At 49.9% G+C, this 115,343-nt stretch carries 96 protein-coding genes, 1 tRNA gene and 5 pseudogenes (2 of these 102 running past the window's edge); 74 read left to right on the top strand and 28 right to left on the bottom strand.

What is annotated here, in order from left to right; all coding sequences use genetic code 11:
* On the bottom strand, positions 1-1,190 hold the 5' end (the start) of the coding sequence (locus EV209_RS07570; protein ID WP_165388856.1) for an ATP-binding protein. The gene continues 3,646 nt to the left of window position 1, outside the view; 1,190 of the gene's 4,836 nt are visible here — the first part of the coding sequence; it begins with the start codon at positions 1,188-1,190; its stop codon lies off the left edge, out of view.
* Between the two features lie 271 nt (positions 1,191-1,461).
* On the opposite strand from EV209_RS07570, the gene EV209_RS07565 reads away from it, so the two are divergent.
* Positions 1,462-1,845: a hypothetical protein gene (locus tag EV209_RS07565; protein ID WP_130434691.1), complete on the top strand. Its 384-nt coding sequence runs from the start codon at positions 1,462-1,464 to the stop codon at positions 1,843-1,845.
* A 490-nt stretch (positions 1,846-2,335) separates the two neighbouring features.
* On the opposite strand, the gene EV209_RS07560 is transcribed toward EV209_RS07565, so the two are convergent.
* From EV209_RS07560 to EV209_RS07515, 11 genes are all read right to left on the bottom strand, one after another.
* Positions 2,336-2,716, bottom strand: a complete 381-nt coding sequence (locus EV209_RS07560) for a hypothetical protein (RefSeq protein ID WP_130434689.1) — start codon at positions 2,714-2,716, stop codon at positions 2,336-2,338.
* A 51-nt stretch (positions 2,717-2,767) separates the two neighbouring features.
* Positions 2,768-2,911: a hypothetical protein gene (locus tag EV209_RS16300; RefSeq protein ID WP_165388855.1), complete on the bottom strand. Its 144-nt coding sequence runs from the start codon at positions 2,909-2,911 to the stop codon at positions 2,768-2,770.
* A gap of 18 nt (positions 2,912-2,929) precedes the next feature.
* Positions 2,930-3,448 carry a hypothetical protein gene (locus EV209_RS07555; RefSeq protein WP_130434687.1) on the bottom strand — a complete coding sequence of 173 codons (519 nt, stop codon included), beginning with the start codon at positions 3,446-3,448 and terminating at the stop codon, positions 2,930-2,932.
* A gap of 19 nt (positions 3,449-3,467) precedes the next feature.
* On the bottom strand, positions 3,468-3,740 hold the full coding sequence (locus tag EV209_RS07550) for a phage holin family protein (RefSeq protein ID WP_130434685.1): 273 nt from the start codon (positions 3,738-3,740) through the stop codon (positions 3,468-3,470).
* Position 3,741: 1 nt separating this feature from the next.
* Positions 3,742-3,975, bottom strand: coding sequence for a hypothetical protein (locus EV209_RS07545; protein WP_130434683.1), 234 nt, complete (start codon positions 3,973-3,975; stop codon positions 3,742-3,744).
* 279 nt (positions 3,976-4,254) lie between these two features.
* Positions 4,255-4,989 (bottom strand): YomU family phage tail tube protein, encoded by a 735-nt coding sequence (locus EV209_RS07540; protein ID WP_130434681.1) that lies wholly within the window; start codon positions 4,987-4,989, stop codon positions 4,255-4,257.
* Between the two features lie 26 nt (positions 4,990-5,015).
* A complete protein-coding gene (locus tag EV209_RS07535; RefSeq protein ID WP_207220585.1) occupies positions 5,016-5,780 on the bottom strand; it encodes a hypothetical protein in 765 nt (254 codons plus the stop codon).
* The gene (locus EV209_RS07530) at positions 5,777-6,304 is read right to left on the bottom strand and encodes a YomW family phage-derived protein (RefSeq protein WP_130434679.1); all 528 of its coding nucleotides are present in this window, start codon (positions 6,302-6,304) and stop codon (positions 5,777-5,779) included. Before EV209_RS07530 ends, EV209_RS07535 begins: the two co-directional genes overlap by 4 nt.
* A 216-nt stretch (positions 6,305-6,520) precedes the next feature.
* Positions 6,521-9,133: a hypothetical protein gene (locus tag EV209_RS07525; protein WP_130434677.1), complete on the bottom strand. Its 2,613-nt coding sequence runs from the start codon at positions 9,131-9,133 to the stop codon at positions 6,521-6,523.
* Positions 9,134-9,142: 9 nt separating this feature from the next.
* Positions 9,143-9,346 carry a hypothetical protein gene (locus tag EV209_RS07520; RefSeq protein ID WP_130434675.1) on the bottom strand — a complete coding sequence of 68 codons (204 nt, stop codon included), beginning with the start codon at positions 9,344-9,346 and terminating at the stop codon, positions 9,143-9,145.
* A gap of 27 nt (positions 9,347-9,373) precedes the next feature.
* Positions 9,374-9,598: a hypothetical protein gene (locus EV209_RS07515; protein ID WP_130434673.1), complete on the bottom strand. Its 225-nt coding sequence runs from the start codon at positions 9,596-9,598 to the stop codon at positions 9,374-9,376.
* A 292-nt stretch (positions 9,599-9,890) separates the two neighbouring features.
* Here EV209_RS07515 and EV209_RS07510 point away from each other — a divergent pair, with 292 nt between their 5' ends.
* The 3 genes from EV209_RS07510 to EV209_RS07500 are packed head-to-tail and all read left to right on the top strand — an operon-like array spanning position 9,891 to position 11,900.
* Entirely contained in the window at positions 9,891-10,457 is a 567-nt protein-coding gene (locus tag EV209_RS07510; protein ID WP_130434671.1) for a hypothetical protein, read from the top strand.
* A gap of 18 nt (positions 10,458-10,475) precedes the next feature.
* Entirely contained in the window at positions 10,476-11,561 is a 1,086-nt protein-coding gene (locus EV209_RS07505) for a hypothetical protein (RefSeq protein ID WP_130434669.1), read from the top strand.
* A gap of 36 nt (positions 11,562-11,597) precedes the next feature.
* The gene (locus tag EV209_RS07500) at positions 11,598-11,900 is read left to right on the top strand and encodes a hypothetical protein (RefSeq protein WP_130434667.1); all 303 of its coding nucleotides are present in this window, start codon (positions 11,598-11,600) and stop codon (positions 11,898-11,900) included.
* Between the two features lie 179 nt (positions 11,901-12,079).
* Here the strand turns inward: EV209_RS07500 and EV209_RS07495 are convergent.
* Positions 12,080-12,150: transfer RNA gene (locus EV209_RS07495), tRNA-Gly, on the bottom strand.
* 55 nt (positions 12,151-12,205) lie between these two features.
* On the opposite strand from EV209_RS07495, the gene EV209_RS07490 reads away from it, so the two are divergent.
* The gene (locus tag EV209_RS07490; RefSeq protein WP_130434665.1) at positions 12,206-13,090 is read left to right on the top strand and encodes a deoxyribonuclease IV; all 885 of its coding nucleotides are present in this window, start codon (positions 12,206-12,208) and stop codon (positions 13,088-13,090) included.
* Positions 13,091-13,142: 52 nt separating this feature from the next.
* Here EV209_RS07490 and EV209_RS07485 read toward each other — a convergent pair whose 3' ends face one another.
* Genes EV209_RS07485 through EV209_RS07475 form a run of 3 tightly spaced genes read right to left on the bottom strand, consistent with a single transcriptional unit; the run spans position 13,143 to position 18,959 of the window.
* Entirely contained in the window at positions 13,143-14,957 is a 1,815-nt protein-coding gene (locus EV209_RS07485; protein ID WP_243647540.1) for an ABC transporter ATP-binding protein, read from the bottom strand.
* Positions 14,947-16,665 (bottom strand): ABC transporter ATP-binding protein, encoded by a 1,719-nt coding sequence (locus tag EV209_RS07480; protein ID WP_130434663.1) that lies wholly within the window; start codon positions 16,663-16,665, stop codon positions 14,947-14,949. The genes EV209_RS07485 and EV209_RS07480 overlap by 11 nt, the downstream gene beginning before the upstream one ends.
* Before the next feature lie 59 nt (positions 16,666-16,724).
* Positions 16,725-18,959 carry an alpha-galactosidase gene (locus tag EV209_RS07475; protein ID WP_130434661.1) on the bottom strand — a complete coding sequence of 745 codons (2,235 nt, stop codon included), beginning with the start codon at positions 18,957-18,959 and terminating at the stop codon, positions 16,725-16,727.
* A 181-nt stretch (positions 18,960-19,140) separates the two neighbouring features.
* Between EV209_RS07475 and metF the strand changes: the two genes are divergently transcribed.
* The 7 genes and pseudogenes from metF (at position 19,141) to EV209_RS07445 (ending at position 31,992) form a co-directional block, all read left to right on the top strand.
* Complete coding sequence (gene metF / locus EV209_RS07470) at positions 19,141-20,010, top strand: methylenetetrahydrofolate reductase [NAD(P)H] (protein ID WP_130434659.1); 870 nt, start codon at positions 19,141-19,143, stop codon at positions 20,008-20,010.
* Positions 20,011-20,021: 11 nt separating this feature from the next.
* On the top strand, positions 20,022-20,717 hold the full coding sequence (locus EV209_RS07465; RefSeq protein ID WP_130434657.1) for a vitamin B12 dependent-methionine synthase activation domain-containing protein: 696 nt from the start codon (positions 20,022-20,024) through the stop codon (positions 20,715-20,717).
* 19 nt (positions 20,718-20,736) lie between these two features.
* Positions 20,737-23,112 (top strand): annotated as a pseudogene (locus tag EV209_RS07460) (homocysteine S-methyltransferase family protein); the annotation flags it as partial.
* Between the two features lie 48 nt (positions 23,113-23,160).
* Positions 23,161-23,928, top strand: coding sequence for an aminoglycoside adenylyltransferase domain-containing protein (locus EV209_RS16970; RefSeq protein ID WP_334295319.1), 768 nt, complete (start codon positions 23,161-23,163; stop codon positions 23,926-23,928).
* A 194-nt stretch (positions 23,929-24,122) separates the two neighbouring features.
* Positions 24,123-24,335, top strand: a complete 213-nt coding sequence (locus EV209_RS07455) for a helix-turn-helix domain-containing protein (RefSeq protein WP_130434653.1) — start codon at positions 24,123-24,125, stop codon at positions 24,333-24,335.
* A 45-nt stretch (positions 24,336-24,380) separates the two neighbouring features.
* The gene (locus EV209_RS07450; protein ID WP_130434651.1) at positions 24,381-27,140 is read left to right on the top strand and encodes a hypothetical protein; all 2,760 of its coding nucleotides are present in this window, start codon (positions 24,381-24,383) and stop codon (positions 27,138-27,140) included.
* 1 nt (position 27,141) lies between these two features.
* A complete protein-coding gene (locus EV209_RS07445; protein WP_130434649.1) occupies positions 27,142-31,992 on the top strand; it encodes a DEAD/DEAH box helicase family protein in 4,851 nt (1,616 codons plus the stop codon).
* Positions 31,993-32,052: 60 nt separating this feature from the next.
* On the opposite strand, the gene EV209_RS07440 is transcribed toward EV209_RS07445, so the two are convergent.
* Positions 32,053-32,298, bottom strand: a complete 246-nt coding sequence (locus tag EV209_RS07440) for a hypothetical protein (RefSeq protein ID WP_130434647.1) — start codon at positions 32,296-32,298, stop codon at positions 32,053-32,055.
* Between the two features lie 89 nt (positions 32,299-32,387).
* Here EV209_RS07440 and EV209_RS07435 point away from each other — a divergent pair, with 89 nt between their 5' ends.
* Positions 32,388-32,591 (top strand): winged helix-turn-helix transcriptional regulator, encoded by a 204-nt coding sequence (locus tag EV209_RS07435; RefSeq protein WP_130434645.1) that lies wholly within the window; start codon positions 32,388-32,390, stop codon positions 32,589-32,591.
* Positions 32,592-32,899: 308 nt separating this feature from the next.
* Here the strand turns inward: EV209_RS07435 and EV209_RS07430 are convergent, their stop codons facing one another.
* Together EV209_RS07430 and EV209_RS07425 are read right to left on the bottom strand one after the other, a co-directional pair.
* The gene (locus EV209_RS07430) at positions 32,900-33,271 is read right to left on the bottom strand and encodes a TnpV protein (protein WP_130434643.1); all 372 of its coding nucleotides are present in this window, start codon (positions 33,269-33,271) and stop codon (positions 32,900-32,902) included.
* Positions 33,272-33,537: 266 nt separating this feature from the next.
* A complete protein-coding gene (locus tag EV209_RS07425; protein ID WP_130434641.1) occupies positions 33,538-34,458 on the bottom strand; it encodes an alpha/beta fold hydrolase in 921 nt (306 codons plus the stop codon).
* Between the two features lie 225 nt (positions 34,459-34,683).
* Here EV209_RS07425 and EV209_RS07420 point away from each other — a divergent pair, with 225 nt between their 5' ends.
* Together EV209_RS07420 and EV209_RS07415 are read left to right on the top strand one after the other, a co-directional pair.
* Complete coding sequence (locus EV209_RS07420; RefSeq protein WP_130434639.1) at positions 34,684-37,149, top strand: cation-translocating P-type ATPase; 2,466 nt, start codon at positions 34,684-34,686, stop codon at positions 37,147-37,149.
* The gene (locus tag EV209_RS07415) at positions 37,146-37,574 is read left to right on the top strand and encodes a 2-thiouracil desulfurase family protein (RefSeq protein ID WP_130434637.1); all 429 of its coding nucleotides are present in this window, start codon (positions 37,146-37,148) and stop codon (positions 37,572-37,574) included. The genes EV209_RS07420 and EV209_RS07415 overlap by 4 nt, the downstream gene beginning before the upstream one ends.
* Here EV209_RS07415 and EV209_RS07410 read toward each other — a convergent pair.
* Together EV209_RS07410 and EV209_RS07405 are read right to left on the bottom strand one after the other, a co-directional pair.
* The gene (locus EV209_RS07410) at positions 37,571-38,476 is read right to left on the bottom strand and encodes an AraC family transcriptional regulator (RefSeq protein ID WP_130434635.1); all 906 of its coding nucleotides are present in this window, start codon (positions 38,474-38,476) and stop codon (positions 37,571-37,573) included. The genes EV209_RS07415 and EV209_RS07410 overlap by 4 nt on opposite strands.
* A gap of 72 nt (positions 38,477-38,548) precedes the next feature.
* Entirely contained in the window at positions 38,549-39,571 is a 1,023-nt protein-coding gene (locus EV209_RS07405) for a helix-turn-helix domain-containing protein (RefSeq protein ID WP_243647539.1), read from the bottom strand.
* 42 nt (positions 39,572-39,613) lie between these two features.
* Here EV209_RS07405 and EV209_RS16655 point away from each other — a divergent pair, with 42 nt between their 5' ends.
* Positions 39,614-39,766, top strand: coding sequence for a hypothetical protein (locus EV209_RS16655; RefSeq protein WP_243647538.1), 153 nt, complete (start codon positions 39,614-39,616; stop codon positions 39,764-39,766).
* Between the two features lie 63 nt (positions 39,767-39,829).
* Here EV209_RS16655 and EV209_RS17085 read toward each other — a convergent pair.
* A pseudogene (locus EV209_RS17085) lies at positions 39,830-40,027 on the bottom strand (GntR family transcriptional regulator); the annotation flags it as partial.
* A 249-nt stretch (positions 40,028-40,276) separates the two neighbouring features.
* On the opposite strand from EV209_RS17085, the gene EV209_RS07400 reads away from it, so the two are divergent.
* The 24 genes and pseudogenes from EV209_RS07400 to EV209_RS07290 all read left to right on the top strand — a co-directional run bounded on the left by EV209_RS07400 (position 40,277) and on the right by EV209_RS07290 (position 68,766).
* Positions 40,277-42,913, top strand: a complete 2,637-nt coding sequence (locus tag EV209_RS07400; RefSeq protein ID WP_130434631.1) for an EAL domain-containing protein — start codon at positions 40,277-40,279, stop codon at positions 42,911-42,913.
* Between the two features lie 149 nt (positions 42,914-43,062).
* Complete coding sequence (locus tag EV209_RS07395) at positions 43,063-45,222, top strand: hybrid sensor histidine kinase/response regulator (protein WP_130434629.1); 2,160 nt, start codon at positions 43,063-43,065, stop codon at positions 45,220-45,222.
* 1 nt (position 45,223) lies between these two features.
* A complete protein-coding gene (locus EV209_RS07390; RefSeq protein WP_165388854.1) occupies positions 45,224-47,005 on the top strand; it encodes a type 2 periplasmic-binding domain-containing protein in 1,782 nt (593 codons plus the stop codon).
* A gap of 140 nt (positions 47,006-47,145) precedes the next feature.
* On the top strand, positions 47,146-48,069 hold the full coding sequence (locus tag EV209_RS07385) for a nucleotidyltransferase family protein (RefSeq protein ID WP_130434625.1): 924 nt from the start codon (positions 47,146-47,148) through the stop codon (positions 48,067-48,069).
* Positions 48,069-49,181 carry a phosphotransferase enzyme family protein gene (locus tag EV209_RS07380; protein ID WP_130434623.1) on the top strand — a complete coding sequence of 371 codons (1,113 nt, stop codon included), beginning with the start codon at positions 48,069-48,071 and terminating at the stop codon, positions 49,179-49,181. The genes EV209_RS07385 and EV209_RS07380 overlap by 1 nt, the downstream gene beginning before the upstream one ends.
* A 454-nt stretch (positions 49,182-49,635) precedes the next feature.
* A complete protein-coding gene (locus tag EV209_RS07375; RefSeq protein ID WP_130434621.1) occupies positions 49,636-50,076 on the top strand; it encodes a GNAT family N-acetyltransferase in 441 nt (146 codons plus the stop codon).
* 168 nt (positions 50,077-50,244) lie between these two features.
* On the top strand, positions 50,245-50,889 hold the full coding sequence (locus EV209_RS07370; RefSeq protein WP_207220584.1) for a DNA-3-methyladenine glycosylase family protein: 645 nt from the start codon (positions 50,245-50,247) through the stop codon (positions 50,887-50,889).
* Positions 50,886-51,077, top strand: a pseudogene (locus EV209_RS17080) (Ada metal-binding domain-containing protein); the annotation flags it as partial. The gene EV209_RS07370 and the pseudogene EV209_RS17080, both read left to right, overlap by 4 nt.
* 33 nt (positions 51,078-51,110) lie before the next feature.
* Positions 51,111-51,464 (top strand): helix-turn-helix domain-containing protein, encoded by a 354-nt coding sequence (locus tag EV209_RS16645; protein WP_243647549.1) that lies wholly within the window; start codon positions 51,111-51,113, stop codon positions 51,462-51,464.
* Positions 51,457-51,810 carry an antibiotic biosynthesis monooxygenase family protein gene (locus EV209_RS07360; RefSeq protein WP_130434615.1) on the top strand — a complete coding sequence of 118 codons (354 nt, stop codon included), beginning with the start codon at positions 51,457-51,459 and terminating at the stop codon, positions 51,808-51,810. The genes EV209_RS16645 and EV209_RS07360 overlap by 8 nt, the downstream gene beginning before the upstream one ends.
* A gap of 26 nt (positions 51,811-51,836) precedes the next feature.
* A complete protein-coding gene (locus EV209_RS07355) occupies positions 51,837-52,376 on the top strand; it encodes a methylated-DNA--[protein]-cysteine S-methyltransferase (protein ID WP_130434613.1) in 540 nt (179 codons plus the stop codon).
* Entirely contained in the window at positions 52,373-53,134 is a 762-nt protein-coding gene (locus EV209_RS07350; RefSeq protein WP_130434611.1) for a class I SAM-dependent methyltransferase, read from the top strand. Before EV209_RS07355 ends, EV209_RS07350 begins: the two co-directional genes overlap by 4 nt.
* A gap of 480 nt (positions 53,135-53,614) precedes the next feature.
* A complete protein-coding gene (locus tag EV209_RS07340) occupies positions 53,615-54,331 on the top strand; it encodes a ClpP family protease (protein ID WP_130434607.1) in 717 nt (238 codons plus the stop codon).
* Positions 54,332-54,375: 44 nt separating this feature from the next.
* The gene (locus EV209_RS07335) at positions 54,376-57,207 is read left to right on the top strand and encodes an FtsK/SpoIIIE family DNA translocase (RefSeq protein ID WP_243647537.1); all 2,832 of its coding nucleotides are present in this window, start codon (positions 54,376-54,378) and stop codon (positions 57,205-57,207) included.
* Positions 57,208-57,226: 19 nt separating this feature from the next.
* Complete coding sequence (locus EV209_RS07330; protein ID WP_130434603.1) at positions 57,227-58,897, top strand: formate--tetrahydrofolate ligase; 1,671 nt, start codon at positions 57,227-57,229, stop codon at positions 58,895-58,897.
* 32 nt (positions 58,898-58,929) lie between these two features.
* On the top strand, positions 58,930-60,471 hold the full coding sequence (locus EV209_RS07325) for a UDP-N-acetylmuramoyl-L-alanyl-D-glutamate--2,6-diaminopimelate ligase (protein WP_130434601.1): 1,542 nt from the start codon (positions 58,930-58,932) through the stop codon (positions 60,469-60,471).
* Positions 60,468-61,817: pseudogene (locus EV209_RS16965) on the top strand (UDP-N-acetylmuramoyl-tripeptide--D-alanyl-D-alanine ligase); the annotation flags it as partial. The gene EV209_RS07325 and the pseudogene EV209_RS16965, both read left to right, overlap by 4 nt.
* A gap of 24 nt (positions 61,818-61,841) precedes the next feature.
* A complete protein-coding gene (gene folD, locus EV209_RS16960) occupies positions 61,842-62,693 on the top strand; it encodes a bifunctional methylenetetrahydrofolate dehydrogenase/methenyltetrahydrofolate cyclohydrolase FolD (RefSeq protein WP_243647548.1) in 852 nt (283 codons plus the stop codon).
* A gap of 92 nt (positions 62,694-62,785) precedes the next feature.
* On the top strand, positions 62,786-64,288 hold the full coding sequence (locus EV209_RS07315; RefSeq protein ID WP_130434597.1) for a 4Fe-4S dicluster domain-containing protein: 1,503 nt from the start codon (positions 62,786-62,788) through the stop codon (positions 64,286-64,288).
* Positions 64,281-64,799, top strand: coding sequence for a nitroreductase family protein (locus tag EV209_RS07310; protein ID WP_130434595.1), 519 nt, complete (start codon positions 64,281-64,283; stop codon positions 64,797-64,799). The genes EV209_RS07315 and EV209_RS07310 overlap by 8 nt, the downstream gene beginning before the upstream one ends.
* Before the next feature lie 42 nt (positions 64,800-64,841).
* On the top strand, positions 64,842-65,705 hold the full coding sequence (locus tag EV209_RS07305) for an MBL fold metallo-hydrolase (protein ID WP_130434593.1): 864 nt from the start codon (positions 64,842-64,844) through the stop codon (positions 65,703-65,705).
* 226 nt (positions 65,706-65,931) lie between these two features.
* Positions 65,932-66,243: pseudogene (locus EV209_RS07300) on the top strand (CD3324 family protein); the annotation flags it as partial.
* A 491-nt stretch (positions 66,244-66,734) separates the two neighbouring features.
* The gene (locus EV209_RS07295) at positions 66,735-68,024 is read left to right on the top strand and encodes a HipA domain-containing protein (RefSeq protein WP_130434589.1); all 1,290 of its coding nucleotides are present in this window, start codon (positions 66,735-66,737) and stop codon (positions 68,022-68,024) included.
* Between the two features lie 148 nt (positions 68,025-68,172).
* Positions 68,173-68,766, top strand: coding sequence for a DUF1062 domain-containing protein (locus EV209_RS07290; RefSeq protein WP_243647536.1), 594 nt, complete (start codon positions 68,173-68,175; stop codon positions 68,764-68,766).
* A gap of 44 nt (positions 68,767-68,810) precedes the next feature.
* Here the strand turns inward: EV209_RS07290 and EV209_RS07285 are convergent, their stop codons facing one another.
* Both EV209_RS07285 and EV209_RS07280 read right to left on the bottom strand, forming a co-directional pair.
* A complete protein-coding gene (locus tag EV209_RS07285) occupies positions 68,811-69,098 on the bottom strand; it encodes a hypothetical protein (RefSeq protein ID WP_130434587.1) in 288 nt (95 codons plus the stop codon).
* A gap of 10 nt (positions 69,099-69,108) precedes the next feature.
* Positions 69,109-69,813, bottom strand: coding sequence for a hypothetical protein (locus EV209_RS07280; protein ID WP_130434585.1), 705 nt, complete (start codon positions 69,811-69,813; stop codon positions 69,109-69,111).
* Between the two features lie 147 nt (positions 69,814-69,960).
* Between EV209_RS07280 and EV209_RS07275 the strand changes: the two genes are divergently transcribed.
* The 6 genes from EV209_RS07275 to EV209_RS07250 all read left to right on the top strand — a co-directional run bounded on the left by EV209_RS07275 (position 69,961) and on the right by EV209_RS07250 (position 79,783).
* Complete coding sequence (locus EV209_RS07275; protein ID WP_130434583.1) at positions 69,961-71,277, top strand: replication-associated recombination protein A; 1,317 nt, start codon at positions 69,961-69,963, stop codon at positions 71,275-71,277.
* 91 nt (positions 71,278-71,368) lie between these two features.
* On the top strand, positions 71,369-74,917 hold the full coding sequence (locus EV209_RS07270; RefSeq protein ID WP_130434581.1) for a DUF5717 family protein: 3,549 nt from the start codon (positions 71,369-71,371) through the stop codon (positions 74,915-74,917).
* Positions 74,918-74,935: 18 nt separating this feature from the next.
* Positions 74,936-76,195: a DUF5716 family protein gene (locus tag EV209_RS07265; RefSeq protein ID WP_130434579.1), complete on the top strand. Its 1,260-nt coding sequence runs from the start codon at positions 74,936-74,938 to the stop codon at positions 76,193-76,195.
* A gap of 10 nt (positions 76,196-76,205) precedes the next feature.
* Positions 76,206-77,018, top strand: a complete 813-nt coding sequence (locus EV209_RS07260) for a ferredoxin family protein (RefSeq protein WP_130434577.1) — start codon at positions 76,206-76,208, stop codon at positions 77,016-77,018.
* Positions 77,019-77,166: 148 nt separating this feature from the next.
* Entirely contained in the window at positions 77,167-79,425 is a 2,259-nt protein-coding gene (locus tag EV209_RS07255; RefSeq protein ID WP_130434575.1) for a heavy metal translocating P-type ATPase, read from the top strand.
* A 37-nt stretch (positions 79,426-79,462) separates the two neighbouring features.
* The gene (locus EV209_RS07250) at positions 79,463-79,783 is read left to right on the top strand and encodes a metal-sensing transcriptional repressor (protein WP_130434573.1); all 321 of its coding nucleotides are present in this window, start codon (positions 79,463-79,465) and stop codon (positions 79,781-79,783) included.
* A 97-nt stretch (positions 79,784-79,880) separates the two neighbouring features.
* On the opposite strand, the gene bilS is transcribed toward EV209_RS07250, so the two are convergent.
* On the bottom strand, positions 79,881-80,399 hold the full coding sequence (gene bilS, locus EV209_RS07245) for a flavodoxin family protein BilS (RefSeq protein ID WP_130434571.1): 519 nt from the start codon (positions 80,397-80,399) through the stop codon (positions 79,881-79,883).
* A 150-nt stretch (positions 80,400-80,549) separates the two neighbouring features.
* Here bilS and EV209_RS07240 point away from each other — a divergent pair, with 150 nt between their 5' ends.
* From EV209_RS07240 to EV209_RS07225, 4 genes are all read left to right on the top strand, one after another.
* On the top strand, positions 80,550-81,818 hold the full coding sequence (locus EV209_RS07240; protein ID WP_243647535.1) for a peptidoglycan-binding protein: 1,269 nt from the start codon (positions 80,550-80,552) through the stop codon (positions 81,816-81,818).
* A 478-nt stretch (positions 81,819-82,296) separates the two neighbouring features.
* Positions 82,297-83,253, top strand: coding sequence for an aminoglycoside phosphotransferase family protein (locus tag EV209_RS07235; protein ID WP_130434569.1), 957 nt, complete (start codon positions 82,297-82,299; stop codon positions 83,251-83,253).
* A 306-nt stretch (positions 83,254-83,559) separates the two neighbouring features.
* Positions 83,560-84,129, top strand: coding sequence for a TetR/AcrR family transcriptional regulator (locus EV209_RS07230; RefSeq protein ID WP_130434567.1), 570 nt, complete (start codon positions 83,560-83,562; stop codon positions 84,127-84,129).
* Positions 84,130-84,144: 15 nt separating this feature from the next.
* Positions 84,145-84,678 (top strand): flavodoxin domain-containing protein, encoded by a 534-nt coding sequence (locus EV209_RS07225; protein WP_130434565.1) that lies wholly within the window; start codon positions 84,145-84,147, stop codon positions 84,676-84,678.
* 126 nt (positions 84,679-84,804) lie between these two features.
* Here EV209_RS07225 and EV209_RS07220 read toward each other — a convergent pair whose 3' ends face one another.
* Positions 84,805-85,218, bottom strand: coding sequence for a hypothetical protein (locus tag EV209_RS07220; protein WP_130434563.1), 414 nt, complete (start codon positions 85,216-85,218; stop codon positions 84,805-84,807).
* Positions 85,219-85,463: 245 nt separating this feature from the next.
* Between EV209_RS07220 and EV209_RS07215 the strand changes: the two genes are divergently transcribed.
* The 8 genes from EV209_RS07215 (at position 85,464) to EV209_RS16295 (ending at position 95,048) form a co-directional block, all read left to right on the top strand.
* A complete protein-coding gene (locus EV209_RS07215) occupies positions 85,464-86,543 on the top strand; it encodes a carbamoyl phosphate synthase small subunit (protein WP_130434561.1) in 1,080 nt (359 codons plus the stop codon).
* Positions 86,536-89,736 (top strand): carbamoyl-phosphate synthase large subunit, encoded by a 3,201-nt coding sequence (gene carB / locus EV209_RS07210; RefSeq protein WP_130434559.1) that lies wholly within the window; start codon positions 86,536-86,538, stop codon positions 89,734-89,736. The genes EV209_RS07215 and carB overlap by 8 nt, the downstream gene beginning before the upstream one ends.
* A gap of 98 nt (positions 89,737-89,834) precedes the next feature.
* Complete coding sequence (locus EV209_RS07205) at positions 89,835-90,758, top strand: GDSL-type esterase/lipase family protein (RefSeq protein ID WP_130434557.1); 924 nt, start codon at positions 89,835-89,837, stop codon at positions 90,756-90,758.
* Entirely contained in the window at positions 90,755-91,225 is a 471-nt protein-coding gene (locus EV209_RS07200) for a DUF4358 domain-containing protein (RefSeq protein ID WP_130434555.1), read from the top strand. Before EV209_RS07205 ends, EV209_RS07200 begins: the two co-directional genes overlap by 4 nt.
* Before the next feature lie 14 nt (positions 91,226-91,239).
* Positions 91,240-92,112: a CPBP family intramembrane glutamic endopeptidase gene (locus tag EV209_RS07195; RefSeq protein WP_130434554.1), complete on the top strand. Its 873-nt coding sequence runs from the start codon at positions 91,240-91,242 to the stop codon at positions 92,110-92,112.
* Entirely contained in the window at positions 92,078-93,100 is a 1,023-nt protein-coding gene (locus tag EV209_RS07190; RefSeq protein ID WP_130434552.1) for a glycosyltransferase family 2 protein, read from the top strand. Before EV209_RS07195 ends, EV209_RS07190 begins: the two co-directional genes overlap by 35 nt.
* A 100-nt stretch (positions 93,101-93,200) precedes the next feature.
* Positions 93,201-94,799 carry a spermidine synthase gene (locus EV209_RS07185; RefSeq protein ID WP_243647534.1) on the top strand — a complete coding sequence of 533 codons (1,599 nt, stop codon included), beginning with the start codon at positions 93,201-93,203 and terminating at the stop codon, positions 94,797-94,799.
* Positions 94,800-94,805: 6 nt separating this feature from the next.
* The gene (locus EV209_RS16295) at positions 94,806-95,048 is read left to right on the top strand and encodes a Rossmann-fold NAD(P)-binding domain-containing protein (RefSeq protein ID WP_165388853.1); all 243 of its coding nucleotides are present in this window, start codon (positions 94,806-94,808) and stop codon (positions 95,046-95,048) included.
* Positions 95,049-95,274: 226 nt separating this feature from the next.
* On the opposite strand, the gene EV209_RS07180 is transcribed toward EV209_RS16295, so the two are convergent.
* Positions 95,275-96,303 carry a 3-deoxy-7-phosphoheptulonate synthase gene (locus tag EV209_RS07180; RefSeq protein WP_130434550.1) on the bottom strand — a complete coding sequence of 343 codons (1,029 nt, stop codon included), beginning with the start codon at positions 96,301-96,303 and terminating at the stop codon, positions 95,275-95,277.
* A 210-nt stretch (positions 96,304-96,513) separates the two neighbouring features.
* Between EV209_RS07180 and EV209_RS07175 the strand changes: the two genes are divergently transcribed.
* From EV209_RS07175 to rpsA, 15 genes are all read left to right on the top strand, one after another.
* Complete coding sequence (locus EV209_RS07175) at positions 96,514-97,785, top strand: D-alanyl-D-alanine carboxypeptidase family protein (RefSeq protein WP_408609010.1); 1,272 nt, start codon at positions 96,514-96,516, stop codon at positions 97,783-97,785.
* Positions 97,786-97,848: 63 nt separating this feature from the next.
* On the top strand, positions 97,849-98,727 hold the full coding sequence (locus EV209_RS07170) for a metallophosphoesterase (protein WP_130434546.1): 879 nt from the start codon (positions 97,849-97,851) through the stop codon (positions 98,725-98,727).
* Positions 98,728-98,729: 2 nt separating this feature from the next.
* The gene (locus tag EV209_RS07165) at positions 98,730-99,518 is read left to right on the top strand and encodes a segregation and condensation protein A (protein WP_130434544.1); all 789 of its coding nucleotides are present in this window, start codon (positions 98,730-98,732) and stop codon (positions 99,516-99,518) included.
* Entirely contained in the window at positions 99,511-100,104 is a 594-nt protein-coding gene (gene scpB, locus EV209_RS07160; RefSeq protein ID WP_243647533.1) for an SMC-Scp complex subunit ScpB, read from the top strand. Before EV209_RS07165 ends, scpB begins: the two co-directional genes overlap by 8 nt.
* A gap of 18 nt (positions 100,105-100,122) precedes the next feature.
* The gene (locus EV209_RS07155) at positions 100,123-102,777 is read left to right on the top strand and encodes an alpha-L-rhamnosidase (protein WP_130434542.1); all 2,655 of its coding nucleotides are present in this window, start codon (positions 100,123-100,125) and stop codon (positions 102,775-102,777) included.
* A 62-nt stretch (positions 102,778-102,839) separates the two neighbouring features.
* A complete protein-coding gene (locus EV209_RS07150; protein ID WP_130434540.1) occupies positions 102,840-104,054 on the top strand; it encodes a D-alanyl-D-alanine carboxypeptidase family protein in 1,215 nt (404 codons plus the stop codon).
* Positions 104,055-104,187: 133 nt separating this feature from the next.
* Complete coding sequence (locus EV209_RS07145) at positions 104,188-105,645, top strand: acyl-CoA carboxylase subunit beta (RefSeq protein ID WP_130434538.1); 1,458 nt, start codon at positions 104,188-104,190, stop codon at positions 105,643-105,645.
* A 16-nt stretch (positions 105,646-105,661) separates the two neighbouring features.
* Complete coding sequence (locus EV209_RS07140) at positions 105,662-106,474, top strand: OadG family transporter subunit (protein ID WP_243647532.1); 813 nt, start codon at positions 105,662-105,664, stop codon at positions 106,472-106,474.
* A gap of 18 nt (positions 106,475-106,492) precedes the next feature.
* Entirely contained in the window at positions 106,493-106,858 is a 366-nt protein-coding gene (locus EV209_RS07135; protein WP_130434536.1) for a biotin/lipoyl-containing protein, read from the top strand.
* Positions 106,859-106,913: 55 nt separating this feature from the next.
* On the top strand, positions 106,914-108,065 hold the full coding sequence (locus EV209_RS07130) for a sodium ion-translocating decarboxylase subunit beta (RefSeq protein ID WP_130434534.1): 1,152 nt from the start codon (positions 106,914-106,916) through the stop codon (positions 108,063-108,065).
* Between the two features lie 44 nt (positions 108,066-108,109).
* Complete coding sequence (locus tag EV209_RS07125) at positions 108,110-109,522, top strand: oxaloacetate decarboxylase subunit alpha (protein WP_130434532.1); 1,413 nt, start codon at positions 108,110-108,112, stop codon at positions 109,520-109,522.
* 189 nt (positions 109,523-109,711) lie between these two features.
* Positions 109,712-110,965 (top strand): BaiN/RdsA family NAD(P)/FAD-dependent oxidoreductase, encoded by a 1,254-nt coding sequence (locus EV209_RS07120; protein ID WP_130434531.1) that lies wholly within the window; start codon positions 109,712-109,714, stop codon positions 110,963-110,965.
* Positions 110,955-111,623: a (d)CMP kinase gene (gene cmk / locus EV209_RS07115; protein WP_130434529.1), complete on the top strand. Its 669-nt coding sequence runs from the start codon at positions 110,955-110,957 to the stop codon at positions 111,621-111,623. Before EV209_RS07120 ends, cmk begins: the two co-directional genes overlap by 11 nt.
* A 4-nt stretch (positions 111,624-111,627) precedes the next feature.
* Positions 111,628-112,494: a 4-hydroxy-3-methylbut-2-enyl diphosphate reductase gene (locus EV209_RS07110; protein ID WP_130434527.1), complete on the top strand. Its 867-nt coding sequence runs from the start codon at positions 111,628-111,630 to the stop codon at positions 112,492-112,494.
* Positions 112,475-113,599 (top strand): 30S ribosomal protein S1, encoded by a 1,125-nt coding sequence (gene rpsA / locus EV209_RS07105; RefSeq protein WP_130434525.1) that lies wholly within the window; start codon positions 112,475-112,477, stop codon positions 113,597-113,599. Before EV209_RS07110 ends, rpsA begins: the two co-directional genes overlap by 20 nt.
* Positions 113,600-113,780: 181 nt before the next feature.
* Here rpsA and EV209_RS07100 read toward each other — a convergent pair whose 3' ends face one another.
* Positions 113,781-114,692 (bottom strand): AraC family transcriptional regulator, encoded by a 912-nt coding sequence (locus EV209_RS07100; RefSeq protein WP_130434523.1) that lies wholly within the window; start codon positions 114,690-114,692, stop codon positions 113,781-113,783.
* Between the two features lie 127 nt (positions 114,693-114,819).
* On the opposite strand from EV209_RS07100, the gene EV209_RS07095 reads away from it, so the two are divergent.
* Positions 114,820-115,343: the 5' end (the start) of a glycoside hydrolase family 127 protein gene (locus tag EV209_RS07095; protein WP_207220583.1), read on the top strand. 1,414 nt of this gene lie beyond the right edge of the window; only the first 524 of its 1,938 coding nucleotides appear in the window; the start codon lies at positions 114,820-114,822; the stop codon falls past the right edge of the window.

Genomic DNA, 115,343 nt, shown 5'->3' with positions numbered 1-115,343 from the left:
GAAATCTGGGACAGAGCGTTGATCAGGGAATTGATGTTATTCAGCATTTCCGGGTCGGAAATAGTCAGCGCAGCTTCTCGCAGCTGGGAAATGAGAGCGTCTGATGAAGTGCCGATTAGGCTTTCCAGGCCTGTTTTGAGGTTCCCGAATCCTTCTGAGGCCAAGTCGATGTAGGGGATCAGTTCGGGAAACTGTTGCATCAGATCCAGCACGTCATTTTCGCTGAGAGAACCGGAATTTAGGCTGTCCAGGGCGTTTTTCAGCGTGGAGACAGTAGACTGGACGGCGTCGATGTTTTCAGAATAGCGGGAGATATCAAAGGTATTCCCTCCGTCGGCTTTTAATTTTTTTGATTCGTCATTCAGGCGGTATATTTCGTTAACAAAAGCTTGTACGGCGGATTTCCCATCCTCGCAGTATAGATTGCTTCGGCTGATGGCGTCGCTGAGATTCTGGTAGCCCTGAACTGTTTCCGGGGTCAAGGTTCCGGCCTGCGCCAACTGTATCAATTCGATTTTGGTTTTTTCCAGTCCGGCATTGCTGAAAATGCCATCAATTTCCATATCATTCCAGCCATTTGGATCCATCGCTGTCCATGCCAATTTAAGTGAATGATTTATCTCATCTAAGTAATTTTGCGCATCCTGAGATAATTCATCGTAAGGGATGGAAGAGAGCTTTGTTTTGTAATCTTCAAGAGTTTTAATATCTTCCCAAATAGATGCCTCTACATCTGCCGCATTTTTACCGTGTTGTTGAGCCTGTTCCGGATCACTATCCTTCAGTTCATTTTGAAGTTTGATCAGCTGTTCATATGCTGCGATTTTGGATGCCAGTTCGCTGGATTCGCTGGAATAAGCTGCTAGAGGGGCACCTGGTTCTGCAGCACCTTCTCGGTATTTTTTTAGTGCTTCCTCTGTAACTGGTTTTGAAAATTCTTTTTTATAGGCAGCTATAGTATCTTCCACGGCTTCCTTCTGTGCATATTGCTCCTGATTTTCCTTTAACTTTTTTTGTCTCTCTAATTCTATAGTGATTTGTTGGAGTTTTTCCAGTTCTTCCTGCTCAGCATATGTAAGAGAACCTTTTGACTGCAGTTCTGATATTCTGAATTTTTGTATTTCTAATTCATTATTGATTTCACTGAGTTCTTGTTTAGCGGCCTTATAAGTGGAAACGGATTCTTCCATTTGTTCCTTGGCCTTTTCCTCCGAATGAATAAAATTATCTATTACTGTGGCAGCAACACTGATAGCTGATTTAATTCCCCATTCAACTAATGAATTGCCAGTGTTAGTCAGTGCTTCTAAAGCTGCCTGAGTAATTTTACCCGTTATAGCAGTTTTTTTTAAGGCTTTAGCAAAATCAGTTTGGCTTATGACTCCGTTTTTTAGATTATGCGCATAATCTATGACTTCGTGATCAATATTGTCCAATTTTTTTGCCGCCAGATCTGCATTTTTGGATGAGTTATTTAAAGAACCAGCAAAACGATCAGAATCATTTTTTAAATTACCCGTCAAAAAAGAAGCAGGTTCTCTTGCAAATAAAGTTAGTAATCCATCATCCCCCTCTAATACTTTTTTAATAAAGGTATCAGTAAAACCGGAAAATATATTTGGCATTTTATTTATAGATACCTTGGATTTAGCAGAATCATTGCCTTTTGTTGTTAATTTCACACTATATAATTTGTTGTTTGGCCGTGATTTATATATAAACTTTTTATCTATTTTTAATACAGGGAAACAGTGCGGTTCTTCAAACATTATGGCCCGCACATGCCTTTCTTTCTTCTTCCATTCTATCTGTCGATATGCTATTGAATGGGAGAAAGAGCAGTAGAGCTCTTTGTCAGTTTTTACCCTGGTCAGAGGACAGATCTGACAACTGCGGCGGACTATCTCTCACAAGCCATTTCTGACTCAAAATCGTTTATAGTCTCTGAACACATCCATATCTTCGTTTTTCAGACTTAGGAGATCCGTTGCTGATAGCCGATTTAGCTCTGCAAAACCGCAGCGCCTGCACTTAGGCTTATCGCCATATGCCGAATAGCCCTCATTTCTGAGTTTGACTTTTTTTACCGTTACCGGTATCCTTTTCGGAATACATTCACGCTTGCCGTTTCCAGCTACGTTGTAGTGTGCTATTTTATGTATACGGTATTTTTATTCTTTCTTTCCAGCACTGATGTATAGCAGACATCAATTACGATTTATTTTACAACCTCTGCGAAGTGACCAGATTCACACATCCCTACCCTTGAAGTAAAAATTTCTCAGGCATGGAGGGCATATTTCAAACAAAAGACTCTGATTTGAATTACATACGCTCATATGTATTTACCGAGGTTTGTAGTTTGCTTGTTGGCTGTTGATGTTTTACTATCCTGACCAAAACTGCTTTTTGCGATAGACTGGCTGGTCGGAGCAGTGACTTTTAGTGCAGCTTTCACATAAGCCTTCTCAACCTGCGCCACAGCATTTTTTAGGGAAATATCGTCGATTTGTATAGTCGATTTAATGGCCTTGCCCAGGGCCTTCTCCAGATCCGGGGCGATCTGCTTCACGCTGTCCAGCAGCCCGTTCTGGTCAATTTTCGCAGGAATGCGGACAGAAGTCTTGTTCACTGCTTTCTGGATCTTGGCGATATCTTCCCGGATGCCATTGGCCTCCCGGATCGCCTTCACCAGAAGATCCATATCATTTTTCATGTTCCTCTCCTTTCTTGGAAATGAACTGTCCTTGGAGGAATCAGGGCAGTGTTACGCATCGTCCCGCTCTGAATCCGCAGGACTCTGACCAAAATTCTTTTCGGCCAGAACAGCTTCCAGGAACTGAATTGCTGCGCGGTAAAAGATAAATTTTGCTTTCCATTCGGATTTCTTCATTTTGAAATAAGTGATCATATTGTGCTCCTTTTTATTTTAGAATGTGGCGAAGCCGTTTTTCAGGCGTTCTTTGTAGATCTCATTGATGACCTCCATGCTCATGGCGGTCTGTCCGTTGGTGAGATTGTTTGTTTCCAGCACCTGCTCGTATTTTTCAAAAATGGCGAAGACATGGGTGAACTGTTCTTTGCTGTACTGTCTGCCGGAGGAGAGGGCGGAAGCAAAGTCCAGGATTTCCCAGCGCCAGTCGTCAATTTCTTTATCCAGAAACATCTGCAGCAGGTTTTCCAGGTCCGCCTTGATTTCTTTGTCATGGCGGATGGACTGCCGGACGTCCTCCTCCTGCTTTTTCTGCAGTTCGGACAGGGCGGAGGCGGTGGTCAGCAGCAGCGCGTGATCCTGGTCCTTTCCTCTGATCCATTTCAGCGGGCGGCCGATATAGGCCAGGAATTTGGATACCAGGGTGAAAATGGACACCAGGGCGGATAAGATCATGAAAATGCCGATGAGCAGTGAGAGGAGATCAAGTTCCATGAGCTGTGTCATTGTTTCCATTCATGCGGCACCTGTCCTTTCATTTCCCGCCGCCGGCAGAATTTTTCTCAATATACTGGCGGAAGAGCTCATAGAGGCCGGTGGAGGCCAGGCCGGAGATCAGGCCGCTCAAGAGCGCCTGGGGCGTGATTTCCCAGCCGTTGATCCAGACAGCCAGAAAAACGCCCAGAACAGCTACAACAGTGGGAATGATTTTATTGCTGACATCTTTGATCCAGTGCTTGACCACGTAACCTGCGCAGAGGCAGATGCCTACGATCAAGGGCGTGATAAATTCATTGAAAAACTCCATGTCAGATCTCTCCTTTCGTTTTCATCCATTCTTCATAAGGTTTCTTTGTTTCAGCCTTGATAAAATAATAGGCCATTTTCCCTTCATTCGTGGTGGAAGGGCAGATCCAGACCGGCTGGATCTGATAGCGGGAGATATAAAACATCACCTGTTTCATGGAAGTGATGGGGATGATCCCGCCTTCTCCAAAAGCGCCGGTCACTTCTTCCAGACTGTCAAAAATTCGTTTTTTCATAGTTCCTTTCTTTCCCGGTGTATATAAAAAGGTGCCGGACTCTCGCGCCGAAGCGCGGTGTTTTCGCAGCCATATTTCCTTAGCGCGTAGTGCGCATCCACCGGAGGGTTTTGTTGCATAGGGAACGCAGTTTTTTATACAACAAAAAAGGGGCGTCCTCTGCGAATGGATATTGCAGCGGACGCCCCCGGGTGTCTGATTCAACTACAATATTTTCACCGGACCGGCGGGAATGGGCCGGCCCAGCGTAACATCTCAGGCAAACTCAGCCTCAGTTACTCAGTTGTTATCTTCCGTGATCTCGATCATGTCCAGAACGTTGCCGTCTTCGTCCACCAGCGCGTCGCAGGTGATGGTGATTTCAGCGGGATCTCCGTCGGAAGAGAAGGACAGCTCCAGATTTCTCTGGGGAGACGCCTTGTAAGCGGTGATTCTCATGGGAACCAGAGAGCCGTTTTCGTCCTTGTCCAGTGTGGACATCTGGATATAGAAGTCCTTGGGAACTTTCTTGTTGTTGAAGGAAACTTTCTGTACGCCGGAAGTCTTTTCCTCCAGATAGGCTACCGCATAGGCAGTATCCTTCACCAGCGCGGAAGATTCTTTGGCTGTGAATACTTTTTCAGCCACAGTGCCTTCAATGGCTTTTCCGCCGAAATCATCTTCTGCGTAAACGAACACAGAACCGGCCACAGGCGTGTTTGCCAGGGTCAGAGAACCGGCGGCAGAAGCCTTAATGATTTCCTTTCTGGCGATCACTGCGGAAGTCTCGATTTCGCCGTCGCTGAGCATGGCGTATACTCTGAAGGGATGTACCTGGAAGGTCATTGCGATGGTGCCGTCCAGCGGGTTGTCGAACTTAATGCATTTCTGGCCTTTCTTGTTGGCGTATACTGCGTCGGAGCTGAAGCCCATTGTGGTGGTGTTGCAGAAATCCGCGTACATCCAGGGTGTCTTTGTCTTGTAGTCTCTGATGTCCAGATCGCAGCACTGTCTGTTTGCCATATTAATGTCCATATTGTATTTCCTCCTTGAATTTAAAATCACATATTTAGTTTTTTCAGGTATTCCATGGGTTTGTAGTCGGATGATTTTTTGAATGAAAAGGTGTTGGCTGCCATGCTGTCGTTGAAGTCGTAATGGCGGCCGCTGCAGTATTCGCTGAACATGGAGTGGAACTGATAATAGGTCATGTCCCAGACGTTCAGGATGTTGATTCCCACTTTGTTGTGGGTGCAGTATTTTCTGACCATATTGTCCAGAGAGTAGTTTTCATCCGCTTTCTGGTTCTTCTTCTGGTCTTCCCGGTGCTGTTCCAGCTTCTGATACAGCTTTCTGGCGGTTTCATTGGCAAATTTCGGCGCCAGGCTTTCTTTTTGCCCCAGTCCCAGGATATATTTCATTTCTTCCTGGAACAGTTCGAAATTATCGCTTCCCACAGACCCCATGGGGATTTTTTCCTGCGAGGCGGATGAGATGTCGAATCTGCCTGTCTCCGCGTTGAATTCCACCTCATCCAGCAAAAAGAATTTCAGCATGCCCATCATCAGCTCCGGATTTTTATACAGAAGAAGGTGAAAGAGAGAAGCGGCTTCCTGTTCGGAACCGCTCATGGCGCTGAACTGTTCTTCCATGCCGGAGAGTTTTAACAGGCTGTCCCTGGTGATGGTGACGAGGCTCAGGTACAGCTCGAAAACCCGGTAAGTAATCCGGCGGATATCCCGCAGCGTGGGGCATTTTACTGTCCCGATCCCTTCCAGATAGAAGGGTTCATTGCTCAGATAGTCAAAAGACGTATAGATGCTCATGGTGAATTTTTCACCTTTAAGTCCGAAACAGTAAAAGTCATCTGTCTGCCATAGTATTTGCTGCCTGCGGGGCTCAGATAAGAGGCGGATTCCAGGCGGAGGTTTCCCATGCCCAGATCCTGCAGGTTTCGTAAGGCCCTTTCGGCCGCGTCCGCCAGCTGGTCCGCCCTGGTTCCGGCATAGCCGGCTCTGGAATAGTTCAGGCAGTTTTTGTGGCAGTAGGCCCAAACGGTGATCCGCAGATTTTTGACCATTCTGGAAGGGACGGAGGGTATGTCTGTTTCCAGGCAGAGGTAAGAGACCTCTTCCGGCTTTGATTCGTCCATTTCCAGATAGGGGAAAATCCTGGTGAAGAGGAGTTCCTCTGCGGGTGTCTCCCCGGCGTTTTCGCCCAGCAGGATTTCTGTCACATCTCTGGAACCGGTAAACGCGCTGATCAGCTTGTCTTTATAGATTCCGATATCCCGCAGTATTGATTCGTTCAGAAAAATCACCTCCCGTATCCGCCGCTGTGTCCGCGGCATGCGCGCCGCAGCGGAGCAGGAAAGTGCCGCCGCGGCGCGGTTTATAGGAAAGGCAGGCGATTTTGGAAAACGCCTGCCTGGTTGGAGTAAAGAGGGTATTTGCGCAAATATTTTCTTTCTCCCTCATTAGGGGATATTATGGAAATCCGCAAACTCCTGATAAATCAAAGGGAAAGAGGCCAGGGCCCGGTTCAAGTGTCCCGAAAAATGAAACGCTCAACAGGATTTTGTAAAACAGCTCAGCAGGTTTTCCTGATTGATTTCATAGAGGGTTTTCAGAAGAATGGATTTGTTCTTATGAATGACTGATTTCAGCCTGAAATTATTTTTATTGATCTGGGGCGTGATCAGGAACGCCCGGTCGATGAGCCAGGAAAACAGGCCCAGATAATTGCCGGAGAGGCGGGTTTTCCGGATGTCCCGGATCAGATCTTCAAAATCGTTTCTTAACAGCAGATATTTTCCGTTGTCGTTTTCTTCAATATTATAGGAATACAGATCCAGAGAATATTTGGAGATCAGCTCTTCCGCCCTGCGGCAGGTTTTGCGGTTGATGTCCAGGGGATGTTTGAGGAAGAAACCGGAGAGGGGAAGGGTGGCGTCCGGGGAGCGGAATTCCGGGAGGCTCAGGTCGCAGAGGAAGTTCATGGGGCAGTCCAGAGAGGGGTTTACATCCTCCGGTTTGCAGTCTTTTTTGATCAGCCGCCAGAATTTGGGATATTTGTGGGTTTTGATATCCAGCTCTTTCCGAATCCGTTTGATTTCCCCGTCCAGGTCGATATCGAACCGCCGTTTTGCGCTGTCGATGGCAGCCTGGGCCAATACAGAGAGAATGCACACAGAATCGCTGTACTTCGGGTCAAGGAACTGATAGGAATAGGTCTGGGCCAGCTGGGCCAGGTTGCTGGATTCTCCGATATCTGTCTGGGATTTTGCCAGGCTGCTGTCGATCCTGGCATAGCTGTCCGGCGTGTTGGGATAGGTATTGATATTTCTGGGGATGTTGTTCACAATGGTGGGATATTCCCGATAGCACCTTCTGGCATGCTCCACAATATCCGGCTGGTTTGTGGTATAGCCGCTGTCAGAATCCTGGTCGGAGCCGTTGTTTCTGTCCTGAAAATCCGTGCCGCAGAGATTGACGGCCACAATCTGCCTGCCGAAGGAGAAATACTGATGAAAAAACGGGTGGTCAATATTGTGCAGGCAGGTCAGGTTATTTCTGCTGTTAAAAGGGCTTCGGAAGAACGCCAGATATTCTCCGGGCCGGAACCGCTCCGTGTAGCATTGGATGGCGTCTTTCTCTGCGGAAAAGGTGGCGTCTTTGTCAACGGAGGATTGGTCTCCTGTGGCGCCGTAAAGCAGCATGGCAAAGGGAGACCCTACTATTACAAGGTTTTCCGCGTTCTGGATGATTTTACCGCTTCTTATATGGCGGGCGCAGGCTTCGATAATTTTCCGCTTCCGGTCTCTGAAGTAATCGCTCCTGGAAAAATCCGGGTTCTGCCGGCACAATGCGGCCAGCACCTCAAAATCATTGGAGAAATTGCTGTTCTTTTCCAGATAGTCCAGAAACTTGCCGGTATCCTTTTTCAGCTCTGCGAGATACTGGACGCTTTCCTGCACCACCCCCGGCATGCTTTCTCTGGAGAGGGAGTTGACCATCTGGTAGCTCATTTTCTGGACCTCCCCCAGCTTGCTTTCATGGGCAGTTTTTACAATACCGAACCGGGAGCCGTTTTCCCGGACTTTCTGGCACCAGCTTTCATAGGAAACGCCGAATTTCAGCCATTTCATGGCATTGTCCGTGGTGACCAGCTGAATGTCTTTGACAAAGTGTTCTTTGCCGAACATGTCCTTGACCGTGGCGGTGGGGTAGTCCTCTCCGAAGTACTCCCGGAAAAAATCCTGGATGCGGCAGCAAAAGGCTGCCATTTTGCAGAAGTGATGGCGCAGGAGGAGGTAGCCGTTTCCCCAGGAAGGGAAGAGGCTGCTGTCGATGAGGGCCTGTCCGTCAAACAATGTGTTTTTCAGCGGGTAGTTTTTTCGACGTTTCGCCCTGCATTGTTTGTTCTCGTCTGTTTCCACGCTGATCACATCGGTATGAAAAATTCTGTCCACATCCTTCAGAATCAGGATATTTTCCGGATTGATCTGAATCCGGTCAATGATTGTGCTGGATACCAGGGGCGCGTAGGCGCTGATTTCCACAATGGCCGCGTCCTGCTTTGGCAGCCGGATTCCCATATATAAGAAATCTATGGCCTTTTTCCAGAGTTTTTCCCGGATAAACATGCAGGACCCTTTTTTGGCTTTCCCGGTGCTGCGGTACAGCATTTTGTAGTGGATGGTTTCCCGGCTGCGGACAGAGCCGTCCCGGGCCCTGGCGGCATATTCCACGTCCACCCCTTCCTCATAAAACAGCGCGCGGATTTCTTCTTTGGATTTTTTATGGTACTGATCCTTGCGCTGTCCTGCGGCCAGAAAGAGGGATGCGATTCTTTTCCGTTTCTGTCTGGCGCTTTGGATCTGGTCTTTGCAGCCTCCGGCTCTGGCGATCCGGTATTCTGTCCTGGCTTTTCCGGCAGCCTTCCGAAGGCCTTTGATTTCTTCTTCAAAAGATCTGGAGCCGAAATTAAATTCCAGGCAGATGAGGTCACGGGTGGAATCTTCTTTCCATACTTTCATTCCGTTTTTTAATAGGAAATCATAAAACAGGCTGTTGGTGAACATGGCGTCCTGGGATTCATAGTGCTCCCTGAGCCCTAAATTGTATTCATATAATGTGCCGGCCTCAATATTTTTGATCTTTAATCCGTATTTTCCCATGATTCCTCCTTATCTTTGTTCCATGTCTCTCTGGCAGCTCCGGTCAAACTGCTGGGCAGAGGAAATGCGGGGAGCGAGATAGCTGGGGTAGGTAGGATAAGCGGAATTGAAATCCCGGGGAGTGACCACGCCGCCGAATTGCCGGTGGAATTCCTGGCGGGTGGGGATTTTCGGCGGGGTTGCCGGCAGATAAGATTGGTTTGTCTTTTTCATAGTGATTCGTCCTTTCAAGCTGAATTTTTAATTTTTAGGGTATGTCCGGTCCAGAATGGTGTTTCCCCTCTGGCGCAGCAGGTCTTCGCAGACCAGGAAGCCGATCCAGTGGCGGTCGCCCCGCTGTTTGTGGTGCGTCTGGTGATAGGCCCAGAGCGCTGTCAGTTCTTCGTCACTTTTGGGCCGGTACGCCAGGCAGAGCTGATTGTAAACCGCGTCATACTGATTTTCCAAAAAATATTCTGTTTCCATAAGTCCTCCTGCTTTTAAACTGTCAGAAAACCACTGTTATGTTCTGTTTCTCTTTTTGGTTTTCAGATTCACTCAAAATGAACGGTTATTTGCGGAAAACCAATTTTAAGTACTAAAATAAAAAATATATAGGAAATAATTTGCGGAATTACATAGAAATAAACTTGACAAGACTGGAAAAAAGAGGTAAAATAGCCTCACAAAATAAAGAACAAATATTCGATCGATAAGCGAACTGATTCGGAACAAAAAGAAGCCTGGAATTGGACTCAGGCAGAAGGGGGCGGCAGAATTGGAAGATACGGAACAATTACTGGCGGAATATTATAAGAATAACGGAAAAAAACTGCGGAGGATGGTGGACTCTATCCTGTGTAAATTCGGAGGCCTGCGGCAGATGGACAAAGATGATTTTTATTCTCTGGCCAATGAGGTCTTCTGCAAAGCGCTGGAACGGTACGACGGAAACCGCTGTTTTGACGGCTTTTTATATTCCTGTCTTCGGAAGAGGATTCATACGGAGATTACGAAACGGAACAGGCTGAAGAGGCAGGGAGATTATTGCTGTGTATCCATCGACGCGCCGGCAGGAGAGGACGGCAGCGCGGAGCTGGCAGAAATGATCCCCTCTTCCTTTGACTTGGACAGGGAGCTGGCAGAGCGGCTGGGGATTTCTGAAGAGGACAGGATGGAAGTATATCTTGGAAAACTCTCTGAAATCCAGCGGGAGATCGTTACGCTTCTGTCGGACGGATATATTGGGACTGAAATCAGAAAAATGCTGGCGCTTTCCCCAAAAACTTATAAAGATTGCCTGTGCGGCATACAGGCGTATGAGAATATCAAAGTGTTACTTTAGAGAATGAGGAGGAGAATAATGGGAAGACAGATCAGAGAACATACATATTCACTGATAAATTATCTGGAGATGGTAAAAAGGGGAGAGATCCGGGAGGACCGGGACGTGCAGCGCCTGGCGGGGCAGTGGGATGCGGGAATGAGGAACGAGCTGATTTATACAGCGCTCACCGGAGACTATATGCAGCCTGTCATCCTGGGAGAAGAAGAACGGAAAGGAGAACCGGCGCGGCTATGGCTGGCGGACGGCGTACAGAGGACCTCCTGCCTGATGCTTTTCCGTTATGGAAATTATAAAGTCACTTCCGCTCTGGAAAACAGCATAATAGAATGCAAGCCGGGGGAAACAGATGGTGTTTTTGATTTAAGGGGAGCCGTATTTGAATCTCTTCCTGGAGAACTGAAACAGGCTTTCGACAGTTTTCCTGTCAGGACTGTGATCCATCCCCGCTGCTCCACAGAACAGATATCCGGCCTGATACGCAGGTACAACAATCAAATACCCATGAGTTCCTCCCAGACAGCGCTGACCCATGTTTACAGGTATGCCGGAAGGATCAGGGAGCTGGCAGGCCACGGATTTTTTAAGAACTGCGCATCCTTTACAGAGCGGGAAAAAATCCATGGGGTCTATGAGTGGGTGATCTGCGAAACAGTGACGGCGGCTTTTCATTCCGGCCACTGGCAGAAGCAGGCGGGACGGATGGGAAAATATTTAAACACGCATGGAACGGCGAAAGAGTTCGAAATACTGCGGAATGTATTGGATCGGATGGAGAATCTTTTGAAGGAAAGGTTTCGCGGCATGTTCAACAGCAAAGACGCTTTTATCTGGCTTGCTCTGGCCTGCAGATTTGCAAAGCGGAATGAAAATTTGCAGGCTTTTGGCGGTTTTCTGGAAGCGTTTCAGGATGAGCTGCACTGCAGGCCGGTGGAGAAATACGGGTTTAAAACTTTTGATATGGCCTGTGACAGCCGGACTTCCAGAGAAAAGGAAACGGTGATCAAAAAGCTGGGGATGCTGGAATGCCTGCTGGAAGAGTGGCTGTCCGGGCACAGCGCGGAGGATCATGCCGGTGCGGAAACCAGAAAAAGAATTTCCTGAAAATACCAATCACAAAAGCAGCAGAGGAGGACGGAAATGAGCGCGGATAATGGAATTTATATTCTGAGGACCCGGGATCAGTACCGGGTGGCGGAGGAAAGAGCCATAGACAGGATTTTTTATGACCCTGAGGGGCTTGAACTGGCAGGAGGGACGCTGAATCCTGCCGTGGCGGTGGAGGTCTGGGGAAACTCCCGGGCAGTCAGGGACGGGGACGCGGCTCTGGAGATTGCCGTGAGGATGCTGGAACGGCTGCCGGGGTGCGAGTATGGAATCAGGGTGTTTGATTATCCGAAGGAATGGGGGGAGATTTGCAGGGATGCAGCAGAGGGAAAATAGATTTGACTTTTGCGCTATAATATTGCAAAATATAAAATGTCTTAATAATATGAGTGTACATTTTTTGCTGTGCCGATAGACCAAGATCTGCTGGGGTGCGATTCCCGGAGGGTTTTGCTGCCTAGGCAACACAGTTTCCTATGCAACAAAAAAACCCTTGCTCAACAAGGGTTTCAAAAAGCAGATGACGGGAATCGAACCCGCCTCCTCAGCTTGGGAAGCTGATATTCTACCAATGAACTACATCTGCACAACGAATATATTACCATATCTTAAAAAAAATATCAAGAGGAGATTTAAAAAAAATGTTTTTAATTGGTTCCCATCTATCTTCTGCAAAAGGTTTTTATCATATGGGCGAGACGGCGCTGAAAATCGGAGCCAATACATTCCAGTTTTTCACCCGCAATCCCCGGGGCGGTAATGCCAAAGCCCTTGATCCGGAAGACGCGGGGAGGCTGGCGGAGTTAATGAGGGAGCACGGGTTTGGCCCTGTGATAGCCCATGCGTCCTATACGATGAACGCCTGCTCGGCTGACCCCAAGATACGGGAGTTTGTGCGCAGGACTATGGCGGATGACCTGGACAGGCTGGAGCATCTGCCCGGCTGCCTGTATAATTTCCATCCCGGAAGCCATGTGGGCCAGGGGGCGGAGGCTGGAATCGCGCAGATTGCGGAAACACTGAACCAGGTGATGCGGCCGGAACAGCGAACCACAGTGCTGTTGGAGACCATGGCCGGAAAAGGGACTGAAGTGGGCGGCAGATTCGAAGAACTGCGGGACATTTTGGAAAGAGTGGAATGCAAAGAACGGATGGGAGTGTGCCTGGATACCTGCCATGTGTTTGACGGCGGGTACGATATTGTGGGGAATCTGGAGGGCGTATTGGAAGAGTTTGACCGGATCGTGGGGCTGGACCGGTTGAAGGCAGTGCATTTGAATGACAGCCAGAATGAATTGGGCAGCCATAAAGACAGGCATGCCAAGCTGGGGAAGGGAAAGATCGGTTTGGACGCGCTGCTGGCAGTGACAGAGCATCCCGCTCTTTACGGGCTTCCTTTTGCTCTGGAAACGCCCAACGATCTGGACGGGTACGCAAATGAAATACGGATTGTCAGAGAACACCAGAGCCACATACACGAAAACCAGGCGATTTTCTTTTGCTGTCAGGAGGAGCAGAGCCTCTGACGGCGGGGAAAATGCCTGGTTCTTAAGAGGATAGGCCGGGAGCGGCAGCGGATCAGATATCTGCGCTTCCCGTCTGAGTTTTGTACATCATCGCATATCTGCCGCCCAGCTGGATCAGTTCTTCATGAGTTCCCATTTCCGCTATGGTTCCGTCTTCGATCAGCACAATGAGATCAGAATCACGGATTGTGGAAAGCCGGTGGGCGATGATAAAAGAGGTGCGCCCCTGGCAGATTTTTAGCATGGCGCGCCGGATTTTCTGCTCCGTAACCGTATCTACAGAACTAGTCGCCTCATCCAGGATCATGATCGGCGCGTTGGTCAGCACCGCGCGGGCAATGGTCAGAAGCTGGCGCTCCCCCTGGGAGAGCTCCGCTCCTCCCTGTTCCAGCACCGTATCATAGCTTCTGGGGAGACGTTCAATAAATGCATCCGCGCCGGCAGTTCTGGCGGCTTCTTTGATTTGCTCCATTGCCGCCCCGCTCTGCCCGTAAGCGATATTGTCCCGCACGCTGGAAGCGAACAGGGAGGTATCCTGCAGGACGACGCCGAATACCCTGCGCAGATCCTGCATTCTGTAATCCCTGAGGTCATGCCCGTCAAGGGTGATGCTGCCTCCGGTCACATCGTAAAAGCGTGTAAGCAGATTGATGACAGTTGTTTTTCCGGAGCCGGTGGGCCCCACAACAGCAACCTGAGTTCCTGCGGGAATAGAGAGAGAAATATCTTTCAGCACCGGCTTTTCCGGGGTATAGCCGAACCAAACGTGGTCCATCACTACATCCCCCCGGGGATGCGTAAGCGGGAGCGCGTCCTTTTTATCTTCCGGTTCAGGCGTTTTGTCCAGGATTTCAAATATTCGTTCCGCCCCTGCCACGGCAGTCTGGAAATTGTTATAGATATTGGCGATCTCCACAAAAGGCCGGGTGAACTGGCGGACATAAAGGAGAAAGCTTGTGATCAGCCCGAGGCCGGAGATTTTTCCGGCGACGTACAGCGCGCCGCTGAAGACCGCTACGGCTACGTAGCAGAGGTTGTTGATCACATTCATGAGGGGCATCAGGTATCCGGACCAGATCAGCGCCCGGATGGAAACACGGCAGAGCTTTTCATTCTTTTCTTCAAATTCCCGCTCCATCTCTTCTTCACGGCAGAATGCCTTCACTACCGAGAGGCCGGAAATCCCTTCTTCAATCTGCCCGTTCAGGATTCCCAGGTTTTTCTGCTGCGCAGAGAAGAGCTGCCGGGTGTGCTTTGTAACCACCTTTGTCAGGAAAAAGATCAGAACCACGCCTGCCAGAGCCACCAAAGTCAGCAGAGGGCTGAGGCAGAGCATCATCGTCAGGATACCGATAATCGTAAACCCATAGGTCAGAAGAAGCGTCAGCGAATTTGAGATTGTAGTGCTGATATTGTCCACGTCATTTGTCAGGCGGCTCATCAGTTCGCCGTGCTGATGGCGGTCAAAAAATGAGAGCGGGAGCGTTTTGATTTTTTCAAACAGCGTCAGGCGTATATGATGGATGACCCGCTGGCCGATGGAAGCCATAAAAAACTGCTGCAGAAATTTCACCAGCCATTCGCCGGCATACAGGGCGATGAGCATGATGAGGACAACAGTGATTGGGTCGCCGTCTTTGATTGCGTTGATTACATTCCCTGTGATATAAGGAGACAGGATGGACGCGCCGGAGGCCAGGGCGGAGAGGAGCAGGATCCAGCCCAGCCCTCTGCGGTGCCCTTTTGTCAGATTCCACAGACGCAGCAGGGTTCCTTTGAAATTTTTCGGCTTCACAGCGGCCATGCCCCGTCCGGGACGGGAAATCCCATTCAGATTTGCGGGAGGAACCATATTTTTATCTGCCATTGGAATCGCCTCCAATCTGGGAATCGTAGATTTCGCGGTATATCTGACAGCCAGCCATCAGTTCTTTGTGAGTGCCGAAACCCTGGACAGCGCCGTTATCAAGGCAGAGAATACAGTCGGCCTGCATGACGGCGGAGATGCGCTGGCTGATCAGGAGAACTGTCATGTTTCCGCCCATATTCCGCAGGCCTTTTAAAACTGCGGATTCTGTCTGGGCGTCCAGGGCGCTGGTGCAGTCGTCCAGAATGAGGATGCGCGGTTTGCGGACAAGAGCCCGGGCAAGAGAAAGGCGCTGTTTCTGCCCGCCGGACAGATTGACGCCCCCTTGTTCCAGCCAGGTGAGGTATCCTTGTTCCGTCTCGCGGATAAAAGAATCCGCGCAGGCAATCGCCGCCGCTTCCGCCAGTTCTTCTTCACTGGCGCCCTGCCGCCCCCACCGCAGGTTATCGCTGATGGTTCCGCTGAACAGCAGGGCTTTCTGCGGGACGACTGCAATCGCCGCGCGCAGGAGGTTTTCTTCAATTTGCCGGACGTCGCAGCCGTCGACCAGGATCTGGCCCTGAGATGCGTCATAAAAACGGGGCACAAGGTTTACAAGCGTGGTTTTTCCTGATCCCGTGGGGCCGATAATGCCTACGGTCTTGCCGGCAGGAATATGAAAGCTGACGTCTTCCAGGGAATTTTGCCCTGCGCCCGCATAGGAGAAGAAAACATGGTCGAATACAATATCCCCCTTTATTTCGGGCCTCAGCGGATGTTCCGGCGCAGCCTGGGCCGGGGTTTCGGAAAGCACTTCCTGAATCCGCTGGGAAGAAGCCAGCGCGCGGACCGCAGTGTTGATGATGTTGGCGATCATGGTGACGGCAAAGAGCACCTGGGTCATGTAATTGACCGACGCCATCAGCCGCCCGATCTGCGAGCTCTCCTGATTTCTGGAGATCCAGAGCAGAAGCACAATGCCGAAATTAACGGCCAGGTTGATAAATGGGGCGAAGACCGCCATGGTGCGCAGGGCGGCGGTATTTGCTGCCGCCAGGTTTACGGAAGCGCTGCTGAATTTTCCGGCTTCCTCTTCTTCAGCCTGAAAGGCTTTTACCACGCGGACAGAAGATAAAAATTCTCTGGACACCCCGTTGAGGCGGTCCAGCTTTTTTTGAACCGTTCCAAACCTGGGGTATCCGATTTTCATGTTGCAGAGGATCAGAGCCGATACGGCGGCGAGGATCACAGCCATGACCGGCGCCTGCTTCGGCGTCTGTATGATGATCAGAACGATCGCGCCGATACAGGTGATGGGGGCCTTGACCATCATGCGCATAATGCTGTTGATGAATTCCTGAACCTGTGTTACGTCATTGGTAATGCGGGTGATAATCGACGAGGGCTGCAGGCGGTCGATGTTTTCCAGAGACAGGCTCTGTACATTATGGTACATATCCTGCCGCAGTTCCTTGCCCACAGTCTGGGAGGTGCGGCTGGCGAACTGATTGCGCATGACCGCGGAAACCGCCCCCACAGCGGCGATTCCCAGCATGACGGCGCCATAGAACAAAATTTGCCCGATATCAGCGCGCGCCACTCCTTCATCCACTATGTAAGACATAAAGGTTGGCTGAAGCAGGTCCGCAAAAGCTTCCATGGTCAGAAACAGGGTGGAGATCAGGAAGATTCCCATATGCCGCTTCAGATAGTGTAAAATCAATTTCATTCTGCGTGATTCTGCCTTTCCTTCATTCTAGGGGCGCTTACTCTTACTATAATACTCAGTTATTCCTCAGCGGTGAGAAAATACAGGCGGGAATCATAATCCCCCTGGTACCCGCTGCATTTTTCCGCAGAGTCTCCGCTGGAATTGTCTGAGACGATCAGGCCTGCCCGCATCAGCTCATCTCCAAAATAAACAGTCTCCCTGCCGGAAACCCGGTAGGATAAATCTTCTCGCAGGCCCTGGAGCAGAAGGCGCTGGTATCCGGTGTTCACATGCCGGAGGACGCGGTACCAGCCGACCAGGGCAGAGCGGCAGTCCGGCGAAACAACCATCCAGGCAGTAGTATTGCCGTCCCCTTCAAAAGGGCTTTGCAGCCGGTAGAAATCTCCGTACTGGATCAGCTCCCGATGTTCTTTCATAAAGGCCACTTGTCCGCGTATTTCATTCAGCTCTTCCCGGGAAAGCCTGGTCAGATCCAGTTCATATCCAAAGGTCCCAAAGTATGCCACATTGGCTCTGGTGTGAAGGGGAGTGTCTCGGAACACTTGATGATTAGGCGCGGCGGACACGTGGGAACCCATGCTGGAGAGGGGGTAGACCAGGGAAGTGCCGTACTGTATTTTCAGACGTTCCACAGCGTCCGTATCATCAGAAGTCCAGCCTTGCGGCGCGTAATACAGCAGCCCGGGGTCAAACCGGGCGCCGCCGCTGGCGCAGGATTCAAAGAGGATTTCCGGAAATTCTGAGGTGAGCCTGTGGTAGAGGCTGTAAACCCCCAGGATATACTGGTGCATGACTCTGCCCTGGGCCGGGCTGTCCTTCGTATGAGAATATACCTCAGACATACAGCGGTTCATGTCCCATTTCACATAGGATACAGGAGCTTCAGAGAGCACTTTTCTCATGAGACTGTATATATAATCCACTACCTCAGGCCTGGAAAAGTCCAGAACATACTGATTGCGCCCATGAGAAGCGCGGCGTCCCGGGGCGGAGAGAATCCAGTCGGGATGGGAGCGGTACAGATCGCTGTCCTGATTCGTCATTTCCGGTTCAAACCACAGGCCGAATTTCAGTCCCAGGGCGGTTACTTTTTCCGCCAGGCCGGTGATCCCGTCCGGGAGCTTTCGCAGGTCGGGATACCAGTCCCCCAGGGAAGAGGTGTCGTCATCCCGCCTGCCGAACCAGCCGTCGTCCAGCACCAGCAGCTCGATCCCCAGATCCTTCGCGGATTCCGCCAGCTTCAGGATCTTTTCCTCATTGAACTGGAAATAAGTGCCTTCCCAGTTGTTGACCAGGACAGGGCGGGGGCGGTCCCTCCAGTATCCCCTGGCCAAACGGCTCCGGTAGAGCTTGTGGAACGTCCGGCTCATGCCGCCCAGGCCCTGGCAGGAATAGACCATGACTGCTTCCGGGGTCTGGAAGCTCTCACCGTCTGCCAGCGGCCAGGAGAAACAGTCTGGGTGAATGCCCAGCATAACGCGGGTTACATCATAGGTGTCCACATCGGCCTGAGCCAGGAAACTGCCGCTGTAAACCAGAGAAAAGCCCAGGACTTCGCCGGACTGTTCGGTAGCGGACGGCCGTTTCAGCGCCAGGAAGGGGTTAAAGTTACTGCTGCTGCAGCCTCTCATGCTGTAGACAGCCTGAACGCCGTGTTCCAGCTTCCGGCAGCGGACAGAGCGCTCCCGGGCCCATGCGCCGGTCAGCTCGATCATTTCATAATTGCTGTCCGGGAGATCCACAGAAAGGCTCATTGCCCGGCTCAGGCAGACCCCTTCAGGGTTATGGCAGAGAAAGCGGGCGTTTCTGGCAATCACAGGCATATCCTCATAAATTGTATAGGTCAGGACCAGCTCTGTATGGATCAGTTCGTCTTCCAGCAGGATTTCCAGAGTGGAAGCTTCGCCGCTGTCCTCTGTATAAGTAGCGGGAAGGCCTGGCAGCTCAGGTTTGCCCGCATAAATCCTGTGGGATTTGTAGGTGAATTCCGTGACTCTGCCGCCGTCCGCCTGCAGGATTTCATAGGCAGGCTGACGCATGTCTCCGGTACCATAGGAAGGATACTCCTGTTTGATCCGTTCCAGAGAAAATGTGGGGTCGCCGGGAAAGGGGCATACAGCCATGGCCCCGGCGCGCAGTTCCAGCAAGTGGGAAAAATCTTCCCGGTCCCGAAGCGCTTTTCCGAAATACAGCTGTCCCAGCTGTCCGTTCTTCAGAATTGTAAACAGGTAGCTGACCTGCCCGTTGGTGAGATGAAATTCTCTGGAAGTTTCGTGATAAATAATTGGCATTGCAGTTCTCCTTTTTCGTTCTTATTGTTTTACCCGCCGAAAAGAGCGGGAAACTTCTGATTATCAGTGTAAAGAAAAAACAGCGTTCCTGCAAGCAGAAATTGCCGGAATAGCTGTTGACTTTTGCGGGTTAAAACGATAAAATAGCAGAAACTTTAAGACAAGATGAGGTGGGACACAAATGAAAATAAGAGATTTGCTGAAAGAAAAAGAGATTACATTATCTTTTGAGGTTTTTCCGCCTAAAACAGCGGATAAATATGAAGCCGTTGCGCAGGCCACAGAAGGGATCGCTTCCCTGAAGCCGGATTTTATGAGCGTGACTTACGGGGCCGGGGGCGGCACCAGCGCCCATACGGTATCCCTGGCCGCGGATTTGAAACAGAACTATGGAGTGGAGACCATGTGCCACCTGACCTGCGTGGCTTCGGGAAAAGCCCAGGTCCGTTCTCAGCTGGAGAAAATGAAAGAGGCAGGTCTGGAAAACGTGCTGGCGCTGCGGGGCGATATTCCGGCGGAAGGCAGTTTTCCCGACGCCGGGCATTATCACTACGCCAGCGAGCTGATCGCAGAAATCAGAGAATTCGGGGACTTTTCCATCGGCGGCGCCTGTTATCCGGAAGGCCATGTGGAATCCGCCAATAAAAAAGAAGATCTTCTGCATTTGAAAGAAAAGGTGGACGCGGGATGCGATTTCCTGACCACTCAGATGTTTTTTGACAATGATATCCTTTATAATTTCCTGTACCGGGTGCGGGAAATCGGAGTGACCGTGCCGGTGCTTCCGGGAATCATGCCGGTAACCAATGCCAAACAGATGAAAAGGATCTGCAGCCTGTCCGGCACCTACCTGCCCGCCCGCTTCAAGGCCATTGTGGACCGGTTCGGGGATGATCCGGCGGCTATGAAACAGGCTGGGATCGCCTATGCCACAGAACAGATCATTGATCTGCTGGCAAACAATGTGAATCATATCCATGTCTATTCCATGAATAAGCCGGAGGTAGCGGGGCAGATTCTGGAAAATCTCTCTGCAATTCTTGGCAGATAGGGGGCGGAAAGATGCTGGAATACAGAAACGGCGGCGGCAGGTTTTATCAGGAGCCCGCTCTTTTGGAAACGGATCTGCGGGAAGTCAGGCGCTATATGGGCATGCGGGGAGGAGAGGAGTCTCCTGAAGTAGATGCGCTGGCGGAGCGCGCGGTGGTGGAGCTGATAGAGAAGGCCGCGCCGGCCGGGATATTCCGTATTGTGCCTCTGGTAACAGAAGCGGACGGAACGATCCGGGCAGAGGGGATGCGGTTTCAGAGCAGAAGCCTCTGGAGGAATCTGGCGGGCTGCGAACGCCTTGTGCTGATGGCCGCCACCCTGGGCGCAGGTGTGGACAGGCTGCTCCGTCAGTATTCCCGGCTGGAAGTGAGCAGAGCCGTGGCGCTGCAGGCGGCGGCAGCGGCCATGCTGGAGGAATTCTGCGACTGCTTTCAGGAGGAGCTGGGGAATATCCTGAAGCGGGAAGGGCTGTATCTACGCCCACGGTTCAGCCCCGGTTATGGGGACTTTTCCCTGGAACATCAAAAGGAACTGGTACAGTCGCTGCAGACGGCAAAAAATATCGGGCTGACGCTGACAGGGGGCTGTATGATGGCTCCCACCAAATCGGTAACAGCGGTGATCGGAGCAGGGCGGGAAGCGCAGCCCTGTCACAGAAAGGGCTGCGAGGCCTGCGGCAGAACAGACTGCGCGTTTCGCAGGGAATGAGAATACAGGAGCAGATTGCATGAAAAGTATACGGAATGAGCTTGGAAATAGAATCTTGTTTTTTGACGGCGGCACAGGGACTGTGCTGCAGTCTCTGGGGCTGGGGGCGGGAGAGCTGCCGGAAACGTGGAACCTGACCCGCCCGGAAGAGATTGTCCGCCTGCACAGGGACTATCTGGAGGCCGGATGCGATATTATTAAGACGAATACCTTTGGCGCCAATTCTCTGAAATTCCCCGTCGGGGGAGCGCTGGAAGAGGTGATCAGGGCCGCCCTGGAACATGCGAAAACAGCCAGGATACAAGCAGGGAGAGAGGATTCCGCCTGGATCGCCCTGGATGTGGGTCCTACGGGCCGCCTTCTCAAGCCCATGGGAGACCTGGATTTTGAGGACGCGGTGGAGATCTTTGCCCGGATTGTATCCCTTGGGGAAAAGTATGGCGCTGATCTGGTGCTGATTGAGACCATGAGCGACAGCTATGAAGCAAAGGCAGCGCTGCTGGCTGCAAAGGAGAATACAGAGCTCCCTGTTTTTGTGACCATGATTTTCGGAGAAAACGGCAAGCTTCTGACCGGGGGAGACGTACCCGCAGCAGTGGCCACTCTGGAAGGCCTTGGCGCGGATGCCATCGGGATCAACTGCGGCCTTGGCCCCGTCCAGATGAAGGGGATCGTCAAGGAAATGCTGGAAATCTCCTCGCTGCCGGTGATCGTCAATCCAAATGCGGGCCTGCCCCGCAGCGAAAACGGCGTGACTGTATTTGATGTGGGGCCGGAAGAATTTGCGGACCATATGGAAGAGATCGCCCTGATGGGGGCGCTGGTTCTGGGCGGATGCTGCGGCACTGCGCCGGAATATCTGCGCCGGGTGACAGAGCGCTGCAGGAAGATCCCTGCCGGGCCTGTAACGGATAAAAACCGAACCGTGATTTCCTCCTATGCTCAGGCCGTGGTGTTCGGGGGACGGCCTGTAATCATCGGAGAGCGGATTAATCCCACGGGAAAGAAACGGCTGAAGGAAGCGCTGAAAAACCATGATATGGAGTATTTGCTGGAAGAGGGGCTGAAACAGGTGGATTCCGGCGCCCATGTGCTGGATGTGAACGTAGGCCTGCCGGGCATTGACGAAGCCGCGACGATGACAGAGGCCGTGCAGGAAATCCAGGGCATCATCGACCTGCCGCTGCAGATTGACACCTCTGATGTCAGAGCCATGGAACAGGCGCTGCGCGTCTATAACGGCAAAGCCATGGTGAATTCTGTGAACGGCAAGCAGGAGGTGATGGAGCAGGTTTTCCCCCTGGTCAGGAAATACGGCGGCGTGGTGGTGGGGCTGGCGCTGGACGAATCCGGGATTCCTGAAACTGCCGGGGGCAGAATTGCCATTGCGGAGAAAATCTACCGCACAGCCGCTTCCTATGGGATTTCACCAAAAGATATCGTGATCGACGGCCTGGCTATGACCATCAGCTCCGACCACCGCAGCGCGCTGGTGACCCTGGAAACCATCCGGAGAATCCGGGACGAGCTGGGCGGAAAAAGTATTCTGGGCGTGTCTAATATTTCCTTCGGGCTGCCCAAGAGGGAGAATATCAACTCCCTGTTCTTTGGGCTGGCCATGCAGAATGGCCTGAGCGCGGCCATCATCAATCCTAACGCAGAAGCCATGATGCGCGCCTACGATTCCTACTGCGCCCTTGCAGGCCTGGATGAGCAGTGTCTGCACTATGTGGAAAAATACAGCCTGCAGCAGGAAGAAAAGCAGCCGGTTTGGCAGGAAACCGCTTCTTTATCCAGATGTATTGCCAAAGGGCTGAAAGACCAGGCAGCGGCGCAGACCAGGCAGCTGCTGGAGACCAGGCAGCCTTTGGATCTCATCAACCAGGAACTGGTGCCCGCCCTGGATGTGGTGGGACAGGGCTTTGAAAAAGGCACAGTTTTTCTGCCCCAGCTTTTGATGAGCGCGGACGCGGCAAAAGCCTCTTTTGAAGTGATCAAAAACTTTTTGCTGCAGAAGGGCACGGAGGAAGAGAAGAAAGGCACTGTTATTCTGGCTACCGTAAAAGGCGACATCCACGATATCGGGAAAAATATTGTGAGAGTCCTGCTGGAAAACTATGGCTATGAAGTGATTGATTTAGGGAAAGACGTGGAGCCTGAGAAAATAGTGGATACTGCGGTGGAGAAACAGGTTGCTTTGGTGGGCCTGAGCGCGCTGATGACCACGACTGTGGTGAATATGGAGGAGACCATCCGTCAGCTGAGGAAGGCGGCCCCCTGGTGCAGGATCATGGTGGGCGGCGCGGTATTGACGGAGGAGTACGCCGCCTCCATCGGGGCTGACTTTTACGGGAAGGACGCCATGGCCAGCGTCCGCTATGCGGAAAACTTGTTTTCAGAAACAGGAGCAGAACCCAGAGACAGACAAACTGCCATTAATAAAATGGTTCATGAAATCAGCGGTATTCTTTCAGATTCAGACCCCTCAATTTATCTGTATGGTTCGTCAGTGCTCAACGATTTCAAATTGGGGTGGAGCGATATTGATATTCTGGTATTAACCGAGAAACAGATCACGGAAGAACAGGCGCAAATGCTGGCAGGCCTTCGCCAGGATATGCTTGAAAAGGAACCCGGCAACCCCTATTACCGTTCCTTTGAAGGCGGAATGCTCACATTGGACGCGTTCCTTTCTAAAAAAGCTGACCGGGTAGTATATTGGGGTACAAGCGGACAAAGAATTACCGACAGCTATGTGTTTGACAGCTTCAGTATGGCAGAGCTGATTGAAAGCGGTGTTCTTCTTTTTGGAAAAGATATAACCAGCCGGCTTAAATTGCCTTCGTACGATGAGCTGTATGCCGATGTGAAGAACTATTATGAAATTATAAGAAAGTATGTGCAAAAAACCGATCGCAGCTTCTATTCTTTTGGTTGGATGCTGGATATATCACGGTGCATCTATACACTTCGCACCGGTAAAATTATCCCAAAGACTGAGGCGGCAAAATGGGCGTTGGAAAATAATCTTTGCACTGATCCAGAAGTTCTCAAAACAGCTTTGAGGGTACGCAGAAATCCGCTGGAATACAAGGATGATGAGCAAATCTTTGATTACGCGGAAACACTTGCAGAGCCGGTACAACGCTATGCAGATGTTTTAGAAAAAGAACTTGAGGCGAGATTTGTCAAGAGGAGTTTTTGCAAATAGAAGCTCTTAATAAGAATGATCCACTAACTGAATTAACCGCCGTTGGACTATGTAAGCTCTAACGGCGGTTAATTGCTTCAATAAATTGCAGTGTTTTGCTCAATTATAACAGCGTTTTCTTGAAAACTGGGACATTATGTGCTATTATATAGAATGAAGTTGTTTGATGTAATTTGTGCTCATGAGGTGAAGATATGAAAATCAGTTACAAAAAGCTTTGGGTGTTGCTTATAGAGAAAGATATTACCAAACCGCAGTTGCGCAAAGATCTGAATCTTGCTACAGGAACAATGAGCAAGCTCAATAAAGGAGAGGATGTTGCGCTCTCGGTTCTTCTGCGCATTTGCGACTATCTGAATTGCGATATTGGAGACATTTGTGAAGCAATCCGTATAGATAATAAATAGCTATAATGCGGCAGAATAATCAAAAATCACTACTGGGAGGATCTCGTGAAAGAATTGTTACCAAAGATAAGTGAAGCAATGAATAACACCTTTGTTGGCAACTATATGTTTTCCGACGAAGAATTGAATCGGATATATGACTTCACGAGTAAGTTGCTTCGTAATTATGATAACGGTCGGGGAACCAGCATACCTCAAGAATATGATAAACTTATCTTTATTGCTATGGTGAATGCAGTCAAAACATGGAAGTCCGATGAAGATACTTTTTGGGAGTGCATCTATAAAAAATTAGTCGGTACAAACGGTTCGCAGAAAATATATGTACATCTTACAGGTGTAATCGATCGGCTCGGTAAACAAGGCAATATTATATATTTGTCAGGCTGCACAAAACGATATTACGCCACCATTTTGGCACATACATTTGCTCCTCTCAATTCTACCGAATCGTTTTTGGAACTGTGTTGGAATTTATACTCTGAGGACATGAATTTTACATACTCAAAGAACGATGAAATATTTGTCCTTGTTGCAGAGGAACTCAAGAGAACGTTTTCCAACGAAAAGTCCCTGGAGGATGATTTCAAACTTGGAAGTGGTGTATATTCCTTGCGTGCGGGAATCAAGAGAATGGCAGTGGACTCTTCAAAAGAAATGGTCAAGTATATCGAAGGCACAATTGCTTTATTAGACAAAGTGTTTAATGGTGAAATCTTAGATAATGACCTGTATTATAATACCATCGTTTATGATTGGTGGAGAGAAAAAGAAAGAAGTTTTGGACTTGCCAAGCCTAAAAGAAAGGCATACGAACGCACAATTACCGATTACTCTACTATTCGACCTAAATATAGTTATACCGGGCAGCAAGCGGTTTTGGTAATACCGAGTATTCGTTTGAAAAATAATTTTTATGATATCCCCCTTCTGAATATTTATCACAATGGCGAACTTGTAGCCCAGCAAGATATGTACACTTTCGGTTCGGGTCTTACCATGGCAACGAAACAACTGACTTTGTGCGTGGACACTCTCGTGTTTGAAGATGGAGTGATGGATTGTACATTGGAAATTGTACATAGTGGCGAGGTTATTTACAATTCAAAAACAAGTTTATTTAGAGACCACCTCCTTTTCAGAGACGATAGAGAGATTTTGCAAGAAGAATGCCTACCGGGCAATTATATCCTTTTCGCACCTAAATTAGAGGAATTCTCTGCATATCCCGAAAATATAAAAAAAGTCCCAGGCGAACCCAATTTATACATCGTCCAATCAAAGGAAGGCGAACTGCTGCAAAACCCAAAGCGGACAATATTTTTTGTACTTGAAAAACAGAAACGCAACATAAGAATTTATGCGGATCAAAAGAACAATGTAAAGTTTATACACGACAGCGAAGAATTTATCGTTATTGATGGTGAGCTGCAAGTAGTTGTAAAGTCGGATATTGATATATCCAAATACGGCGTACGTTACGAATCAACCGATTTTAAATTAGGAGATTTCACATGTACAGAAAACGATGGCTACAGAACGTTTCTCATCACAGAACTTCTCAATGTGTGCGAACCGCAAAAAATAAGCATTTTCAGCTATGTAGACAATAAAATTGAAGCGTCATATAATGTCGTAAAATTCAATAGCATAAGCATCACTTACGACAAAAAGCTTTATTTTGACAAAGAAAACCACGGCACGGTGCGCTTTCAAACAGAAAAACACGATAAGAGTGTGTCCTTTGATATTGCTCAAGGAGACATCATTATTCCTTTTGATGATGGAGATGTCGTGCTGTCTCCACCTGTGTTAAGATGGAAAATTGGCAATGATGACTTTTCTTTTGAGTACGGTGAGAATTTGTGGTACAAAGACTACTCGAATTCCGCAGAACTCGTCATCGAGCTGCCTACAGAAATGGGCTATCAGGTGTTTTTGACCAATAACTCTATTTTGTCTGAAAGCACATCATTTAATTCATTCAAACTTGGCGAAATCGTTTGGTCTGTGCTACAGGATAATAAATCTGAAATCTGTGTACTGGTTAAAATTGAAAATATAGAAGTTATCCCAATTCTGACAGTTTGTTTGAAAGAAAAGTTCAAATTCTCGCCTTTTGCAATAAAAGGAAAAGAGTTGCTATGGGATGCAAGCAAGGCTTTTATAGGAGATTCCACGCCTAGATTCAGAATTTCTTTCCATGCCAACGATGTTGTGAAGCATAGTTTTGATATAAATGAAAATATTGACGAGAATTATAAGAGTAGTTGCTTTTCATTATCAGAACTTGAAATAGGTATTTATGATGTTACCGTTGATTTGGTGACACGTAAAGGTTTTATGACCGAAAAGGTAGTTTGCTTATTCGATCAACAGGTTGTAGTGGGTGATATCAATAAGATACGCTTTAAGGGTAAATGTCTGCGGTTTGAGAAAGTAATGCTGACAGGCAAAGCATCCTATGAAGAAATCAAGCCATTCTATGTGGATCATCTCTGGTATATAGGAGAGTTTGACGGTTGCCACTACTACACCGGAAGTGTGTATATAATTAACCGTGACGGTTGGAAAACTTATTTGAATACCATGCTGAACAGCCAAGGAACATTTGACAGTGTCAATCCCATAAGAATCGAACTTCGTAACGAAAGCTCATGCTTTATCGTTGCAGGTGCTAATCCGGATGATATATATGACTTCTTAGGTGAATTCACACTTGATACCAAAAACAGAATTAGTAATTTTGATAGGAACACAAGAGGAATTGATTATTTCCTCTTTACAACAGAGGAGGTGAAGTAGCATGTTCAATCCGGCTAAAGCGTCATCGAATATTAAAGAAGAGTTTATTGATTATATAGCAACAACACATATTTTTGCGAATCCTTCTTTGCAAAAACAATTTGTTAAAGAGTTGAGGGCGAATATCGCTCGTGGCCCCTTGCTTGAAATCAAGGATGTGTTTAAGAACGGAAAATCCATTGAAGAAATGGTTGAGGATGCCGATTGTCCCCTTTCTCCATTATTTAGAGAACTTGAATCAGGCAAGCCGAATGACAAGCTGCATAGTCACAAGCTGCCGATAAATCGCAATCTGTATCTTCATCAGGAAAAAGCTATTCGTGCTATTGTTGGCGGCAATAATGCCGTTGTATCTACAGGTACAGGTAGTGGTAAAACAAACTGTTTCTTAATTCCTGTATTAAATGAACTATTGCGGGAAAAGGAGCAAGGAACACTTGAGAAAGGCGTTCGTGCATTGTTTATTTACCCAATGAACGCACTCGCAAACGATCAGATGAAGAACATCAGAGAAATTTTGATGTGCTATCCCGATATAACTTTCGGTGCATATAATGGCGGCACGGAAAACGATGAGGAAAGTGCCATTGCCGTGTATGAAGCTATGTTCGCAAAAGAAAAAGTGCCGGAGCTTCGCCATAGACTGCCAAATGAAATTCTTTCCCGTGACAAGATGAAGAAGAATCCTCCGAATATCTTGTTCACTAACTATGCGATGCTGGAGCATTTGCTATTACGTCCAAAGGACGATGCCTTGTTTTCCAATGCGGATTTTAGATTCGTTGTTTTGGATGAAGCGCACACATATACGGGTGCAACAGGTATCGAAACATCCATCCTTCTTCGTAGATTGAAAGCAAGAATTTCGGCTACCAAGGATACACGCTTTATCCTAACCAGTGCTACCTTGGGCAATGATAGTAGCGTAGACGATGATATTATCACCTTTGCGAAGAATCTGTGTGGCGTGGATTTTGATAAAAGGTACATAATCAGAGCCGAACGAGAAGCATATATTCCAAATCCAGAAATTAGAAAGTATCCCGATGAGTTATACGAAAAGTTAGCGGATGATGAAAACTTTGTATGGCAAGTTTTGAACGAATATGGTTTTAGCGTTGACAAAAATACTGACGAAAAGGAATTGCTATATGATTTCTTGCTGACTTCTGATTTGTATCATACACTGCGCCTTTGCCTCGGTAGTATATGTGAATTGTCGGAAATCGGAGAAAAACTATCCGTTAGCACAAATGTAGCTATCGCATTTATTTCACTTTGTACTCGTGCGCAAAAAAACAAGAAATCTTTAATTGACGCAAGATATCACTTCTTTATCCGCAGTCTTGAGGGGGGCTATATTACTCTGAACAAAGACAAAAAATTGTTTTTGAATCGCCAGAAAACTTATCGGACAAATAGCGATGAGTTTGCAGTGTTTGAAGCAGCGGTTTGTGATGACTGCGGCAGAATTTCGTTAGTCGGCAAAATTGAAAATCGCAAATTAGTTCAAGCGAGCAAACTCGAAGAAAAAGTGGAATATTATTACCTGGATGTTGATGATAATGCCGATATTGAAGATGACGATGTAGAAGATGAAACCGACAAAAAGAAAGAAGCATTCTATCTCTGCCCGATCTGCGGAGCAATCGTTGCCGAAAATGAAATTCACAACCTGCCCTGTGATTGCGGTAGAGAAAATTACATCAAGGTTATCAAGGCGAAAATTCTTAAAATGGGTGCAAGATGCGGTAACTGTCACACAGGCCATTATAAGAGAATGTATCTTGGTAATGATGCTGCGACGGCTGTTTTGGCGACCTCTTTGTATGAAGAACTTCCCGAAATCGAATATATTGAAAGCGATGAGCAATCCAGATCTAAAAACATTTTTGCAAAGGCGGCCAGCAATAACAAAAAGGTTGCAAGAAAAATTGGCAAACAGTTCTTGGCTTTCTCTGACAGCAGACAGGAGGCAGCAAAATTTGCTTGTTATTTAGGAAAGAGCTACAACGAATTTTTGCGTAGACGTGGCATCTGCCGTATTATTGCGGAAAGAAAGGACGAAATCATAGCACACGAATATACGATATCCGATTTCGTAACCTTGCTTACAAATTATTTTACAGCTAAGAAAAGCTTTGCAAAGAGTAATTCGGACGAAAGCAATCTTACATTAGATAGTCGTAAAAACGCTTGGGTTGCTCTACTAAACGAATTGGCTCGATATAATTCTGCTACATCACTTACGGCATTGGGTCAGATACAATTTGAGTATAAAGGGAATACACCGGAAATGGTGGAAATTATTGCGGATGAGTATAAAGCCGATCCTGCTTCAGTAAAAGCATTGCTTGACTTGTTGATCTTTGAAATTGTTAAAATGGGGGCTGTATATACCGATTCCGATAGCGATATAGACGATAACGACCGGGAATATATATTCTTTACTCCATCGCAGAGATTTGTTACTTTTATGCAATCTCCCGACAGAAAAAGGTCAACCGTATCGAATTGGATGCCGAAAAGCAAGGTAGGCGGAAACAGCTATTATAAATCCAACCGGCTTTACTATGTTTGCTTCACGCTGGGTATATCTGAGGAACGTGCGATTGAATTCTTAAAGCAATATTTTGAATATCTTTCCGACCCTGAATGCGGCAATCCGTATTGTATGGATGACCTGAATAAAGACGGCACTTATGTGCTTAGAGCGAAACATTTCGTTGTAAAGATCAATGGTTCTTCTGATGCGCATTGGTATCGCTGCAAGAAATGCGGTAAAATCACACAGTTCAATTTGGGTCATTGTCCATCCGTCAAATGCGAAGGACAGCTTGTTGAAATCAATCCAGACGATATTACAAGAGATAATCACTTTGCCAAATTGTATATGAGCGATAGAATGTCTCCGTTGCTTATTAAAGAGCATACTGCGCAGCTCAGTAAAAGGGAGAGTGCCGAATATCAGGAACAGTTCATCAAAAAAGAGATCAATGCTCTTTCTTGTTCTACCACTTTTGAAATGGGCGTTGATGTTGGTGATCTTGAGACTGTATTTTTGCGGGATGTTCCACCCCTACCGTCCAACTATGCACAGCGTGCTGGACGTGCTGGACGAAGCCTTGATTCTGCGGCGTTTGTTCTTACATTTGCAAAGCTAAGTTCTCATGATTTATCGTTCTTCAAAGATCCTAAGCGAATGATCGGTGGAACAATATTGCCTCCGTTATTCAAAGTGGATAACGAGAAAATTGTTCGTAGACATATTTATGCAGTGGCTTTGAGTATGTATTTTGCTGATCATGAAGAACAATACAATCACAACGATGCCGACAAGTTTATAAATCAAAAGGGATATGATGGCTTTATCGAGTGGATCAATAGTCATCCGCAAAAATTATTAGATATACTAAAGAAGTCTATTCCCAATATTGATAATCTACATAAGCGTCTTGGGATTGACGATTTCTCTTGGATTGATGAATTTAGTGGTGAAGAAGGTGTATTTACACAGTTGATTCAAGAATATGAAAATAATATTCAAAATTTTGAAAAGCTAATCAAGCAATTCAAGAAAATAAATGATTTAACAAAAGCCGCCATGTGCGAAAGAAAACTTCAGCATTACAAGAAAAATAAGCTAATTGATTTTTTGGCTCGTGGCAATATACTGCCGAGATACGGATTTCCTGTTAATACGGTGGAACTGCAACAAAATACAACTGCGAACAATGTCTCTAAATTGAGATTGAGCAGAGACTTGCAGATTGCAATAGCTGAATATGCACCATCCTCTGAAGTTGTTGCTAACGGCAGACTGTATACGAGTCGATATATTAAGAAATCAGCAACGGGAAAGGATAGGCAGGATTGGTATACAGGCTATATTGGAGTGTGTCGCAATAAAGATTGCAACACGGTCAATTATAGTATAACACCCATAACAAGTGAAGGTATCCATTGTTCATCTTGTGGTCAAAAACTGTCCAGGATAGATTTCTACGAGAGCATAGAACCTCGTTCAGGCTTTGTTGCCGAGCGGCAGGATAAAGATGTTCCTATGACACGCCAGGAAAAGAATTACCGCTCTGAGGATTATTACATTGGAAATGTTGCCGCAAGAACAATCGGAAAGCATCGGTATCTCATTAATTCCATAGAGGTTCAGGTTGAATCTACAACGAATGATTCTTTGATGGTGAAATCTGTTAATAATTTCTATGTTTGCCGACTCTGCGGTTATGCTGTAGCCGAAGATGAGAATATTGGCGAAAAAGAGATTAAGAAGCAGATGCGTATCGGTGCATTATCTGTAACGACAACCAAATCACATGAAAGCTTATATGGACAGTATAATTGTAATTGCCATGATCTTGTTAGACGCTCTCTCCACCACGAATTCAAGACCGATGTTGCTAAAATATCCTTTAAGTGCAATACATCCGATTACAATACAATGGTGTCGGTTATGTATGCAATCTTGAATGCTATGGCAAAGGATTTGAATATCGAGAAACGAGATATCAAAGCGTGCTTGTCAGCAGAACTTTTTAATGGTATTTTGGACTTTTCTATTGTTATTTATGATTCGGTTCCAGGTGGTGCAGGTCACTCAAGACGACTGGTAACGGAGAATGGAAAAACACTACATAGCATATTCATGTCTGCGCTGCAATCCATGAGTGAATGTGATTGTGATCCTTCCTGCTACAACTGTTTGCGCAGTTATGAAAACCAAAAGATCCATGATCTGCTCGACAGAAAAAAGGCCATCGAATTCTTGCAACAATTTAAAGGAATCGTTGAAGTCGTACCAGAAGATGATATTAATGATTCAATACTGTTCTAACTCAAGTTATACCCTCGGCAATGCCGAGGGTATAACTTTAAATCTACATCAAATCTAAAATTACCGTTCTTGCTCATGGCGTTTTGACTTACTTAGCTGCCGATCCTTGCGCTGTTGCTTCCGCCGCACATCTTCTCTGATAAAGTGTATTTCGGGGTCTTCATTGAACAGATTGGTCACATCCAATTTGCGGTCATGCATCAGCATAGGATTGTATTTCTCCCCGTAGGCAGTTTTCACACGGTCAACGGCAGAGCGTTCTTTTTCTTCACGGATGGCAAGCATGGATAGGCTGTATATTGCCAACTGCGGTTGTCTGCCCGAAAACTGGACATTGGAGAAATTGATACGTAAACACGCTTAGAGTTATCCGTTTCGGAAAGGTGACTAATAGGGTGATTGATAAAGTGACTGATGAAGAACGCACGTTATTGTCACTCCTTGCCGAAGATCCAGGATATACAATGCCCCGACTATCAGAGAAAATGGGAATCAGCAGAAAAACGGTAGCACAGAGAATAAAACAACTCAAAGAAAAAGGTGTTATCGAACGCATCGGCTCCGACAGAAAAGGCTATTGGAAGATCAACAGCAAATGATAGGTGCAAAAAGTAGCGTTCGACTCTCAAAAGTAACGTTCACTTTCTGGAAAGTAGTATTTGTAAATAAAAAGTAGCGATTGAAATGAAAAGGTGTTAATTACGCCCCGAAAAGTGTTGATTGTTCTGTACGAAGTTGCGTTTGCCTATTTGATTAAGTTGCGATTGGTGAGAAAAGATTGCGATTGCTCTTTGACACATATTATCAGTCACCCCAAGGTGACTGATAGGGTGACTGTAAAGGTGACTGATCGCCCCGCCAAAATAAAGCCCGTTATCAGCCAACATAGTCGATAACGGGCATTCGATTAAGCATTTACAAGTTCGGTCAAGATAATTTCTTCCGCACGGTTGCGAATGGAATTGATACGGCGCACCCATTCCATTTGGTCAGCCGTTTTGAGTGCTTCGGTTACGCCCTCCTGCTTTGCCATAGTAGAAACAATGATTTCCATACGCTCGTTGCAGGCTTGGTCAATTTCAGCAAGATGCTTGAACAGCATACCTTCCAGTATATAGGTGTTGTAGAAGATTTTACGGTACTCTTTCAGATAACTGCGGCGCATACGCCCGTATTTGCCGATCTGATAATTGCCGGTATCCAACAGGACAAGGTTGGGGATGAAATAATCGTCCACTTGACGGTATGTACCGCCCATTTCTTCTAAGATAGATTTCATAAGGTTCAGCACCTTTTGCGTTGATTTTCAGCGGTTATAAGGCTTTTTTAACTCCTTTCTTACAACTGCTTTTCAATTCACCACAAATGAGCCGCAGTCATATGTATTAGGTGGCAGAAACCACCCTTTACATATTAACTCTTGTTAAGAAATGGAATTAAAATCTTAAACCTAGTAAAACCACTTATATTTTCCATGCGCCCGATTGCATTTTGCAGCCGGGCGCATTAAGTTTCAACTTTATACCTGCCGTGGACAAGCAGTTTCTATAAATGTTTTTCCATAAACTCCAAAAGATCAGCGAAAACCTTTTCTTTCCCCGCTTCGTTCAGTATTTCATGGCGCATGCCGGGATAGAGCCTGCCGCAAACATCGCTGTAGCCCGCCTGCTTCATCAGCTCCACTGCCTGCTTGAATTTTGCCGGCCTGAGCAGACAGGGGTCCTCGCTTCCGGAGACAAACAGAATAGGCAGAGCCGGGTTTTTCGGCTGCCAGCCGTCCTTCCCATAGACGCATCCCATCAGGTCGAACAGAGAAAGGTAGCTGTCTGCAGTGAAGGAAAATCCGCACAGAGGGCTGTCGTTATAGGCCTGCACCACCTCGGGAACAGAGCAGATCCAGGCGTTGGGGGCCTCAGGGAATTTTTTATTATGAGGGCCGAAAACCAGTTTATCCATGACAGCGCTCTTATAGGCGGGCCCGTGCTTTTTCTTCAGCCGGCCCGCGAATTTGCGGCCGAACCAGACTGCGGCCGCGGGATTTTCACTGGGAGAACCGCAGACAATGAGCTGATTAATCTGATCGTCATATTTTTTTGTATAAGCGCGTACCACCAGGGAGCCCATGCTGTGTCCCATGAGGATCAGCGGTAGGCCGGGGAACATGTTTTTGGCGTAATCCGTAACCTGCCGGGTATCTTCCACCAGGCCGGCTGCGCCATTTTCATAGAGGTACCCCAGATCTTCTTCAGATTTGACGCTTTTGCCATGCCCGCGGTGGTCATGAATCACAACGAAAAATCCGTTCCGGGCCAGAAATTCCATAAATGCCAGGTAACGTTCTTTATGTTCCGCCATGCCGTGCACCAGCTGTACAATTCCTTTTGGCTGGTTTTCCGGCCAGACTGCCAGCACAGAAAGGGGCAGTCCGTCATGGACAGAGGTGAGGGTGCAGTTTTCCTGTTTCATAGTGCTCCTCCAATCTTTTCCTGTTTTATATCGCTTCTGTTTCCATCCTAGAACTTTTTGTTCGGAAAAGCAAGGAGATTTGTCAGGAAAAGTTTGAATTTTTTTAATGAAAATTTCAAAAACCCGTGTTATAATGACAAAAAAAGGAAACAAAGAGAGTATGGAGCCGTATTTTTCCGGGAGCGGAGAAATTTCAGAAGAGCGGCGAATACAAAGGAGCAGCGTATGGAAACCGGAGAACAGGTACAGATCAATACATCAGCGGCTAAGCTGGATGCGGGGGTATCATTGGATGAGGTGAATCTGACGCCGGTGAGCGGGCTGACCGCGGCTCAGGTTCAGGAGCGGACAGAGCAGGGAAAGGTGAATTTTCAGGACAATAAGGGTTCCAAATCGGTCAAGCAGATTGTGCGGGACAATGTGTTCACCTTCTTTAACTTGATTAATATCATTTTGGCAGTGCTCATCATTATGGTAGGTTCTTTCCGAAACCTGTTTTTTATGGGCGTGGTGCTGTCCAATACGGCGATCGGCATTATCCAGGAGATCCGGGCAAAACGGGTTCTGGATAAGCTGGCGCTGATTACCGCGGCCAAGGTGCGGGTGCGCCGGGACGGGCAGGAAGAGCATGTGGAAGTGGATCAGGTGGTGCTGGATGACATGATGATTCTGGCCTCCGGCAATCAGATCACGGCGGACGCCATTGTGAGGGAAGGCTCCCTGGAAGTCAATGAATCCCTGATCAGCGGGGAATCTGAGGTGATTTTGAAACATCCCGGGGATTCCGTACTTTCCGGCAGTTTTGTGGTGTCAGGAAGGGCGTCTGTGCAGGTGGTCCATGTGGGGGAAGAGAATTTTGCCCACAAGATCCTGTCTGAAGCCAAGACCATGAAGAAATACCGCACAGGCCTGCAGCGTGCTCTGGATACCATCCTGAAGGTGGTCAGCGTGCTGATCGTGCCCCTGGGCGTGGGGCTTTTTGCCACACAGTTTTACGTAAATCATTCTACCTTCCAGGACTCCATTGTCAATATGGTGGCAGCCGTGCTGGGAATGATCCCGGAAGGGCTGATGCTTCTGACCAGCATCGCGCTGGCGGTGAGCGTGATTAATCTGGCAAAATATAAGACGCTGGTCCACGAAATGTTCTGCATTGAAACGCTGGCGAGGGTGGATGTGCTCTGCCTGGATAAAACAGGCACGCTGACAGAAGGACGGATGAAGGTGGAAAGCGTGATTCCACTGGAGGAAGCTCCTGTGGATGAAATCCTGAGCAATCTGGCGGGCAGCCTGGAAGACGATAACGCTACGTTCCAGGCGGTAAAGGAACATTTCCCGGCCAAGAAACAGTACAGGCCCAGAACGCTGATCCCGTTTTCCTCAGCGCGCAAATACAGCGGCGCTGCTTTTGAAGATAAAGGCACTTATTTGATGGGCGCTTTCGAATTCATGTTTCCGGAAGGGGCGTTTCCGGAGGTGAAGGAACAGATCGACCGCCATACCGCGGCCGGAATCCGGGTGCTGACCCTGGCTTATACAGAAGAGATGGCAGAGGAGAAACAGCTGCCAGGCGGGCTGAAGCCGCTGGCAATTATTCTGATCAGCGATGTGATCCGCAAAGAGGCAAAGGAAACCCTTCAGTTTTTTGACCAGCAGGGCGTGGATCTGATGGTGATTTCCGGGGACAACCCGGCGACAGTCTCCCATATCGCGGAAGAGGCCGGCTTTAAAAACGCTTCCGCCTATGTGGATGCTTCCACGCTGAAAACGGCGGAGCAGCTGAAAACAGCTGTGGAAAAATATAAAATATTCGGCCGCGTGACTCCGGTGCAGAAAAAGCAGATTGTTTTGGCGCTTCAGGCAAATAAGCATACGGTGGCGATGACAGGAGACGGCGTGAACGACGTTCCGGCCCTGAAGGCGGCGGATGTGAGCATCGCCATGGCCAGCGGAAGCGAGGCTGCCCAGAATACGGCCAACCTGGTGCTGCTGGATTCCAACTTTTCCGCAATGCCTCATGTGGTGAATGAAGGACGGCGGGTGATCAACAATATCCAGAGCGCCGCTTCCCTTTTCCTGGTAAAAACTATATTTTCTTTCCTGCTGACTATCATGACGCTGGCCACTGGGACGGAGTATCCGTTTGTGCCGATTCAGCTTTCTCTGATCAGCGTATTTGCTGTGGGGATTCCTAATTTCTTCCTGACGCTGGAGCCCAATTATAGAATTGTGGAGCCCAATTTCCTCAGCAATGTGTTCAGAAACGCGTTGCAGGGGGCGATGACTATTGTATTACAGGTTGTAATCATTTCCATCGCGGGGTCCTGGCTTGGCGTGGATGAAAATATCCGTTCCACCATGTGTGTGCTGACTACTTCTGTGACCAGCATCATGATGATTAAAGAGGTATTCCCTCTGACGACGCTGTTCCGGCGCCTGATTTACTGCGCCATGTATATCGGCATGATGCTGGGTCTGCTGATTGCCGGTGAAAAGCTGCTGTATATGGAGACCATCAGTTTTAATGCTATGATGATTGTTCTGATGCTGGTAGTTTCCACCCCCATTACGCTCCGGGCGCTGCGCTGGGTGTGCGACAAGGCCTGGGTTCGCTGCCGCAGGCTGCTGCGCTACAGCAAGAAGCGGGTAAAACGGGAATCCCGCAATATATTCGGGGGAGGGATAAGATGATTTTGGTGAGCGCGTGCCTTCTGGGACAGTGCTGCCGTTATGACGGCAAGAGCAAGCCTGACCCTAAAGTTTTGGAGCTGAACAGCAAGGAGCTGCTGCTGCCGGTATGTCCGGAGCAGATGGGCGGCCTGCCCACTCCCCGGACGCCTGTGGAGCGCCGGGGGGAAAGGGCTGTGGACCGAGAAGGGAAAGACAGAACGGAACAATTCAAGAAAGGCGCGGAAGAAGCCTGCAGGCTGGCAAAACTTTATGGCTGCCGGACTGCGATTTTAAAATCCAGAAGCCCTTCCTGCGGCTGCGGGCAGATTTATGACGGGAGCTTTTCCCATACGCTGACAGAAGGGGACGGATTCGCGGCGGAAGCCCTGAAAATGGCTGGAATCCATGTACTAACAGAAGAAGAGCTGGACGCCTGCTTGGCTTAATGAGAGCTTTCGGCCAGATTTTTTACCGAGGAGGCATATTCTGACGGCGTCATGCCAGTGATTTTTTTGAACTGTCTGGAAAAATAATGAATCGAGGAAAACCCCAGACGTTCTGAGATTTGTGTGAAATTCAACTGGTTTTCACGGATGATCTGCTTTGCTGTTTCAATCTTTAATTTCAGGAAAAAATCAATCACGCCTCCGCCGTTCTTTTCACGAAATAGCTTCAGCAGCTGGGAACGTCCTACCAGCGTGTCCCTGCAGATCTGATCCACGGTGAGGCGCGTCTGCAGGTTGCCTTCCAGGTATTTGACGATACGGCTGTAGAGCTCCTGATCGCTGTTCTGCTTCACAGATTTCGCAGCAGGAGAGGAAACAGAACCGTTCGGAACAGAAATACCCCTGCGTATCATGCAGATCAGCATCTGCTCCAGATATAATTTAATCAGCTGCTCACCGCCGAAAGGCGGCGGGCAGCTTTTTTCCATGCGGTTCAGATAAGGATCGTTGAGCGGGGAAGAGAAAACCTTTTTTGCCTCCCGGATGATCTGGGCAATGAGTACCCGATCCTCCTGAACAATAGAAAAAACTTTATGCTGAAAGAAATCAAGACAGGGAGAATCGCTGCCAAAGGAGATTACCACCAGGTTAGGGGCAGTTTTCCCATTTGCCCGCACGCTGTGAAATTCATTTGGCCTGTGAAAAATGATTTCTCCTTTTTTCAGGGAAACCAGCCGGTCGCCCGCTATCACATCCACCTCTCCTTTATCCACATAGAGAAATTCCCAGAAATCATGGGCTTCTCCGGGAAAAGAAAAATCACTCATATATTCGAAATAGTGGATGCTGTATATGGAGTCCACTGCCACAGAGCTGTGCAGTACTGTCTTGTTGTAAGACATGATAGAATCCTCCTTTGTAAGTCCTTTTTAGGAAAAGTAAGATAAACCAAGGGCTTCCAGAAAATTCCTGTTTCAGGGGTCGGCCAGGATGCCGGTCTGGTAATATAAACGGGCAGACGGGGACATCTGAAGTTTTGCATGTTCAATTCCAAAAAGGCTGAGATATTTTTCTATGGAAGGAAGCGCAATGGAGACAAAATCTTTAAAAGCTGCGGCACAGTCTTCCAAATCATCAGCCGTTAAATACTGAATCAGGGATTTTGTCAACCAGACTGCTTTATCATCGACAGGAGGATATCTCCCCTGCGAGGTTTTTAAAGGGTAGCCCCAGAGCGCGAGACCGTAAATATTTGCGTAAATCTCACGGAAGCCCTGAAGAGGGGCCCGCATCGCTGCGCTGATAAAGATACACCAGGGCGTAAGTTCACAATTTCCGGCATTGACATAGTCCTTTAGCTGGTTTATCAATTTATTTTTTTCCTCTTGATCCAAAGACGAAAGTGTACGGAGGACAATATCCTCACAGGAATAAAGCAACAGTTCGAAGGACTGATAGAAAAGTGCCAGATTACGGACAATGGCCGGAACAGTCAAATCCGGCTGTTCTGTGCGATCTCCCAAGGAAAAAATCCGGATTCCTTTTCCGTTAATCGGCAGAGTTACGCGAAGCTGCGTGAGCAAACGAATCGTCCGGCGTACTGTATTGACTGACACATTGTATTCTTTCGCCATTTTCTCATATGAAGGGAGGAACAACTGTCCCCGATAGCGTCCCAGATAGATCTCATACATGATACGGGTAGACAGATTGTAACAAATCTGTGGACGGCCCCGATAGATTCTCCAGACAAAGGAAATCTGCTGGTCCGCTGGTATAGGCAGCAGGTAAGGTTCAATGGAGTTTTTGGCCGATTCTACAAACTCTCTCCAAAACGCAGATAAACACTCATGGAGATGCTGCCAATCCCGCGCTTGCGCTGTTCGGACAATGGCCTGCAAACGTTTTTGCGCGATCTCTGCGGAATAGTATTCCAGGGTACGGTCGCTGATATAGGGAAAGCCTAAAAATAGAAAACATTCCCAGAATAAATTCATAATTAATGGGTTTTTCATTTTCTGCAGAACAAAACAGTAAAAATGAATCAGATTCTCAATATCAGCCTGTTCCGTAAAGGGAAAAAGGATATCATAATCGCGCTCATCAAGTCGCCGAAAGCTCTCTATCATCAGCGGCTGGAAAACAACCTCGACCGTCTGACACAGATCAGAAAAGGCATTCCATCGCTCTGAAAAGAATTGCCGGATATTTGAATTGCTCTGTTTTTCAGTCTGCTGAAAAATAACTCGGGCAGGCCTGCCGCGCTGCATTGATATATATCCTTCTTCCCGAAGCTGTTTCAGAACGGATTTTACCGTCTGGTCGGCAACATTGAATTTTTTGCAGATTGTGTTGACAGCAGGAAGGATATCTCCGCATCTATAACGTTGGAATTGAAAACATCTGAGAAAATATTCATAAATAAAACCAGCAAAAACTTGTCCGCTTTCCAAATTTATCCCTCCCTTGCTAATATCTCTTATTTTAACATTTTTCCCTGTAAAAAGCCATAATAATAGTTGAAAATCTTTCTGTCACCCTTTATAATACAAGTTAGGTATATATGGACAAGGTGTGAATTTTTACGATTATCCAGAAGTGCAAATTGTTCCCATTATCTTCATGACCGCTGAAGCGGCTATTCTGTACGGAGCGGAAAATCATACTTTTGAAGTTACAGAGGAAAAGGGGGTAATATACGGATGCAAATTCTGAAGACAGTATTGATCGTGGAGGACAACGAGATCAATCGCGAGTTGCTGCATACGCTGTTGGCTTCTGAGTATCAGGTTTTAGAGGCAGAAAACGGACAGGCGGCGCTTGATGTTTTAAAAATCCGGTATGAGGAGATTGCACTGATTCTATTGGATATCAATATGCCCGTTATGGATGGATATACGTTCCTGTCCCAAGTCAAGGGGAATTCGTTGTTTTCTTCTATTCCTGTCATTGTGACGACCCAGAGCGACAGTGAGGCGGATGAAGTGAGCGCCCTGTCCCACGGCGCCAGTGACTTTGTGCCTAAGCCGTACAAGGCTCAAATCATCCTTCATCGGGCGGCCAGTATTATCCGTCTGCGGGAAAATGCCGCGATGATCAATCAACTGCAGTATGATCGCCTTACGGGCCTGTTCTGCAAGGAGTTTTTCTATCAGCGGGTGCGGGAAATTCTACAGTTGTATCCAGAACGCAAATTCAATATTATTGCATCTGATATTGAAAACTTCAAGCTGATCAACGATATTTTCGGCGTAGCGGCGGGAGACCGGCTTTTGCAGGGTATTGCGGATCAGTATCGTCAAATTGTTGGGGACAGAGGTATCTATGGACGCCTGAATGCAGACCAGTTTGTCTGTCTGCTGGAAAAAAATGGAGAATATACAAACGATATGTTTGCCAGAACCCTGGAAAAGGTTAATGCGCTTCCTAACGCCCAGAAGGTAGTCATGAAATGGGGGGTTTATTATATTGAAGACCGGATGACCCCTGTGGAGCAGATGTGCGACCGGGCTCTTTTGGCGGCACATGGCATAAAGGGACAATATGGGAAGCATTTTGCAGCCTATGACGATAAACTGCGGGGCGAATTGCTGCGCCAGCAGGCTATTATTGACAGCATGGAAACCGCCCTGTCAGATGGCCAGTTTCTGATCTACCTGCAGCCCAAATACAGAATCAGGGACAATAAGCTGGTGGGAGCGGAAGCGCTTGTTCGCTGGAATCATCCGGAATGGGGATTACAATTTCCGGATGAATTCATTCCTTTATTCGAAAAGAACGGGTTTATTGCCAAGCTGGACCAATTTATCTGGGACAAAGCCTGCGCTATTCTGAAGGAATGGGATGATAGGGGATATTTGCCCATATCCATTTCGGTGAATGTCTCCAGGGCGGACATTTACAATATCAATATTTCTGAAATTCTGATGGGTACAGTCCGCAGGTATGGACTGAGGCCCTCCCGGCTTCATCTTGAGATCACAGAAAGCGCCTATACGGAACAACCTTGCCAGATTATCGAAACTGTGAGAAGGCTGCGCGAATTGGGATTTGTAATTGAAATGGACGATTTCGGCAGCGGGTATTCTTCCCTGAATATGCTGAATCAGATGCCTCTCGATATTTTAAAATTGGATATGAAGTTTGTTCAGGGCGAAACGGGAAAAAGCGTAGGGCAGGGCATCTTGCAGACCATTGTGGAACTTGCGCGCCGGATGCGGCTGAGCGTGGTGGCTGAAGGGGTGGAAACCAAAGAACAGCTGGACCGGGTGACGGAAACCGGATGCGATTATGCGCAGGGGTATTATTTTGCAAAACCTATGCCGGCTCAAGATTTAGAAGCGTTGTTAAAAGACAGGAAGGCTGAGGAGCGGCAGAAGGAAGATGAGTGCAGCGAGCATCCGCACTTTAGTATCAGTCTCAGGCCCATGCGGCAGTTCCTTATAGTAGCCGATGAGGATCCGCATTATCGGAATACAGTGGAAAAAACATTTCTCAGGCACTTTAAGGTTGAATACTGTGCGGAAGCGGATTCTCTTTTAGCTTATGTCGCCAGGCATAAGGATCAGATTGCCGCTGCTCTTATCAGCAGGACACTGCCAGGGTTGGAGGGATCTGCTGTGTATGAGAAACTCAAAAAGGAATTGTCTGTATGGAAGATACCGGTTTTGGTAACGGGAACGCAGGATTCGGAAGCAGAGGAGCGGGCATTTGAACTGGGGGCTTTCGATTATGCAGATAAGCCGCACACCACAAAGAGCCTTCTTAAAAGGACGCTGCACGCGATACGGCTGTCGTCCTTTCAGGAGAGGGAAAACACGCTGCAGAACGAAGCCAACCAGGATCATATGACTGGATTTCTGAACCGCCGTGGATTGGAAGCAGCGATCCGTACGATGGGAAAAGAGGATACTCCGTTTGCGTTCTGCCTGTTCGACCTGGATAACTTAAAGCAGACCAATGACACTCTGGGCCATACAGAAGGGGACCGGCTTATCCTGGAGGTTACCAGGCTGATTCGCGCACAATCCAGAAAAAGCGATATTCTGGCCCGGTTCGGAGGCGATGAATTCATCGTGATCCTAAAGCAGATACAATCGGCAGACGTTGTGGTGAAGAAAACGAAAGAAATCTGCCGGGCGCTGAAAAAGATCGCGTTTGAACAGGACATACAGGCTTCTGTCTCTGTGGGCATTGTTATTTCAGACAGTATGGAAAATGGGATGGAGGGAGTATTCAAACGGGCGGATATGGCGCTGTACCATGCAAAAATAAATCATAAGGGCAGCTGCTGTCTTTGGGAAGGTGAGATTGGAGGCACATCGAAACCTTCTGTTTAAAAATATTTAGGCTGAGACTGGTGAGTATTATATAAATTGGAGAAAATGAATGAGGAATAATTTTTATAACTGCAATATTGAGGAAATATTCAGGCCTTTTTTCTTTGTAGCTGCGCTGAAATCTAGCACAGAAAAAAAGGAGAAGGCCTGTGAGTGATAAAATAAAGAAAACTGCGTCTCATAAGCGTAATTACATATTTCCGCTGATGCTGGTCGCCGTTGTACTGGTGCTGGTACTTAGCATACTGTTTGCTTCTTCTTTGGACGAACAGCTATACATACAGCGGCTGTACAGTATGGAACAAAATGTGAAAAAAAGCTCGGAATTGGTGAATCTTTCCATTAAAAACGAATGGGAGAAGCTGCACCAGCTGGTCTATACAATACAGCGGTTTCCGGCGCGCAGCACCCAGGAACTTCTGGACAACCTGGTAGATATGAGCCAGAACAGTGAAGCCCATTCTCCCTGGACTTTTAGCTGCATAGATTCCGGCAGCAGCAGTTACAACTGGGAGGGCACTGTCACTCGCTGGCCATTGCCAAAGATGCTGCCAACTGATCTACCTGACCATCAGATTGCAATACGTGAATCCAATACAGACGGAACTGAGCAGATGCTCTTTCTTCAGCGGCTGCCGCAGCCTATTCTGCTGAACGATGGAGTTACGCTGACGCATGTCGCTCTGACAATCGACATGAACATTTTGCTCCCAGAACTGGAGGTTTCGTCTTTTGGCGCGGGCAACTCCACCTACATCACAAAGACAGACGGCACGCGGCTGTATCATCAAACCTCCAATACAGAGGTCCTGCCTGCCTATAATGTTATAACAGCGCTGAATAACGCCGAATTTTTGTACGATACCACTTATGAGGCGCTGGTGGATGCAGTGGAACGGCAGGATTTTTTTACAGGGGAGATACTCCTTGAGGATATGCGTTATTTCGTTTCCAGCGCACCTGTCGCGGAGCGTTGGGCAATGGTCCTATTCATACCGGAGGAAAATGTAAGCGGCGGTACAACGGAACTCGTGCAGAAGCTGATTCTGCAGATGGCTGGAATCGCCTTTGCGCTGTCTGTTGTACTGATTTTGTTTATGCGTCTGAACGCACGCAGAACCCTGGAAGCGCAGCAGACAGCCCTGCGAGAGGCGGAGCGGGCCAGCCGGTCCAAAAGCGAATTTCTCTCCAATATGTCCCATGATATCCGCACGCCTCTGAACGGTATTATGGGGATGTGCCATCTTGCCATACGGGACTACGATGACCCATCCGGTTACCTGAATAAAATTGACCAAAGTTCCCATCAGCTGATGCTGCTCATTAACGATATTCTGGATATGTCCAGGATCGAACAGGGCAAGGTGGAAGTCCGCACTGCGCCCCTGGATATTCATGTGCTGCTGCGCGGATGCATTACAAACATTGAGGCTTTGGCAAGACAAAAAAATATTGAGGTCAGGGTAGATACCGGCGGGCTGATTGATTGCTGGGCAGAGAGTGACGAGCTGCTGCTCAATCAGATTCTTACTAATTTGCTGGGCAATGCAGTGAAATTCACCCCGGAAAAGGGGGCCATCACCTTGAGAGCCGCCCAGGAGAGCCCGCAGAATGGGGTTGCCCTGTACACATTTGAGGTGCGCGATACCGGGATCGGTATGTCCGCGGAGTTTGTGGCCCGTATGTTTGAACCCTTCAGTCAGGAAAACAGCGACAGCCGCACGCAGTATAAAGGCACAGGGCTGGGGCTGTCTATTGTCAAAAGCCTGGTGGAAAAGCTTCAGGGAGATATCCTGGTGGAGAGCGCCCCTGGGAAAGGGAGCCGCTTTTCCGTGATTCTTCCGATGACTGTAACACTGCCGGTTCAGGATTCCGAAGCGTTTGGGGAGCTGTCGGATCAGGGAACGGTAACCGGAATGCATGTGCTTCTGGCAGAGGATAATGAACTGAACCGACTGATCGCATCGGACATCCTGGAAGAATTGGGCTTGATTGTGGATACAGCTGCTGACGGACAGCAGGCTGTGGACCGGTTTGCCGCTTCTGCCGAAGGGCAGTATCATATCATATTCATGGACTTGCGTATGCCGGTGATGGACGGCCTGGCTGCTGCCCGGGCCATTCGCTGCCTGCCGCGCAGCGATGCCAACGTGCCCATTGTAGCGATGACGGCAGATGCGTTTGCCGAGGATGTGGAGAAGACCCGGGCAGCCGGTATGAATGACCATTTGGCCAAGCCTCTGGATCTTGGCAGGCTCAAGGCCGTTCTCTATAAATATCACCCTGACAGAAAAAGAGGAGGAAATTAATTTGAAAAAAACAACTATTTTATTCCGTATGCTGACTACAGCACTGCTTGCCGTTGTACTGACGGGAACTCTATGTGGGTGTGGAGGCAAAGCAGAGGATCATTCCCTCAGCATTCTGACACCCAACCAGGGAATTGAACCGCTTCTGGACAAGCTGACTGCAGAAGACCCTGATGTCATCTTTGATGTACAGCCCTATTATGGGGCCGCTGTTTCTGTATATATCCAGGAACGATTTGAGCAGAATGATCTGCCTGATATTATTCTTGCCTCCTACGCGCCGGAAGGCAGCATTCAGAAGGAGACCCTGCTGGACCTCTCTGGCTATGGCTTTGTACAGAACTATAAAGCAAGTGTCCTAACGAATCTCTCGGTGGACGGCGGGATCTACATGCTGGAGGGCCCCACCAGCGCTCGGGGAATCGCCTATAACAAAACACTGTTTGCAGAGAAAGGATGGAATGTTCCGACCAACCACGAGGAATTTATTTCTTTAGTAAAAAATATCCATGCTGAATCAGACATCATGCCAATGACCCTGCCCGGAGTATATTCCGGAACCTATTTTACCCTGATGAGCGAATTGTCCCACTGCGACTTCCTGATGACGGCGGACGGCGTTACCTGGGCGCGGGAATTCGCGGAAGGAGAGGCGTCCTCCCGGGAGGGCTTCGGCACTGGCCTTGCACTGCTGAAGGATTGGGTGGACGCCGGGATATTCGACGCCGAACAGACAGATATGAGCGATCAGCAGGGCATAAAAATGTTGATTAACCGCGAATGCGCAATGACATATCTGGTGGGCGGGCAGTCATTTTTCCTGGGGAAGATCAGGGAATCCTCGGATGAGTTCGGGACCTTTCCAATATATGGTCTAGGCGAGGATAGTGAATTCTGCGCCACGAACTATGGGCTTAAGATCGGCCTCAACAAGCGCCTGGGTGAACCTGGCAATGAGAAAAAGCTGGAAAACGCTCTGAAGCTGCTGGAGATGTTTTCCACCGAGGAAGGTCAGGAACTGTCCCGTTCCAGTGAAGCGGATATTTTACCTCTTGTGGGTTCCACAGCCCAGCTGCCAGAGGAATTTGCTCCTCTCAATGAAACTATGAACCGAGGCCATGCCGCACCGTTTCTGTACTCTGGTTATGAGGACCTGCTTGCCATTACGGGAGAATACCTCCGGGAGTCTGTCACCAACGGCGGTGATTTGGACGGAGCATTTGAACTGATGGATTCCATTCGTCAGGATACTATTAAAAATCAGAATACCGTCAACACTCTGGCCACGGTAAGCGAGGATCTGACAACAGAACAGACTGCGCGCCTGGTGGTCAATGCGCTCTATGCCACAGGACTTGGGGACATTTCGCTTTGTACAGTACAGCGGTATACCCCGGGGATACGATTGGTTGCGGCGGCCAACGGCAAATACTATAAGGGCGATTTGGACACTAAGAACATTGATATACCTATTGGCCCCCGATATAATGATCCGGTCTCCACCAGGGATATGACTGGTTCCGAGATCAAGCAGCTTATGGAAACGGGACTTGTCGTTACCAACGATGCGGGCTGCTCCGATTATTTGCCCTTTATCAGCGCAGGGTTGGACCCGGAAAAGCTAAATGACGGGGAAATCTACACGGTAGTCTTTTCCCCCAGTGACTGCGGCGAAAAGTCGCCGTTGGAGAAGACTACAGTCCCCAGTGAAATTATCTGGAAGGAATTTTGGCGTGAGTATATAACGGGACTTGGTACTATTACGCCTGATTGTGCACGGTAAGAAGGATACAATCGTGTAAAAAATGAGAAAAATAAGATAAAGATTTTGATGGCCGGAAGAACTATACTAAGGGTAACTGAAAGGGCATGGCGCCGACCCCGGAAGTGACTGACAGATTATAGAGGGAGCAGAGAATCACAATGAAAAAACCTGTACTGGTCATTATGGCAGCAGGCATGGGAAGCCGCTACGGCGGTCTGAAGCAAATCGATCCCATAGACAGCTGCGGAAATATTATCATGGATTTTTCTATTTTTGACGCAAAACGCGCCGGCTTTGAAAAAGTGGTGTTTATCATCAAAAAAGAGGATGAAGAAGATTTTATGGAGGCGATCGGGCGCCGGATTGGGCGGCAGATTGAAACAGACTATGTTTATCAGGACCTTCAGGACCTGCCTTCAGGATTTACTGTGCCGGAAGGAAGAGTGAAACCCTGGGGAACGGCCCAGGCGGTAATGAGCTGCCGTTTGGCAGTGGACGGTCCGTTTGCAGTGATTAATGCGGACGACTATTACGGCCCCCAGGCGTTCCGGGCGATATTCGACTACCTGTGCCAAAAGGGAGGGGATGAATCCCGGTGCGCTATGGTGGGTTATATTCTGAAAAACACCCTGAGTGAAAACGGGCATGTGGCCAGAGGCGTATGTACAGTGGACGGAGAAAGGCATTTGGCAGAAATCAGGGAAAGAATTCATATTGAAAAAACTCCTCAGGGCGCGGCCTATACGGAAGATGGCGGAAAAACCTGGACCGGTATCTCGCCCGAGAGCATTGTATCCATGAATCTGTGGGGTTTTCCCAAAGGAATTCTGCAGGAGCTGGAAAATGGCTTCCAGGCTTTCCTGGAAAAAAATCTGACGAAAAATCCGTTGAAGTGTGAGTATCTGCTGCCCGGAAGAGTGGGAGAGCTGTTGGAGCAGGGAAAAATTACTGCAGAAGTGCTGCAGTCCCCGGACAGGTGGTACGGGGTCACTTATCAGGAGGATAAGGCTAAGGTGGTACAGGCAATCCAGGCTTTAAAAGACAGCGGCCTCTATCCGCAGAACTTGTGGGAGGAACAGTGATGCAGGAATTATGGAACTGGCAGGAGATTTTAGGGCAGTTTGAACCGGAAGGGAAAATTGCGGAAGTAATCCCGTACGGAAGCGGCCATATCAATGATACTTTCCGCGTCACGATGGAAGAAAAATCCGGGAGGAAACGCTATATTCTTCAGCGGATGAACGTCAATATTTTTTACGATCCCAGGGCACTGATGGAAAATATCGTGAATGTCACCTCATTCCTGCGAAAAAAAATTTTGGAAAGAGGCGGTGATCCGGATCGGGAAACGCTGAATGTGATCCCATCCAGGGCAGGCGAGAGCTTTTATCAGGATATGACCGGAAACTACTGGAGGCTTTACCGTTTTATTGAAAATGCCACTAGCTATGACCAGGCGGAGAGGCCGGAGGATTTTTACCAGAGCGCCCTGGCGTTCGGCCGTTTCCAGCAGCAGCTGGCGGACTTTCCGGCAGGCAGCCTGCATGAAACGATTCCGGATTTTCACAATACTCCGGCGCGCCTGGAAGCATTAAAAAAGGCTCTGGAGGAAGACAAATGCGGCAGGGCGGCGCAGGCAGGGAATGAAGCGCGTTTCATTCTGGAGCGGGAAGCGTTTACTCATATTTTGTCAGATAAATTAAAATGCGGTGAAATCCCTCTCCGGGTAACCCACAATGATACGAAGCTGAACAATATCATGATCGACAACGGGACCGGAAAAGGAATTTGCGTGATTGATCTGGATACGGTGATGCCGGGGCTGGCGCTGCATGATTACGGTGATTCCATCCGGTTCGGCGCCAGCACGGCTGCGGAAGACGAAACAGACCTGTCCAAAGTGTCCTGCGATATGGAGCTGTTCGAAGCTTATACAAAAGGATTTCTCGAAGGATGCGGCAAAAGTCTGACTACTGCGGAACTGTCCCTGCTGCCGGTGGGTGCGAAGATGATGACACTGGAATGCGGGATGAGGTTTCTGACAGATTACCTTCAGGGGGATACTTATTTTAAAATCCACTGGGAGGGGCAAAATCTGGCACGCTGCCGCACACAGCTGAAACTGGTACAGGACATGGAAGAAAAGTGGGAGCAGATGAATGCTATTGCGGCGAAATATCGTCATAAGGGCTGATCTGATATAAAGTCCGGTCCGCCGGACTCTCTCGCTGAAGCGCGGTCGCTTTAGCTGCGCATCCCCCGGAGGGAGTCGCAAAGAGGCGGAAGAGAAAGCTCCGGAGGCTCGATGCCTTACGGCAAATAGCCTCCTCCGCTTTTTCTTCCGCCTCTCTGCTGAGGGGGCTTCTGGCTGAGGCTCTGTTTGATAAAAAATGACATTTGCCTGCAAAAACAATTTTACTACTTGGTCCTGTTGGAGTGAGAAGAATAAGCACAAGCATTATCTTGAGCAAACCTACGATGTTATCACTCTAACAAATGTTGAGAATTTGTAAATTCTGGGCTTTGGAGTGAGACTAATAGACCGAAGCATGCTATAATATAGCCATGGTTCGGAATTTTTTGCTGGCTTTTTCCGTCTATATAGATAATGAAACAGTTTGACAAATGAAAGTTTGTGGAGGAAAATAATGGATATAAGGAAAATTACTGATAATAAGAAAAAGTATATAGACCTGCTATTACTGGCTGATGAGTCTGAAGCCATGATAGATAGATACCTTGAACGCGGTGAAATGTTTGTTTTGGATGACGATGGCGTGAAAGCTGAATGTGTAATCACACAAGAAGATATCGGCGTTTATGAACTGAAAAACATTGCTGTTTTGCCTAATTACTGGCGAAAAGGGTATGGGAGAAAACTGATAGAATTTATATTCACTCATTGCTCAAGTTGCAATGTTATGTTTGTAGGAACGGGTGACTGCTATTCGTCGCTGTCCTTTTACAAAAGCTGTGGTTTCAAAGAATCGCACAGAGTAAAGAATTTTTTTGTAGATAATTATGACCATCTGATGTTTGAAGACGGAGTACAATTAGTAGATATGGTTTATCTAAAATGGGAGCGATAAATTAGAATTGACCGAGCAGAGCGAGGGATGCTTCTTGAACGCAAGTTCAAGAGGATGGTGTTGCGATAACTTAGAATTTAATGAGATCAATATATAAAATTAGATTTCCAAAAACGAAAAGAAATTATCGCTCCAAAGTGCTATTCTTTCGTTATGGAGGTGAATCATTTGTACTTTCGTTATGGTGAAAAAGAAATAGATTATTTGAAATCTAAGGATAAAAAATTAGCAGCGGTCATTGACCGAATTGGACATATCGACCGTAAAGTTGATAATGATTTATTCTCATCCGTTGTCCATCATATCATTGGACAGCAGATCTCAACTGCAGCGCAGGCAACACTATGGAATAGATTGTCTGATAAAGTTGGTGATGTAAGCGCTGATAGTATCTCGTCGTTAAACCGTGATGAATTACAATCTATAGGCATGACCTACAAAAAGGCAGACTACATTCTGGACTTCACCGGGAAGGTCAGAGAGGGTTCCTTTGATATATCTGCTCTGGATCATATGGCAGATGAACAGGTAATTCAGGAATTGTCTTCTCTAAAGGGGATTGGTGTCTGGACTGCGGAAATGATTATGACATTCTGTATGCAGCGTCCCGATGTGGTCAGCTATGGAGATTTGGCTATTATACGGGGAATGCGTATGCTGTATCGCCATAAAGAAATAGATAGGGCAAAGTTTGAACGATACCGAAAAAGATATTCCCCTTATGGTACAGTTGCCAGCCTTTATCTATGGGCAATCGCAGGAGGTGCGATTCCTGAGCTTACTGATCCTGCACCAGCGAGGAAAAAATCATGACGGAACAGGAAATGTGGCAGGCAGTTTTGAACAATGATGCGGGATATGACGGCGTTTTCTTTTACGCTGTAAAAACGACAGGAATATACTGCCGTCCTTCCTGTAAGTCAAAACCACCCAAAAAGGAAAATATCTGTTTCTTTGAAACATCAGAGCAGGCAAGAAAAGCCGGATTTCGTCCCTGCAAACGCTGTAGAAGTGATTTGATCGACTATCAGCCCATGAAGCAGATCGCCGAGGATGTAAAATGCAAAATTGAAAAAGTCTATCGTGAGCAGGCTGATTTGTGCAAAAAACTGAATGAGGTTGGCATCACGGGACGGCGTCTTGCTGATATTTTTAAGGATGAATACGGAATGACACCAAAAGCCTATGCCGACCATCTCCGACTAGCAGAAGCAAAACGGCTTTTGAAGGACACCGATAAAAAAGTAATTGATATTGCCTACTCGGTTGGATTTGGCAGTTTATCGGCGTTCTATAGCTTTTTCAAAAAAGAAGAAAAGATCACGCCGTCTGAATACCGGAGAGAAAGTAAAAACAAAAAGAAAACAGGAGATTTTCGACATGAGTAAAGTGATTGTATTGTTTGAAGTAAAACCTACAAAGGTGGGAATGCAAAAATATCTTGATAACGCCGCAATGTTAAAGTCTATGTTGTCCGGGTTTGAAGGATTTATTCGTGCAGAAAGGTTTTTAAGTCTGAACGAGGAAGGAAAATTGCTGTCTATGAATGTCTGGACAGACGAAATGGCAGTAGAACGCTGGAGAAATGTGATGGAGCATCGTATGTGCCAAAAGGAAGGAAAAGAACAACTGTTTGAAAGCTACAAAATTACAGTGTGTTCGGCTATTCGTGAGTATACGGATGTGGATAGAGAGGAAGCGCCTAAAGATTCCAATGAGTATATGGGAAAATAGATGGTGTTGAAAAGAGGTGTAAGGCGATGAAGTACAAATATTATTACAAAACACCTGATGGTTTTTCGGATATTTGGATGAACAGCGATGGAGAATTTCTTACAGGTTTATGGTTTGAAGGTTCAAGAGATGCAGCCAAGCATTGTATTGACTGCGCAGAAAAGCTACTTCCGGTTTTTGAAGATACGATGAAGTGGTTGGATTTATATTTTGAAGGAAAAAAACCGGATTTTGTTCCGAAATACAAAATAGAAAACCTTACGGACTTTCGGAAGGAAGTCATGGAATATATGCTGTCAATTCCCTATGGGGAAACGCTAACATATGGAGACATCGCAGGAGACATTGCGAAAAAACGGGGAATTGAAAAGATGTCTTCCCGTGCAGTTGGCGGTGCTGTCGGGTGGAATCCTATTTGCCTCATAGTTCCCTGCCACAGGGTGGTAGGCTCAAATCGCTCTTTGACAGGTTACGGTGGAGGTATTAAGAATAAAATTGCACTGCTTAAACTGGAACAAAATGATATGGACAAATTTATTATTCCAAAGAAAGGGACGGCACTATGAATAACTACGACAAAGTAAAAAAGTCATTTGGAAAGCAGGCGGAAAAATTTGCAGCATATCATATGTCTAAGGTAGAATACACCGATTATTTGATAGGGCGGATTAATGCAGAAGGCAATGAACACACATTGGAGGTTGCAGCCGGAACCTGTATATGCGGGAGAGCCCTGGCACCTTATGTAAAAGATGTTATTTGCTTGGATTTGACGGAAGAGATGCTTGAGCAGGGAAAGAAACTTGCTGAAAAAAATCATATTCAAAACATATCTTTTGTTATAGGTAATGCAATGAAATTACCCTATGATGACGGTTCCTTCGACCTTGTCATTACAAGACTGTCTCTGCATCATTTTACAGAACCGCAAAAACTTTTTGGTGAGATGCAAAGAGTGCTAAAAAACGGCGGGAAATTAGTGGTCTGGGATATGGAAGCTGCAGCAGAGGAATTGAGAGAAAGTGATGATGCCATAGAAAAAATGCGTGATGATTCCCACACACGAATATTGAGCCGGGAGGAATTTGTATTGCTGTATCAGGATGAGTTTGATCTTCAAGTGAAGGAAACAACTCTTGTACCTGTGAATCTTCAAAGTTGGATGGAACTGACAGATACGCCTGTGGATATTCAAAAACATATAGTTGAGCTTATGACTGCTGATATAAATGGCGGTGTAAAGACAGGCTTTGAGCCATATTGGAAAGAAGGGCAAATATGGTTTGACCATAGATGGTTGTTACTAATCGGTGTAAAAAAATAAAGAATGAGTATTCGTCAAATTCCAGTTTGGCGGAATGAAGAATTTGATTTTAGGGAGTGACGATTATGAAAAAAATACGGATTGTGTGTGTAGTCATTTTGATGATAACGCTGCTAATTTCAGGCGTAAATATCTTTCTTACACCTCTCTCTGATGTAATCGTGAGAATCGACCATATCATAATGCTTATTGCGATAGCTACCATTGCTTTTTGCAGTATCAGAATCAAAAAAGAAAACAGATAAAAGCTCGGTTCTATTTCTCTTTGACAAACAAAAATTTGGTGAACTGAACCGCATATACTGACTGATAGGAGCAAGGCCGAAATATACCCTGCTTCTTTTTATTTCCCAAGGGCATTCACAAAAAATTGTTTTGCTGAATAGCCCTGTTATTTTTTGCGCATCCTGAAGGGAGATAATAAAATCTGATGTGTATCGGGAGTTTTCCGGTGAGTGATCAAGGAGGCTTGGAATTAATATGGGAGAAACTGAAAACAGACAGGAACAGGAAAAACAGCAGCAGGAGCAGATCAGGGATAACGGGCAGCTGACGCTTCAGGAACCGGGCGGCAGCAGGATTCACCTGCTTTCTGTAATTGGGGAAATTGAGGGGCATGATAATCTTTCTGCCAACTCTAAAACGACAAAATATGAGCATGTGCTGCCGAAGCTGGCCCAGATAGAGGATGATCCTTCTATCCGCGGGATGCTGGTGCTTCTGAATACTATGGGAGGCGATGTGGAGGCGGGTCTGGCGATTGCTGAAATGATTTCCTCTATTTCCATTCCTACGGTATCGCTGGTTTTGGGAGGCAGTCATTCTATTGGCGTGCCGCTGGCGGTTTCTACGGACTATTCTTTTATTGTGCCCACAGGAACCATGCTGATTCATCCGGTGCGGCTCAGCGGAATGGTGATTGGCGCGCCTCAGACTTATGAGTATTTTCAAAAGATTCAGGACCGCATTACCGGATTTATTTCTGCTCACAGCAGGGTTTCACAGGACCGGGTGGAACAGATGATGATGGAAACAGGGCAGATGACTAAGGATCTGGGGACGATTCTGGTGGGGAAGGAAGCGGTGGAAGCCGGGCTGATCAACGAGGTGGGCGGAATCCGGGAAGCTTTCGACAAGTTATACCAGCTCATGGGGCGGGAGCGGGAAATTACAGGTGACAATTCCGGGAAAAAATGATATACTGATTGAGATATTCCAAAAAGAAACAGGGGGAATCAGTTTTGGCTGGACAAGCAGTAAGAAAAAAACAAACGTCAGCGAAAACATCCGGAAAGACCGGCGCTTCCGGAAGGAAAAAAACAGCTGCCAGAAGCGGCTCTGCAAAGAAAAGCAGCTCCGGGCGCGGAGGGCGGAATCAGAAGAAAAAAGGGATTTCCTTTGGCAACGAAATTCTGATTCTGGCTACTCTGGCAGTATCTGTTCTATTTATATTATCAAATTTTGGATGGTGCGGCGTAGCAGGAGAATATCTGAAATCTGCCAATTTGGGCATTTTTGGATGGTTCGGTTATGTGACGCCCTTTTTGCTGTTCCTGATGGTATGTTTTTTGATCGCGAATCAGGATATCCGGGGAATCGGGCTGAAGGCGGCGGGCGCCGTGGTGCTTGCGGCTGCCCTTTGCGGAATCGGGCAGATGTTCGCCTATCCGTCATTTGATCCGTATATGACTGTTGCGGATTACTATGCCGCGTCCAGAGACGGCAGCGGCGGCGGTGTGGTGGGCGGCCTGATGTGCATGGCGCTCTGCCCTTTTTTGGGCGCGGTGGGCAGCTATGTGGTGCTGGCCGCTCTGGCCGTAATCGGCCTGGTGCTGCTGACGGAACGGTCTTTTCTCATCTTGCTGCAGAAAAGCTCCAGAAAGGCGTATGATACGTCGCGCCGGGCCTATGACACGGTGAAGGAGGATATGCATTATCATCAGGAGCTCCATGAGGTGCGCAGAGAGAGCCGGAAAGAAGAGCGGGCCAGAAGAAAAGAAGAAGAGCTGGCGGAACTTCGCAGAAAACAGGAAGAGGCCAGGAAGGCCCGATTTGAAACTCCTGTTACCGGAGTGACTCCGGCCACCCGGCTGAAAAAGACTGAGACCCGGGAGGCGCCGGAACTGCTGAATCCTTCGGAAGCGGCGCTGCCGCCGGAAGAGATTCTGCGCGGCGAAAGGATGGAGGAGTTTACGCAGTCCAGGAAAAGCCCGGACGAATTCTATGGGGCAATCAGCGGCCTCCATCCGGAAGAGCCGGAAGAGGAAGTGGTGCAGGCCGGCAGGGACAGCCGCAGCGACCGGGAGCTGGAAGAACTGGAACAAAATCACAGGACCCGCCATATGGGCTCTGTAACGGTTTCCGTCTCGGAAGAAGAGACGAAGGAGGCGCCGTCCTTTTCCGTGCTTTCGGAGGATACGCAAGAGGCCGGATCCAGGCAGAAAGAGCCGGAGGATGCGGATGAGTATAAGACTGTAGTGACAAAGAGCGGCAAGGTGATCACAGTGGAGCTGGACGGCGTGCCGGGAGAGAGGAAGCTGCCGCCGCCGGAACCGAAGCAGGAGTCGGAAGAAGCTTTTGTCAGGCCTGACCCTTACATAGAGCTGAAAGAATACGAGTTTCCCCCTCTGACGCTGTTAAAGCGGGGAGCGGCTCCCAAAGGGGCGAAAGGGCTGGACAGGGAGCTGAAGGAGACAGCCATTAAGCTGCAGCAGACCCTGCAGAATTTCGGCGTGGGCGTCACGGTCACCAATATCAGCAGAGGGCCTGCCGTGACCCGGTATGAGCTGCAGCCGGAACAGGGGGTAAAGGTGAGCAGGATTGTGGCGCTGACCGATGATATTAAGCTGAACCTGGCGGCTGCGGATATCCGTATGGAGGCGCCGATTCCAGGAAAAGCGGCGATCGGCATCGAGGTGCCGAATAAAGATAATTCTGTGGTGATGCTGCGGGATATTCTGGAAGGGGAAGATTTTAAAAAATATCCTTCCCGTCTGGCATTCGCGGTGGGTAAAGATATCGCGGGGCAGACAGTGGTGGCGGATATCGCGAAAATGCCCCATCTGCTGATCGCCGGGGCAACGGGCTCCGGTAAATCTGTATGTATCAATACGCTGATTATGAGCATTATTTACAAAGCGAAGCCGTCTGAAGTGAAGCTTCTGATGGTAGACCCCAAGGTGGTGGAGCTCAGCGTGTACAACGGCATCCCCCATCTGCTGATCCCTGTGGTGACAGATCCCAAAAAAGCAGCAGGCGCTCTGAACTGGGCGGTGGCGGAGATGACGGACCGCTACAAAAAATTCGCGGAATGGAACGTCCGGGATATGAAGGGATACAATCAGAAGGTTGAAGAAGCGCTGAAAACCGCCGGCAGCCCGGAAGGGCTGAATAAAATGCCTCAGATTGTGATCATTGTGGACGAGTTGGCGGATCTGATGATGGTGGCGTCCGGGGAGGTGGAGGACGCGATCTGCCGTCTGGCGCAGATGGCCCGGGCGGCGGGTATCCATCTGGTGATCGCCACGCAGAGGCCTTCTGTCAACGTGATTACCGGCCTGATCAAGGCGAATGTGCCGTCCAGAATTGCGTTTGCAGTTTCTTCCGGCGTGGACTCCCGTACCATCATTGATATGAACGGCGCGGAAAAGCTGCTGGGCAAAGGAGATATGCTGTTTTACCCTTATGGGTATCAGAAGCCGGTGCGCATACAGGGCGCTTTTGTTTCGGACCAGGAGGTCAGCAATGTGGTAGAATTCCTTTCCGGGCAGACAAACGTGATTGGCGGAGGTCACAGCGACGTGAATCTGGAGGCGTCCGGTCCGGGAACAGCCGAGACAGGCGGGCCGGGCCATGGCGGGGACAAGGATGAATATTTCGCACAGGCCGGCCGGTTTATCATTGAGAAAGATAAAGCGTCTATCGGCATGCTGCAGCGGGCGTTTAAAATCGGTTTCAACCGGGCGGCGAGAATCATGGACCAGCTGGCGGAAGCCGGCGTTGTGGGTGAGGAAGAAGGAACGAAGCCCAGGAAGATTTTGATGACGATGGAAGAATTTCATGAAATCATATAATCATATGGAGGTTCAGAAGATGAAAACAGATATTCAAATTGCACAGGAGGCGCAGATGATTCCGATTACAGAGGTCGCTGCCCCTTATGGAATCAGCGGGGACGACCTGGAACTGTACGGAAAGTACAAGGCAAAGCTGTCGGATGAGCTCTGGGAAGAGGTAAAGGACCGGCCTGACGGTAAGCTGGTGCTGGTGACAGCCATCAATCCTACTCCGGCAGGAGAGGGGAAGACAACTACCAGCGTGGGGCTGGGCCAGGCCATGGCGAAGCTGAATCAGAAGGCCATGATCTGTCTGCGGGAACCTTCGCTGGGCCCCTGCTTCGGCATCAAGGGCGGCGCGGCCGGCGGCGGCTACGCCCAGGTGGTTCCCATGGAGGACCTGAATCTCCACTTTACCGGAGATTTCCATGCCATCACTTCCGCCAACAACCTGCTGGCGGCTATGCTGGACAACCATATCCAGCAGGGGAACGCCCTGAACATCGACACCAGGCAGATTGTGTGGAAGCGCTGCCTGGACATGAACGACCGGGTGCTGCGCAATGTGGTGGTAGGCCTGGGCGCCAAAGCGGACGGGTATGTGCGTGAAGACCATTTTGTGATTACCGTTGCCTCAGAAATTATGGCGATTCTCTGCCTGGCAAATGATATGGCAGACCTGAAAGAAAGACTGGGAAAGATCATTGCTGCATATACTGTAAGCGGAGAGCCTGTAACCGCCGCACAGCTGAATGCGGTGGGCGCGATGGCGGCCCTCTTAAAGGACGCCATTAAGCCGAACCTGATCCAGACGCTGGAACACACGCCTGCGTTGGTTCACGGAGGGCCGTTCGCCAACATCGCCCATGGGTGCAACAGCGTGCGCGCTACTAAGACTGCGTTGAAGCTGGCGGATATCGTGATCACAGAGGCAGGGTTCGGCGCGGATCTGGGGGCTGAGAAATTCTTCGATATTAAATGCCGCAAATCCGGATTAAAGCCGGACGCAGTGGTGCTGGTGGCCACAGTGAGAGCGCTGAAATACAACGGCGGCGTGCCTAAACAGGAGCTGGCAAAGGAAAATCTGGATGCGCTGGCAAAGGGGATCGTAAATCTGGAAAAGCATATTGAAAACCTGCAGAAATTCGGGGTTCCTGTGGTAGTGACGCTGAACGCCTTTGCCACTGATACCCAGGCGGAGTATGAATTTATCAGAGATTTCTGCCAGGAGAGGGGCTGCGAATTCGCACTGTCCGAAGTCTGGGCAAAAGGCGGGGAAGGCGGCATGGCTCTGGCTGAAAAGGTGCTGGAGACTTTGCAGAGTAAGGAAAGCCATTACCATCCTCTCTACGAGCTGGATCTCCCGCTGAAAGCCAAGATTGGGACCATTGCCAGAGAAATTTACGGCGCGGACAACGTAGTATACGCGCCTGCGGCTTCCCGGATGCTGGCACGCTTAGAAGAGCTGGGCTTTGGCAATCTGCCCGTCTGCATGGCGAAAAACCAGTATTCTCTGTCAGACGACGCTTCCAGGCTGGGGCGTCCCACCGGCTTTGATATCACGATCCGCGAGGTATATGTGAGCGCGGGCGCTGGATTTATTGTGGCGCTGACCGGAAATATCATGACCATGCCAGGGCTTCCCAAGACTCCGGCTGCCTTCGGCATTGATGTGGATGACAGCGGCAGGATTACAGGACTTTTCTGATTGTAGAATTTGAGGAAAAGGCAGGTAGTAAAATGACCTTTAGAGAATTGCGGACGCAGTTTTCTTACAAGGTGATAAAGGGAAATGACCGGAGATACATATCATCCGTGACAGATGATTCGAGAAAAACAGAGCCGGACGGGATCTTTGTATGCCTGTCCGGCCCTTGTGAAGGCGGGGAGGATTATGCCAGAGAAGCGGCTGGCAGAGGGGCGGCCTGCATTGTGGCCGGGCCGGAATTGTGCGGGCTGCTGAAAAAAAACTGGCGGGAACCCGGCTCCGCGCTGATAGAAACAGAAGATGTCCGGGCGGCGCTGGCGGATCTGGCGGCCGCCTGGAACGGCCGTCCGGCAGAGCGGCTGGAGATTATAGGCATTACAGGGACAAAGGGAAAGACCACCACTGCTTTTATGCTCCGCGGAATTCTGGAGAGAAGCGGCAGAAAAACCGGACTGATCGGGACAAACGGCGTCTGGACCGGCAGAGAGCACAGGAGCCTGCGCAATACCACGCCCGGCGCCCTGCTGCTGCAGGAGCTGCTGGCGGAAATGGTGCGGGAGGGCTGTACCCATGTGGTGATGGAGGTGTCTTCTCAGGCCCTGAAACAGCAGCGGACAGCAGGCATCCGTTTTGCCTGGGGCATCTATACCAACCTGTCGCCGGACCATATCGGCGCAGGGGAGCATGCAGATTTCAATGAATATAAAGCCTGTAAGATGAAATTGTTCGGCCAGAGCCGCAGGGCTCTGCTCAATGGGGACGACCGGTATGCGGATGAAATGTCCCAGGCATTTTCGGGAGTTCCGCTGGTGGCCAGGACGGAGCCGGAAAAAGGGCATCTCTGCGACTACGCCAGAAGGCTTCAGGTGTTTGGAAGAGCGGATTACAGAGCCAGTCAGATCCGGCTCTGGAGAGAACCCGGCGTGTTCGGGGTCCGCTTCTGGATCACCGGAAGGTTTGGAAAAATGGAATGCAGAACGCCCCTGCCGGGCCGCTTTTCTGTTCAAAACGCGTTGCTGGCGGCGTCCTGCGCGCTGGAATGCGGCGTCAGGCCGGAGGACGTTCAGAAGGCTCTGGAGGACGTCAGAATCAAAGGCAGGACAGAAGTGGTGTGGCAGGATGAGACGAAAACAGTCCTCATTGACTATGCCCACAATGCTGTGAGCCTGCAGTCCGTGCTCTGTACGCTCAGGTCTTACAGTCCCAGACGTCTGGTCTGTCTGTTTGGCTGCGGCGGGGACCGGGATCACGAACGGCGGGAGCAGATGGGGGAGGTCAGCGCCCGCTTCGCGGACTTGAGCATTATTACAGAAGACAATTCCCGGACTGAGGACCCGAAACAGATTATCGGGGAGATTTTGTCCGGCATACATAGAGGCAGCGGATTTTACCGGGTAATTCCGGACAGAAAGGATGCGATCCGGTATGCGCTGACCAACGCCAAAAGGGGCGATGTGATCCTGCTGGCGGGAAAAGGACATGAAGATTATCAGGAGACAGGAGGAATCCGCCGGCCGTTTTCAGAACACGCGCTGGTGAAAGAAATCTGTCAGGAAGAAAGGAGAAATACATGAGGCTTACAGTAAGAGAAATTGCGGAGGCGGCAGGGGGAAAGGTGCTCTGCGGAAACCCGGAGACCATCTGTCTGCATCTCTGCACAGATTCCCGCACGGTGCAGGAAGGGGATTTGTTTGTCCCTGTCATCGGCGCCCGTGTGGATTCTCATGAGATGATAAAGGCGGCTCTGGAAGCAGGAGCGTCAGCGGCGCTGACCAGCAGGCATAAAGAGATGAAAGATTCTTCCGGCAAGGCCTGGATCGCGGTGGAGGATACCGTGAAGGCCATGCAGAAAATCGGCGCGCTATGCAGGAAAAAATCAGCGGTTCCGGCGGTGGGCGTTACGGGCAGCGTGGGAAAAACCACCACCCGGGAGATGATTGCCGCGGCATTGTCCGCCGGGAAGCGGGTGTTTAAAACGGCAAAGAATTTAAACAGCCAGATCGGCGTGCCTATCACTCTTTCGGAGATTGGCCCGGAGGATGAGGTCGCGGTGCTGGAGCTGGGGATCGGCGAACCGGGAGAGATGGAAGTGATCGCCGGAATTTCCGGGGTAAACGCGGCTGTTGTGACCAATATTGGCGTAGCCCATATCGAGCTTCTGGGATCTCAGGATAATATATACCGGGAGAAAATGAAAATTACGGCAGGGATGAAGCCGGGGGACCCGTTGTTTTTCAACGGGGACGATCCGATCCTCCGGGCCCATAAAGAAAGCGCAGGTTTCCCTGTAATCCTCTGCGGCACGGGGGAGGACTGCGATTATCGGGCGGAAGAAATTGTGCCCAGGCAGGACCGGGTTTCCTTCATGATGAAATACAAAGGGAAAAGCCTTCCGGTAGAATTGTCTGTGCCCGGCAGGCATAATGTGATCAACGCGCTGATCGCTCTGGCAGTGGCAGATTATTTCGGAATTCCTGTGGAGTGCGCGGCGGAGAAGCTGAAGGAATTCCGCGGATTTGCCGGCAGGCTGCAGTACTCCGCGGCTAATGGCGTGGAGATTCTGGACGATACCTACAATGCCAGCCCCGCGTCCATGCTGGCAGGGCTGAACGTCCTGGCGGATATGGCATGTGAGGGACGGCGGATTGCCGTATTGGGAGATATGCTGGAACTGGGGCCGGATACAGGCAGATATCATGAGGAAGTAGGAGAGAAGCTGGCGGGACTGAAGGTGGATCTGGTGATGACGGTAGGAGAGCTGGCGGCCCGGATCGGCCGGACCGCGCTGAAAGCCGGGTCCGGAGCGAGGGTGATGAATTTTAAAGATACAGAAGAGGCGAAACCCGCGCTGCTGGCCCAGGTTCAGAGAGGGGACTGCGTGTATCTGAAAGCATCCAGAGGGATGCATCTGGAGGAACTGGTACAGGCGCTGGAAGGCCGCTGTATGAAGATCGACGGTAAAGCCATTGCCCGTCAGATTAAGGAGGAGTGCAGAGAAAGGGCCCAGTCGCTGAAAGAAAAAGGGATTCAGGTGAACCTGGCTGTGATTCAGGTGGGGTCTGACCCGGCCTCCAGCGTATACGTGCGCAATAAAAAACGCGCCTGTGAAGAAGTGGGAATCGGTTCTTTGTCCTATGAGCTGCCGGAAGAAACCACAGAACAGGAATTGCTGGAACTGATCCGGGAGCTGAACGAAAGAAAGGAGTGCAGCGGCATTCTGGTGCAGCTGCCTCTGCCGGACCAGATCGACGAAAAAACAGTGATTAACGCCATCAGCCCGGAAAAGGATGTGGACGGCTTCCATCCGGTGAGCGTTGGAAAAATGCTGATCGGGGAACCAGGCTTTCTGCCCTGTACGCCTGCAGGGGTGATTCAGCTGCTGAAGCGTTCCGGCGTCGCCATAGAGGGAAAACGCTGCGTTGTGGTAGGCAGAAGCAATATTGTGGGAAAACCCATGGCCGTGCTGCTTTTAAGAGAGAACGGCACGGTGACTGTGGCTCATTCCAGAACAAAGGATCTGAAAGCGGTCTGCCGGGAAGCGGATATCCTGGTAGCGGCGGTGGGAAAACCCAGGATGATTACAGAAGAGTACATTAAGCCGGGTGCCGCGGTGATCGACGTAGGGATTCACAGGGACGAAAACAACCGGCTCTGCGGGGATGTGGATACCGTCAGGGCGCGCAGAGCGGCAGGAGCTGTGACGCCGGTGCCGGGGGGCGTGGGGCCCATGACCATCGCAATGCTGATGGATAACTGCATCCGCTCGGCGGAAAAATTATTTACTGGAATTTCCTGAAAAAAGTGGTATACTGGTAGCAAACAGAGAATGTAGCCTGCACCCGAAGGGGGAGCGGGCTGTTTCTCCATAAAAGACAGGAGGGCCAATGTATGCGAGGGATAGACACGCCGCTGAGAAAATTGAGAAAACAGGTTTTTACAGGAATTGCAAAGCTGGCTTACAGTGGGGAAGATATTAAAAGAATCGAAGAAATCCCATATCGGATCACCCCGGGCGATGTGCCGATCTATCGGGAGAGTATCTATCGTGAGCGGGCGATTGCATCAGAACGGCTTCGTTTGGCCATGGGGATGTCCCTCAGGCCGGAGGATAAGCCGGTACATATCACCCAGGGGATCGAAGAGAGCGATATTGCGGAAAAGTATTATGAACCGCCGCTGATGCAGGTGATACCATCTGCCTGCAACGCCTGTGAGCACAACGTATATGAAGTAAGCGACCAGTGCAAGGGCTGCGTGGCCCACCCCTGTATGGAAGTATGCCCGAAAGGCGCCATTTCCATGGTGGACGGAAGATCCCATATCGACCAGAGCAAATGCATTAAATGCGGCAAATGCAAGCAGCACTGCCCTTACGACGCCATTGCCTGGAAGCGCCGCCCCTGTGCGGACGCCTGCGGGGTGAACGCCATTGTCAGCGACGATTTGGGAAGAGCTAAAATTGATAATGATAAATGTGTTTCCTGCGGCATGTGTATGGTCAGCTGTCCTTTCGGAGCAATAGCCGATAAATCGCAGATTTTCCAGCTGATCCGTGCAATGCAGACCGGCAAAAAGGTGATTGCGGAAATTGCCCCTGCTTTTGCGGGCCAGTTTGGCGATGCGGCGACGCCCGGCAGGGTGAAGGCCGCGCTGCTGGATCTCGGTTTCGCGGACGTCTATGAAGTAGCCCTGGGCGCGGATATGGGGGCTATGGCAGAGGCAAAACACTATGTGGAAAAAGTGGTTTCCGGTGAACTGCCGTTTCTTCTGACTTCCTGCTGCCCGTCCTGGTCCGTGCTGGCTAAGAAATATTTTCCGGAAATGATCAGCAATATTTCAAATGAGCTGACGCCTATGGTGGCTACTGCCCGTACCATTAAAGAAAAACATCCGGATGCCCTTGTGGTATTCATCGGCCCCTGCGCGTCTAAAAAACTGGAAGCATCCCGTACCAGCGTGCGTTCGGATGTGGATTTTGTGATCACTTTTGAAGAGCTGAATGGTATGTTTGCGGCGAAGGAGATTGATTTTGACATCATGCCGGAGGACGAAATGGAGGACGCCACAGGGGCGGGCCGGGGATACGGCGTAGCCGGAGGCGTGGCGGCTGCCATTGAAAAATGTATTCAGGAGTACTATCCCGGAACAGAAGTGAAAATAGAACACGCGGAAGGGCTGGCGGACTGCAAGAAAATGCTGATGCTGGCAAAGGCCGGTAAGAAGAACGGCTGCCTGATTGAAGGGATGGGCTGTCCCGGAGGCTGTGTGGCAGGGGCAGGGACGATTCTGCAGGTGCCGAAAGCAGCGGCAGAGGTGAGGAAGTACTCTGCATCCGCAAAACAGCAGATTCCGGAAGAAGAAAACTGGCAGGGAGGATCAGAACATGAATGAAGTGATGCAGAATATTGTGACAAGAAGAAGTGTACGGAAATTTACAGACCAACATATCAGCGCAAAAGAGCTGGAACAGATTGTGGAAGCTGCGGTTTATGCGCCCAGCGCCATGAACCGGCAGAGCTGGCATTTCACGGTGATCCGCAGCAGGGAGAAGATTCAGAAGCTGGCAGCCGCCATCGGCGGGGTGTTGGGAAATGCCGCATATAACTGCTACGAGCCTGATACAATGATTTTAGTAGCAGCTGACAGGGACAATGCCAACGGCCAGCTGGATACGGGCTGCGCCATGGAAAATATTTTCCTGGCAGCGCACTCTCTCGGGATCGGTTCCGTGTGGATCAATCAGGCCAGGGGGATCTGCGACGAGCCGGCAGTGCGCGGCGTGCTGGAGGAATATGGCGTGCCAGATACTCATGTGGTGTGGGGCATGGCGGCGTTGGGCTACGCGGCGGAGACGCCGGCTGATAAGCCCCGCAGTGCTGGAACTGTAAATTATGTAGAATAAAGCAGACTGCTTTTCCGGCAGTGAACAGAAGAGGGAACGCGGATGGATGAAATGAATAAAAAATGGTACTGCAGCGGCGGCAGTCTGATCCGGCAGGTTGCTGGCTGGAATCTTTCCCCGGAGGAAGCAGCCTTCTGGTATATCGGCCAGTGCGGGATGATCATTAAATATGGAGAAACAGTCTGCGTTGTGGACCCGGTGCTGGCTCCTGTCAAGGATGACCAGGGGCAAAGCAGAAAGAATTTTGAAGCGCCGTTTCCGCCGGAGGCGGAATTGCCTGCGGATTATGTGCTCTGTACCCATGACCACCTGGATCATCTGAATATGGATACTTTGACAGGAATGTATCAGGCCCGGAAGGATACGGTTTTTATCGTCCCCGCGCCTTATAGGGAAAAGCTGGCCGCGGCGGGAATTCCGGAAAAATCCGTTTTGGGCGCCAGACAGGATGAAGAGATTGTCCTGAAAGGAGGCATCCGCCTGCTCCCTCTCGCGGTTCCCCATGACAGCTATGCCTGGGATGAAGAGGGAAATTCCCTGGCCCTTGGCTATGTATTTTACTGCGGGGAAATAGTTCTGTTTCACGGAGGCGATCTGGTAGCGGCGGACCCTGTGATCGACAGCCTGCGGCTTCTGGAAAAACCCATATCCGTGGCATTTCTGCCCATTAACGGCAGGGACTGGCTGCGGGAGGCCCAGGGGCTGGTCGGCAATATGAACCCTCAGGAGGCCGCCCATTTTGCGGAATGCATCGGCGCGGACCTGACAATTCCCACACATTTTGATATGATGAAAGGCAACGGGGAGGATCCGCTGGTCTTTGCAGGCTATATGGAACGGCTGTACCCTGAGCGGAGATATCATATCCTAAAGCTGGGAGAAAGCTATATTTACAGACAAAGCTGAAGGGAATCCGGGAAAACCTCATTTTCGATTATAAAAGAAAAATGAGGTTTTCCCGGTTCACTTTTTGTGATATAATTTCTTCATTATTTTTGAGGGAGGGAAGAACGTTTATGCTCAATCCGATAACAAAGGCTGCGTAGGCATGGCTGTCGCAACCGGTAAATCATAAAAAGAGGTGTTGCCGTACGGTCATTGCTGTTCCTGAAGAAATAAGAAATGTAAGGAGCACAGGATGGGCTATAAAAAAGCAGCACACATATTGCCGCAGAAACTGCTGGAAGAAGTGCAGGAGTATGTGGACGGAGAATTTATCTATATCCCCAGAGTTTCCGAAAACAAAAAGGGCTGGGGTACAGGGACCTCTACGCGCAAAGAGCTGCGCGAAAGAAATATGCAGATTTACAGAGATTACCTGTCTGGCATGCATACGGAGGCCCTTGCAGAAAAATATTATTTGTCCCTGAAAAGCATACAGCGTATCGTGGGGCAGCAGAAAAAGAATACTGTTGAAATCCAGAAGGAAGAGCTGCCGCACTGAACCAGTCGGCGGTTCTTTATTGTTGCATGGAAAACCGTGTTTCCTATGCATCAAACCTCTCAGGGGGATGAACACTATGCGTTAAGGAAATATAATGTGGTGGACTTGGTTTCCCAGATATGATAAAATATAAAGAAGAACTTTTGATTGACTGACACGCTAAATTTGTAAGAGAGCGTGTCCATATCAGGTGAAGAAGACTGATTTCATGAATGGAGGAGATGTTATTATTTTTGATTCTTGCCATAGAGACTTTTTTGCAATCAGATTGCTGTATCCGGTTGCGGCATTGATTCTTATGGGCACAATCATATATGCTATTGTTTCTTCGGCTGATCTTAGAAGAAAAGACAAATAGACGAAAAGGGAAGCATTCTCAAAACAGCGTATCCTGTTGTGCCGGAGCAGGACAGCTGCGTACGAAAGACCACTTGTTTATAACCCGATGCAATTTGGTAGAATAATAAACAGTAGATTGGAGAGCGAGAAGGATGGTGAAAACGATTCAAACCTATATCCTGATGCACAAGGATATTCCGGTGGCGGAAATCCGTCTGGACAGCGCAACTGCATCTGTTTCCGCTGTTGGTGAGATATTTGCCCCTTCCCATGTGCCGGTGGGCATCCCGGTGAAAAAAGGGAAGATTGACCGCGCCGCGCTGAATGAATGGTGGAGGGGGAGGGCAATTCCGGCAAGTCGTGTGGGACTAGCGCGTGCTTTGGAAAAACTAAAGATTGCATCTCCGCAGGTACTTTTAGATAAGTGTCTGGGACTGTCCTTATCCGACCAGTATTGGATCTGCCCTGCCGGCAGGAAAATGGCATGGAGCGATGTCAATTTTTTTGAAAACGCATTTTCAGAGGACGTAGGAAATGCTCTGTTCGGTCATCCAGTGCCTGGCGAGGGAGTCAGCCTGATGTCGCCGGACAATACCTCGGACGGCTGGCTGAAAAAGAAGTGGATGATCATAAACGGAAAGCGCTGCCTGCTGAAAGCAGGGAGCGGTGCGACCCAGCAGGAGCCTTATAATGAGGTACTGGCGACTATCATCATGGAGCGGCTGGGAATTCCTCATGTGGCTTATACTCTAACCATGCAGGAGGACTATCCGTACAGTGTGTGCGAGGATTTTATAACTTCAGACACTGAGCTTGTGACAGCGTGGTATATTATGCAGTCACAGCCAAAGCCTAACCATGTTTCTGTTTATCAGCATTATCTGGACTGCTGTGAAAAACAGGGCATCCCAGGTATCAGGGACAGCCTGGACCAGATGCTGACGTTAGATTACCTCATTCTGAATGAGGACAGACACCGGAATAATTTTGGCGCTGTCCGCAATGCCGGTACACTCCAATGGATAGGCGCCGCGCCGGTTTATGACAGCGGAACCTCCCTCTGGTTTGATAAACCAACCAGGATGATTGGCTCTACGGCCAGAGTAGCCAGTAAGCCGTTTAAGAACAGCCACGAGGAACAAATCAAGCTGGTATCTTCCTTTGACTGGCTGAATCTGAACGTACTGGCCGGAGTTGATGAGGAGCTGCGGGAATTGACAAAAGGTTCCCTGTTTATAGATGAGGCCCGGTCGAATGCGTTATGCAGGGCTCTCTGCGGACGTGTAAAACGGCTGGCAGAGGTTGTGAACAGCCGCCGAAACCTTTATCCGGCAGATGATCGGACTGCTGATGTGACGGAGGATGTGGCTTATTGCGGAGAGAATACGGAGGACGCGGGTATGTTCTTTGCACCGAATAAACCATTCGGAGAAAAAGGCTGAAAACTTTATAATCGCAGTGCCGCCTGAAAGTGATTTTAATTGCTTTCAGGCGGCTTTTTTCTACACTTTAATTACGAACTGAGTATTAGGTTGGGATACCTGCTTCAGAATGGTACCATAATATAAATCGTAAGAAAGGTGAAGAATTATGAAAACCGCCAATAAAAATGATTTCGGAAAAAGTCCAGAAATAAAACAGATCACATGGGAAGCGCGGTGCCTTTCGGCGCCTGCGGTGCGGAAATACTGTAAAAAGTGCGGCAGGAAGACAGATTTCGTAAGTTCCGGCCAATTCCGGATCAATGCTCAGAAAAAATCATTGGATATCTGGCTGATCTATCGCTGCGCTGCCTGTAAAACCTCCTGGAATGCCGAAGTGTTTTCCCGTATTTCACCGCAGAGGATGCCGGATGGCATGCTGGAACGTTTTACCCGGAATGATGAGACGCTGGCAGCACAGTATGCTATGGATTGTGATTTTCTGCGCCGGAACGGCGTTGACCCGGGCACGCCTTCTTACAATGTGTCAGGAGAGGAATTTTCGTTAGAAGAGCAGGTTGTACTGACGATAAAAAGCCCGCAGGCGCTTCCGGTGAAAGTCTCTGCCATAATCCGTGAAAAATTGAAACTGTCTCAGCGGGTGTTCTCAGATCTTGCGTCGGAAGGAAAAATCCGCAGCATCCCGGAAAAAGATTTGAATAAATGCAGGCTGAATCATGGCATCATTGTGATATTCAATTAAAAGGCCGCTGCAGGAAAGTGAAATTCCTCCAGCGGCCGGACAGCCTATCTGTTTTTCTTTGAGATCATTCCAGTGAGTTTCCGCACCATTTCGATCCTCTGTACCTCAGCAGGATTCATCCGGGATTTTAGAACCTTTAAAATCATATCTGTCTCCGCATCGGTGAAATCCATGCCCTGGGCTCTTGCCTGGGCAGTGATGGAAAGAAAGAAGGGCATCAGCTCTTCTTTTTTCTTTGTCTGGGCCTCATCCAGCATCTGTGTCAGGAAGGTCAGTTTCTGAGGGTTCATGCCGTGCAGGAGGGGGTCCTGCCGCCAGTCATATGTCTCCATAGGTCTCCTTTCAGGATTGGGATTTGGAATTGCCGAATAAACCGGAGGACATCATCATCTGCATGGTGTCCATCATATTCTGCTGTTCCGGGGGCATCATAGATTTTAAAAGATCCGTTGGCTGAAAGCCTGGCTGCCGGGAGCGTCTGCCGGAGTTTCCGCCGGACCTGCCGGACTGTCCGGGCTGGGAATCTGCTCCTGAGGATTGCCCGGAGCCGGTGTCAAAGCCAGGGCTGCCGGAGCTGTAAGCAGTCTCGTTACTGCCGTTATAATTATTGCCGTAACGGATGCTTTCCCCGCAGGGTTCGCCGTAATTTTCATATTGGTATGAATGACCGCCCGAACCGGAGCAGTCCTCCGTCTTTTGTTCACTGTCCGGATTCTGCTGATATTCCTGATAAAAGTGAGAAGCCATGCGGAAATTCTGAAACATTTCCAGCATTTCCTGTTCACGTTTGGAACAGAAAGGTTTTAGAGCCTGAAATAAAAGTTCTTCTCTGGAAGAATCAGGATTCATGCCTCCGCCGCCGAAACTGCAGGCTGAGAGCAGTTCCTCTTCCTCCTGCTCCAGCCGGGACAATAGACTTTGTACCTTAACAAGGCGGATGATCGTGGAAAACATCTGCCTCTGGGGCTGCTCCACATAGGGCAGCACCGCTTTCATCATCTGCAGTTCTCTGGAATCGCCCTGTCCGGGCGTTTGATTCTGCGCCATATCACCACCGCACCTTTCGCTGATTTTATTCTATGAAGCAGGCAGGCATTTGATGCCACCTGAAAGGATGAAAAGCAGTTGAGCGGTTTCTGAAAATGTGGTAGACTGAGGATATTGTGATCAGCTGCAGAAGAGGAGAGAATAACTTTGGATTTATTTGACTATATGAGAGAAAACACCCAGGAGAAACAATCGCCCCTGGCATCCCGCATGAGGCCGTCGTCTCTGGACGAAATTGTAGGGCAGAAACATATTCTGGGAAAGGATAAGATGCTTTATCGGGCGATTGCCGCGGATAAACTGAGTTCTGTGATATTTTACGGTCCTCCGGGAACAGGAAAAACCACGCTGGCCCGGGTCATCGCCAATACCACCAGCGCTGATTTCCGGCAGCTGAACGCCACAGTGGCAGGAAAAAAGGATATGGAGGAGGTGACGGCCGGGGCCAGGGCAAATCTTGGAATGTACGGACGAAAGACGATTCTGTTTGTGGACGAGATCCACCGGTTTAATAAAAGCCAGCAGGATTACCTTCTGCCTTTTGTAGAGGACGGTACTGTGATCCTGATCGGAGCCACCACGGAAAATCCCTATTTTGAGGTCAATGGCGCTCTGCTTTCCAGATCCATTATTTTTGAACTGAAAGCGCTGGAGCAACAGGACATCAGAGAACTTGTGCTCCGGGCAGTGCAGGATAAAGAAAAGGGGATGGGGAGCTTTGGCGCGGAGATTACGGATGAGGCGCTGGAATTCTTAAGCGATACGGCAAACGGGGACGCCAGAAATGCGCTGAATGCGATCGAACTGGGAATTCTCACCACCCCCCGGGATGAGAATGGAAGGATCTGTATCACCCTGGAAGTGGCCCAGGAATGTATTCAGAGGCGGGCGGTCCGTTACGACAAGTCAGGGGACAACCACTATGATACCATTAGCGCCTTCATTAAGAGCATGCGGGGTTCTGACCCGGACGCAGCGGTATATTACCTGGCCCGGATGCTCTATGCCGGGGAAGATATCAAATTTATTGCCAGAAGGATTATGATCTGCGCGTCTGAAGATGTGGGAAACGCGGACCCACAGGCCCTTGTGGTGGCCGTGGCGGCGGCTCAGGCTGTGGAACGGCTGGGAATGCCGGAAGCGCAGATTGTGCTGTCCCAGGCGGTATCCTATGTGGCTGCCGCGCCAAAGAGCAACGCTGCCTGCGTGGCAGCCCTGGAAGCTATGGAAGCGGTGGAAAGCGACAGGACCGCGCCCATACCAGTGCATCTTCAGGACGCGCACTACAAAGGCGCCGCAAAGCTGGGCCATGGTTTGGGATACAAGTACGCCCATGATTATCCAAATCACTATGTAAAACAGCAATACCTGCCGGACGGTTATGAGGGCAGAAAGTTCTACAGGCCCACGAATAACGGATATGAGAAGAAAATGAAGGAATATTTGGAAAAAATCAAAGGCTGACGGGAATATCCCTTGAACTGCGCGGAGATTTCAGGTAAAATATAAATAATTATACGCTGCAGAAGGTTACGAAAGAAACGAGGTGGATCTGGTGAAAGAGCGAATCAGCCAGCTGGCAAAAGGAGAAATTTTCCGGGAAAAGGCGGAGATACAATTTGTTCCTCTGTCTTTGGAGGAAACTGTGCCTGCAGGAGGTATCTGGCGCAGAGAACTGATCCTATCCAGCCGGAATCAGGTGAAAATACGAGGGCTCGTTTATTCCACGAATCCCCATGTAGTGCTGAAGAACTGTCAGTTTTCAGGGTTTAAAGGCCGGCTGGAATACGAGGTATCCGCGGTGAGGACTGAGCCTGGAAGGCAGATTGCCGGAGCGTTTCAATTTATTTCCGACAGCGGGGAATTTGAAGTTCCATACTGTTTCCTGGTGGAGGCCGAAGGGGTTCCGGGGATGACGGTTCCTGATACGCTGGATGAATTTGTAAAATTGGCGGAGCAGGACTTTGACAGGGCCCAGCGGATTTTTGCGTCCCGTACTTTTACTGAGCTGCCGTTCATGAAAAACGGCAGATACAGGGCGCTGTATGAAGGGCTCTGTTCCTCCGGTCAGGAGGACATCGCTCTTGAAGAGTTTTTGACGGGACTGGACCAGAAAGATGCTGCTATCGTCCGCCTGGCTGACGACAGAATGGAAATTCCTCATCCCCAGGAAATAGTACAGAGCCGGCTGATCCTGGAACGGAGCTGCTGGGGAGGGCTGCGGATGAAATTGTCCGCTGACGCGCCTTTTATCCATCTGGGGGCGCAGACTGTAACCCAGCGGGATTTTATCGGAAACCGCGCGCAGATACCCTTTGAGATCCTTCCGGACAAGCTCCACAGCGGGAAAAACTGCGGAAGGATTATCTGCAGCGGCCCTGGAGGCCGCCTTGTCTATGAGATACATATCCTGCCGGAACAGGGGGAGGAAACAGAAGGGGGGGAACCCCTGCGCAGTGAACTTCTGATGGTATCCAGACTGTTTCTGGATCTCCAGGCGGGTGTTTACGACAGAATGCAGACTCTTGGAAAGCTGGAAGAAGCGTTGGAGCGCCTGGAGGAACGCGGCAATGAGAGTGAGATATTCCGGCTGCTGCTGGCCTGGATTTATCTGGAACAGGAGAGGCCGGAGGCTGCAGAGGAACAGCTGATGCTTGCGCAGGACGCGGTTTTGGATGCCCGGGTGGATCAGGTGGAGAGCTATGCGTTTTATCTGTACCTGCGGGCGCGGTTTAATCAGAATGAGGAGCAGATGGCCACAACAGCCAGAATTATAAGGAAATACTATGAAGAATGGGGGCAGACGCTGCCTCTTCTGCTGCTCCTGGCGGAAGCGGATCAGGAACTGAAAGAAAACAGCAGCCTGCTGCTGGCAATGATGAAGGATCTGTACGGCTGCGGCTGCAGGAGCCCGTTTCTGTACGGAAGAGCCTGCCGTCTGCTGACAGAAGATACCGGACTGATCCGGGTGATGGATAATTTTGAGCTCCAGTGCCTGCTCTACGGCGCGCGGAAAAATTTACTGAATAGAGAAACCGCAGGAAAAGCAGCTGCCCTGGCTGCTTATGAAAAGCACTGGAGGCCCGGGTATTTCCGGCTTCTGGATAAATTGTATCTGGAATACCAGGGACAGGAGATCCTCTCTGCAGCCTGCCAGATGCTGATCCGCGGGGGAAAGACATCCCCGGGATATTTTCCCTGGTACCAGAAAGCTGTAGAAGCGGACCTGCCTGTGACCAGCCTGTATGAATATTATCTGTATGCCCTTCCGGAGGACTGGAAGGAACCTCTGCCCCAGAATGTGCTGCTGTATTTTTCCTACAGGCACGAACTGGATGCGCAGAGCAGGGAAGTGCTCTATGAAAATGTGCTTCAGCACCACAGGCCGGATTCATCGGTATACCGGGCATACCGGGATCAGATGGAGAGGTTCGCGCTGGAACAGCTGCTGCAGGGCCGGATCAGCAGCCGCCTTGCGCCGCTATACAAAAAGATTGTACAGCTGGACATGGTGGATGAACGATTGGCCGGGGTGCTGCCGGATTTGCTTTTCTCCAGGAAAATCACCTGCCGCCAGGAAGGGATGCACAGAGTTCTGGTGCGCTATCCTCAGCTGAGAACTGAATTTTCCGGGGTGCTGCGGGGCGGGAGCTGCTGCATTCCTGTCTATACTGAAGATGCTGAGATATTGCTGGAAGATGACCGGGGGCTGGTGTACTGCCATGTGCCCTATGAATCAGAGGCGCTTTTGGAGGAACCTGCTCTGGTAAAGCGGTGTGAAGAACTGGCGCCGTGGAATCTGATGCTGGCGCTGAGAAGATGCGGGGAAATGCTCAGACGGCCTTTGGGAGAAAAGGATCTGGAACAGGCTTTTTTTCTGTTGGGCCAGGCAGAGCTGCATCCGGCTTTTGCGGCGGAACTGACAGAAAAAGTGGTTCACTATTGCTGCATGAACCAGATAACGTCTCCCGCGCTGGAAGATTTTCTGTTGGCCCAGGATGGAAAGAGCCTGAGCCGGGCGGGAAAAGGAGAGCTGGTTGAAACTTTGATTCAGGCAGGCCAGAGCGAAGCTGCATATCAGCTGCTGAAACGGTATGACGAGATCCAGATCAGGGAAGCCAGGCTTCTGGCGCTGGCAGACGCTTTGATCAGGGAAAGGGCGTACCAGAAGGATGAGGAGATCTTAAAGCTTTGCGGGAGCCTTTATGAAAAGGGGCAGACCAACCGGTCTGTTTTAGAATATCTGTGTATGTATAGCTGCGGGAGGTCGACGGAAATGCGCCGGCTTTTGAAAACAGCTCTGGAATCCCATGCCCAGACCTATGAACTGGAGGAGCGACTTTTGTCCCAGATGCTTTTTTCCGGGGAGGAGGACGGCCTGGAGGAAGTGTATGGCTGCTACAGGAGAAACCGTCCGGAGGCGGATTTGCTGGTGCAGGCTTATCTGGCCGTGCAAAGCCACCGGTACGTGACCGGTAAAGCGCAGGCGCAGGAGGAATGGATCATGGAAGTGGAAGCTCTGTCCCGGGCCGGCGACGGCTTCCTGGCGGATATCTGCCATGGAGCGCTGCTGTCCTGGTACGCAGGACAGCCGGAACTGTCAGAAGACCAGGAGGCCCTGTGCGGGCGGTATCTGGAAGAACTCTGCCGGAAAGGGATGATTCTGGCCTGCTATCAGAACTTTGCGGGCCGTTTTGCGCTGCCGGACGCAATAGCAGGGAGGGTGATCCTGCAGCGGCAGGCGGAGCCTGGAAAACGGCTGTTTCTGCGGTGCAGGATCGGAGGAAGCAGAAATGTGTGGCAGGAAGTGGCCGAACTGCCGGAGGTGTATCCGGGGATCTATGCCAGAGCGCTGATTTTGTTTGCGGATGAAGAGCTGGAATATGATGTGTTCCAGGAAGAGGAAGGGCGGGAAAGGGTGCTGGAAGCCGCCTGTTCCTGCCGGGGAATTCCTGCAGCGTCCGGGGATGAAAGCCGGTTTGGGAGAATTAACCGTATGGCGGCGGCGTCCGGCAGGGACCAGGAAAACCTGCTGCGAAAACAGATGATAGAATTGGAAGCATCCGACCGGTTGGTCGGACAGCTGTTTCCGGTGCTGGAATGATTGGGAGGGATTGGTTTCATGGAAGGATTGGTATTGGGCTGCGACCTTTGTAACGATTACTGCCAGATCAGCTGCTGGAACCCGGAACGGGGCGAACCGGAAGCGGTGGAACTGACCCAGGGCAGCAGCATGATTTCTACGGTAATATGCAGGCGCCGGGGAAAAGAAGCCTGGCTGGTGGGAGAGGCGGGTTACCGGTGCGCCCTGATGGGAGAAGGAGTCATTGTAGATAAGCTGATCCGCCTGGCAGGGAAGCGGGGAACCGCTACCATAGAAGGCGTCTGCTATTCGGCGCAGAAGCTCCTGACTCAGTTCCTCCGTGAAATATTGGAAATCTCATTTCAAAAATATGGAGTAAGAGAAATTCAGGCAATCACCTTCACTCTGCGGAACCTTGACCGGGAAGTAATAGACGCGGTTTTGGAGGCGGCGGTTTCTCTGGGGATCGACAGAGACCGGGTCCGTCTGGTGAGCCACACGGAAAGCTTTCTTTATTTTTCTGTCAGCCAGCGTAAAGATTTATGGGCCAGTCTCTGCGGATTATTCGACCTGAATGAGGAAGGGCTGCATTACTATGATATGACAGTGCTCCGGGGCATCAAACCTCAGGCGGTACAGGCCAGACATGAACCGCTGGAGGAAGGGTTCCGCCTGGATATCCTGGACAGTCCCGCGGGAGAGAAGCTGGGAGATACGATCCTCTGTTCCTGCGCCCAGCGCCTGATGGAAAAGAAACTGTATTCCTCTGTATTTCTGACGGGGAAGGGATTTGAAGGCTGTGAAAAATGGGCGGTCACTTTTACAAAATGGCTGTGCAGCAGGAGAAAAGTCTATATGGAGCCGAGCCTTTTTGCAAAGGGGGCTGCGCTGATTGCGGCGGACGGGCTGAGAGAAAAAACCGCATATCCGTACTGCTTTTTGTGCGAAGGGAGAATCGGCGCTACTGTCAGTATGGAAGTATCTGACAGGGGGACGAAAAAACGCCTGATTCTGGCGGAAGCCGGCAGCAACTGGTATGAGACAAGATCTTCTGTGGAGGTGATTCCGGACAATAAAGGGGAGCTGGAACTGACCGTAACGCCTGTGGGCAGCGCGGCAGGACGAAAAATAACCCTTCCGTTAGATGAATTTCCGGCAAGGCCCAATAAAACCACCCGAATAGAAATTGTGACAAGCTTTTCATCAGAAAAACTGATGACGGTCCGGGTGATCGACAAAGGGTTCGGGGAGTTTTTCCCTGCAACAGGCCAGATGCTCCGTCAGGAAATACATTTATGAGGAGGCGCTTATGAGCGGATATCTTTTATGCAGCAGCCGTCTGGCAACGCATCCGTACCAGGTTGAAGGGCTGGGAATCAGGATATATTCAGCTGAAGAACTCTGTTATTATATTTTTCACCATGTCCAGGTGATTGGAGAAGAATTTTTGGAGGAACCTTTGTTCACATTTCTGGAAAAGGAACTGGGCCTTGCAGAAGAGTCGGCGCATATCCGGAAATATGTGGAGCGGCAGGCAGAATTTTCCACTGTTCTTACGGCGATTTTAAGGGAATTCAGGTATTACAGCGATCAGGAAATCGGCCAGTTTCAGGGGAGGCTGGATGCGCTGGGAAAGCAGACGCCGCTGGAACGGCAGTGTAAAAGAGCAGATTTCCTGTTGGAAAAGCGAAGGGTACAGGCAGCTTTCCATATATACGAAAACATCATGGCCGGCAGAAAATCCAGAGGAAGCCAGCAGTTTTATGGAATGGTTGCACAGCGGATGGCAGTGTGCTGCCTTCAGCAATTCCAATACAGCAGGGGAATGAAGTATCTGCAGGCGGCATTTCAGGAATGGCCGGATGAGCGTATTCTGAAGCAGCTGGTCCAGGTCTGCCTGCTGTGCGGGAAAGAACTGCCGGAGGAACTGCTGAAGAATGCGGATGCTTCCAGGCTGTACCAGTGGAAGCAGGAGTATGAGCAGAGCAGAGACCTGGCGGAAACAGCAGCGGCCAGCTGCCCGCAGGCAGCCATATTTGACCGGGATTCCATCCGGCGCAAAGAAGAATTGAAGCGGTACATGGCAGATCTGAAAAAAGAGTATCGGGAAATGACAGAATAGTTTTGGGGTATGCATGAATCAAAGAATTCAGGAGAAGATGAAATGTGACAGCAGGGAAAGGCGGGCTGTCACATTTTTGCTTGACAAAATTTGTACTTTAATATACCATATAGGGGTATAGGGTAATAGACATAAGAAAGGAGTAAAAATGATAACAGAAACTTATGCTATTTCTGGCATGCACTGCGCCGCATGCAGCAGTTCTGTGGAACGGGTGACCGGGAAGCTGCCGGGGGTGATCCGCAGCAGTGTGAATCTGGCTACTGCGCGGATGGTGATCACATATGAAGAGAAAGAACTAACCCAGGAACAGATCATCGGGAAAGTGGAACGGGCGGGTTTTGGAGCCATCCTGCTTCATCCGGAGGAGATGGAGGCGGCAGAAAAAAAACGTTTTGAAGAGCAGGAAACAGAATTGAAAAAGCAGAAAAAAGAGTTGATTCTGGCGTTCTGTTTTGCAGTTCCGCTTTTATATCTGTCTATGGGCCATATGCTGCCCTTTCCCCTGCCTTTGCCGGGATTTCTGGATATGATGGAATCTCCGTTTTCATTTGCAGCGGCCCAGCTGATTCTGACAGTTCCGATATTGATTTTGGGCAGGCGGTTTTATGTGGTAGGATTTCGTACCTTGTTCAAAGGTCATCCCAACATGGATTCTCTTGTAGCCCTGGGGACGGGAAGCGCGTTTCTGTACAGTCTGGTGATGACTGTGGCTATTTTGTGGGAACCGTCCAGCGTGCATTCCCTGTATTATGAATCGGCAGCTGTGGTGGTGACGCTGATCATGTGCGGAAAATATATGGAGGCCCGCAGCAAGGGGAAAACAGGAGAAGCGATCCGGAAACTGATGGAGCTGGCGCCGGATACAGCAGAGCTGATGCTGGGCGGGGAGCCGGTGGAGGTGCCGGTGGAGCAGCTCAGGCCCGGAGACCGGATTCTGATCCGCCCCGGCGTGAAGGTGCCGGTAGACGCCAGAGTCGTCCGCGGCAGCAGCAGCGTGGATGAATCCATGCTGACCGGGGAGAGCATTCCTGTGGAAAAAAAGAAAGGTGATACGTTGATTGGGGCCAGCATGAATTATAATGGCGCTCTGGAAGCAGAGGTGACTCAGGTGGGGCAGGATACCATGCTCTCCAAGATTGTCAGGATGATGGAGGACGCGCAGGGGAAAAAAGCGCCGATTTCCAAGCTGGCGGATGTAGTGGCGGGGTATTTTGTGCCGGTGGTGATGGCGGTGGCTCTTGTTTCTGCGGCTGCCTGGCTGATCGGCGGTCATACGCTGACGTTTGCTTTGACGGTATTTGTGTCCGTTCTGGTGATTGCATGCCCCTGCGCCCTGGGTCTGGCGACTCCCACAGCGATTATGGTTGCAACCGGAGTGGGAGCTCAGAACGGTATTCTGATTAAAAGCGGGGAAGCGCTGGAAATGCTGCATAAGGTGGATACTGTGATTCTGGATAAAACAGGGACAGTGACGGAAGGCAAACCCAGGGTGGCTGAAATCATTCCGGATGGAGCAATCGGAAGGGACGCGCTGTTATCCCTGGCGGCCTCCTGCGAACAGCAGTCGGAACATCCTCTGGGCAAGGCGATCGTGGAAGGCGCGAAGGAAGAAGGCATGGAGCTTGTCAGTCCGGAAGAATTTGAGAGCCTGACCGGAAGAGGAATCAGAGCTGTGCTGGAAGGAGAGGAAGTGCGCATCGGCAATTTCCGGCTGATGCAGGAGACGGAAGGCCTGGAAAAGGCAGTTCTGAAACGCATGCAGGATATGGCGCAGGAGCTGGCCCAAAAAGGGCAGACGCCTATGTATGTTCTGCGCGGCACCGATTTTCTGGGCGTGGTCAGCGTGGCTGACCCCCTGAAGGAAACCAGCCGGGAAGCAGTAGCGGCGCTGAAAGGGCTGGGCCTTTCAGTTATTATGCTTACGGGAGATAACCGTCTGACGGCGGAATATATGGGAGGCCTGGCAGGAGTGGATCAGGTGATCGCGGAGGTCCTGCCGGAAGATAAAGCAGCCGTAGTCAGCGGCCTCCAGCAAAAAGGAGCCAGAGTGCTCATGGCCGGAGACGGCATCAATGACGCGCCCGCGCTGGTGCAGGCGGACGTGGGGGCAGCCATTGGCAGCGGGAGCGATATTGCCTTGGAATCAGGGGAAGTGGTGCTGATGAAATCTGATCTGATGGACTTAAGCAAAGCGGTCAGGCTGAGCCGGGCCACGATACGCAATATCAGGCAGAACCTGTTCTGGGCTTTTTTCTATAATATTCTTGGGATACCGGTGGCAGCAGGCGTGCTTTACCTGTTTGGCGGGCCTCTGTTAAGCCCCATGATTGGAGGCCTGGCGATGTCCTTCAGCTCTGTTTCCGTGGTGTCAAACGCGCTGCGCCTGAAAGGGCTGAAGCTGTAAAAAAAGATTTTATGAATTTGAAGGCGGAGGAAAGAACATGGCACAGCAAGATAAAACAGTGCATCCAGAAGAATGTGAAGTGAGACATAAAGAGAGAAGCGCCGAAGAACAGAAAACGCTGGTGCTCCGGCTGAACCGGATAGAAGGACAGATTCGAGGGATTCGTTCTATGGTGGAGGAGGGCAGATACTGCGTAGATATTCTGACCCAGGTGTCTGCCGCCCAGGCAGCTTTAAACGGTTTTTCCAAAGAGCTGCTGGCAAGGCATATGAAAACCTGTGTGAAAGAGGATATCCTGTCGGGCAAGGAAGAAACCCTGGATGAGGTGTGCGGTCTCATCCGCAGGCTGCTGAAATGAAAAAGAATCCCGCTCGCGGGATTCCCCGCCTGCGGCGTGTCGCTTTAGCGTGGTGATTCCTACGCCGCAGTGCGGCCGCATCAGCAGCCATATTTCCTTACAGGGCATATCGTTCCAGCGTCTTACAGGCAAATTCCGCGGCAGCCTGCTGGTCATTTTCATCGGGGTGGAGCATCGCTTCATCAAAATTTCTGAGCATCATGGTCAGGCGGGGATCTTCCGGATTCTGAAGCTGTTGTTCTTCATAACGTCTGCGGACCTGTATGGGCATTTTCCCCTGGCAGAGAAAGCATCCCAGGCAGATGTTGTCCTCGGGAAGCAGCGCCCGCATTTGGGATTCCAGCTTTGCGTAATAGGCCTTGCTGGCGCCCATGCCGCAGGTAGCGAACAAAGCTACGTTTTTACCATGCAGCCTGCCAAGGAAATCCATCATTTCCATGCTGCTGGTGCCCCTGTTGATCCAGAAGCCCACAAAAACTGTCTCTGATTTCTCAGGATCTGTATGCGTATTTAATTCTTCAATATCTTTATCCTCACCGGGCAGACGGTCAAATATGGCTTTGGCGATCTTTCTTGTGTTTCCGGTCTTACTGATATATATTACTGAATACTGCATGTTTGTCACACTCCTCAGACATAATATAGCAGAATTAAAACAGAAATACTAGATCAGAAATCTAAAGGATTCTAAATTTTTTCTAAACTAAAGGTAAGTTTGGACAGACGGCCGCATAAAATGCCATAAACCAGAGAATGGGGGAATTTTATGAGCAGTCGAATGAGTTTGAAAGCGGCGCAGGCGGGGCCTGATACCGGACAGCTGCAGGTGGATGTGACCTCAGCGTCAAATCAGTATCCGATACCGGACGCAAGAGTATCCATTGCCCGGACGGAAGAGCCGGAACAGGTTTTAGAGGAGCTGGAGACAAATGGGTCAGGGCAGACGGAGGAAGTGACTTTGCGGACTCCGCCTCTGGAATACAGCATGGAGCCGGAACAGGCTGCCCGTCCATATGCGGAATATACGCTGACGATTCAGGCCGAGGGGTTTGAGCCCGCGGTGGTGGCAGGATCAGAAGTGCTTCCGGGCGTTATTTCCATACAGCCGGTGAGGCTGAAACCACTGGAGCCCTCCAACGCGCCGGTGGATATTTTTATTCCGGACCACACCCTCTATGGGGAATATCCGCCGAAAATTGCGGAGGCGGAGATTAAACCTACCCAGGAGACAGGGGAAATTGTCCTGAGCAGAGTGGTGGTCCCTGAGACGGTGGTGGTTCATGACGGCGTCCCCACGGATGCTTCTGCTCCCGACTATTTCGTGCCATACCGGGATTACATTAAAAATGTGGCGTCCAGTGAAATCTACGCCACCTGGCCTTATGCCACTATTGTGGCGAATATCCTGGCCATCATGTCCTTTACCCTGAACAGGGTCTATACAGAATGGTACCGAAATAAGGGCTATGACTTTACGATCACAACTTCTACGGCCTTTGATATGAAATGGATCTATGGCAGAAATATTTTCCAGCCGATTTCTGAAGTGGTGGACGAAATATTTGACCAGTACCTCTCCAGGCCGGAGGTGAAACAGCCCATCCTGACACAGTTCTGCGACGGTCAGCGGGTGACCTGTCCAAACTGGATGTCCCAGTGGGGGTCTAAATATCTGGGAGACCAGGGATACAGCCCTATCGAAATACTGCGTAACTATTATGGGAGCAGCATCTATATCAATTCTGCGGAACAGATTTCAGGGATCCCCTCTTCCTGGCCGGGTTATGATCTGACCATCGGTTCCAGCGGCAATAAAGTACGCCAGCTTCAGGAACAGCTCCAGACCATCGCGGGCGTTTACACCGCAATCCCTTCTCTGATGGTGACAGGATACTATGATGAGGATACCGCCAATGCAGTGAGAGAGTTCCAGTCCATCTTCGGCCTGGGGCAGACAGGGATAACAGATTTTCCCACCTGGTATAAAATCAGCCAGATTTATGTGGGAGTTACCAGAATTGCAGAACTGCAGTAGACGGGTTCTGAGAAATATCATAGGAGTTCTTTCCTGCAGAATGAAATATAGAGAAGCGCTGATCTTTGCAATGGGTCAGCGCTTCTCTATAAAAAATAGTAAACATTCGGCGGTAATGGAATCCTATTTTCAGCCGGAAAGGCCCATGGAATCAGCATTTCCCCTGTATTCAATACAATCCCGCAAAGGGTAAAATGGTGCCCGGATGGTGCCCAAGCGAACAAACTGGATTATGAACAGTCGCACAAAGTTATGACATGACATGAACTGTTTGACATTCTCATGCGTTACTATTAGAATGGAAAAAAGAAAGATATGTCTTTGTTCGACTTAGGCGGCAGGCTGTGTGAAAACGCAGAGGCACGAGAGTGTTTTTTGATTTGAAACTAGAAAACCGAATAAAAATAGTATAAATTTGCGTTTTCACACAGTTTGGCGGATAAGATGCAATAAAGGCTGTTACGAAAGAGGGGATAGTATGAGGAAAAACGAATACGACAAAAACGAGGTTTATATAACTGAATTGAAAACACTCATACAACGGGAGTACGGTCTTTCGGCTACTTCCATTGTTCCGGCAAAACGTGGCTATTACGGTGAGACGTGGCGAGTGGATACGGGGGGCGGCAGATATTTTCTCAAGCTAGACGATTCCCCGGAGCACCAAACCAAGTATCGTGACAGTCTGGCGGTTGTTGATTACCTGTGTGCCAGCGGCATTGATTTTGTCGGTACAGTAGTCAAAACAAAGGCGGGGGAGCTGTATTCCACATTTGGGTCCGCAGTTCTTGCAATTTTTGAGTGGATTAACGGCGAAAACCATGAGACGGATGAGACAAAAATTCCGGAGTATGAAATGCTGTGTAAGGTATACGCTGTGTCAAAACCGGGATTTCATATCCCCCAAGCTGTGTTTTCCGCTGAAATCGCGTCAGACTTCTTTTCCCGGTGGGAGCAGCTTAAAGCACAGGCGGCGAACGTCGAGGCCCAGAAGGTTTGTTTATTATTAGAGCAAAAGAGTGATTTGCTGCGCCATTATGCCGAACGGCTTCAGAATTTCGCAAAGTGTTGCGAGAAAGAGCAATCCAACTTCTATTTCACGCATGGAGACGCTGGAGGAAATCTACTTGTCGGCGAACAGGCATATTACATTCCCGATTGGGATGAAGTCATGTACGCCCCGCCTGAAAGGGACGCGTGGGTTATGTGTTGTCACCAATGGGCGGCAGACCTGTTCAATAAAACCCTCCGTGAAAATAAGGTGGATTATGAGTTGCGGCCCCACCGCCTTGCTTTTTACTGTTACCATATGTTTTTCTACTATCTTGTTGAATTTTTGAAGGGCTTTACCAAAGGCGGCTTACAAAAGGAAATGGAAGACTATTTTGATAGTTGGATTATGGAACGCATGGAATACGCCGAAACCATTTCTTAGCATAAATGAAGTGCAGTCCCGCCTCTTGTGGTTTCGGGGAGGTTATGGTATACAAAAGACTATCAGCAGGCCACACAAGGGCTTGCTGTTTTTTGTTATATAGGAAACTGCGTTCCCTATGTAACAAAACCCTCCGGGGGATCGCACTGCGGCGTAAGGAATCACGTGGGCGGGATTCTTTTTCACAGGAAAGACCCGCCGCGGTAAGAGGAGTACAAATTAAAGAAAGGAAATACAGGTTGACAATTTTTGAAGGTTATTATATAATCTATTTATATAAAAGAGTTATATTATAGGGAGGAGACAATGCCAAAACAGAGAATTACGAAGGAAATGGTCGTCAATGCCGCCTATGAAATTGCAAGGAACAGCGGTATGGAACAGGTCATGGTAAAGAATATCGCAGACAAAATAGGATGTTCTGTACAACCCATTTACAGTTACTGCAAAAACATGGAGGGGTTGCGCCAGGATGTGATCGGGCAGGTCAGGCATTTTATACAGGAGTATGTAGCAGCCCATATTGACGAAAAAGATCTGTTCCGCAGCACAGGAAGAGCGTATATTCAATTAGCCAAAGAAGAACCGCACCTGTTTCGTATTTTTATTTTGCATCAGCGAAAAGGAATTTCTTCCCTGGACGATTTATACCAGACGGAAGCCAACCCCCGCGCCGCCGGATTTATCGCCGAGGAACTGCATATCAGCATACCGGAGGCCAAACAGCTGCACTTGAATATGCTGATCTACACCATCGGAATCGGCACGATATTTTCAGTAACGACGCCGGGAATTTCAACAGACGAAATATACGCGCAGCAGGAAGCTGCCTATGAAGTATTTTTGAAACAGGCGTTAAGAACAAATGAACAATAATGGAAGGAAGTTGTGATGAAAAAGGGAACTATAATATATCAGTCCAAATATGGCGCCACAAAAAAATATGCCGAATGGCTCAAAGAGATGACAGAATTTGATTGTATAGAAACAAAGAAAGCAGCGGCGGAGGAGATGGAACAATATGATACAGTCATATTGTGCGGTGGAATCTACGCATCCGGAATAGCAGGAATATCCTTTTTACGGGAAAATTTCAGCAGATTAAAAGATAAGAAAACAGCAATATTCTGCGTAGGCGCTTCTCCTTATGATGAGAACGGATTAGAGAAAATCAAGGAGCATAACCTGACAGGGGACTTAAAAGAAATCCCGCTTTTTTACGGGAGAGGCGCATGGGATGAGAGCAAAATGAAATTTCTGGACAGGACCCTGTGCAAAATGCTTCAGAAATTCGTGGTCAAAAAAAATCCCGAAGCCTGTGAGCCATGGATGAGAGACCTTATAACAGCCGCCGGGCAAACCTGCGACTGGACGGATAAAAAATATTTAGACCCATTAGTGGAATATTTACATGGAATAAGATAAACAATTTAATTTCAGAGAGAAGAAAACCCGGCAGAGGGACGGGAAGAGGTAACTCCGGAGGCTCGATGCCTTGCGGCAAATAGCCTCCGGAGTTACCCCCGCTTCTCTGCTTCATTCAACGATATCTCATGTTTTTTTAATAAAAGAATTACGGCATTTAGGACAAGTGATCTGAATCTTTCCCTTCCCCTTGGGAACACGGATAATCTGTCTGCATTTGGGGCAGCAATAGAACCGGCTGGTTTTGCCCTCCTTGACCCGGCGCTTCTGCAGGCTGAAAAACCTGCCGAAAGGCGCCCAGAAACGCAGAAACATCTGATTCTCTGCCTGGCGTTTATAGATATTTCTGGAAAACATGCGAAACAGCATGTAGATTGCTGCTGCATAGCTCAACACATTCAACACGGCATATACCACCGGAAACCGGAGAAACATGGATAAGAGGGTCAGCACCACATAAGTCCCCATCAGGAAATAGGTGAACTGGTCGGGACCGTAGCGCCCCTGCATGAATTGGTAGAGTCTGTCGCGGAATCGCATGAATAGAACCTTCTTTCTTATAGGATAGTTCCACTTTACACATTTTACTGCTTCAGGTCAAGAAATAATTTAGGAAGAAAGCATTAAATAAAAATAAATCCGAAAAAACTGTTGTAAAAGGGCGGGTTTTGTGGTAGAATGCAAAAAACTAAAGGCAGGACTATGTCTTTTTTTTTGCGCGGAGACGGATTTTTATGCTGCCGCGCGCGGATCTGCCGCAGCTGGACTAGGAAAGGTGGGACAACATGAAAGCATTTCTTATTTTAGAAGACGGGCATGTTTTTACAGGTACCGGGATCGGTTCTGACCGGGAAGTGATCAGTGAAATCGTGTTTAATACGTCTATGACAGGTTATCTGGAGGTACTGACAGACCCGTCCTATGCGGGACAGGCAGTGGTGATGACCTATCCGCTGATTGGAAACTATGGCGTTTGCCGTGCTGATATGGAGTCAGCGAAGGCATGGCCGGACGGATATATTGTGCGGGAGCTTTCCCGTAAGCCCAGCAATTTCAGATCAGAAGAAACAATACAGGATTTTCTGGAAGAGCAGGATATCCCGGGAATTGCGGGGATCGATACCAGGGCGCTGACAAAGATTCTCCGGGAAAAAGGCACCATGAACGGCATGATCACCCGTAACGAACAGTTTGATCTGGAGGAAGTGACTGCCAAACTGAAAGGCTACGCCCCTTCCGGCGCGGTGAAGAAAGTGACCTGCAAAGAAAAAAATATATTGCCTGGAAGCGGCTATAAAGTGGCATTGATGGACTTTGGCGCAAAGAACAATATCGCCCGTTCTCTCAATGACCGCGGATGTGAAGTGACAATCTATCCGGCCTCTTCAAGCGCAGAAGAAATATTAGCGGCACAGCCGGATGGCATTATGCTTTCCAATGGCCCCGGAGATCCGAAGGAATGTACGGAGATCATCGGGGAGATCAGGAAGCTTTATGAATCTGATGTGCCGATTTTTGCGATCTGCCTCGGACATCAGCTGATGGCGCTGGCCGCAGGCTGCGATACTTACAAGCTCAAATACGGGCACAGGGGAGGAAATCATCCGGTGAAGGACCTGGCTACAGGCAGGGTATATATTTCTTCTCAGAACCATGGATATGTGGTGGACACCAGCAGGCTGGATGAGAAGGTTGCAGTTCCGGCTTTCGTAAATGTGAACGACGGAACAAACGAGGGCCTTTCCTATACAGGAAAAAACATCTTTACCGTGCAGTTCCATCCGGAAGCATGTCCCGGGCCTCAGGATTCCGCATACCTGTTCGATAGATTTTTGAAGATGATGGAGGGAAGAAAACATGCCTAAAGACAGCAGCATAAAAAAGGTACTGGTCATCGGCTCCGGCCCTATTATCATCGGTCAGGCCGCCGAATTTGATTATGCAGGCACCCAGGCCTGCCGCTCCCTGAGAGAAGAAGGCGTTGAGGTGGTGCTGGTGAATTCCAATCCGGCCACCATCATGACGGATAAAGATATTGCGGATGAGGTATATATCGAACCCCTTACCGCGAAAGTTCTGGAACAGATTATCCTGAAGGAAAAACCGGACAGCGTGCTGCCCACCCTGGGCGGACAGGCCGGGCTGAATCTTGGCATGGAGCTGGCGGAGAGCGGATTTCTGGCAGCACACGGCTGCCGCCTGATCGGCACCACGCCGGAAACCATCAGAAAGGCGGAGGACCGCCTGGAATTTAAGACCACCATGGAGAAAATAGGAGAGCCCTGCGCTCCTTCCCTGGTGGTGGAAAATGTGGAAGACGGCATCGCTTTTTCCAACAGCATCGGCTATCCGGTGGTGCTTCGCCCCGCTTATACTCTGGGCGGCAGCGGCGGCGGCATCGCGGATAATGAAGAAGAGCTGGTGGAAATCCTCTCCAACGGCCTGCGGCTTTCCAGAGTAGGGCAGGTGCTGGTGGAGCGCTGCATCGCGGGCTGGAAAGAAATTGAATATGAGGTGATGCGGGACGGCGCGGGAAATGTGATCACGGTCTGCAACATGGAAAACATCGACCCGGTGGGCGTGCATACCGGAGACAGCATTGTGGTCGCTCCATCCCAGACTCTGGGAGACAAAGAATATCAGATGCTGCGCACCTCTGCGCTGAATATCATTACAGAACTAAACATTACGGGCGGCTGCAACGTGCAGTATGCGTTGAAGCCGGACAGCTTTGAATACTGCGTGATCGAGGTAAATCCCAGGGTGAGCCGCTCGTCAGCGCTGGCTTCCAAAGCCACCGGCTACCCCATCGCCAAAGTGGCGGCAAAAATCGCGCTGGGCTATACGCTGGATGAGATCAAAAACGCCATTACCGGCAAGACCTACGCCAGCTTTGAACCCATGCTGGATTACTGTGTGGTAAAGATTCCCCGCCTGCCCTTTGACAAATTTATCAGCGCAAAGCGCACGCTGACCACGCAGATGAAAGCTACCGGCGAGGTGATGGCCATATGCAGTAATTTCGAGGGCGGCCTGATGAAGGCCATCCGTTCTCTGGAACAGCATGTGGACAGCCTGATGGACCGGGATTATTCCGAATTTGATCAGGAGGATATTCTGGACATGCTGCGCACTGTGGACGACCGCCGGATCTTTGTGATCGCGGAGGCGCTGCGCCGGGGAATCAGCCAGGAAACGATCCATGACATTACGAAAATTGACCTGTGGTTTATCGATAAAATCGCGATTCTTACAGAAATGGAGAAGGCGTTGGCAGAAAATCCTCTCACTCCGGAATTGCTGGCGGAAGCGAAACGTCTGGAATTCCCTGATACAGTGATTGCCGGGCTGACCGGGAAGGACGCCGCAGAGATTAAAGCAATGCGCAGAGAAAACGGGATTGCCGCGGCATTTAAAATGGTGGATACCTGCGCGGCGGAGTTTGCCTCTGAAACTCCCTATTATTATTCTGTATTCGGCAGTGAAAATGAAGTGGAAGAGACCAGGGACCGTAAAAAGGTGCTGGTGCTGGGTTCCGGGCCCATCCGCATCGGCCAGGGCATAGAATTTGATTTCTGTTCCGTACACTGTACCTGGGCGTTTAAAAAGGCTGGTTACGAGACAATTATTATCAACAACAATCCTGAAACTGTTTCCACAGATTTTGACATTGCAGATAAGCTGTATTTTGAGCCGCTGACCCCTGAGGATGTGGAAAGCATTGTGGATCTGGAAAGGCCTGACGGAGCGGTGGTGCAGTTCGGCGGCCAGACAGCCATCAAGCTGACGGAAGCACTGATGCAAATGGGCGTGCCGATCCTGGGGACCTCTGCGGCGGATGTGGACGCGGCGGAGGACCGGGAGCTGTTCGACGCTATTTTGGAGAAGTGCGGGATTCCCAGACCTGCAGGTCATACAGTATATACTTGTGAAGAAGCCATCAGGGCCGCCAATGATCTGGGATATCCTGTGCTGGTCCGCCCCTCCTACGTGCTGGGAGGCCAGGGCATGCAGATCGCTATAGATGATAAGGATATTACTGAATTTATCGGCATTATCAACCGGATCGCCCAGGAACACCCGATTCTGGTAGATAAATATCTGGTGGGCAAGGAAATCGAAGTGGACGCGGTCTGCGATGGGGAGGACATCCTGATTCCGGGCATCATGGAACACATCGAGCGCGCCGGGATCCACTCCGGGGACAGCATTTCCGTGTACCCGGCCAAGAGTCTGTCTTCCGAAATCAAGCAGGTGATTGAGGAATACACCCGCAGGCTTGCAAAAGCCCTGCATGTAAAGGGACTGATCAATATCCAGTTTATTGTGGCGGACGGAGAGGTCTATGTCATTGAAGTCAATCCCCGTTCCAGCCGCACGGTTCCCTATATCAGCAAAGTTACTGGGATTCCTATTGTTGGCCTGGCTGCCAGAGTCATTATGGGAGAGAGCATCCGCAGCATGGGATACACGCCTGGCCTGCAGCCGGAAGCTGCTTATTACGCGATTAAAATCCCGGTATTTTCCTTTGAGAAGCTTCGGGGCGCGGATATCGGCCTGGGCCCGGAAATGAAATCCACCGGGGAATGTTTAGGGATCGCAAAAACATTCCATGAAGCCCTGTACAAAGCTTTCCTGGGCGCAGGAATCAATCTGCCCCAGAGCAAAAAAATGATTATTACCGTCAAGGAATCGGATAAGAAGGACATTGTGGAAATAGCCCGCAGGTTCCAGAAGATCGGCTATGAGATATACGCGACCATGGGAACTGCCAAAGCGCTGAATAAAAACGGCGTTCATGCGGTGAAGATCAATAAGCTGGAACAGGAATCTCCGAACCTGCTGGATCTGCTGCTGGACCACAGCAGCCACATTGATTTGGTAATCGATACGCCTAACCAGGGCGCCCAGAAGAGCCACGACGGGTTTCTGATCCGGCGTCACGCCATCGAAACCGGGGTGAATGTGCTCACTGCCATCGATACCGCGGAAGCTCTGATTACCAGTTTGGAACACCAGCATGAATCTCTGGAACTGGTAAATATTGCAGAAATCTAACAATTATATTTTTCTGTTGAAAAACTTCCTGAAATCTCTTATAATGAAATCCAGGCTCGTCTTTTGCCTTTGACAGAAGAAAAATATGAGGGATTACCATGAAGAAAAAGATACGCTTGAGCAGGCAGATGCTTATTCTGGCGGCGCTGGCCCTGTGTCTGATCATTCTTGGCTGCGTAATATTTCTTGCCAGCCGGTGGACGGAGGAGGCCGGCATACAGCCGGATTCAACGGATGCTTCGTCTACGTTGAGCGACTATGAGGAAGAAACCACAGAACCAACGGAAGAAACAGTGAATTATTCTGTGACGCCGGATCCGACAGCGTTTACAGAGCCTGAAGAAGCGCATTTGGAGACCATGCCGGATCTTTCGGCGCGACAGAAATCTGTGATTGTCCCTGAGGGGCCGGATGCCGGAGCGTCCTATTTTGACGATGCCGTATTTATTGGAGATTCCAGAACAGAGGGGTTCCGCATGCACAGCGGTATCAGCGCCACCAAAGCAGATTTCCTGACAAAGGTGGGGATGTCTGTGGACTGGGTGTGCAGCGAGAATGAGAACCGCTGGCTGGAGGTTCCGGGCGAGGATCAGAAAATGAGCGTGATCACGGCCCTGGGCAGGAAGCAGTATAAAAAAATATATATTTCTCTGGGAATTAATGAAACCGGATGGATGACGGATGAAGAATTTACGTCGCTTTACCGGAATTTCCTAGAACGGATCAGGCAGATTCAGCCTGACGCTGAGATTTACCTGCAGGGGATTATTCATGTGACCCAGGCCCGGTCGGATGACGGCGTGAATACCAACGCCAGGGTGAATGAGATGAATTGCCTGATCATGGATCTGGCGGCGGAAACCGGAGCTCATTATCTGGATCTGAATGAAGTGATGACCAATGAAAACGGCCATCTTTTCGCCTATGGCGCCGCCAAAGACGGCGTGCATATGACAAAAAGTTTTTACGAGGTTTGGTATCTGTATCTGAGACACCATACAGCAGAAAGGAGTAAATCATGAAAAAAATTGCAAGTTTACTGATGGCGCTGGCGCTGGTTTTCACCATGGCGGCCTGCGGGGATTCCAAGGATGAGGATAAAGATTTTACGCTGGATCAGAAGAAGCTGGCGGAAGAGCTGCTGAGCGAGATCTCATTTGAGGACGAACTGTCAGAGGTGGATGCGGCGATGCTTTATACGGGACTGGACGCTTCCGCAGTGGCAGAAAGCCTGACTTATTCAGGAACAGGCGGCACACCGGAGGAGATCGCTGTGTTCAAGGCGGCTTCCGCGGATAAAGTGGACGGCTTGAAAAAGATGATCGAGTCCAGAAATGAAGAGCTGCAGATTTCTTATGCAGGTTATGGACCGGAACAGGTGCCGAAGCTGAAGGATGCGGTTCTGGAAACAAAAGGGCTGTATGTGGTGTATTGTGTGGGCCCTGATGCTTCCGCGGCGAAAGAGATAATAAATTCTTATCTGAAATAACAGAGGGAGATGCGATGAGACAGGACCATTGGGGGTGGCGCTGCTGGCGCGTATTGTATCCTGTGCTGATACACTGGGGAATTCTGAACCTGGTTTCCATCGGCGGTATGATGGTGCTGACGCTGCAGATGCGCGTGGGGACTGACCTGCAGGGGATGGAAGCCCTGATGCAGGCTTATGTAAAAAATTCAACGCTTTACACGGGAATTGCCAGTCTTCTGACTTTGCCTGTTGCCTTGTTTTTTTATCAGAGAGATAAACGGTTTTTGGCGCCTGTACGGCGCAAGATTTCTCCCTTGTGGTATGCGGCTGCGTTCATTATCGGAGCCTGTGCCTGCTTTGGGCTGAATGGGCTTTTGAATATTACCGGAATGACAGCTGTGTATCAGGAGGATTTGGAAAATCTGAACCAGCTGATTTACAGCAGTCCGCTGCTCTTACAGCTGGCGGTGACAGGTTTGGTGGTGCCCGTGGCAGAAGAGCTGATTTTCCGCGGCCTGGTATTTAAAAGAATGAGGACATACCTTCATTTTTGGCCGGCTGCTTTGATTTCCGCGCTGATTTTTGGGATTTACCACGGTAATATGCTTCAGTTGATTTACGCCGGAATGCTGGGACTGGGTATGGCGTTTCTGTACGAGCAGTTCAGAAATATTCTGGCCCCGATCCTGTTCCATGCGGCTGCCAATATTCTGTCCGTGGTGATCAGTAATTCTGAGGAAATTAATCAGTTTTTCAGCGGAACAAACGGAATGATTTATTATATGGCGCTGACAGTGATTTGTCTGGCGGCGGCCATCTCTCTGCTTTGGATGATGCAGATGAAAATGAAACCTGGGGAGGGTAAGACTCTTGAAACTGTTGACGGTGACAATTCCCTGTTATAATTCGCAGGATTATATGCGGCACTGTGTGGAAACGCTGCTGCCGGGAGGAGAAGAGGTCGAAATTCTGATTGTGGACGACGGTTCCACTGATAAAACCGGGGAAATAGCGGAAGAATATGCGGAAAAATATCCTGGGATTGTCCGGGTGATCCATCAGGAAAACGGCGGCCATGGGGAGGCAGTGAACACCGGAATCAGGAATGCGTCCGGAAAATACCTGAAAATTGTGGACAGCGATGATTGGGTGGACGGCCCTTCTTATGAAAAGATTCTGGATCTTCTGCGGCAGGTGGTAGCGGACGGCCAGAACCTGGATATGCTGATTTCCAATTTTGTCTATGAAAAAGTAGGCGTCAAGCGGAAAAAGCTGATGAATTACCGCAAGGCGATTCCCATTGGGACGTTTTTTTCCTGGGAGGATGTGAAGAATTTTAAATTGTGGCAGTATATCCTGATGCATTCAGTGATCTACCGTACGCAGCTGCTGCGGGACTGCGGCCTGGAGCTGCCGAAGCATACCTTCTATGTGGACAATATTTATGTGTACCAGCCACTTCCCTATGTGAAAACCATGTATTACCTGGACGTGAATTTTTACCGGTATTTTATCGGCAGAAGCGATCAGTCTGTGAATGAGAAAGTGATGCTGGGACGGCTGGACCAGCAGATCAGGGTCAACAAGATCATGTATGACAGCTATGATCTGAGTAAAATGGAGAATCCGCATCTCCGGGATTATATGTATCAATATCTGATGATCATCACTGCTATTACCACAGTTCTGCTGATCCGGGGAGAAACAAAAGAAAATTTGGCGCTGAAAAAGGAACTGTGGCAGTATATGAAGGCGCAGAACCCTAAAATGTATCATCATATGCGCCATGAGCTGCTGGTGGGACGGCTGCTGCATATGCCCGGAAAGACTGGCCGGGACTGCATTATCTGGTGCTACAAGATTGCTCAGAAAATATTTGGATTTAATTCCTGACCGGTTTTTAATATAATTATAGTGAATTGAACCGGACGGCGTTTCCATCTGCTTTTATGGAGACGCACGAGCTGAATAAAAAAATAAGGAGTATCGCAGTATGACGACAGAAAAAAAGACCATTTTAAATAACCGGTATTTTCTGTATGCCACGGAATTTTTTTCCGGGATGTCCGTCATGGCGGTAGAACTGGGCGCGAGCAGGCTGCTTGCGCCTTATTTTAGTTCTTCCCAGATCGTGTGGACAGTAATTATCGGTGCAATTATGATTGCCATGGCTTTGGGCAATGTTTGGGGAGGCAGGGCCGCGGACAAAAACCCTGATCCGGGCAAGCTGTATTTCAGGCTGCTGATTGCGGCGGTCTGGATCGGCCTGATCCCTTTTGTGGGAAAATATATCATAGCGGGAATTTCCCTGCTGATCGCTTCCTTTGTAAGCCATAACTTTCTTGTTTGGGCGTCTCTGGCCAGCTGCCTGGTGCTGTTTGTTTTTCCCCTGATGCTGTTGGGCACTGTGACGCCTTCCCTGGTAAAATATACAGTGCAGGATCTGGAGAACAACGGTGCAGTGGTGGGGCGCTTGGGAGCTTTAAACACCATCGGGAGCATTATCGGAACGTTTTTGCCTACTTTTGTAACCATTCCTGCTTTCGGAACTGCAGCTACCTTTTTAATCTTTGCCGCTGTACTGCTGCTACTCTCCGTTCTTTATTTTGTTACGGCGAAACGAAGAGTGATTGCCTGCGGCGCCGCTGCTGCTGTGCTGATTGTCAGTTCTTTCTTTTCCGCGGATTACAGTTTTGCTTTCTGGGCAAATAACCTGGTTTATGAGGATGAATCTATTTATAATTATCTGCAGGTGCAGGATAATCCGGACAGCGTGGTGCTCTCCACCAATGTGCTGGCAGGGGTCCAGTCCATGATGCGCAAGGACGGCCAGCTCACCGGCATGTACTATGATTACGCGCTGGCAGCGCCTTTGATGTCCGGAAAAGCAGATGAGGCGGAAGTCCTGGTGCTGGGCATGGGTACAGGCACTTACGCTACCATGTGCACCAGGTATTTTCCGGGAATCAAAGCAGAAGGCGTGGAGATTGATGAAAAAATCGCAGCCTTGGCCAGGGAATATTTTGAGCTGCCGGAAGAAGTGAAGGTGACGGTGGCGGATGGCAGGGCTTTCCTCCAGGGAGCCGGAAAATATGATGTGATTCTGGTGGACGCCTATCAGGATATTACAATACCGTTTCAGATGTCCAGCCGGGAATTTTTTACTGAAGTAAAAGAGCATCTGACGGAAAACGGTGTGATGGTGGTGAATATGAATATGCGCTCCGGCAAGGAAGGAGCCATCAATGACTATCTGGCGGACACCGTGGCTTCGGTGTTCCCGGACGTGGTGCAGATTCCTACCGCCAACGGATTTAATATTGAACTCTTTGCCTGCACTGACAGCAAAATGCTGGAGCGGCTGGATGAGGCCCTGAGAAACGGGCAGCCGGAGGACGGCCAGCTGAACCGCATGATGCAGCAGGTAGCATCGGGACTGGAGCCTGTGCGGGGCGGGAGCCTGATTCTGACAGATGATAAGGCCCCTGTGGAAGTGCTGGGCATGCAGGTGATTGACGAGATCATAGGCGAGGAGCTGGAGTATTACCGGGAGATTATTCGATCCGGGAACTGGAAAGAATTGCTGCAGTAACTTGTTTTGTATATTGGCGGCGCGCTGGAGAAACCGCATTATGAGCAGGATGGGCCCAGGGCTGCAGGCTCTTATGGCCAGCTCAAGCTTGCCTGTGAGACCTGTATCCGGGAGCAGATGGGAGAACGCGGAATTATTGTGCGGGTACCGGAAATCTGGGGACGGGATTGTCCCAGGCTTATTAATTTGCTGCGTGCGTATAAGGAAGGGAAACCTGGAATTATAAAATTCTATGCTGCCCTATTCTGAAATCAAAGCAGCAATGGAAGCAAATTAAGATCCATACAAAGAACCGGCATAGCTAGAGCGGTGTTGTCAAAGCTATGCCGGTTTATTTTTATTGCATAGGAAACTGCGTTCCCTATGCAATAAAACCCTCCGGGGGATCGCACTACGCGCTAAGGAAATATGGCCGCTGAAGCGACCGCGCTTCGACGAAAGAGTCCGGCTCGCCGCACGCTTTATTGCTGATCAGTTACACCCTGTCCGCGATTTCCAGCAAAAGCCGTTCGGAATCTTCCCAGGAGAGGCAGGGATCGGTGATGGACTGTCCGTAAAGATGTCCGCCTACCTTCTGGCAGCCTCCTTCAATGTAGCTTTCGATCATCACGCCTTTTACCAGATTTTTTACCTCATCGGAATGGGTGCGGCTGTGGAGGACCTCTTTCACAATGCGGATCTGCTCCATATGCAGCTTATTGGAATTGGAATGATTGGCGTCCACGATGCAGGCCGGATTTTTCAAATCCTGCTGGGCGTACATATCCATCAGCCGCACCAGATCCTCATAATGGTAGTTTGGAATGGCCTGTCCATGCTTGTTCACGGCGCCCCGAAGGATGGTATGGGCCAGCGGATTGCCGTCTGTCTCCACCTCCCAGGCACGGTAAATAAAGGTATGTTTGCTCTGAGCTGCCACTACGGAATTCAGCATGACGGAAAAATCGCCGCTGGTAGGGTTCTTCATGCCTACGGCTACATCCATGCCGCTGGCGGTAAGCCGGTGCTGCTGGTTTTCCACAGAACGGGCTCCTACGGCCACATAGGAGAGCAGATCGGAGAGATAACGGTAGTTTTCCGGGTACAGCATTTCGTCAGCGGCGCTCATCCCGGTTTCCTCCAGCACATGGATGTGGAGATTGCGGATGGCTACGATGCCTGCCAGCATATCGGGCTTGCCTTCCGGATCGGGCTGGTGGAGCATGCCTTTATACCCAAGGCCCGTGGTACGCGGTTTGTTGGTATAAACTCTGGGAACAATCAGCAGCCTGTCGGCAGTTTTTTCCTGAATCTTTTTCAGCCTGCACATGTAGTCCAGCACTGCGGTCTCATTATCCGCCGAGCAGGGGCCGATAATGACCAGGAATTTATCGCTGACGCCTGTAAAGACATCGCGGATCATCAGATCCCGCTGTGCCTTCTGGTCGGCCAGTTTCTGCGCCAGGGGATACAATTCTTTGATTTCTTCCGGGGTAGGTAACTTTTTAATAAATGTGAATGACATAATGACTCCTTTATTCTCGTCTGTAAGCAAATTCTGATTTCATACGGTAAAGTACAAAATCAATCACTTTATTATAAAAGTACGTTGCCTCTGTGTCAATGACCTTGAACAAAATATTTGAAAATGTTTGAAAAATATGATACAATAGCATATCCTGTATCCATGCTGCTTAAGATAGTAAAAAAAGCAGTGAGGGATCAGATGAAAAAAATTAGAAGGCTGACCAGTCTGCTGCTGGCTGTCTGGCTGTGTACAATACAGGTGATGGCCGGTCAGGCGGATATGGATCAGGGCTTGCTGGACGGCGGGAAAGATGCGGCGGTTGCGGCGGCCGCGCAGGCAGAGACAGGGGCGGAAGGAACAGTCCCTGCGGAGACAGGGACAGGAAAAGAATCGGCAGCGCTGGGGGTGACGGCGCGGAGCGCCCTGCTCATGGAGGCCAGCACCGGTACGGTGATTTATGAAAAGGATGCGGATGTGAGGCTGAGGCCGGCCAGCATCACAAAGATTATGACACTGATCTTGATTTTTGACGCGCTGGCAGAGGGGAAGATTCAGCTGACGGACGAGGTGACCACCAGCGCCCATGCGAAATCCATGGGGGGTTCCCAGGTATTCCTGGAAGAGGGGGAGAAACAGACAGTGGAGACCCTGATCAAATGTATTGTGGTGGCCTCAGGCAATGATGCCTCTGTGGCGATGGCCGAATACATCTGCGGCAGTGAGACTGAATTTGTCAGCCAGATGAACGCCAGGGCCGCGGGGCTTGGGATGAGCAGCACACATTTTGAAGACTGCTGCGGCCTCACAGATTCAGAAACCCATCTGACCTCAGCCAGAGATGTGGCGGTAATGTCCCGGGAACTGGTGACGAAATACCCGCAGATCCATACATATTCCAGCATCTGGATGGAAAATATCACCCATGTAACGGCTCAGGGGACAAAAGAGTTCGGCCTGGCGAATACCAATAAGCTGCTGAAGCAGTTTGACGGCTGCAACGGGCTGAAGACAGGCTCCACCAGCCTTGCCAAATACTGTGTATCAGCTACGGCGGAGCGAGGCGGAGTGGAACTGATCGCTGTGATTATGGCTGCTCCGGATTATAAAATCCGGTTCTCAGAAGCCGCCACGCTGCTGAATTACGGGTACGCCAACTGTAAGCTTTACCAGGACGCGGAGCCTCCTGCGCTGGAGCCTGTTCCGGTTCTAAACGGTGTGAAGGAGCAGGTGAACTGCAAATACGGAGAGCCGTTTTCTTATCTGAGCACCAGCGGGGAGGATTTTTCCGGGATGGAGAGAAACCTGGTTTTTAAAGAACAGATCGAAGCGCCGATTCAGGAAGGCGATGTGCTGGGAAGCCTGGAATACACGCTGAACGGGAAAACAGTGGGGCACCGGGAGGTGCTGGCGGCAGAGGCAGTGGAGGAAGCTGGCCTGATGGATTACCTTGGAAAGGTGCTGGACCGGTTTCTGGTGTGAGCGCGATGACGGGACAAAGATGCAGGCGCGCCTTTTTGAGACGCGCCTGTGAGGAGAGAATAAATGATTTGGTACTGGTTGCTGGGCGGGGCGGCAGCGGCGGGAGTTATGCTGTTGGCCAGATCTGCATATGAACGGCGGCATTTTGAAGTCTGCCGCTGGCAGTTTTATACTGCTGCTGTGGAAGGACCTGTTAAATTTGTGGTGTTGTCTGATCTGCACGACTGGAGTTTTGGAGAGGACAACGAAGAGCTGCTGCGGGCTGTGAGAGAGGAAACACCAGATTTCGTGCTGCTGGCAGGAGATATGATGACAGTAAAACCCTGGAAAAATGGTGATTTTCAGGTCTGTGAAAGTCTTCTGGCCGGACTGGCGGCAGAATTTCCTGTGTATTACGGAAGCGGAAATCATGAGCTGCGGATGAAACGTCAGGAAGAGGAATACCCCGGCTGGTACAGCCGTTTTTCTGCATTTTTGAGAAAACAGGGCGTTTGTTATCTGGAGGATGAAACAGTGGCGATACCTCAGCCCCATGGAAGAGTGCTGATCAGCGGGCTGGATCTGGACGAACGGTTTTATACAGCCAAATTTAAGACAGAGCCTATGGAAGACGGTTATGTGGAAGAAAGGCTGGGGCCCTGCTGCAAAGAAAAGGGTGACTATCAGATCCTGCTGGCCCATTCGCCTCTCTATTTTCCCAATTATGCCCGATGGGGCGCGGACCTGGTGCTGTCCGGCCATTTTCACGGAGGAACCATACGGCTCCCCGGCGTCGGCGGACTGATGTCCCCCCAGTATCAGATGTTTCCCAAGTGGGACAGGGGGCTTTATGAATACGGCGGCAGCCGGATGATTGTCAGCGCGGGGCTGGGCACGCATTCGATCAATATCCGGCTGAACAATAGACCTACCTTGATTTCAGTGGAACTGCGAAAGGAATAAAAATGGGAATTTCTGTCAAACTGGAGATGTTTGAAGGCCCGCTGGACCTGCTTCTGCATCTCATTGATAAAAATAAAATAGACATTTATGATATTCCGATTGTGGAGATCACGGCGCAGTACATGGAATATGTAAACGCCATGGACCATCAGGATCTGGATGTGATCAGCGAATTTCTGGTGATGGCGGCTACTTTGCTGGATATCAAATCCAGAATGCTGCTGCCGCCGGATGAGGATGAAGAGGGAGAGGAGATCGATCCCAGAGAAGAACTGGTAGAGCGCCTGCTGGAGTATAAAATGTATAAAGCCATGGCCCAGGAGCTGAAAGACCGGCTGACAGACGCCGGCCAGCATCTGTACAAGCCGCCCACCGTACCGCCGGAGGTGGCGAAATATGAGGAACCGGTGGATCTGAACCGGCTGCTGGACGGGCTGACCCTGCGGAAACTGGAGGATATTTTCCGGCAGGTGATGCAGCGCAGGGAGGATAAGATCGATCCGATCCGCAGTTCTTTCGGAAATATCCGCAAAGATCCGGTGAGGCTGTCGGACAAGCTGCTGCATGTGATCGATTATGCGCAGAAAAGCCCGCGGTTCAGCTTCCGCAGCCTGTTGGAGCAGTCGCGGGAAAAGCCGGAGGTCGTGGTGACTTTTCTGGCTGTTCTGGAACTGATCAAGATCGGCAAGCTGTCCGTGGCGCAGGAGAAGATTTTTGCGGATATCCTTCTGGAATGGAATCCGGACAATACCATAGAACTGCGCAAGGAGGATCTGGAGCAATATGATTAACCCGCAGACAGGAGTGGAAGAAGTGGAACTGGAGAGACTGGAAGCCGCTATTGAGGCGATTTTATTTACAATGGGCAACTCTGTGGAACTGTCAAAGATTGCAGCCGCCATTGAGCACGACGAGGAGACTACGCGGAAGATCATCCGGAATCTGATGCTGAAATATGACCGGGCGGACCGGGGGATCAAGATCCTGGAGCTGGAAGGCAGCTATCAGCTGTGCACAAAGGAAGAATATTTTGAGCAGCTGATCCGGGTTGCGTCACAGCCAAAACGGCAGGCGCTGACGGAAACCATGCTGGAAACCTTGTCTATCATTGCTTATAAACAGCCGATCACCCGGATTGAAATTGAAAAAATCCGGGGCGTAAAGAGCGATCATGCGGTAAACCGGCTGATCGAATACGGGCTGATCGAAGAAGTAGGGAGGCTGGACGCTCCCGGCAGGCCGATCCTTTTCGCCACAACTGAGGAATTTTTACGGAGTTTTGGGATTTCCTCCCTGGGCGATCTGCCCCAGGCCAGCCCTGAAATGGTAGAGGAATTTAAGGAAGAGGCAGAAGAAGAAATCGAAGTGGAAACCTGAAAAGAGGAGGGGTTGTCATTGAATATCACACATATGCGGGTGGACCATCTGGAAAATCCAATGGGAGCCGAGCTGAGTCATCCGGTTTTTACCTGGACGGCAGAAGCAGAATCCGGGAAAAAGCAGGCTGCCGCCAGGCTGAGGGTATCTTTGGATGAAGAAATGGCCGCAATGATTTATGACAGCGGCAGGAGAGAGGAGATCTCTTCCCTGGGTTTCAGGGCAGAACTGGATCTGCAGCCGAGAACCCGCTATTACTGGGACATTCAGGTGTGGGCGGATAACGGAGAAACCGCAAAAAGCGCTGCAGCCTGGTTTGAAACGGGAAAACGAAAAGAAAAATGGGAAGCTGTCTGGATAACGCCGCCCTTTGATAAAGATATTCACCCTTTGTTCCTGCGCAAGTTTTTTCTGGACGGGAAAGTGTCTTCTGCCCGGGCGTATGTCTGCGGGCTGGGGCTTTTTGAGGTGGAAATAAACGGGTTAAAATGCGGCCGGGAATTATTAACACCTTTTTGTACGGATTACAGGAATTGGGCGCAGCAGGTGACGTTCGATATTACTCCTTTTATGAAAGAGGGCGGCAATGCTGTGGGAATCTCTCTGGGGAACGGCTGGTACAAAGGGCGTTTCGGCTTTGTGGATGAAATGGGAGAGCTGTACGGAGACAGATTTCTGCTTCTCTGCGAGCTGCGGATCAGGATGGAGGACGGCAGGGAACTTGTGTTGGGAACAGACGGAACCTGGCTCTGCCATCCATCTCCTGTGCTGCAAAGCAGTATTTATGATGGGGAGGTATACGACGCCCGTAAGGAAGTGGAAGGGTTTGCCACCTGCGGCTGCTGCATGGATGGCTTTTTGCCCGCGCAGCCTTCAGAAGGGCCGGAAGGCGATGTGCGCGACAGGCTGAGCCCTCCGGTTACTGTTACAGAGACAAGACGGCCGGTCCAGCTGCTTGTCACGCCGGCGGGAGAAAAGGTGCTGGATTTTGGCCAGGAGATGACCGGCTGGGTGGAGTTTGACTGCAGTGTTACTGCTGGGACGGAGGTAAAACTGTCTTTTGGAGAAATTCTGCAGGAAGGGAATTTTTACCGGGATAACCTGCGCACAGCCAGGCAGGAACTGGTCTATATTTCCTCAGGAAAAAAGGAACATGTCAGGCCTCATTTCACCTTTTTCGGATTTCGGTATGTAAAGGTGGAAGGAATGACGGAAATTCATCCGGAAGACTTTATCGCCTGCGTCATCCATTCAGAAATGATGCGGACCGGCTGGGTGGAAACCTCGGACATGCTGGTAAACCGGCTGATGGAAAATACTTTGTGGGGCCAGCGGGGAAATTTCCTGGATGTGCCTACGGACTGCCCGCAGAGGGATGAACGCATGGGATGGACAGGGGACGCCCAAGTATTCTGCGGGACTGCCAGCTTTCATATGTATACGCCTGCGTTTTACAGAAAGTATCTTCGGGACATGCGGATGGAGCAAGAGGAGCTGGGAGGCTCCGCACCCCATGTGGTCCCGGATGTGCTGACGCAGATCTGCCGTCTGAGAGAACCGGGGAAGACGGCCGCGGATTATGGGAGGCATGGGTCCTGTGCCTGGGGGGATGCGGCAGCAGTGATTCCCTGGACAATGTATCTTTTTTATGGAGATTTGACGCTGCTGCAGGAACAATATGGGAATATGACCGGATGGGTGGACTACGTCCGCTCTCAGGATGACAGGCATGGGGGCAGAAGGCTGTGGACGACAGGTTTCCATTTTGGAGACTGGCTGGCTCTGGATAACCCTGACCCGTCCAGCAGCTTTGGCGGTACGGAAAACGGATTTGTGGCATCTGTGTATTATCACTGTTCCGCCCTGCTCACCGCAAAAGCTGCGGCTGCGCTGGGAAAGGCCGGGGATGCGGCCCGGTATGGATGGCTGGCGGAAGAAGTAAAAGAGGCGATCAGGAAAGAATATATTACGCCGAACGGCCGGATGGCGGTGAACACCCAGACAGCGCAGGTTTTGGCGTTGGTATTTGGGCTGGTGGAAGGCGAACAGCGCAAAAGGGTCGCAAAAGATCTGAAAAGAAATCTGGAGAAGACCGGCGTGCATCTGACCACAGGATTCGTGGGCACGCCCTGGCTTTGCCCTGCGCTGACAGAAAACGGGTTGGCGGAATATGCTTATACGCTGCTTCTGCAGCAGGATTACCCCAGCTGGCTTTATGAGGTGAACATGGGGGCGACAACGGTCTGGGAGCGGTGGAATTCGGTGCTGCCTGACGGAAGAGTCAGCGATACCGGCATGAACAGCCTGAACCACTATGCCTATGGCGCTGTGGCAGAATGGATGTACCGTTATATGTGCGGCATCAATCCTTCTGAAGAAGGCTGCGGGTTTAAGAGGGCTGTGATCCGCCCGGTACCTGACAGCCGCCTGAAATGGGCGCGGGCTGTCTATGACTCTGCGGCCGGAAGATATGAAAGCGGCTGGGAGGTGAAGGGGAGAAACATGATATTCCGGGTTAAAATACCCTTTGACGCGCAGGCGGAATTCCGTCTGCCCTGTCAATGCAGGGCTGTGCGGATCAATGGGAAGACTTCAGAAGAGCTGTGCCGGGACGGACGAATCTCCCTGGAAACGGGACAATATGAGATTCTGGCAGAGCGGGCTGATCCATAAAGGCGCATAACCAGGTAACATACCGCATACACTGGATTAAAGATTTTGTCCGGAGATATGCGATGAAACGATGGAGTATGGGAAAAAAGAGCGTGAGACGGCTGGCGGCAGCAGTTTGTCTCATGCTTTTTTTGGCAGGGCCGGGAAACGTATGGGCGGAGGAAGCAGAGCCGCCGGCCGAGGGAGATCTGCATGCGAAAGCTGCGGTTCTGATAGACGGGGATTCAGGCAGGGTTCTCTACAGCAAAGACGGTCAGGAGGTGCTTCCCATGGCCAGTACCACGAAAATTATGACCTGCATCCTGGCGCTGGAACATGCGGATTTGGAGGAGGAGGTTACTGCTTCCTCCAATGCGGCGGCGCAGCCGAAAGTCCATCTGGGCATGCATTCCGGCCAGGTTTTCCGTATGGAAGACCTGCTCTATGCGCTGATGCTGGAATCCTTTAATGATACAGCTGTAGCCATTGCGGAGCATGTGGGAGGATCAGTCGAGGGGTTTGCCGCGCTGATGAACCAGAAAGCAGAAGCCCTTGGTGCAGAGCATACTCATTTTGTAACGCCTAACGGGCTGGATGCCCCGGGGCATGAGACTACAGCGGAAGATCTGGCCAGAATTATGCGCTATTGCATCATGGAGTCGCCGAAAAGGGAAGAATTCCTGAAAATCACCAGAACGGCGTCCTATAGCTTCACTGATATGAAAGGAACCTCCCAGTACTCCTGCCAGAACCATAATGCGCTGCTCACTTCCATGGAAGGCGCCGTATCAGGAAAAACTGGCTTTACGGGTACTGCAGGCTACTGCTATATCGGTGCAGTAGAACGGGATGGGAGAACGCTGATCGCCGCGCTGCTTGCCTGCGGATGGCCTCCAAATAAATCCTGGAAATGGTCGGATATGAGAAAATTGGCGGAATATGGATTTGCAGCCTATGATCATAAAGAAACGCTGCAGCTTCCGGAACTTCCGGTTCTGGAGGTGGAAGAAGGGATTCCTGACAGCGGAGGCCTGTGGGGGAAAAGTACAGTGAAATTGAGCGCTTCCCTTCCGGAAAACGCTGAGTGGCTTTTAAAAAAGGGAGAACAGATTACCTGCCAGATGGAGTGCAGGGATAAGCTGGAGGCGCCGGTCGGCCAGGGGCAGCGGGTAGGTGTGATCCGTTGGAGCGCCGGAGGAGAGATACTGGAAGAAACGGAAATATTTACAGCCGAAGCCGCGGACAGAAGAGAGTTTTCCTGGTCGTTGGGGCAGTTGCTGAAGCTTTTCCTTCCCTGATTAAAACGCTGCTAAAAAAAATACAAAAATGTCAGTGAAAGCACTTGAAATAATAGTCGAAATCCGTTACAATTAAAATCGGCAGAAATTGGTTTTGTTATATATTTTATCATACAAGATGGAGGGCTGAAACATGAGTAATACAGCACAAGTATCAGCAGGCAGAAGAATAGAAGCGCTGCTTGATGATAACAGTTTTGTTGAAATCGGCGGCTATGTCACTGCCAGAAGCACCGATTTCAATATGCAGGATAAAGAGACTCCTGCAGACGGCGTACTGACCGGCTACGGCACCATTGACGGGAACCTGGTATATGTATACAGCCAGGACGCTACCGTTCTGGGCGGTTCCGTGGGCGAAATGCACGCGAAGAAAATCAACAGCCTGTATGCGATGGCAATGAAAATGGGAGCGCCGGTCATCGGCTTGATCGATTGCGCCGGAATGAGGCTGCAGGAATCAACCGACGCGCTGGAAGCTTTTGGCGGCCTGTATTTTAACCAGGCACAGGCCAGCGGCGTGATCCCCCAGATCAGCGCTGTGTTCGGCAGCTGCGGAGGCGGCATGGCCATGGTTCCTGCGATGAGCGACTTTACATTTATGGAAGAGAAGAAGGCAAAACTGTTTGTGAACTCTCCCAACGCGCTGGACGGAAATTATACCGAAAAATGTGATACCGCTGCAGCAAAATTTGCCGCAGAAGAGACAGGTATTGTGGATATGGTGGCTGACGAGGCCGCAATCCTTTCCGGCATCCGAGAATTAGTTGGTATTCTGCCTGCCAACAACGAGGACAACATGTCTTACGACGAGTGCGCCGATGACCTGAACCGGATTTGTGAAAATCTGGACGGATATATTGCGGACCCGGCGCTGGCATTGTCCGTGATTTCTGACAACGGCTTTTTCTTTGAGGCAAAATCGGCATATGCCCGTGAAATGGTAACCGGTCTGATCCGCCTGAACGGCAATACCGTAGGCGTTGTTGCAAACCGTACAGTGCTGTACGATGAAGAAGGCAAGGAAACGGAAAAGTTTGATGCTGTTCTGACTGCGGATGGCGCGGCTAAGGCGGCTGATTTTGTAAATTTCTGCGACGCTTTTGAAATTCCGGTAGTGACCTTTGCGAATGTTTTAGGCTACAAGGCTACCGCATGCCAGGAAAAGAAGATGGCAAAGGCTGTGTCTAAGATGGTTTACGCATTTGCAAACGCTACGGTGCCCAAGATCAATGTGATTACAGGCGAGGCATACGGCAGCGCATATGCCGCTATGAATTCCAAGTCTCTGGGCGCGGATGTGGTTTATGCATGGCCGGGCGCTTCCATCGGCATGATGGATGCTTCTTCCGCTGTGAAGATCATGTATGCGGATGAAATCGCTTCCGCAGCAGGAGAGGCGAATGCGCTGATTGCGGACAAGGCTGCGGAATATGCATCCCTTCAGTCCAGCGCGGTTGCTGCCGCTAAGAGAGGCTATGTGGATGACATTATTGAACCGCAGGATACCAGAAAGCGTCTGATCGCCGCTCTGGAAATGCTGTTCACAAAAAGAGAGGATCGTCCCGCTAAGAAACACGGAACGGTTTAAGGCGAGGTGACAGAATATGAAAAGAATACGTGCAATATTTTCCATATTGGCCTGTGTTCTGGTGATGTGCTTTGGAGCCACTGCGGTTTTTGCGGAAGCGGTGAATCTGGAGGACGAAAACCTTCAGGTAATTATGAAAAATACAGCCGCGGCGCTGCAGCAATACAGTGCGGAGTCGGCATTACAGCAGTATAATGATAAAGAAGAATCAATGAGGGATACGGGAATTGCCCCTTGTCTTAAATTCTGGTCAGAAAATGGTGAAACCATCGGTACTCTTCAGGATGCGTTTGATTTTAAATCTACAAGAACTGGCGTTACGATAGAGTGTACTGTGACATTGCTTTATAAGAATGAGAGCGGTTCTGAAACAAAAGTCCGCATGGATGGGACTATTGATAATTCGGATCCGGAAAGCCCTATGTGGGAAGTCCTGTCTATGACCACTACAGAAAAAGACGGCGTGGCAGTAGGGGAAGACAGTAAAGGCATGGGCGAAAAGCTGGCGGACGCCGGCCTGAATACCCTGATGGGCATGGGCACTGTGTTCATCATCCTGATCCTTATCAGCGGTATCATCGCTCTGCTGAAATTTGTGCCCATGCTGGTGAATAAAGTATCTGGTATGTGGAGAAAAAAGGCTGAAGATGAGATTGAAGATACCGAAATTCCCCAGCCCATGGCTGAACTGCCGGCCGGCGAGCTGGCGGATGACCTGGAGCTGGTGGCGGTGATCACCGCTGCGATCGCGGCATCCCAGGAAACTTCAGCAGACGGCCTGGTGGTGCGCTCCATCAGAAGAAAATCCAATAAATGGAAAAGAGCTTAAATCTAGGAGGAAAAAATCATGAAGAATTATACAATTACCGTAAACGGCACCGTATATGAAGTGACAGTAGAAGAAGGGGCGGCCGGCGCAGCTCCTGCGGCAGCACCCAAAGCAGCTCCGAAAGCGGCGCCCGCAGCGCCCAAGGCAGCGGCTCCCGCAGGCGCGCAGGGCGGCGTGAAGGTTGCGGCTCCCATGCCCGGAAAGATTCTGGCGGTAAAGGCAAATCCCGGACAGGCAGTGAAGAAGGGCGATGTTCTGCTGGTACTGGAAGCAATGAAGATGGAAAACGACATCGTAGCGCCCCAGGACGGCACAGTGGCCAGCGTGAACGTAGCAGTAGGCGGATCTGTGGAGGCCGGCGAGGTTCTGGCCACATTAAACTAGGATTTGCATCTGACTGAATGTGAATTCCCAAAAAAAATATGGGAGGAATTAAAAAATGGATTATGTTATAAACACACTCAGCAATCTGATCCATCAGACCGCATTTTTTAATCTGACCTGGGGAAATTATGTGATGATCCTGGTAGCGTTTATATTCCTGTTCCTGGCTATCCGGAAAGGCTATGAGCCGCTGCTTCTGGTTCCGATTTCCTTTGGTATTCTGTTGGTAAATATTTTCCCCGACATCATGTTGAGAGTTGAGGATTCATCCAACGGGGTGGGCGGACTGCTGCATTATTTCTATCTGCTGGATGAGTGGAGTATTCTGCCGTCCCTGATTTTCCTGGGCGTAGGCGCTTCCACAGACTTCGGCCCGCTGATCGCGAATCCCAAGAGCTTCCTTTTGGGCGCGGCGGCACAGTTTGGTATTTACGCAGCGTATTTCTTCGCTATTCTTCTGGGCTTTAACGATAAGGCGGCGGCTGCGATCTCTATCATTGGCGGAGCGGACGGCCCCACCTCTATCTTCCTCTGCGGCAAGCTGGGACAGACGCAGTACATGGGCCCTATCGCTGTGGCGGCGTATTCCTATATGTCACTGGTGCCCATCATTCAGCCCCCGATTATGAAGGCTCTGACCACGAAGAAGGAACGGGCCATCAAGATGGAGCAGCTGCGCCCTGTTTCCAAGCTGGAACGCATTCTGTTCCCCATTGTGGTAACGGTTGTGGTTTGTATGATCCTGCCTACCACAGCTCCGCTGGTCGGCATGCTGATGCTGGGCAACCTGTTCCGTGAAAGCGGCGTGGTGAAGCAGCTGACAGAAACAGCTTCCAACGCTCTGATGTATATCGTCGTAATTCTGCTGGGCACTTCCGTAGGCGCTACCACCAGTGCGGAGGCATTCCTGAAATGGGATACTCTGAAAATTGTGGCCCTCGGTCTGATCGCATTTGGCATCGGTACCGCTGCCGGCGTGCTGTTCGGCAAGCTGATGTGCAAGCTGACCCATGGAAAAGTGAACCCGCTGATCGGTTCCGCCGGCGTATCGGCTGTGCCTATGGCGGCCCGTGTGTCCCAGAAGGTGGGTGCGGAGGCAGATCCTACCAACTTCCTGCTGATGCATGCGATGGGTCCCAACGTGGCCGGAGTGATCGGTACTGCCGTGGCGGCAGGTACTTTCATGGCAATTTTCGGCGTATTCTAAAGAAACAGCCCGCAATGTAAACTCAACTATTTGGAGGTAAGGAAATGTCAGAAGTAGTAAAAAAACCGGTAGGAATTACCGAGACTGTACTGCGTGACGCGCATCAGTCCCTGCTGGCCACTCGTATGACCACAGAGCAGATGCTGCCGATTATTGATAAAATGGACAAGGTTGGTTATTATTCCGTAGAGTGCTGGGGCGGCGCTACATTCGACGCCTGCCTGCGCTTCCTGAAGGAAGATCCCTGGGACCGTCTGAGAAAGCTGAGAGACGGCTTTAAGAATACGAAGCTGCAGATGCTGTTCAGAGGCCAGAATATTCTTGGATACCGTCATTACGCAGATGACGTGGTAGAATATTTTGTACAGAAATCCATTGCAAATGGTATTGATATTATCCGTATTTTCGACTGTCTGAACGATATCCGCAACCTGCAGACCGCGGTTAAGGCAGCGAATAAAGAAAAAGGACATGCACAGGTAGCGCTGTCCTATACCTTGGGCGACGCTTATACCCTGAATTACTGGAAGGATATTGCGAAGAGAATCGAGGATATGGGCGCTGATTCTATCTGCATTAAAGACATGGCCGGCCTGCTGGTTCCTGTAAAGGCCACAGAACTGGTGACCGCTCTGAAAGAGAGCGTAAAGATCCCGATTCAGATGCACACCCACTATACCTCCGGCGTGGCTTCCATGACCTATATGAAATCCGTGGAGGCAGGCGCAGATGTGATTGATACCGCTATGTCCCCTCTGTCCATGGGTACCAGCCAGCCTGCTACGGAGGTGATGGTAGAAGCATTTAAGGACACTCCCTATGATACCGGACTGGATCAGAATCTGCTGGCGGAAATCGCGGATTATTTCAGACCGATTCAGGAAAATGCCCTGAAGACCGGTCTGCTGAACCCCAAGGTGATGGGTGTAAACATCAAGACCCTGCTGTATCAGGTGCCTGGCGGCATGCTGTCCAATCTGGTTTCCCAGCTGAAGGATGCGCATCAGGAAGACAAGTATTATCAGGTTCTGGAAGAAGTGCCGCGCGTGCGCAAGGACTTCGGCGAACCGCCGCTGGTTACTCCTTCATCCCAGATCGTGGGCACCCAGGCAGTGCTGAATGTGATTTCCGGCGAGCGCTATAAGATGATTACAAAGGAGAGCAAGGCGCTGCTGAAAGGCGAATACGGCCAGACTGTTAAGCCTGTGAACCCTGAAGTGCAGAGGAAGGCCCTGGGCGGCGAGAAGCCCATTACCTGCAGGCCTGCAGATTTGCTGAAGCCTGAACTGGCTACCATTGAGGCTGAGATGTCTCAGTGGAAAGAGCAGGATGAAGACGTTCTGTCTTATGCGCTGTTCCCTCAGGTAGCCACTGAGTTTTTCAAGTACAGACAGGCTCAGAAAACAAAAGTAGACCCTGCTGCAGCAGATTCTGCAAGCAAGGCATATCCGGTTTAAAGACTGAAAAGGGGTCATTGCAAAAGCTTGCTCCCGGTTCCGGCTCTTCAAAGGTGGAGGGCCGGAGCCATCCGGGCGGGGGATTGACAGCGGCCCCTTTCTTTGTTGCATAGGAAACTTCGTTCCCCATGCAATTAAAACCCTCCGGCGGTAAAACTGCAAAAAATACAAACTCCACAGGGAGAATCTATGAATCAGGTAATTGTAGTGGGCGGCGGAGCCGCCGGAATGATTGCGGCGCTTTCAGCTGCAGAATCCGGCGCTGCGGTGCGTTTATACGAGAAAAATGAAAAGTTGGGAAAAAAACTGTTTATCACAGGAAAAGGCAGATGCAATGTGACAAATGATGCAGATGCTGAAGAATTTTTCTCCAACGTAATAACCAACAGGAAATTTTTTTACAGCCCGTATTATAGCTTTTCCAACCAGGAAATGATGACCCTATTGGAGCAGTTGGGCGTTCCGCTCAAAACAGAGAGAGGAGGCAGAGTCTTTCCTGCTTCTGACAAGTCTTCCGATGTGATCCGCGGCCTGGAAAACGGCCTGATAAAAGCGGGCGTACAGGTTTTCCTGAACAGCGGGGTGAAGGAACTTTTGCTGGAAAAGGGGCGCTGCTGCGGCATTATGCTGGAGGACGGCAGGAAAGAACGCGGTGATGCGGTGATTCTTGCCGCAGGAGGCTGCTCTTATCCTTCCACCGGTTCCACCGGGGACGGCTACCGGATGGCGGAATCCGCAGGCCATGCAGTAACTTCTCTGCGCCCGGCCCTGGCGCCCCTGCTGGTTGAAGATGAGTTCTGTAAAGAACTTCAGGGGCTTTCCCTGCGTAATATTTCTCTCAGGCTTCTGGAGGGGAAGAAAGAGCTGTACAGTGGATTCGGCGAGATGCTGTTTACGCATTTCGGGATCAGCGGCCCTCTGGTGCTGAGCGCTTCCAGCAGGGTGGTGAAGCGGCTGGAAAAAGGTCCTCTGAAGGCGGAGCTGGATTTAAAGCCCGCTCTGTCCCAGCAGGCTTTGGACGCCCGTATCCTGCGGGATTTTGAAGAGGCCAGAAACAAGTGCTTTAAAAATTCTCTGGGGAAGCTGTATCCGGTCAGGCTGGCGGAAGTCATGGTGCGCCTGAGCGGCATTGATCCGGAGAAACAGGTGAACGCTGTCACTGCTGCAGAACGCCGGCGTTTGCTGGAGCTGACGAAACATTTCCCAATGACAGTTACGGGAGTCCGGGGTTTTTCAGAAGCGATCATCACCCAGGGCGGTGTAGAAGTGAAGGGAGTGAACCCCTCTACTATGGAGTCCAAATTAGCGCCCGGTCTTTATTTTGCAGGGGAACTGCTGGATTTGGACGCGCTTACGGGGGGATTTAATTTACAGATTGCCTGGTCCACCGGCTGGGCGGCCGGTGAGGCGGCAGGCAGAAATGGAGGAGCGTATGGCATTTAATGTAGCGATTGACGGTCCTGCGGGAGCGGGAAAGAGTACGATTGCAAAAAAACTGGCAAAACAAATGGGCTTTGTCTATGTGGACACAGGAGCGATGTACCGCACGATCGCGCTGCGCGTGCTGGAATTGGGCGCAGACGGCCGGGATGAAGCTGCTGTGACAGAAGCCTGCAAAGAACTGGATATTTCTATCCGGTATGAAAAGGGAGAACAGCAGGTGTACCTGAACGGTGAAAATGTTACGGACCGGATCAGGGCGGAAGAAGTAGGGATGATGGCCTCTCTGGTGTCTTCTTATGCTGCGGTTCGGGAGAAATTAACGCAGCTGCAGCAGAAGATGGCAGAAAAACAGGATGTGGTGATGGACGGCCGGGATATCGGAACTGCGGTGCTGCCCCGGGCTCAGGTGAAGGTGTATCTGACCGCGGATGCAGAGGTACGGGCAATGCGGCGTTATGCCGAGCTGCAGGCCAGAGGAGAGATGTGCGATATGGAAGCCATTAAGGCGGATATACTGCGGCGTGACAGCCAGGATATGAACCGGGCGATTTCCCCTCTGAAAAAAGCGCCGGACGCCATTGAAGTGGACTGTTCCCATATGACCATTGACGAGGTTGTTTCTGTTGTAGTGAAACAGATCATGCTGCGGAGAGGATGAGCGGATGCAGGTAACAGTAGCGGAATCCGCAGGATTTTGCTTTGGCGTGCGCCGGGCGGTGGAGCGGGTTTACAGGCAGGTGGAGCAGAACAGGGAATCGCCGGAACGCGTTCCCATTTATACCTATGGGCCGATCATACACAATGAAGAAGTGGTAAGGGATCTGGAGAGCAACGGCGTCCGTGTGGTGGAAACCCCGGAAGAGCTGGATTCCCTGGAGAAAGGGATTGTCATCATCCGTTCCCACGGAGTCAGCCGCCATATATTTGAACGGCTTCAGGAAAAGAGCCTGGAAGTGGTGGATGTGACCTGCCCCTTTGTGAAGAAAATTCACCGGATTGTGGAGGAACAGAGCCGGGAGGGACGGACCATAGTCATTGTCGGCAATCCCAGTCATCCCGAAGTAGAGGGAATTGTGGGCTGGAGCCATACAGAGCCGGTTGTCATAGAGAAAATTGAAGATTTTAATAAAAATCGCTTGACAAATGGAATAAAATTGTGTATTGTGGCACAAACGACATTTCATTACGGAAAATTTCAAGATTTAGTTGAAAAACTCGAGAAAATGGGTTATGATATAAATGTTTTGAATACGATCTGCAATGCTACCCAGGAACGTCAGACAGAGGCGAGGAGCCTGGCGGCGCAGTCGGATGGAATGTTGGTGGTTGGAGGTAAGAACAGTTCGAATACCCAGAAGCTGTTTGAAATTTGTAAGAAGGAATGTGATCATACATATTTCATACAGACGGCGGCGGACCTGCAGCCGGACTGGTTTCCGGAGGATGCCAGAGTGGGAATCACGGCAGGAGCTTCAACTCCACATAATATTATAGAGGAGGTTCAAACACATGTCAGAAATGAGCTTTGAACAATTATTGGAAGAATCTTTAAAAACAATTTCAACAGGAGAGATCGTAAAGGGTACCGTCATCAGTGTCAAAGAAGACGAGATTATCTTGAATATAGGCTATAAGGCCGATGGCATCATTACCAGAAACGAATATACAAACGTGCCCAACGCGGACCTGACCACGATGGTTTCTGTTGGAGACGAAATGGAAGCCAAAGTAGTCAAGGTAAATGACGGCGAAGGCCAGGTAGCTCTGTCCTACCGCAAAATGCAGGCTGAAAAGGGCAACCGCAGACTGGAAGAGGCCTTTAACAATCACGAAGTTCTGAAAGCTCCTGTAGCTCAGGTTCTTTCCGGCGGTTTGAGCGTCGTTGTGGATGAAGCGAGGGTATTTATTCCCGCCAGCCTGGTTTCCGACACTTATGAGAAGAATCTCGAAAAGTACGCCGGACAGGAAGTGGAATTTGTAATCACAGAATTCAATCCCAGAAAGCGCAGAATCATCGGCGACTGCAAGCAGCTGATTGTTGCGAAAAAGGCGGAACTGCAGAAAGAGCTGTTTGAGCGTATTGAGCCCGGCATGGTGCTGGAAGGCACAGTGAAGAATGTGACAGATTTCGGCGCTTTCATTGATCTGGGCGGCGCGGACGGCCTGCTGCATATTTCAGAGATGTCCTGGGGCCGTATGGAACACCCGAAGAAGGTGTTTAAATCCGGCGATGCAGTGAGAGTGATGATTAAGAATATCGACGGCAGCAAGATCGCCCTGACCCGCAAGTTCCCCGATGAGAATCCCTGGATCGCGGCAGAAGAAAAGTATGCTGTGGGCAATGTGGTGACCGGGCGTGTGGCAAGAATGACAGATTTCGGCGCTTTTGTGGAGCTGGAAGATGGAATTGACGCGCTGCTGCATGTTTCCCAGATTTCCAAGGAGCATGTGGACAAGCCTTCCGATGTGCTGAGAGTGGGCGAAGAGATCACGGCTAAGGTTGTGGATTTCAACGGCGAGAGCCAGAAGATCAGCCTGAGCATGAAAGCTCTGCAGAATTATGATTCCAGAAGATATGAGGATGAAGATGTAGCTGACGTGGATATCGACGCAGTTGCTGAAGAAGAGGAATAATCCGCAGGCTGAGGCATGCGGAGTAGAAAAAGGAGACCCGTTTCTGTAATGGGTCTCTTTTTAATTGCATAGGAAACTGGGTTTTCTATGCAATTAAACCCCCCGGGGGATGCGCACTACGCGCTAAGGAACTATGGCCGCTAAAGCGACCGCGCTTCGGCGCGAGAGTCCGGCGAAAATTCTATTCCCGATTAATGGTTTTCCGGAAAAATGCTTCCCGGTACTGGCTGGGCGTTACTCCTTCAAATCGTTTGAACAGTTTCATGTAATATTTTTCATCTGCAAAACCGCACATTTCGGCCACGATTTCCAGTTTCAGGTCAGGGTTTTCCAGAAGATTGCGGGAGGCAAGAATCCGGCAGCGATTCAGATATTCCAGTACGCCGCATCCTGTGTGGCGGCGGAACAGCGCGGAAAGATAGGCGGGGTGATAGCCGCAGCGGCAGGCCAGCGCACCGGCAGTTAACGGCTTATCATAATTGGCTTCCATCCATGCCAGCAGCTCCGCAAAACGGGGCGGCATGCGGCCGTCCAAGTCCGCAGGCCGGGAAGCCAGATATTCTTCGGAGAGCTCAAGAAGAAGCAGACTCAGGCTGTAGCGCATCCTGGGAGTGGTGTGGTAGCGGTCCAGTCGGGAGAAATCCAGCAGCTGATGAAACAGCATGGAAATCCTCGCCTCTTCTTTCAGCGTAAAAACTTCCGGCAGGACATAGTGCTCCAGCGGCTGCCGGCCGCCGGGGACAACTCCGGATTTCTGCAGGGATTCCGGCAGGCTTGCTTCCGGGAAAAGGCCGGCAGGGCCGGAGAGGCCGAAGTGGACCCAGTAATAAGAAAGAGGCCCCAGGGAAGCCAGATGTCCGTAATGCTCTTTGCCGGGCAGAAGCAGAAAGACCTGGCCGGGATGCAGGTCATAGGCAGTTCCGTCCTGGGTGATATGGAGGCAGCCCCGCCGGATCAAAAGCAGCACAAAGCAGGAAAGGGTCCTGCGGGTATGCAGGAAGCCGTTGTCGCTGACGAGATTTCCGCAGGCCTGGTAATCGGCCGGTAAAAGTGCATTTGATATGAGACAATTCATCTTAAATTCCACCACCATTTATGCTGATCTGTAGGTTCAAAAATCCTGATTTGTATTTATAATAGAATACAGCATAAGTCCGGAAAAAGCAAAGGTTTTTCTATCGGGTTAGCTGCCGGACAAAAGGACCAGGAGGAAATGCAGGATGAGAAAAGATATGAAACAGCTGCCGGTAAATCAGTTCCAGGTTAAGGATATTTTCTGGGGAAATTATCTGGAACTGGTGCGGGCCAGCGTGATACCCTACCAGTGGGAGGCGCTGAACGACAGAATCGAAGGGGCGGAACCAAGCCATTGTATTCGCAATTTTGAAATTGCGGCAGGAAGGAAAACGGGAGAATTTAGCGGCTTTGTTTTTCAGGACAGCGACCTGTATAAGTGGCTGGAAGCGGCTGCCTACTCTTTGATGCGCTGCCCGGACGCAGATCTGGAGAAGAAGGCGGATGAAGCGATTGAACTGATTGGACAGGCCCAGCAGCCCGACGGCTATCTGGATACTTATTATATTATTAACGGGCTGGAAAACCGGTTTACTGATCTGGAAAGCAATCACGAACTGTATTGTCTGGGGCATATGATCGAAGCAGCCACAGCCTATGCCCAGGCTACGGGAAAACGCCGTTTTCTGGAAATCAGCGCGGCCTTTGCAGATTGTGCGGCAGAGCACCT

The organism is Cuneatibacter caecimuris, assembly GCF_004216775.1.
GTDB lineage: Bacteria > Bacillota > Clostridia > Lachnospirales > Lachnospiraceae > Cuneatibacter > Cuneatibacter caecimuris.
Note: the sequence above shows the minus strand (reverse complement) of the source record. Positions and strands in the feature narration are given on the sequence as shown.

Coding starts and splice junctions, on each gene's coding strand:
- EV209_RS07560 (WP_130434689.1), bottom strand. CDS start 2,716: ATGAAAAATGATATGGATCTTCTGGTGAAGGCGATCCGGGAGGCCAAT.
- EV209_RS16300 (WP_165388855.1), bottom strand. CDS start 2,911: ATGATCACTTATTTCAAAATGAAGAAATCCGAATGGAAAGCAAAATTT.
- EV209_RS07555 (WP_130434687.1), bottom strand. CDS start 3,448: ATGGAAACAATGACACAGCTCATGGAACTTGATCTCCTCTCACTGCTC.
- EV209_RS07550 (WP_130434685.1), bottom strand. CDS start 3,740: ATGGAGTTTTTCAATGAATTTATCACGCCCTTGATCGTAGGCATCTGC.
- EV209_RS07545 (WP_130434683.1), bottom strand. CDS start 3,975: ATGAAAAAACGAATTTTTGACAGTCTGGAAGAAGTGACCGGCGCTTTT.
- EV209_RS07540 (WP_130434681.1), bottom strand. CDS start 4,989: ATGGACATTAATATGGCAAACAGACAGTGCTGCGATCTGGACATCAGA.
- EV209_RS07535 (WP_207220585.1), bottom strand. CDS start 5,780: ATGAGCATCTATACGTCTTTTGACTATCTGAGCAATGAACCCTTCTAT.
- EV209_RS07530 (WP_130434679.1), bottom strand. CDS start 6,304: ATGCCGCGGACACAGCGGCGGATACGGGAGGTGATTTTTCTGAACGAA.
- EV209_RS07525 (WP_130434677.1), bottom strand. CDS start 9,133: ATGGGAAAATACGGATTAAAGATCAAAAATATTGAGGCCGGCACATTA.
- EV209_RS07520 (WP_130434675.1), bottom strand. CDS start 9,346: ATGAAAAAGACAAACCAATCTTATCTGCCGGCAACCCCGCCGAAAATC.
- EV209_RS07515 (WP_130434673.1), bottom strand. CDS start 9,598: ATGGAAACAGAATATTTTTTGGAAAATCAGTATGACGCGGTTTACAAT.
- EV209_RS07505 (WP_130434669.1), top strand. CDS start 10,476: ATGGGAAGACAGATCAGAGAACATACATATTCACTGATAAATTATCTG.
- EV209_RS07500 (WP_130434667.1), top strand. CDS start 11,598: ATGAGCGCGGATAATGGAATTTATATTCTGAGGACCCGGGATCAGTAC.
- EV209_RS07490 (WP_130434665.1), top strand. CDS start 12,206: ATGTTTTTAATTGGTTCCCATCTATCTTCTGCAAAAGGTTTTTATCAT.
- EV209_RS07485 (WP_243647540.1), bottom strand. CDS start 14,957: ATGGCAGATAAAAATATGGTTCCTCCCGCAAATCTGAATGGGATTTCC.
- EV209_RS07480 (WP_130434663.1), bottom strand. CDS start 16,665: ATGAAATTGATTTTACACTATCTGAAGCGGCATATGGGAATCTTCCTG.
- EV209_RS07475 (WP_130434661.1), bottom strand. CDS start 18,959: ATGCCAATTATTTATCACGAAACTTCCAGAGAATTTCATCTCACCAAC.
- metF (WP_130434659.1), top strand. CDS start 19,141: ATGAAAATAAGAGATTTGCTGAAAGAAAAAGAGATTACATTATCTTTT.
- EV209_RS07465 (WP_130434657.1), top strand. CDS start 20,022: ATGCTGGAATACAGAAACGGCGGCGGCAGGTTTTATCAGGAGCCCGCT.
- EV209_RS16970 (WP_334295319.1), top strand. CDS start 23,161: ATGGTTCATGAAATCAGCGGTATTCTTTCAGATTCAGACCCCTCAATT.
- EV209_RS07455 (WP_130434653.1), top strand. CDS start 24,123: ATGAAAATCAGTTACAAAAAGCTTTGGGTGTTGCTTATAGAGAAAGAT.
- EV209_RS07445 (WP_130434649.1), top strand. CDS start 27,142: ATGTTCAATCCGGCTAAAGCGTCATCGAATATTAAAGAAGAGTTTATT.
- EV209_RS07430 (WP_130434643.1), bottom strand. CDS start 33,271: ATGAAATCTATCTTAGAAGAAATGGGCGGTACATACCGTCAAGTGGAC.
- EV209_RS07425 (WP_130434641.1), bottom strand. CDS start 34,458: ATGAAACAGGAAAACTGCACCCTCACCTCTGTCCATGACGGACTGCCC.
- EV209_RS07420 (WP_130434639.1), top strand. CDS start 34,684: ATGGAAACCGGAGAACAGGTACAGATCAATACATCAGCGGCTAAGCTG.
- EV209_RS07415 (WP_130434637.1), top strand. CDS start 37,146: ATGATTTTGGTGAGCGCGTGCCTTCTGGGACAGTGCTGCCGTTATGAC.
- EV209_RS07410 (WP_130434635.1), bottom strand. CDS start 38,476: ATGTCTTACAACAAGACAGTACTGCACAGCTCTGTGGCAGTGGACTCC.
- EV209_RS07405 (WP_243647539.1), bottom strand. CDS start 39,571: ATGAATTTATTCTGGGAATGTTTTCTATTTTTAGGCTTTCCCTATATC.
- EV209_RS16655 (WP_243647538.1), top strand. CDS start 39,614: ATGAATCAGATTCTCAATATCAGCCTGTTCCGTAAAGGGAAAAAGGAT.
- EV209_RS07400 (WP_130434631.1), top strand. CDS start 40,277: ATGCAAATTCTGAAGACAGTATTGATCGTGGAGGACAACGAGATCAAT.
- EV209_RS07385 (WP_130434625.1), top strand. CDS start 47,146: ATGAAAAAACCTGTACTGGTCATTATGGCAGCAGGCATGGGAAGCCGC.
- EV209_RS07380 (WP_130434623.1), top strand. CDS start 48,069: ATGCAGGAATTATGGAACTGGCAGGAGATTTTAGGGCAGTTTGAACCG.
- EV209_RS07375 (WP_130434621.1), top strand. CDS start 49,636: ATGGATATAAGGAAAATTACTGATAATAAGAAAAAGTATATAGACCTG.
- EV209_RS16645 (WP_243647549.1), top strand. CDS start 51,111: ATGAAGCAGATCGCCGAGGATGTAAAATGCAAAATTGAAAAAGTCTAT.
- EV209_RS07360 (WP_130434615.1), top strand. CDS start 51,457: ATGAGTAAAGTGATTGTATTGTTTGAAGTAAAACCTACAAAGGTGGGA.
- EV209_RS07355 (WP_130434613.1), top strand. CDS start 51,837: ATGAAGTACAAATATTATTACAAAACACCTGATGGTTTTTCGGATATT.
- EV209_RS07350 (WP_130434611.1), top strand. CDS start 52,373: ATGAATAACTACGACAAAGTAAAAAAGTCATTTGGAAAGCAGGCGGAA.
- EV209_RS07340 (WP_130434607.1), top strand. CDS start 53,615: ATGGGAGAAACTGAAAACAGACAGGAACAGGAAAAACAGCAGCAGGAG.
- EV209_RS07330 (WP_130434603.1), top strand. CDS start 57,227: ATGAAAACAGATATTCAAATTGCACAGGAGGCGCAGATGATTCCGATT.
- EV209_RS07325 (WP_130434601.1), top strand. CDS start 58,930: ATGACCTTTAGAGAATTGCGGACGCAGTTTTCTTACAAGGTGATAAAG.
- folD (WP_243647548.1), top strand. CDS start 61,842: ATGAAGATCGACGGTAAAGCCATTGCCCGTCAGATTAAGGAGGAGTGC.
- EV209_RS07315 (WP_130434597.1), top strand. CDS start 62,786: ATGCGAGGGATAGACACGCCGCTGAGAAAATTGAGAAAACAGGTTTTT.
- EV209_RS07310 (WP_130434595.1), top strand. CDS start 64,281: ATGAATGAAGTGATGCAGAATATTGTGACAAGAAGAAGTGTACGGAAA.
- EV209_RS07305 (WP_130434593.1), top strand. CDS start 64,842: ATGGATGAAATGAATAAAAAATGGTACTGCAGCGGCGGCAGTCTGATC.
- EV209_RS07295 (WP_130434589.1), top strand. CDS start 66,735: ATGGTGAAAACGATTCAAACCTATATCCTGATGCACAAGGATATTCCG.
- EV209_RS07290 (WP_243647536.1), top strand. CDS start 68,173: ATGAAAACCGCCAATAAAAATGATTTCGGAAAAAGTCCAGAAATAAAA.
- EV209_RS07285 (WP_130434587.1), bottom strand. CDS start 69,098: ATGGAGACATATGACTGGCGGCAGGACCCCCTCCTGCACGGCATGAAC.
- EV209_RS07280 (WP_130434585.1), bottom strand. CDS start 69,813: ATGGCGCAGAATCAAACGCCCGGACAGGGCGATTCCAGAGAACTGCAG.
- EV209_RS07265 (WP_130434579.1), top strand. CDS start 74,936: ATGGAAGGATTGGTATTGGGCTGCGACCTTTGTAACGATTACTGCCAG.
- EV209_RS07260 (WP_130434577.1), top strand. CDS start 76,206: ATGAGCGGATATCTTTTATGCAGCAGCCGTCTGGCAACGCATCCGTAC.
- EV209_RS07255 (WP_130434575.1), top strand. CDS start 77,167: ATGATAACAGAAACTTATGCTATTTCTGGCATGCACTGCGCCGCATGC.
- EV209_RS07250 (WP_130434573.1), top strand. CDS start 79,463: ATGGCACAGCAAGATAAAACAGTGCATCCAGAAGAATGTGAAGTGAGA.
- bilS (WP_130434571.1), bottom strand. CDS start 80,399: ATGCAGTATTCAGTAATATATATCAGTAAGACCGGAAACACAAGAAAG.
- EV209_RS07240 (WP_243647535.1), top strand. CDS start 80,550: ATGAGCAGTCGAATGAGTTTGAAAGCGGCGCAGGCGGGGCCTGATACC.
- EV209_RS07235 (WP_130434569.1), top strand. CDS start 82,297: ATGAGGAAAAACGAATACGACAAAAACGAGGTTTATATAACTGAATTG.
- EV209_RS07230 (WP_130434567.1), top strand. CDS start 83,560: ATGCCAAAACAGAGAATTACGAAGGAAATGGTCGTCAATGCCGCCTAT.
- EV209_RS07225 (WP_130434565.1), top strand. CDS start 84,145: ATGAAAAAGGGAACTATAATATATCAGTCCAAATATGGCGCCACAAAA.
- EV209_RS07220 (WP_130434563.1), bottom strand. CDS start 85,218: ATGCGATTCCGCGACAGACTCTACCAATTCATGCAGGGGCGCTACGGT.
- EV209_RS07215 (WP_130434561.1), top strand. CDS start 85,464: ATGAAAGCATTTCTTATTTTAGAAGACGGGCATGTTTTTACAGGTACC.
- carB (WP_130434559.1), top strand. CDS start 86,536: ATGCCTAAAGACAGCAGCATAAAAAAGGTACTGGTCATCGGCTCCGGC.
- EV209_RS07205 (WP_130434557.1), top strand. CDS start 89,835: ATGAAGAAAAAGATACGCTTGAGCAGGCAGATGCTTATTCTGGCGGCG.
- EV209_RS07200 (WP_130434555.1), top strand. CDS start 90,755: ATGAAAAAAATTGCAAGTTTACTGATGGCGCTGGCGCTGGTTTTCACC.
- EV209_RS07195 (WP_130434554.1), top strand. CDS start 91,240: ATGAGACAGGACCATTGGGGGTGGCGCTGCTGGCGCGTATTGTATCCT.
- EV209_RS07185 (WP_243647534.1), top strand. CDS start 93,201: ATGACGACAGAAAAAAAGACCATTTTAAATAACCGGTATTTTCTGTAT.
- EV209_RS07180 (WP_130434550.1), bottom strand. CDS start 96,303: ATGTCATTCACATTTATTAAAAAGTTACCTACCCCGGAAGAAATCAAA.
- EV209_RS07170 (WP_130434546.1), top strand. CDS start 97,849: ATGATTTGGTACTGGTTGCTGGGCGGGGCGGCAGCGGCGGGAGTTATG.
- EV209_RS07165 (WP_130434544.1), top strand. CDS start 98,730: ATGGGAATTTCTGTCAAACTGGAGATGTTTGAAGGCCCGCTGGACCTG.
- scpB (WP_243647533.1), top strand. CDS start 99,511: ATGATTAACCCGCAGACAGGAGTGGAAGAAGTGGAACTGGAGAGACTG.
- EV209_RS07150 (WP_130434540.1), top strand. CDS start 102,840: ATGAAACGATGGAGTATGGGAAAAAAGAGCGTGAGACGGCTGGCGGCA.
- EV209_RS07145 (WP_130434538.1), top strand. CDS start 104,188: ATGAGTAATACAGCACAAGTATCAGCAGGCAGAAGAATAGAAGCGCTG.
- EV209_RS07140 (WP_243647532.1), top strand. CDS start 105,662: ATGAAAAGAATACGTGCAATATTTTCCATATTGGCCTGTGTTCTGGTG.
- EV209_RS07135 (WP_130434536.1), top strand. CDS start 106,493: ATGAAGAATTATACAATTACCGTAAACGGCACCGTATATGAAGTGACA.
- EV209_RS07130 (WP_130434534.1), top strand. CDS start 106,914: ATGGATTATGTTATAAACACACTCAGCAATCTGATCCATCAGACCGCA.
- EV209_RS07125 (WP_130434532.1), top strand. CDS start 108,110: ATGTCAGAAGTAGTAAAAAAACCGGTAGGAATTACCGAGACTGTACTG.
- EV209_RS07120 (WP_130434531.1), top strand. CDS start 109,712: ATGAATCAGGTAATTGTAGTGGGCGGCGGAGCCGCCGGAATGATTGCG.
- cmk (WP_130434529.1), top strand. CDS start 110,955: ATGGCATTTAATGTAGCGATTGACGGTCCTGCGGGAGCGGGAAAGAGT.
- EV209_RS07110 (WP_130434527.1), top strand. CDS start 111,628: ATGCAGGTAACAGTAGCGGAATCCGCAGGATTTTGCTTTGGCGTGCGC.
- rpsA (WP_130434525.1), top strand. CDS start 112,475: ATGTCAGAAATGAGCTTTGAACAATTATTGGAAGAATCTTTAAAAACA.
- EV209_RS07100 (WP_130434523.1), bottom strand. CDS start 114,692: ATGGTGGTGGAATTTAAGATGAATTGTCTCATATCAAATGCACTTTTA.